Here is a 113,714-nt window from a genome sequence, read left to right as displayed (position 1 = left end):
TCCGGCTTGCGCGCCAGATTGGCCTTCAGGCCTTCCAGCCAGCCTTTGGTGTAATCCTCGCCGTGATGGGCGATCATCGCCGAGGTCAGGGCAACGTTATAGTCTGACAGACCCGAACGGGTGCAGATGCGCCCCTTCCACTTGGGATCGGCCAGGTCTTCATAGGTGGTCACGTCGCCGGGCTGCACGCGGTCCTTGGCGGCATAGACGATACGCGCGCGCGTCGTCAGGCCGAACCAGCGGTTTTCCGGGTCGCGCAGCGTGGCCGGAATATCGGCCTCCAGCACGGCCGAGGTGACGGGCTGCGTCACGCCCGCCTCGACGATCTGCATCAGCCGTGCGATGTCCACGGTCAGCACCACATCCGCCGGCGAACGGTCGCCCTCGGCCACCAGACGTTCGGCCATCCCCTTGTCGATGAAGGCCACATTCACCGTGATGCCGGTTTCGGCGGTGAAGGCATCGACCAGAGGCTGAATCAGTTCCGGCTGGCGGTGGGAATAGACATTGATCTCATCGGCAAGGGCAGGCAGGGCCGAGGAAAGAAGCAGCGCAAGCGCCGGCAGGCGGAAAGACATGGTTGACTCCTTTGGTCGGTTATTCGCGCCCGATAAACATGACTTTCCGCCATGGGTCAATGCCTGAGTGTATTGGTCGGATATTTTGCCGCCCTAGCGCGCGGCCTTTTCCTCGGCCTTGGCGCGGTTCCACAGTGCATCCATTTCGGCCAGATCCGATTGGTCGGGCGTCTTGCCGGCCTCGGTCAGCCAGTCCTCGATGCGGGCAAAGCGGCGGGTGAACTTCTGGTTGGCCGCGCGCAGGGCGGCTTCGGGGTCCACCTTCAGGTGCCGGGCCAGATTGGCCATCACGAACAGAAGATCGCCGATTTCCTCGCTGACCTCGTCCTGCGTCAGGGTTTCGCGGGCTTCGACCACCTCGCGCGCCTCTTCGGTCAGCTTGTCCAGCACCTCTTCGGTCGAGGGCCAGTCGAACCCCACCCGCGCCGCGCGGTTCTGCAGCTTGACCGCGCGGGTCAGGGCGGGCAGGGCCAGCGCCACGCCGTCCAGAACCCGGGCGCGCGCGCCGCGTTCGCGGGCCTTCAGCGCCTCCCAGTCCACGGTCTGCTGCTCGGCTGTCTTGTCGCGGCTTTCGTCGCCGAACACATGCGGATGGCGGGCGACCATCTTGTCGCTGATCGCCGCCACAACATCGGAAAAGCCGAACAGCCCGGCCTCTTCGGCCATTCGGGCGTGGAACACCGTCTGTAGCAGCAGATCACCCAGCTCGCCGCGCAACTCGGCCCAATCCTCGCGCTCGATGGCATCCACCACCTCATGCGCCTCTTCCAGCGTATAGCGGGCGATGCTGGCAAAGGTCTGCTCCACATCCCAGGGACAGCCGGTGTCCGGGTCGCGCAGACGCGCCATGATTTCCAGAAGGCGGCGGATGTCGCCGCCGGGTGTCTGCACCAGAGCGTCGCTTTTGGCACGGTCAAGGGGGGGAAGTGACATTGCAGGCAACCCTGTTTTCCGATTTGATCAAAGCCTGACACGACGACCCCAAGAAGGAATCCCGACCATGCCCGTTCTCAACCGTATCGCCTCTTATGCCGAGGAAATGAAGGGCTGGCGGCGGTATCTGCACCAGCACCCCGAACTGGCCTTCGACTGCCACAATACGGCGGCCTGGATCGCGGCCCGGCTGCGTGAGATCGGCGTGGACGAAATTCACGAGGGAATCGCCAAGACCGGCATCGTTGCCATCATCAACGGCAAGGGGCCCGGCCCGGTGATCGGGCTTCGCGCCGACATGGACGCGCTGCCGATCGAGGAAACCACTGGCGCGCCCCATGCCAGCACGGTGCCGGGCAAGATGCACGCCTGCGGCCATGACGGGCATGTCACCATGTTGCTGGGGGCTGCCAAGTATCTGGCAGAGACGCGGAATTTCGCCGGCAAGGTGGCGCTGATCTTCCAGCCGGCCGAAGAAGACGGCGGCGGTGGTCAGGTCATGGTGCAGGAAGGCATGATGGACCGCTTCGGCATCTCGCAGGTCTACGGCATCCACAATTCGCCCAACGTGCCCTTCGGCCATTTCCAGACCACGCCCGGCCCGCTGATGGCCAGCGTGGACACCGCCTTCGTCTATCTCACCGGCAAGGGCGGCCATGGTGCCACGCCGCATGAATGTGTCGATCCGGTGGTGGCCGTGGTCGGCATGGTGCAGGCGATCCAGACCATCATCCCGCGCAACGTCTATGCATTGGATGAGGCGGTGATCTCGGTCACCCAGATCCACACCGGCACGGCCTCGAACATCATCCCCGAAGAGGCGATGTTCTGCGCCACCATCCGCTGCTTCAAGCCCGATGTGCGCGCGCTGCTGAAAAAACGGTTTTACGAGATCGTCGAAGGCCATGCTGCCGCCTATGGCGTGACGGCCCGGATCGACTATGACTGGGGCTATCCCGCCACCATCAACCATGAGGACCAGGCCGAATTCGCCGCCGAAGTCGCGCGCGAGATTTCGGGGGCCGAGGCCGTCAACGCCCGGTCCAACCGCGAGATGGGCAGCGAGGATTTCTCCTACATGCTTGAGGCGTGCCCCGGCGCCTATCTGTTCCTTGGCACCGGGCCGGGGGCAGGGCTGCACCATTCGGCCTTCGACTTCAACGATGAAGCCTCGCCTGTTGGCGCCAGCTTCTTCGTGCGTCTGGTCGAACGGGCTCAGCCGCTGGCCTGACCGCGCAAGGCGGGAATCACGGCGAAACCGATCTGCCCGGCAAGGCCAAGCGCCCCTGCCGGGCTTTTCATATTGGTGATGACCTCTCGGGTTGATTGTCCGAACAGGCGGGCCAGGGCCATTTCGGCCAGCATCAGCAGGCCAAAGGCCAGGGCGCCCATCGCCAACCGGCCGCCCAACGGCAACGGATCGCGATGCAGGATGCGGCCCGCAACAGCCCATGACAGGCACAGGACAAGCGGCACTTCCAGCGCCACCGCCGGAAATTCGCCAAGCTGCGGCGCGACAAACGCCACCCGGATCGCGCCCAGCACGAAGGCTGCGGCGAACACCCCGGCAAAATAGACGATGGCGCATCTGGCAAACAAAGGCATGGGGACGTCCGCGATGTTGAAACTGGCCGGAACCACGCAATCCCTGTAGTCTGGCGAAACAGGCCCTTCCTCGCAACGTTCAGGAGTTTTCCGTGAAAGCCATTGCTGTTCTTCTTGTTCTGGCTGGTCCCGCCGCCGCCGATGATTTCCTTGGCTTCCGCACGCCGACCGGCAATATCCATTGCGCCATGTATAGCTGGAATGGCGGCGCAGAGGCGCGCTGTGACGTGATCGAACTGACGCCCACCTACCGCAAGGCGCCCGCCGGATGCGATCTGGACTGGGGCCATTCCTTCGCGGTGGACAACACCGGCAAGGGCGTTCTGGCCTGTGTGGGTGACACGGTTCAAGACCCCCGCAATCCGGTTCTGCCCTATGGCCAGGCGCTGTCGCTGGGCGGCATCAGTTGTGTCTCGGCCAAGACGGGCATCACCTGCACCAATGCCGCCGGCCACGGCTTCTCGGTCGCCAAGGCGAAGCAGAAACTGTTCTGACGCCGCCGGAACGGGCGCTTGACCTTGCCCCGCCAAGGCGGCAAGCCTTGTTCCCGTGCCGGATCCGCGACGTCTCCGCCTGACCCAATGACGACGCCTGCCAAGCGGAGACACCGACCATGGCCCTTGAAGATGCCAAGACCGAAGTGGACAGCGCCTTCACCCGCAAGGGGCTGCGCGGCTATGCCTTTGAAAACGCCTTCGGCGGCGCGACCAGCTTTCTGCGCCGGACCTATACCAAGGATCTGACCGGCGTTGATCTGGCGATCACCGGCGTGCCCTTCGATCAGGCGGTGACGCATCGCACCGGCACCCGCTTCGGGCCCCGCGCGATCCGCGAGGCCTCCAGCCTGCAACCCTATGACCCGCCGCACGGCTGGCCGACCAACCCGCTGGAAGACATGGCAGTGATCGACTACGGCGATCTGGCCTTCGACTATGCCAAGACTGCAGACTTTCCCGAAACCCTGACGGCCCATATCCGCACCATCCTGGCCGCCGGGGCGGGCACGGTCACCTTGGGCGGCGACCATTACATCACCTTTCCCATCCTCAAGGCCTATGCTGAAAAGTTCGGCCCCTTGGGCGTGATCCATTTCGACGCCCATTCCGACCTTTGGCCCGATGACGACCTGACCCGCATCGACCATGGCACGATGATGTACAAGGCGGTGAAACAGGGCTACGTTGACCCCAGGCGCAGCGTGCAGATCGGTATCCGCACCACGACCGAGGATTACCTTGGCGTCAATGTCATCACATCCCGCGAGGCGCATGAATGGGGTGTCGAACGGGTGGTGGCCACCGCCAAGGACATCGTGGGCGACGCGCCCACCTATGTCACCTTCGACATCGACGCGCTTGACCCGGCCTTCGCTCCCGGCACCGGCACGCCCGTGTGGGGCGGTCTGGCCAGTTGGCAGGCGGCGGCGATGCTGCGCGATCTGGCCGGGATCAACATGGTTGGTGGCGACATCGTTGAAGTCTCGCCCCCTTATGACACGACTGGCGCGACCGCCATCGCCGGCGCCCATGTCGCCTATGAACTGATCTGCCTTTATCACTGGGCAAGGACGCAACGATGAAACGGCTGGTGCGCACCATGGGACTGACGCTTGCTTTCCTGATCATCGCCTTTCTGGGGCTTACGGCCTATGTCCGGCTGGCGCCCAGCGATCCCGCGCAATGGAACGTCTCGCCCCCCGCCGCGCTGTGGGCAGAAGGCGTCCCCTGGGATCAGGTGGTTCCCGCCGAAGGCGCGGCCACGCTGCGGCTTTCGGCCACCAAAGGCGTGCCCGCCGATCTGCTGGCAAAGCTGGATGCCGTGTCGATGGCCAGCCCGCGCACCGAACGGCTGGCCGGCAGCGTGTCCGAGGGACGCATCACCTGGATCACCCGCAGCCTGCTTTGGGGGTTCCCCGACTATACCACCGCCGAGGTTCGCCCCGACGGTCTTTACATCCACGCCCGTCTGCGCTTCGGCCGATCGGACATGGGGGTCAACGCGGCGCGGCTGACCGACTGGCTGTCGCGGCTCTGACGCTTTCGCCGGGGCCTTGGGGCGCGGCGCCCCTGCCGCCCCTTGACCGGCGGGGGCTTCCGGGCCAAACCCCCGGCCTATGGTTCCGCTAGACAAACTTGCCCAGATCACCCAGCGTTTCGAGTTTCTCGAAGCGCAGCTCAACGCCGGGGCCGCCCCGGCCGAGATCGCCCGGATCAGCCGCGAATATTCCGACCTGAAACCTGTGGTGGACGAGATCAGCGCCTATCGGCAGGCGCTGACCGATCTGGCCGAGGCCGAGGCCATGCTGGCCGATCCCGAGATGAAGGCGCTGGCCGAGGAGGAAATCCCCCGGCTCAAGGCCCGCATCCCCGAAATGGAACAGGCACTGCGCATCGCGCTCTTGCCGAAAGACGCCGCCGACGCCCGCCCGGCCATCCTGGAAATCCGCCCCGGCACCGGCGGCGAAGAGGCCAGCCTGTTCGCCGGCGATCTGGCCCGCATGTATCAGCGCTATGCCGAACGCATGGGCTGGCGGTTCGAAGTGCTGGAAAGCGCCGCCTCGGATCTGGGGGGCATCAAGGAGTTCACCGCCCATGTGCAGGGCGAAGGGGTCTATGCCCGGCTGAAATACGAATCCGGTGTTCACCGCGTTCAGCGGGTGCCCGAAACCGAAGCCGGCGGCCGCATCCACACCAGCGCGGCCACCGTCGCCGTTCTGCCCGAAGCCGAGGAAGTGGACATCGACATTCCCGCCTCGGACATCCGCATCGACACGATGCGGTCCTCGGGGGCGGGTGGACAGCACGTCAACACGACCGACTCGGCGGTGCGGATCACCCATATTCCCAGCGGCATCGTCGTCACCTCGTCCGAGAAATCGCAGCACCAGAACCGCGCCATCGCCATGCAGGTGCTGCGCGCCCGGCTGTATGAGGCGGAACGCGAACGGCTGGCCCAGAGCCGCGCCGCCGACCGCAAGGCGCAGGTCGGTTCGGGCGACCGCAGCGAACGCATCCGCACCTACAATTTCCCGCAAGGCCGGATGACCGATCACCGCATCAACCTGACGCTTTACGCCCTGCCGCAGATCATGGCTGGCGACCTGTCCGAAGTGATCGAGGCGCTGATCTCGCATGATCAGGCCGCGAAACTGGCGGAGATGGACTCGTGATCACGGCGGCCGAGGCGCTGCGCGCCGCGATCCCCCGGCTGCGGGCCGCCGGAATTGACGATGCCTCCGGCGATGCCCGCCGTCTGCTGGCTCATGCCCTGACCCTGCCGCCCGAACGGCTGACGCTGGCCTTGCCCGACCCTATGACCCCGCCGCAGGTGGCGGCCTATGATGCGGCGCTTGCGGCGCGGCTGACCCGAAAGCCCGTGGCCCAGATTACGGGCGCGCGTCTGTTCTGGGGCCGCAGCTTCCGCGTCACCCCCGATACACTGGACCCACGCCCCGAAACCGAAATCCTTGTGTCCGAGGCGCTGGCGCAGCCCTTCGACCGGCTGCTGGATCTGGGCACCGGCACCGGCTGCATCCTGCTGTCCTGTCTGGCCGACCGGCCCGGCGCGACGGGCCTTGGCGTCGATGCCTCGGCCGCAGCGCTGAAGGTGGCGGCCGACAATGCCCGTCGTCTGGGGCTGGAAGACCGCGCCGCCTTCGGGCTGTCCGACTGGTTTTCCGCGATCGAGGGCCGGTTTGACCTGATCGTATCGAACCCGCCCTATATCGCCGAGGCTGAAATGCCCGGTCTGGCGCCCGAAGTGCGCGACCACGAACCCCGCATGGCGCTGACACCCGGCGGCGACGGGCTGGCGGCCTACCGCGTTCTTGCGGCCGGGGCGGCGGCGCATCTGGCAGCCGGCGGGCGGCTGCTGCTGGAAATCGGCCCGACGCAGGGCGCGGCGGTGGCGGCATTGCTGGCCGGGCAGGGGCTGCGGCAGATCCGCATCCTGCCCGATTTCGACGGGCGCGACCGGGTGGTCCTGGCCACGGCGGGCCTCTGACCTGCGAAATCCTGCGACAAATCGCAGAATCCTGTCAAAAAACCGCCGATCTGGCACCGGAGAGGCAGAATCACCTTGCCACTGCGCCAGCCGCGCGTTTATGCAGGCTTCATGCAAGGACGGCTCGGCACGATTGGCCCGGCCCCTGCATCAACCCGATCCTGCCGGAATTTCCAAGGGCCCCTGCGGCCCATAGAACGGGCCAAGGCAGATCACTGGACCAAAGGCAAAGATGCGCTCTTCGAAGAAACGCTCGCGTTCCAACCAGAACCGCCCGCGCACCCTTGGCAATATCATCAACCGAGTGTTCGACAGCTCCGGGCCGGAAGGCAAGGTGCGCGGCACGCCGCAGCAGATCATCGAGAAGTACCAGATGCTCGCCCGCGATGCGCAGCTCTCGAATGACCGTGTGGCTGCCGAGAATTTCTCGCAACATGCCGAGCATTACACCCGGCTTCTGGCCGAGGCGCAGCGGGAAATGGCCGCCGAGCAGGAGGCGCGTCAGGCGCAGTTCCAGCAGAACGGCAACGGCGGCAACCAGAACCGTGACCGCGAGTTCCGGGATCGTGACCGCGACTATCGCGACCGGCCCGATTTCCGCGATCCGGCGGCCGAGGAACAGCCCGCCGTCGAAGTGGTCGAGTTCGGCACGACCGATGAGGCGGGTCTGGTCGAGACCCCCGAAACCGCCCGCCGCGACCGCCGCGAGGACAACCGTCCGCGCGAGGATCGCCCGCGCGAAGACCGTCCGCAGCAGGGCAACCGCGTCCGCGACGATCGCCCCCGCGAAAACCGCCCGCAAGGCGACCGGCCGCCCTATGAACGGCGCGAACGCGACAATCGCCGCCCCGAGGCCGAGACCGCCGTCGCCGCCCCCGCATTGCCCGAGTTCATCACCGGCGGGCCCGCCCCGGCGTCCGCACCCGTCACCGACCCGGCCCCCGAGGCCGAACCGGCCGCGGCAGCCAAGACGCGGCGCCCGCGCAAGCCCAAGGCCGAAGCGGCAGAATGACACCAAAGGTGGCGCGCGCCTGAATGGTGCGCGCGCCATTCTTGCAGGAAATCAGCGGCTTGTGGCGAAATCTTCGGGTTTCCGCTGAAGACAGCGCCTCAGTCGAAGCTGCGCGCCAGCGTGCAGAACGCTTCCAGAGAAATCTCTTCCGCCCGCGCCGTGGGCGGGATTCCGGCCGCCAGAAGCCGGTCCTCGATGTCGGGTGACAGCCCCTTGAGCGAGGATCGCAGCATCTTGCGGCGCTGGTTGAAGGCCATGGCGGTGATCCGCATCAGCACCTTTTCCGTCGCCGGATAGCGCGGTGCGGGCAGGGCCGTCAGGTGCACCACCGCCGAATGAACCTTTGGTGCGGGAACAAAGGCTTCTGGCGGCAGGCTCATCACGATCTTCGCTTCGGCCCGCCACTGGGCCAGCAAGGCCAGCCGTCCGTAATGGTCGCCCCGGGGCCGGGCCACGATGCGCTCGGCCACTTCCTTCTGGAACATCAGCGTCAGCGACGACCAGAACGGCGGCCAGACAGCCGGCGTCAGCCACCGCACCAGAAGTTCGGTTCCCACGTTATAGGGCAGGTTGGCCACCACCTTGACCGGCGGCCTCAGATGGGCCGACAGGTCCAGGTCCAGCGCATCGCCGTGCAGCACGGTCAGCCGGCCCGGATAGGCCGCGGCAATCTCGGCCAGGGCGGGCAGGGCGCGCGCGTCCTTTTCCACCGCCACCACATGCCGCGCGCCTTCGGCCAGCAGGCCACGGGTCAGCCCGCCGGGGCCCGGCCCCACCTCCAGCACATCGCAGCCGGTCAGATCGCCCGCACAGCGCGCGATCTTGGCCGTCAGGTTCAGGTCCAGCAGGAAGTTCTGGCCAAGCTGCTTCTTCGCCACCAGATCATGCGCCGCGATCACCTCGCGCAGGGGCGGCAGCCCGTCGATCGTCGCCATCTGTCCGCCTCCTTCCAGTTGGTCCAAATACCCCGGGGGCCGGGGCGCAGCGCCCCGGCGGTTATCGCCCGCGGGCCGTGGCCATGTCTTGCGCCAAACGCAGCGCCGCGATCAGGCTGGACGGATCGGCCACCCCCTTGCCCGCAATGTCATAGGCCGTGCCATGGTCGGGCGAGGTGCGGACGAACGGCAGACCCAGCGTCACATTCACCCCACCGGCAAAGTCGATGGTCTTGATCGGGATCAGCGCCTGATCGTGATAGGCGCAGATCGCCGCGTCATAGCCGGCGCGTGCGGCGGCATGAAACATCGTGTCCGCCGGTAGCGGGCCACGGATCGCCATGCCTTCGGCCGCCAGACGGGCGACCAACGGGCGGATCATCCGCTCGTCTTCCCACCCCATGGCGCCGCCTTCGCCGGCATGAGGGTTCAGCCCCGCCACCGCCAGACGCGGCGCGGCAAGGCCGAAATCGGCCTTCAGCGCGGCATGGGTGATGCGGATCGTGTCTTCCAGCAGAGCTTCGGTCAGCGCCGTCGGAACCTCGGACAGCGCGATATGGATGGTGGTCGGCACCACGCGCAGGCCGGGGCAGGCCAGCATCATCACCACGCGCCCGACGCCCGCCAGATGGGCCAGATATTCGGTATGGCCGGGAAAGGCGAAGCCGGCGCCATCCTTCAGCGCCTTCTTGTGGATCGGGGCCGTGCACAACGCCCGCGCCGCGCCCGAATGCACCAGGTCCACCGCGCGGGCGATGACCTCGATCACGCCCGAGGCATTGGCCGGGTCGGGCTGGCCGGGCAGGGCCGGGGCGGCAAAACGGTGTGGCAGCACCGGCAACGCCCCCGGCGGCACATCCGCCGCCGCAGCCGGGCTGGTCACTTCGTGAAACGCGGTTCCGGCCGGCAGGTGGCGCGGATCGCCCAGCCAGACAAAGGGAAGACTGTCGCCCAGAACGGCGCGCGCCTTGACGGCCAGTTCAGGGCCAATCCCGGACGGATCGCCCGAGGTCAGGACAACGGGGGCGCGGCTCACGGTTCGCGGATGAAGGCCGCGGCGCGCAATTCGGCCAGATACCCTTCGGCCAGACCGGACAGCTTCTGGTTCATCACCTGATCGCGGACCTGATCGCGCGTGGGTTCGGGGTCCATCACCTGCTGGCGGCCGCACAGCATGATCAGCCGGCGATAGCCAGAACGGGTCAGCGCGCTGGACATCTCGCCCAGATCCAGCTTGCCCAGTTCAAGCGCCACATCCTTCGGCACCTCGGACATCGGGGCCTTGGTGATGGTCAGCCGGTCCGCGGGCAGGCCGCGCGCTTCGCGGTTCAGCTCGTTGCAGGTGCGGATCGTGCCCTTCAGGCGGGCCACTTCGGCCGCATCGTCGGGGATCAGGTATTCCGCCCATTCGACCGAGACCTTCACAGGTTCGGCGGTGGTGTCGCGCGCCACGTCGCGAAGCTGGAACAGCACCACGGCACCGGGCACTTCGACCGGGGCCGAGGTGTCGCCCGGCCCAAGGCCAAGGATCTGCCCGGCAATCGACGGCGGCAGGTTCGACAGCGACAGCCAGTCCAGCCGGCCGCCGTTGGCGGCGGTCGGCGCTGCGGAATAGCTGCGCGCGGCGGCGGCAAAGGCGCCCTCGGTCTTGATCTCGCCACTCAGACGGGTGGCCAGCGCCAGGGCGGCGTCTTCCTTGCCGGGTTCTGCCGGGATCACCAGTTCGGACATCAGCACCCGCAGGGCGCGGGGCCGGGCGGTGGCCTCCAGCGCCTTGTCGATGTCGGCCTCGGACACCGAAACCTGGCCGCGGAAGCGGTCCCGCACGATCTTGCGCCAGACCACGCCCGCCGTGACGAAATCGCGGAAGGTTTCCGGCGCGATGCCCACCTTCTGCAATTCGGCAACCAACTGCTCGGCAGTCAGGTTGGCCCGGCCGGCAAATTCGGTCATCCCGGCAGTCACTTCTTCTGCCGTGGCCTTCACGCCCAGACGCTTGGCTTCGGACATCCGAAGACGGTCGGAAATCAGTTCCTTGACGGCTTCTTCCTGCAGGTTGCCGGGTGCGCGCAGCACCTTCATGAACATCACGCGCTGCTGGATCTCGTATTCCGAGATGGCCTGATCGTTCACATAAAGCCGGGGCGCGAACAGGTTCCGCGCCAGGGCGGCCCCCGTGCTGCCGGTTCCGACCGGAGCGCCCATCCCAAGGCCGGCCATGACTCCGGCCAGCGCGGCGGCCATTGCCACCCGTTTCGTCTGCTTCACCCGTGCCGCCTTGCGTTGCATCCTGATCGATCGCCCGCCGTTCAACCTGTTCGCCCGCCTGAACCGCGGGTCTTTGCCCTAATAGCAGCGCCGCGACGGGCCTGCCGTCTTGCCGCCGCCAAAGCCGATAAGATCGACCGAAAGGTCGAAGCTCGTCGTCGGCGTTACACTAGTCGAGGTCGTGAACCGACGCGAGAGGGAAAGATCGACCGCCACACATTCGTTGCGGAATTCCAAACCCAGGCCCGCCAGCGTGCCGCGCTCGGCCTCGAAGTCGTAGCTGCCCGAGGTGGTCAGCGTCCAGGCATCGGTCATCCGCCAGCGCGCGTCATACCGGAATTCGCGCGTCCGGTCGGGGCGGTTCTCGGTCAGGTCGGCTTCGGCCCACAGGGCCGAGGTCGACACCCCCAGCCGTTCCCGGCCCAGGGTCAGCCGCACCTCGCCCTTGGACAGGCTGAAGCTGTCGTCAAAGACCATGCGCCCAGTCACCACCAGCCCGGATTGCCATTCGGCCGTTGCGGCCAGAAGCCAGTCCGAATTCCGGCCATCCAGACCCGAGGCGGTGCCGAACTGCCCGTAATCCCTTTCCCGCAGCACCCGGCCCAGAGTAACCGCCGTGGACCAGCCGTCGGGGTCATATCGCGTCCAGGTCACGCCCAGATTCAGCCGCGCACCCTTTTCAACCGCATCGGCCCCCGGGAAGCGGTCCAGCGAGAACAGGCTGTTTTCGTCGAATTCGACCAGGGTGCTGTCTTCGTTCGGGATGTTGGCGCGGCTGCGCGAGGACCAGACCAGTTGCACCACCGGCTCGATCACATGGGTGGCACCGGCCGTGGTGGTCTTGACCAGCGGCCAGCGCAGCTCGATCCCCGCTGTTGTATGGCCGCGCGTGTATTCGCCGGCATAGATGGCATCCTGCCCGATGGTATAGGCATCAGCCTGCGCCTCGCCCAGAAGCGAGGCTTCGATTCCGGCTGGCAGGATGAAGCTGCGACGCCAGTCGATCCGGGCCGACAGCCGGCTCACATCGCGCCCGTCGGCGATGCCGTCTCCATTGCCATCCAGCGGATCGGACGAACTGCGCAGGTGGCTGTGGCTTTGCAGGCGAAGCCCGCCTTCGCCGCCCAGAGGGCCCAGAGAAAAGCGCCGATGGAAGGTGACATCCGTCATCAGCGACGGCAGGGTTGCCGCCGTTTCCGTGTCCCGCAGGGTCTGGAAGCTGATGATCCGGGCCGAGAAGAACCCGTTGCGGCGGGTGCGGCTCAACTCGATCCGGCTGTCCAGACGGTCGGCATCGGTGATGCCGTAATCCAGAAGATAGGCCGGGTCGGTGGTGGTGATGCCCGAAAAGCTCAGGATGAAACTGTCCGGCAGATTGAAATAGCCGATGGCCTTCAGATAGCCGCGGGTGTCGCCCGGCATCAGGTCATCGCGCGACAGCGCACCGTTCAGTTCGATCCAGCCGCTGCTGAACGCCTGACGATAGCGCAGGTCAACAGACCGCGCGCCCTTCGACGTGATATAGGGCGCAAGCGTCAGGTCGCGGCTGGTTCCGATCGGGATGAAATAGGGAACCTTGATCCCGAAGCCCAGGTCGGACGTGGTGCGGATTGTCGGCGACAGGAAACCCCGTGCCCGTTCAAGCGTCGGGTCGGGCATCCGCAGGCGCGGGATGTAGAACACAGGAACGCCCGCGACGCGGAACTGGGCGTGATCGAAGTAAAGCTGACGCTCCACCTCGTCATGCACCACCCGGCGGGCGCGGATTTCCCACAGCGGCACCGGGCTTGACGCGCAGACCTTGCAGGAAGAGGCGACAACCCGGTCCAGCGCGGTATAGCGCCCGGCGACCCGCATCATCCGGCTGGAGGCCAGTTGCAACTGCTGGTTCAGAACCAGACGGGCACTGTCGAGGATGCCTTCGGTCATGTCGGCCGACAGATCGGCCGCCGAGGCAAGGATCAGCGTGTCGCCGCTGGCATCGGTCATGGTGATCGGGCCGTCGATCACCAGCCGGTCGCCGGTCTGGTCATAGACCACCCGGCTGGCCCGCAGCCGGTAGCCCTGGTAAAACACCTCGACATTGCCGGTTGCGATCAACTGGCTGTCGCCGGCAATTTCCAACTGGTCAGAGACAAGGGTGGCGCGGTCCGCATCCTGCGCCGTTGCGGCAAACGGCAGGACGGCGGCCAGAGCGGCCGAGAGAAGGCGGGTTCGAAGGAATCGGATCAGTCCCATACCCATGCTCTAGCCGTCCTCCAGATGGAGGAGAAGTCCAAGCGCCAGCATGACCGCCGCCGCAGGCGGGCCCCAGGCCGCCAACGCCAGCGGGATCTGGCCGCTTTCCCCCAGAGCCTGCGCAAAGTTGCGCAAAAAGAACAGGGCAAACCCTGCCAGCATGGCCAGAAGCACCATTTTTCCAGTGCCGCCAAAGCGGGTCGGGCGCATGGTGAACCCTGCGGCCACCAGCACCATCGCGGTCAGCAGCAGCGGCTGTGCCAGTTCCATCTGGAACCACAGCTTGTAAGAGCGCGAGGAAAACCCCGCCCGTTCAAGCCCGCTGATATAGCCGGGAAGCTGCCAGATCGGCACGGTCGACGGCGTGCCGAAACTGTCGCGGATTCGCTCTGGTGTCAGGTCTGACGGAAGTTTGGTCCCGTCCGGCCAGCTTTCGGCGGAAAGTTCGGGGTTCGGCGCGTCAAGATCCCAGTGTTTGGCCCCGTCCAGCCGCCAGGCGCCGGTTTCCAGCCGGGCCTCGCGCGCCTCGATCCGGGCGACGGGGGTGCCGGCAGGGCCGAAGGTCAGGAAGCTGACGTTGTAAAGTTCCGTCCCGTCCAGGTTGGACCGCGCCGCCTGGATGACGGTCTGGCCATAGTCACCGCCCTGCCGCAGCCAAAGCCCGGTGTCCGACACCGACAATACCGCCCCCCCCGACAGATAGCGCGAGCGGAGGTCTTCGTAGGTTTTCGACGTGGCCGCGACCAGCGGGTTCAGAACGGCCACGGTCAACATGCCCAATGCCGTTGCCACGATGACCGGCGTGGCCAGAAAGCGCAGCCCGGACCGGCCCGCCGCGCGCACCACCACCAGTTCGGACGACCGTGCCAGCGCAAGGAACAGCGTGATGGCGGCGATGATCAGGATCAGCGGCAGGATGCGATACAGCGTTTCGGGCACATTCAGAAGCGACAGATGCGCCGCTTCGCCCAGACCGATGTTCTGCCCCGAGAACTTGCGCAACTGCTCGATCATGTCGATCAGCATCAGGATGCCGAAGAAGATCAGGAACACCTGGGCCACGACCATCAGGAAGCGCCGCGCGATATAAAGCGAAAGCGTCATGCCGCCGCCCCTTCGCTGGCAGGGCCCGGGCGCGGGCGCCGCCGGGGCTGTTGCGACAGCCACAGCAGGGCATAGGCCACCACGCCGCCCGCCAGCGGGGCTGCATACATCACCGGCCAGGCCGCGGCGTTGCGCAGCACCACGCCAGAGGCCGCGGTGTTCACCAGTTGCAGCCCGATGATCAGCAGCACGGCGAACCCGATCTGCCGCCACAGGCCAAAGCGGGAAAAGCCGCCCAGCATCAGTGCCGCAAACCCGACAAGCGGCGCGACAAGGCCCAGCATCGGGGTGGAAATGCGGCTATGCGCCTCTTCCAGAAAGGCGGCGCGGCTGGTCGCCATCGCCTCGATCTGCGCGGGATCGGCGGCCAGAAGGTCGGCGGTGGACAGCTCGTCCACCACCTTGCGGCGGTCCGCCCCGGTCTGGACGATGCCCGACAGATCCAGCGTGAAGGTCGTGAACCGGGTGATCGACACCCGGGGCGGCGTCTCGCGCGTCAGTTGCTGGATCGACCCGTCCAGCATCACCAGTTGCGGCGCGCTCACCCCCCGCACGATCAGCGCCCGGCGGGCGGTGTAGATCGACCGCACGGGCGGCGTTGCGCCTTCGGCCATGTCTTCGGCCATGTCTTCGGGAATGCGTTCGTCCGACAGGAACAGGTCGTTCAGCTCGCCCAAGGGGGTGATTTCACGGATATACAGCGTCACGCCATTGGACGGGTGCATGAAGCGCCCTTCGTTCAGGAACCGCGCGGTGATGTCCTGGTTGATCTCGGCGCTGCGTTCCTGAAGCCGTGTCTGGGCCATCGGCACCAGCACGTTGGACAGCACAAGCTGCATTGCCATGACGCAAAGGCCGAAGAACAGCACCGGCCGCGCCAGCCGCATCGAGGAAAAGCCGGTGGCCTGCATCACCACAAGCTCGGATTCCTGGGCCAGCCGGTTCACCGCGTAAAGGCAGGCGGCAAAAGCGGAAATCGGCAACACCAGCCGAATGACATTGGGCAGCGACAACAGAGAGAACTCGACAAAGACCAGCGCCGATTGTCCGTCACCGATCAATTGGTCGAACAGGCCGACGGCACGGTTGACCCAATAGACAGCCACCAGCACCAGGCTGAAAAAGCCGAAGAGCTGCAGCAGGTTGGACAACAAGTAACGGTCGAATCTGGACAAGGCCGCCCGCGGTTCCACAAGATGTTGCGGTTGAGGTGGCCGGACCCTAGCCGAATTGCCGGCAAGGGAAAACTCCTATCTGGTCATTGCCGGGCCGCTTGGTTAGCGTTGCGGCAATGGCCCGCCGACCCCGACCCGACCCGGTGTCAGGATCGCTGCAAAGCCATCCATGATCCTTCAGCCGCAAGGTACACCCGATATGTCCCATCCCATTGCCATCCCGTTCCGTGAGGTTGATGCCGAGGCCCTGTTGACGGCCGAAGGGCGCATCGCCCTGCTGGCCGAACCGGGCACGGCTCTGGGGGCGGCGGCGCGGCGGCTGGACCGGGCCAGCCGGGGCGCGGTGGCACGGGCGCTGGCCTCTGATGCCTTCGGCAAGCTCAAGCCCGGCGATGCGCTGGAACTGGCCTTTCCCGCCGGCCTGGCCTGCGAGGCGCTGCAACTGGTGCGCCTGCCCAAGCGCACCGATACCGCCAGCGCCCGCCGTGCCGGCGGCAGCATCGGCCGCACCCTGGGCGAAGCCCCGCTGACCGTGCTGGCCGACACACATCCGCGCGCCGCCGAAGTGGCCTTTGCCCTGGCGCTGCGGGCCTATGATTTCACCGCGCACAAAAGCGGCGAGCAGAAGCCGGCTGGACCGGTGCAGATGATGGTTTCCTCGCCCGAGGTGGTCGCTGCCGAGGCCGCGCCGCTGTTCGCGGTGGCCGAAGGCATCTGTTTCACCCGCGATCTGGTGAACGAGCCGGCCAATGTGCTTACCACCTTCGAATTTGCCGAACGGCTGTCGGCCCTGACCGCGCTTGGGGTCGAGGTCGAGGTGCTTGAGGAAGAAGACCTTTCCCGTCTGGGCATGGGCGCGCTTCTTGGGGTGGGGCAGGGGTCGGAAAGCCCCTCCAAGGTGGTGGTCATGCAGTGGAAGGGCGCCGATGCTTCGGTCGCGCCGCTGGCGCTGGTGGGCAAGGGCGTGGTCTTCGACACCGGCGGCATCTCGATCAAGCCGGCGGGCGGCATGGAAGAGATGACCATGGACATGGGCGGCGCGGGCGTGGTGGCCGGCGTCATGCGGGCGCTGGCGCTGCGCAAGGCCAAGGCCAATGTCGTGGGTCTGGTCGGGCTGGTCGAGAACATGCCCGATGGCCGCGCCCAACGGCCGGGCGATGTGGTGCGCAGCATGAAGGGCGACACGATCGAAGTCATCAACACCGATGCCGAGGGGCGTTTGGTGCTGGCCGATGTGCTATGGTACGCGCAGGAACGCTTCCAGCCGCAGGCGGTGATCGACCTGGCCACGCTGACCGGCGCCATCGTCGTGGCGCTTGGCGGCGAAAATGCCGGCGTCTTTTCGAACGATGATACGCTCTGCGGGGCCTTCCTCAAGGCCGCCATGGCCGAGGGCGAGGGCGCCTGGCGGATGCCGATGGGCGAAGGCTATGACGCGCGGCTGAAAAGCCGCATCGCCGACATGATGAACGTGGGCGGCCGCGAAGGCGGCGCGATCACCGCCGCGCAGTTCCTGGCGCGCTTCGTCAAGCCGGATGTGCCCTGGATTCACCTCGACATTGCCGGGGTGACGCTGGCGAAATCCGATCAGACCCTGTCGCGCAAGGGGGCCACCGGCTGGGGCGTTCTGGCGCTGAACCGGCTGATCCGCGACCGCTATGAACGCTGACCCGGCCTGACCCGGACACCGCGCCATGGGCATCGTGAACTTCTACCACCTGACGCGCTTTTCGCTGGACGAGGTTGTCACCATGCTGTGCGACCGCGCCTTGCAACAGGGCTGGCGGGTGATGGTGCGCGACGCCGACCGCGCGGCGCTGGAACGTCTGGACGGCCGGCTGTGGCTGGAACCCGAAGACGGCTTCCTGCCGCACGGTCTGGCGGGCGGGCCGCAGGATGCCGATCAGCCGGTGCTGCTGGGGCAGGGCGCGGCGGTGAATGGCGCCTGTGCGGTGCTTCTGCTGCGTGCCCTGCCGGTGGATCTGGCCGAAGCGCAGGCGATGGAACGGGTCTGGTTGCTGTTCGAAGGCGCCGACGAAGCCCAGGTCGCGGCGGCGCGGGTTCAATGGAAGGCCGTTACCGCCGCGGGCCTGCCGGCGCAATACTGGGCCGATGCCAGCGGCAAGTGGGAAAAGAAGGCCGAAAGCCCGGCCCCATCGGGCGCCTAGCGCGACAGGATCATCTTGCCGCCGTCGATCTCGACCCGGAAGCGGCGCAGGTAATCCATGCCCAGCAGCGAGACATCCATCTCGCCATCGGTCACATAGGCGGCAAAGTCACTGTCCCGGAACGGGCCAAGCACCACCTCGGGCAGGGTGACCCGCGCCGTGCGCACCGTGCCATTCGCGGTTGAGGCCTGGCCGGCAAAGACCAGCGACTCGGTCTTGATGCCCAGCCGGTCGGCATCGCGGCGCGACAGGACCATGTTGCTGGCCCCGGTATCGGCCAGGAACAGCACGCCGGTGCCGTTGATGTCGACCTGGGCGTAATAATGCCCATCAAGGGCGCGCGGCAGTTCGACCGTGCCGCCTTCGGTCACCATCTGGCGCGGCAGCACGTCCTGGCGGATGTCGTTCCACAGCCCGTAGCCCGCCATCACGCCCAGAAAGATCAGGCCCCAGGCCATTGCCGTGCGCAGCGCCATGCCAAGGCGCTTGCGGTATTCCACCATGACCCAACCGCCGACGGCGACCAGAAGCAGCACAAGATAGGCCATCCGGCCAAGGGTATCACCATCCATCGGGGTCTCCTTGCCGAAGCAATATGGGCCGAAGCGATATGGGGAAGGCCGGCGGCAAAGGGAAGATCAGCCGACAAGCCCGGTCTGGCGGATGCCGTCGATCACGAACTGCACCGACAGCGCGGCCAGCAGCATCCCCAGCAGCCGGGTGATCACGATGGTGCCGGTCCGGCCCAGCAGCCGCTCCATCGGCGGCGAGGCAAGGAGGAAGGCGAAGGTGACGGCCATCATCACCATCATCAGCGCAATCACCGTGGCCGCACCGCGCCAGTCGGGGCCAGATTGCGTTTCGGCCTGACCCACCAGCAGGATCATGGTGGCAATCGCCCCCGGCCCGGCGATCAGCGGCGTGGCCAGCGGGAACACCGAAGGGTCGTGGTCGGGTTCTGCCGTCTGGCCCTCGCGCCGCTGGGTGCGGCGTTCGAACAGCATGTCCAGCGCGGTCAGGAACAAAAGGATGCCGCCCGCGATGCGGAAGGCCGACATCGAGATGCCGACGAAGTTCAGGATCGATTCGCCGGCCAGCCCGAAAATCGTCAGCAGGAAGGCCGCGATCAGGCAGGCGCGGCGGGCCATCGTCCGCCGCTGCGCCGGGGATTTGCCCCGTGTCAGGGCAATGAACATGGGCACAAGTCCCGGCGGGTCGATCACCACGAACAGCGTGGCAAAGGCGGTGATGAGGAAGGCACTGTCCAGCATGACCAAAGGCTAGCCTGCGGCAGGGCGATTTGGAAAGCGGAACCTTGGGGCGCTCAGGTCTTGGCGGCGTCCAGCCGTTCCTGCGCGGCCAGCCACAGCGCCTCGGCCTTGACCTCGGCCTCTTCCAGCTCGGCGAACTTGGCGGTCCACTGGTCCAGCTCGGCCTTGCGGGCATCGTCGTAAAGATCGGGCTCGGCCATCTTCTTGGTCAGCTTGGCGCGCATCTCGGCCAGCCGTTCCAGCCGTTCCTCGCATTTGCGCAGGTCGGCCCGCAGGGCAAGCAGATCGTCGCGCGAGATTTTCTTTGTCTTTTCAGCAGGTTTAGCGGCGGATTTCACACCGTCTTCGCCCGCCAGAAGCTGCGCGCGATAGGTTTCCAGATCTTCGGAATAGGGCGTGACCGTGCCATCCTTGACCAGCCACAGCCGGTCGGCCACCAGGTTCAGCAGGTGCATGTCATGGCTGACCAGCACGACCGCGCCGGTATAGTCGGTCAGCGCCTCGACCAGGGCTTCGCGGCTTTCGATGTCCAGGTGGTTGGTCGGTTCGTCAAGGATCAGCAGATGCGGCGCGTCGATGGTGGCCAGCAGCAGCGACAGCCGCGCCTTCTGCCCGCCCGACAACCGCCCGACCTTGGTATCGGCCTGATCCGCCCGCAGGCCGAACCCGGCCAGACGGGCACGGTGGCGGGGGCCGTTCTCGGCCGGACGCAGCCGCGCAATGTGCTGAAGCGGCGTTTCGTCGATGTACAACTCATCCACCTGATGCTGGGCGAAATAGCCGATCCGCAGCTTGGAAGATTTGGTCAGTCGGCCGCTGGCCGTCTGAAGTTTGCCCGCCAACAGCTTGGAAAGGGTTGATTTTCCTTCCCCGTTACGGCCCAGAAGGGCGATGCGGTCATCCTGGTCGATGCGCAGCGAAAGCTGGCGCAGCACCGGCGGCCCGCCATAACCGACCGAGGCGCCGTCCAGCGTCACGATGGGGGGCGACAGCTCTTCGGGTTCGGGGAAGGTGAACTTGGCCAGCGCCGCCTCTTGCGGCGAGGTGGCGAATTTCAGCCGTTCGATCATCTTCAGCCGCGACTGCGCCTGCCGCGCCTTCGAGGCGGTATAGCGGAAGCGGTCCACGAACCCTTGCAGATGGGCGCGCCGGGCTTCGGCCTTGCGGTTCTCGGCCTCGATCACGGCCAGCCGGGCGGCGCGGGTTTCCGCGAACGTATCGTAAGACCCGGAGTAATAGGTCAGTTTGCGGTCTTCCAGATGCAGGATGCCGGTCACGGCGCGGTTCAGCAGGCCGCGGTCATGGCTGATGACGATGACCGTATGGGGGTATTTCGTCAGATAGCTTTCCAGCCACAGCGCCCCTTCCAGATCAAGGTAGTTCGTCGGTTCGTCCAGCAGCAGATAGTCGGGCTGGGCAAACAGCACGCCCGCCAGCGCCACCCGCATCCGCCAGCCGCCAGAGAAGGCAGAACAGGGCATAAGTTGTTGTTCCGGCTCGAATCCAAGGCCGCGCAGGATTGAGGCGGCGCGCGCCTCGCCCGACCAGGCGTCGATGTCATGCAGCCGGGTCTGGATGTCGGAAATGCGGTGGGCATCCGTGGCGGTTTCGGATTCCGCCAGCAGCGCCGCGCGTTCGGTATCGGCCGCCAGAACCGTATCCAGCAGCGACACTTCGGAGGACGGCACCTCTTGCGCCACACCACCGATGCGGGCGCGGGCGGGCAACTGGATTGCGCCGCCTTCCAGCGACAGCTCGCCCCGGATCAGCCGGAACAGCGTGGTCTTGCCGGTGCCGTTGCGGCCGACAAGACCAACCTTGTGGCCGGTGGGAATGGTGGCAGAGGCGCCCTCGAACAGGGGGCGGCCTTCAACGGAATAGGTGATGTCTTCGATGCGCAGCATGGCGCCTGCCTTGCCGCAGGCGGCGGGCAAGGTCAATCGAAGCCGGTGGTGACAGGGGCAAAAAGGCCGTCTTTCCTGCGTCTTCCTTTTGTCTTCCTGGCGTCTTCCGGCGGCGGCAGGTCTTTTTCGGCTGTCTTTCCTTTGTCGGAAACCCGTGATAGCAGCTGCGCCATCCGAACGGGCCACAGCGGCCCCCAGATCATGGAGAGCCAGATGGCCACCGAACGCACCCTGTCGATCATCAAGCCCGATGCGACCAAGCGCAACCTGACCGGCAAGATCGTTGCCAAGTTCGAAGACGCCGGCCTGCGCGTCATCGCTTCGAAGCGCATCCACCTGACCGCCGCGCAAGCCGGCGAATTCTATGCCGAGCACAAGGAGCGCGGCTTCTATGGCGAGCTGGTGGCCTATATGGCCAGCGAGCCGGTCGTGGTGCAGGTGCTGGAAGGCGAAGGCGCCATTGCCAAGAACCGCGAAGTGATGGGCGCGACCGATCCGGCCCAGGCCGATGCCGGCACCATCCGCAAGGAATTCGCGCTGTCCAAGGCCGAAAACTCGGTCCACGGGTCGGACAGCCCGGCTTCGGCCGCGCGCGAAATCGCCTTCTTCTTCTCGGGCCTTGAACTGGTGGGCTGACCGGGATCGCCGGGCAAATTCTTTCGAAAGAATTTGGCCCTAGCCCCGGCGCTCCACCACACCGAAATAGGACAGGGCCGCCTCCAGATCGGAGCGGCCCTTTTCCTTGGTTCCGGCCATGCTGGCCTTGATCGCATCGAAGCGCTGCCGCAGCGCCTTCTTCTCGTCGCCCTGGCAATCGTTCCAAGGCCGGCCCTGCAAGCCCATCACCAGAACATAATAGCCAATGAAATGCGGCGCCGCGCCTGAAAGCAGCAGGCGGCGATAGGCTTCGTCCGCACCCAGCGCGCGGATCTCGTCGGCGGAATGGATGCCGGCGCGGGCAAAGGCCGCTTCCGACGCGGGGCCAAGGTTCGGGATCGAGGAAACGGGATCGGCCATGGTCGGGTGCCCTGAAATGCAACAGGGCCAGCCTTGCGGCTGGCCCCGGTTCCGTCAAGGACGGGATGTCAGATCGACGCCCAGTCGGTATAGACGGGCTTGCCGGCCTGCGGCTGCGGCATCGGGGTGCCCTGCTGCTGCGGCTGCGAAGGGGCCGGGGTGGACCCTTGCTGAATCTGTTTCGAGGCCATGTGACTGCTCCGCGCTGGCTCTTGCTTCAACGTGTCGCATTGCATGAATCCTTCGCGGCGGCCCGGTCAAGTGGGCAATACTACGGATACCGCCCGGACCGGCCATTCCTCGCCGGAAATTGATGGGAATCTAGCCCAGCGCGGTGGCCGGAAAGCCGATTTCGGCCAGGGCCTGAACCAGCCTCTCGGCCGGGGCGCCTTCGGCGGTGACCTGGCGGGTGGTCAGGTCCACCGTGACGGCGGTGGTGATCGGGGCGAGGGCGGCTTCGACGCTGGCCTTGCAATGGCCGCAGGACATGTCGGGAACGGAAAGTGTGGTCATGGGCAGGCTCCTTCTTGCCGGTCATATGGGGGTTCCTGCTGCTGGAAGGTCAAGCACCAGTTTTGTGGCCCGGCGGGCCTTGACCTTCCCGTGACTGGAACCCCCATATGGGCTGGGCAAGGAGACATTCCATGACCGCGCCCGGCCCGATTTCGCACCCGCCCTCAGACACCGCCCGGCTGACGCTGGAGGGGATGACCTGCGCCTCTTGCGTGGCGCGGGTCGAACGGGTGTTGCAGGCGCAGCCCGGTGTGGAAAAGGCCGACGCCAATTTCGGCACGGGCGAAACGCTGGTGCGCTTCCACGCCCCCGCCACCCGCGAGGGCATGGCGGCGGCGCTGGCGAAGGCCGGCTATCCGGTGCGCCCGGTGGTGGTGGACCTGTCGGTTGACGGCATGACCTGTGCCGCCTGCACCGGCCGGGTGGAGCGGGTGCTGAAGGCGCAGCCCGGTGTGGCGGCGGCGGTGGCGAACCTTGCCACCCGCCGCGCGCAGGTGACGCTGTGGGAACCCGTCGCGCCAGAGGCGCTGGCGGCGGCGGTGCGCAAGGCGGGCTTTGCCGCCACGCCGCTGGCCGAAGCCGCGCCCGCCGATCCGCGGGCCGAAGAACGGCGGCTGTGGGCAGCGGCGGCGCTGGCGGGGGTGCTGGCGGCCCCGGTCTTCGTCACGGAAATGGGCGGGCATCTGATCCCGGCCTTTCATATGTGGCTGCACGCGCAGATCGGGATGCAGACGCTTTGGCTGATGCAGTTCGTGCTGGCGACGCTGGTGCTGATCGGGCCGGGGCGGCGGTTCTATCTGAAAGGCGTGCCGGCGCTTTTGCGCGCGGCCCCCGACATGAACAGCCTTGTCGCGGTGGGCACCGGCGCGGCCTGGGCCTATTCCACGGTGGTGCTGTTCGCGCCGGCGCTGGTGCCGGCGGCCTCTCGTGCCGTCTATTTCGAGGCGGCGGCGGTGATCGTGGTGCTGATCCTGATCGGCCGCGCGATGGAGGCGCGGGCGCGCGGGCAGGCGGGGGCGGCCATTGCGAGGCTGGTGGGCCTGCAGCCCAAGGTCGCGCGGCTGGAGGACGGCTCCGAGGTGCCGGTGGCCAGCCTGATGCCGGGGATGCGCATTGCCCTGCGGCCGGGGGAACGGGTGCCGGTCGATGGCGTCGTGGTCTCGGGCGGGTCGGCGGTGGACGAATCCATGCTGACCGGCGAGCCGGTTCCGGTGGCCAAGACCCCGGGCGACGCGGTCAGCGCGGGCACGGTCAACGGCACCGGCGCGCTGGTGGCCGAGGTGCGGGCGGTGGGCGCGGGCACGGTGCTGGCGCGGATCGTGGCGCTGGTGGAAGAAGCGCAGGGGTCGAAACTGCCGGTGCAGGCGCTGGTGGACCGGGTGACGCTGTGGTTCGTGCCGGTGGTGATGGCGGTGGCGCTGCTGACGGCGGCGGTCTGGCTGGCCGTGACCGGCGACATGGCGCGGGCGCTGGTTTCGGGCGTGTCGGTGCTGATCATTGCCTGCCCCTGTGCCATGGGGCTGGCGGTGCCGGTGTCGATCCTGGTGGGATCGGGCCGGGCGGCGGAACTGGGCGTGCTGTTCCGCCGGGGCGAGGCCTTGCAGCGGCTGGCGGGCGTGACGCGGGTGTCCTTCGACAAGACCGGCACGCTGACCGAAGGGCGGCCAAGGGTGACGGCGGTGCACGGGCCGGGCTGGGTGCTGCCCGGCGCGGCGGCGGTGGAACAGCACAGCGAACATCCGTTGGCGGCGGCGGTGCTGGCCGCGGCGGGCGAGGTGCCCGAGGCCAGCGATTTCCGCGCGCTGCCGGGGCTGGGGGCCGAGGCCAGGGTGGCGGGGGCGCGGCTGTCGGTGGGCGCGGCGCGGATGTTCCCCGCCATTCCCGCGCGGTTGCAGGTGCTGGCTGATGCGGCGGCGGGGCAGGGGGAAAGCCTGCTGTTCGTCGCCCGCGAGGGCGAGGTGCAGGGGCTGATCACCGTGGCCGACGCGCCGCGCGCATCCGCCGCCCGCGCCGTGGCGGCCTTGCAGGAGCTGGGCGTGACCCCGGCCATGATCAGCGGTGACACGCCGGCCGCCGCCCGCGCGGTGGCCGCCCGGCTGGGCATTGCCGAGGTTGAGGCGGGCGTGCTGCCCGAAGGCAAGCTGGATCTGATCCGCCGCGGGGGCGGGGCCTTTGTCGGGGATGGCATCAACGATGCCCCGGCGCTGGCGGCGGCCGAAGTGGGCATCGCCATGGGCACCGGCACCGATGTCGCCATCGAGGCGGGCGAGGTGGTGCTGATGCGGGGCGATCCGCTGGCGGTGGCCACCGCGATCCGCCTCAGCCGCGCGGTGATGCACAACATCCGGCAGAACCTGTTCTGGGCCTTTGGCTACAATGTGGCGCTGATTCCGGTGGCCGCCGGGGTGCTGGTGCCCTTTGGCGGGCCGCAGCTTTCGCCGATGCTGGCGGCGGGGGCCATGGCGCTGTCTTCGGTTCTGGTGCTGACCAATGCCTTGCGTCTGCGCTTTGTCAGGGGGGTGGAATGAACATCACGGAAGTGGCGCGGCAGTCTGGCCTGCCGGCCAAGACCATCCGCTATTACGAGGAAATCGGGCTGATCCGGCCGCTGCGGTCTTCGAACGGCTACCGCGCCTTCCGCGACAGCGACCTGCACAAGCTGGCCTTCATCGGCCGCGCGCGGTCGCTGGGGTTTTCCATCGAGGACTGCCGGTCGCTGCTGGCGCTGTACGAGGACAAGGATCGCGCCAGCGCCGATGTGAAGGCACTGGCCGGCCGGCATCTGGAGCGGATCGAAGCCAAGCTGGCCGAATTGCAGGCGATGCAGGCCACGCTGACGCAGCTTGTTCATGCCTGCGCCGGCGATGCCCGGCCCGATTGCCCGATCCTGACAGGTCTGGCCACAGGGCCGGCCTGCTGCGCCTGACGGGTCAGGCGACGCGCAGGATGCGGTCCAGCGTGGCGTTTTCGGTGATCAGGTCGGCGACCGTGGTCTTGTCCAGACGGGCGTAGAACGCATCGAGCGCCTCGGCCATCACGCAGTTCAGGCGGCAGCCTTCCGCGAGCGGGCAATCCGGCGGCCCCCCCTTGAAACATTCGGCAAAGGGGATGACCTTTTCGAAGGCGCGGAACACCTCGCCCACGGTGATCATCGAGGCGGGGCGGGCCAGCGTCAGCCCGCCGGTGCGGCCCCGCACCGTATGCAGGAATTTCTTCTGGGCCAGCAGGTGGATCACCTGCGCCAGATGGTTTTCCGAGGCGCCGGTGGCCTCGGCCACTTCCTGACGGCGCACGGTTCGGCCGTCGTTCACGGCACAGAACATCAGTGCGCGCATCGCAAGACTGGTTCGGATGGTCAGGCGCATGGGCCTCTCCTAGGGTTTCTTGGCAAGCATGTAAAACAGCCTGCGCGGGAACAATGATGCAGATCAGTTACCTCACTAATGACGGAAGATTCCTGAGCAGGGGATGCGTCATATTGCGCTAACACGCAGCAATTTAAGGGCATTGCGGCCAGATGCCGCGCCTGTTTGCGCGTCCCCGGCTGGGCGGCGTCGGCCCGGAGCCGGCAGCGGATGCATTCGCGACTCGCCACGTCTTGCGCCGTGATGCTTACGGATCGGGCAGGGCACCGCATCCCTGCGGCCGGGGGTCAAACCGTTTTGATCGCTGGCCTGCCTTGAAACAACATGGATAATTGTTGATGCGTTGCGGAAAGTCCTGCGCTAGGATCAAACCGCTTTGGGCTGCCACGGTCCGGCAGACGGCGCGGGATGCCTTGTTGTGCTTGACCGGCCTTCTGTCCGTCCTAGGCTGCGGCCTGACCCGTACCCTTCGCAGGAAACCAAGTGAACGATCTCAGCTTTTCCCCCGAACGCCTGCAAGCCTCTGTTCTTCATCACCTGACCTTCACGCTGGGCAAGGACGCCCCGAACGCCAGCCGCTATGACTGGCGGATGGCGCTGTCCTATGCGATCCGCGACCGGATCGTCGAACCCTGGTTCGCCAGCACGCGCCGCACCTGGGCCGAGGACCACAAGCGCGTTTACTACCTGTCGATGGAATATCTGATCGGCCGGTTGCTGGAAGACGCCACGATCAACCTGGGTCTTTACGAGGCGGCCGAACAGACCATGGTCGGCTTCGGCCAGGATCTGAAATCGCTGATCGAGGATGAGCCCGACGCCGCGCTTGGGAACGGTGGCCTGGGCCGGCTGGCGGCCTGCTTCATGGAAAGCATGGCCACGGTGGGCTGCCCGGCCTATGGCTATGGCATCCGCTATGAACACGGCCTGTTCCGCCAGCGGTTCGAGGGCGGGCGTCAGGTGGAAACGCCGGAAGACTGGCTGAAACAGGCCCACCCCTGGGAATTCCCGCGCCCCGAAAGCGCGTATACCGTGGGCTTCAAGGGCCAGATCGAAACCCGCGACGGCAAGGACATCTGGGTGCCCGGCGAAACGGTGATCGCCGAGGCGCATGACACGCCGGTCATCGGCTGGGGCGGCAAATGGGCCAATACGCTGCGGCTTTGGGCGGCAAAACCCACGACAATGTTCAATCTTGAACGGTTCAACCGGGGCGACTATGCCGCTGCGGCCGAACCCGAGACGCTGGCGCGCACCCTGAGCCGGGTGCTGTACCCCGACGACACCACCTATCAGGGCAAGGAACTGCGGCTGAAGCAGGAATTCTTCCTGACCTCGGCTGCGCTGCAAGACATCCTGCGCCGCTATCTTTACCGGCACAGCGACCTGACGGCGCTGCCGAAGCATGTCGCCATCCAGATGAACGACACCCACCCGGCGATTGCCGGGCCGGAACTGATCCGGCTTCTGTCCGATGACCACGGGATGCCGTTCGAGGATGCGCTGAACACCGCGCGGGCCTGTCTTGGCTATACCAACCACACGCTGCTGCCCGAGGCGCTGGAGAAATGGGCGACCTTCACCTTCGGCACGGTGCTGCCGCGCCACATGCAGATTGTCGAACGGATCGACAGTTGGCACCGCCGCACCTATCCGTCGCGGCCGCATTATGTGGGCATCGTCAAGCACCATGAGGTGCGGATGGGCGAACTTGCCTTCATCATGAGCCACAAGGTGAACGGCGTGTCGGCGCTGCATTCGGAGCTGGTGAAGAAGAACCTTTTTCCCGAACTGGACCGGCTGCATCCGGGGCGGATCATCAACGAAACCAATGGCGTGACCCCGCGCCGCTGGCTGCGGATGTCGAACCCCGGTCTGGCGCGGCTGATCACTGACACCATCGGCGAGGGTTGGGAAGATGACCTTGACCGGCTGGACGGGCTGAAGACCCATGTCGATGACGCCAGCTTCCGCGACGCCTTTGCCGCAGCCAAGCGCGCCAACAAGGTTGAGGTCGGCAACTGGATCGGCCGCGAATTCGGCGTCAAGGTCAGCCCGGACGCGCTGTTCGACGTTCAGGTCAAACGCATCCACGAATACAAGCGTCAACTGCTGAACATCCTGGAATGCATCGCCCACTGGCACGCCATCCGCAACGGCGCGGTCAGCAACCCGGTGCCGCGCGTCCGCATCTTCGGCGGCAAGGCCGCGCCGGGCTATGCGGTGGCGAAAGAGATCATCCGCCTGATCAACGACGTGGCGCAGGTGGTGAACAACGACCCCAAGACCGGCGATCTGCTGAAGATCGTCTATCCGCCGAACTACAACGTCAGCATGGCGGAAAACCTGATCCCGGCCTCGGATCTGTCGGAACAGATCTCGACCGCGGGGAAAGAGGCGTCGGGCACCGGCAACATGAAGTTCATGATGAACGGCGCGCCCACCATCGGCACGCTGGACGGGGCCAATGTGGAGATATTGCAGGAGGTGGGGCACGAGAACTTCTTCCTGTTCGGCCTGACGGCGGAAGAGGTCTCGAAACGGCGCGAAGACCCCGATCATTCCCGCAAGGCGATCGAGGCGAGCCAGCCGTTGCAGGACGTGTTGCAGATGATTGCCGAGGGGCGCTTCAGCCCCGATGAGCCCGAGCGGTATCACGGGCTGGTGCATGGCATGTGGCACAGCGACTATTTCCTCGTCGCCTCGGACTTCGACGCCTATCACGCGGCGCAAGCCCGGGTTTCGGCCGCCTATGCCGACCCGCAGCGCTGGTATCACATGGCGGCGATGAATACGGCCCGGTCGGGATTCTTCTCGTCGGACCGGACCATTCGCGGCTACATGAAGGATGTGTGGGATGTGACGCCTGCCCTGTGACAGGGGCATACGCACGGGCTGGGGGGACGGCGGATGACGGGCGAAGAGTATGTGGACAGTGATGCCGCCTGGGCGATTGCCGAAGGGCGCCATGGCGACCCCTTCTCGGTGCTGGGGCCGCACAAGCGGGGCAGCGCCTGGGTCATCACCGCCTTCGTGCCGGGGGCAGAGCGCCTTTGGGTGCTGAGCGGCAAGAAGGTTGAGGAAGCCACGCCCTATCCGGGCATCGCCGGGTTGTTCACCCACCGTCTGCCCCGCAAGGCGGCCTATCGGCTGCGGGCAGAAGGCCATGGCACGGAATGGGAGTTTGAAGACCCGTTCCGCTTTGGCCCGGTGCTGGGCGAGATGGACGAATACCTGCTGGGCGAGGGGACGCACAAACGTCTCTGGCAGGTGCTGGGCGCGCATTGCATCACGCATGAGGGCGTCGAGGGCGTGCATTTCGCCGTCTGGGCCCCGAATGCCGAGCGCGTCAGCGTTGTTGGCAACTTCAACATCTGGGACGGCCGTCGCCACCCGATGCGGCGGCGCGGGCCGACGGGCGTGTGGGAAATCTTCGTTCCCGGCCTGACCGAAGGCGAGGCCTACAAATACGAAATCCGCGGCCCCGGCGGGGTGCTGCTGCCGCTCAAGGCCGATCCGGCGGGTTTCGGGTCGGAACATCCGCCGGCCACGGCCTCGGTCGTGCGGCGGATCGGCGGTGCCTTCCACGATGCCGACTGGATGGCGGCGCGGCACAGCCACAACAGCATTGACGCGCCAATTTCGGTCTATGAGGTGCATCTGGGCTCATGGCGCCGCGCGCCGGGCAACCGGATGCTCAGCTATACCGAACTGGCCGAGCAACTGGTGGATTATGTGGCGGACATGGGGTTCACCCATATCGAATGTCTGCCGGTTTCCGAATTCCCGTTCGACGGAAGCTGGGGCTATCAGCCGGTCGGCCTGTTCGCGCCCACCATCCGGCACGGCACGCCGTCCGAATTCCGCGCCTTTGTCGATGCGGCGCATCGCAAGGGGCTGGGCGTGCTGCTGGACTGGGTTCCGGGGCATTTCCCTTCGGACGCGCATGGTCTGGCACAGTTCGACGGCACCGCGCTTTATGAACATCAAGACCCGCGCGAAGGGTTCCATCAGGACTGGAACACCCTGATCTACAATTATGGCCGGGTCGAGGTGAAGAACTTCCTGGTCTCGAACGCCCTGTATTGGCTGGAAGAATACCACGTTGACGGGCTGCGCGTCGATGCGGTGGCCTCGATGCTGTATCGCGATTACAGCCGCAAGGCGGGGGAATGGATCCCCAACCGCGACGGCGGGCGCGAGAATTACGAAGCCATCGACGTGCTGCGCGCGATGAACATCACCGCCTATGGCGAATGTCCGGGCGTGATGACGGTGGCCGAGGAATCCACCGCCTTTCCGGGCGTGTCGCGGCCGGCTGACTGGGGAGGGCTGGGCTTCGGCTTCAAGTGGAACATGGGCTGGATGAACGACACCCTGTCCTACATGCAGAAAGACCCGCTGTTCCGCAAATACCACCACCACAAGATGACCTTCGGGCTGGTCTATGCCTGGTCCGAGAACTTCATCCTGCCGATCAGCCATGATGAGGTGGTTCACGGCAAGGGCAGCATGTTGGCCAAGATGCCCGGCGACGGCGATCAGAAATTCGCCAACCTGCGGGCGTTCTACGGCTACATGTGGGGCCATCCGGGCAAGAAGCTGTTGTTCATGGGCCAGGAATTCGCCCAGGGCGCCGAGTGGAACCACAATCAAAGCCTGGACTGGCACCAGCTTGACCTGCCGCCCCATGCCGGGGTGCAGGCGCTGGTGCGTGATCTGAACAACCTCTACCGCAAGACCCCGGCGCTGCATGTGAACGACTGCCGCCCCGAGGGGTTCGAGTGGATCGAGGCCAATGACGCCGAAGCGTCGGTCTATGCCTGGCTGCGCAAGGGCAGGGCGGGCGACCCGATGGTCGCGGTGGCGGTGAACATGACGCCGGTCGAGCGCAGCTACTGGCTGGGCCTGCCCGCCGCGGGCAAATGGGTCGAGGTGATGAACACCGATTCCGCCGTCTATGGCGGGGGCAACCGGGGCAACATGGGCGGCGTGAAGGCCGAGGCGGTTCCGTCGCAGGGGCGGCCCCATTCGGCGCTTGTCACGCTTCCGCCTTTGTCGGCAGTGTATTTCATGCAGGGTTGACGGGTATCTGTCAGGGGGAGTGAGCAGATGAAGGCAAGATCGAACCAGAGACTGTCGTCGCAGGCCATGGCCTTTGTGCTGGCCGGTGGGCGCGGTTCGCGGCTCAAGGAACTGACAGACCGTCGCGCCAAGCCGGCGGTGTATTTCGGCGGCAAGACCCGCATCATCGACTTTGCCCTGTCGAATGCGCTGAACAGCGGCATCCGCAAGATGGCCATTGCCACGCAATACAAGGCGCACAGCCTGATCCGGCACATCCAGCGCGGCTGGGGCTTTTTCCGGGCCGAGCGGAACGAATATCTGGACATCCTGCCCGCATCGCAGCGCATGGACGAGGTGAACTGGTATCGCGGCACGGCGGACGCGCTGGCGCAGAACATCGACATCATCGACAGCTACGGGATCAAGTATGTCGTCGTGCTGGCCGGCGACCACATCTACAAGATGGATTACGAAATCATGCTGCGCGAGCATGTCGAGACCGGCGCAGACGTGACCATCGGCTGCCTGACCGTGCCGCGGATGGAAGCGACCGCCTTCGGCGTGATGCACGTCGACCGGGACATGCGCATCACGCAGTTTCTGGAAAAGCCGAAAGATCCGCCCGGTATTCCCGGCGATCCCGATCACGCGCTGGCCTCGATGGGGATCTATGTCTTCGACTGGGCCTTCCTGCGCGACCTGCTGATCCGCGACATGGTGGATGAAAACTCAAGCCACGATTTCGGCAATGACCTGATCCCCGACATCGTCAAGAACGGCAAGGCGATGGCGCACAAGTTCGCCGACAGTTGCGTGACCAGCGGGCTTGAGGATGAACCCTACTGGCGCGATGTGGGCACGATTGATGCCTTCTGGCAGGCCAACATCGACCTGACCGATTTCGTGCCGAAGCTGGACATCTATGACAATAGCTGGCCGATCTGGACCTATTCGGAAATCGTGCCGCCCGCGAAGTTCATCCACAACGAGGATGGCCGCCGCGGACAGGCGATTTCATCGCTGGTGTCGGGTGACTGCATCGTGTCCGGCTCGGAAATCCGCAATTCGCTGCTGTTCACCGGAGTGCGGACGCACAGCTTCTCAAGCCTGGAATATGTGGTGGCGCTGCCGCGCGTGATCGTCAACCGCAAGGCGGAACTGTCGAACTGCGTCATCGATTCCGGGGTGATCGTGCCCGAAGGCCTGGTCGTGGGGCAAGACCCCAAGGAAGATGCCAGGTGGTTCCGCCGCACCGACACTGGTATCGTGCTGATCACGCAGGATATGCTGGACGCGCGCGCCCGGGCCCTGGGGTAAGGGCCGGGCAGGCGGCGTGAAACGGGCAAGGGGGCCAAGGCAGATGGGCGGGCGGGTGCTTTCGGTCGCATCGGAATGTGTGCCGTTGATCAAGACCGGCGGTCTGGCCGATGTCGTGGGCGCCTTGCCTGCCGCGCTGGCCGGGGCGGGCTGGGACATGCGGGTGCTGATCCCGGCCTACCGCCCCTTGCGCGGCATGGCGGCCGACTGGCCCGAGGTGATGCGCGACGAAACCCTGTGGGGCGGCCCCGGCCGGGTGCTTGAGGGCAAGGTGGCCGGTGTGCCGCTGCTGCTGCTGGACGCGCCCCATCTGTATGACCGCGAAGGTGGCCCCTACAGCGGGCCGGGTGGCGATTACTGGGACAATCCCCAGCGCTTTGCCGCGCTGAGCTGGATCGGCGCGCGCATCGCCCGCGAAGGGATCGAGGGCTGGAGGCCCGACATCCTGCACGCGCATGACTGGCAGGCGGCGCTGGCGCCCGCCTATCTGACCTATCACGGCAGCGGCGGGTGCAGTTCGGTGATCACTGTCCACAACATCGCCTTTCAGGGCCAGTGCCCGGCGGCGCTGCTGGGCGATCTGCGGTTGCCCTTCGGCGCCTTCCACCCCGGCGCGCTGGAATATTACGGCGGGCTGTCCAGCCTGAAGGCGGGCCTTGTGACCGCCGACCGGATCACCACCGTCTCGCCCACCTATGCGGCCGAACTGATGCGGCCGGAATTCGGCATGGGCCTGCAAGGGGTGATCGCCCAGCGGGCGGGCGTGGTTTCGGGCATCCTGAACGGCGTCGATCTGGAGGTGTGGTCGCCTGAGATCGAACCCGTGAACCCCTATTCCCCGAAAGCCATGGCCGGCAAGGCCGCCGCCCGTGCCGCCCTTTGCGCCGAATTCGGGCTTGAGGTGCCGGGGCCACTGGCGATTGTCGTGTCGCGGCTGACCGACCAGAAGGGCATTGACCTGCTGCCCGCCGTGCTGCCCGATTTCGTGGCCGCCGGCGGCGGGCTGGCGGTGATCGGCACCGGCGATCCGGGGCTTGAGGCCGCGATGCGCGGGCTGGCCGCGCGCTTTGCCGGGCGGGTGGGCGTCCGCATCGGCTATGATGAGGCCTTGAGCCACCGCATGTTCCAGGGGGCCGATGCCGTGCTGGTGCCCAGCCGGTTCGAGCCCTGCGGCCTGACGCAGATGTACGGGCTGCGCTATGGCGCGCTGCCGGTCGTCTCGGCGGTGGGCGGGCTGGCCGATACGGTCATCAACGCCTCGCCCGCCGCGCTGGCCACGGGTGTGGCCACCGGCATCACCTTCTGGCCAACCGATGCGCTGGCCCTGGGCCAGGCCTTGCGCCGTCTGGTGGCGCTGCATGGCGACCGCAAGGCCTGGGGCCGCGTGCAGCAGAATGCCATGGCCGCGCCGGTGGGCTGGCAGACCAGCGCCGCCGCCTATGCGGCCCTCTACGAAGGGCTGCAAGGGTGACAACCGCCCCCCGCATCCGGGCGAACGGACATTCCGTTTCGCCCGGCAGGCCTTGGCCCATGGGCGCCACGCTGACGGGTGACGGCGTGAATTTCGCCGTGTTCTCGGCCCATGCCGAACTGATTGAACTGTGCCTGTTCTCGCCCGATGGTCGCAAGGAGCTGGCCCGCCTGCCGATCCGCGACCGCGACGGCGACATCTGGCACATCCATGTCGGCGGGCTGACGGCGGGGGCGGTCTACGGCTTCCGCGCCTTTGGCCCCTATGACCCCGAACGCGGCCACCGTTTCAACCCGCACAAGCTGTTGCTGGACCCCTATGCCCGCGCGCTGGAAGGGCGGTTGAAATGGTCGGATGCGCTGATGGGCTACAAGATCGGCACGGCGCGCGGCGATCTGAGCTATGACACCCGCGACAGCGCCTTTGCGGTGCCCAAGGCGGTGGTGACAGACCCGTCCTTCGGCTGGGGCAACGACGACCACCCCCGCCACCGCCCGCACCGATTCCTTGATCTACGAGGCGCATGTGCGCGGCCTGACCATGCGCCATCCGGGCGTGCCGCAGGGCCTGCGCGGCACCTATCTGGGCCTCGCCTCGGATGCGGTGATCGACCACATGCTGAAACTGGGCGTGACGGCGGTGGAACTGCTGCCGGTGCAGGCCTTCATCGACGAACGCTTCGTGGTGACGCGGGGCCTGCGCAATTACTGGGGCTACAACACCATCGGCTTCTTCGCGCCCGAACCGCGCTACATGGGCAAGGGCGGGCTGTGGGAATTCCAGACCATGGTGCGCCGGCTTCATTCCGCCGGGATCGAGGTGATCCTTGATGTGGTCTACAACCACACGGGCGAGGGCGACCAGTGGGGCCCGACCCTCAGCTTCCGCGGGCTTGATAACGCCAGCTATTACCGGCTGGCCGATGGCGGGCGGAACTATGTCAACGACACCGGCACCGGCAACACGCTGAACCTGACGCACCCCATGGTGCTGCGGATGGTGATGGATTCGCTGCGCTACTGGGTCGAGGTGGCGCATGTCGACGGCTTCCGCTTCGATCTGGCCACCGTGCTGGGCCGCGAGGCGCAGGGGTTTGACCCGAACGGCGGCTTTTTCGATGCGATCCGGCAAGACCCGGTGCTGAGCCGGGTGAAGCTGATCGCCGAACCCTGGGACATCGGTCCCGGCGGCTATCAGCTTGGGGCCTATCCGCATCCGTTTCAGGAATGGAACGACCGTTTCCGCGATGGCGTGCGCCGGTTCTGGCGCGGCGATGTGGCGATGACCCGCGATCTGGCGGCGCGGCTTCTGGGTTCGGCCGAACGGTTTGACCATTCGGGCCGGTCCGCCGGATCGTCCATCAACTTCCTGACCAGCCATGACGGGTTCACCTTGCAGGATCTGGTCAGTTTCACCGTCAAGCGCAACTGGGACAACGGCGAAGACAACCGCGACGGCCATTCCGAAAACCATTCCGACAATCTGGGGGTGGAAGGGCCGACCAATGTTCCGGCGGTGCTGGCCGCGCGGGCGCTGCGCAAGCGCAACCTGCTGGCAACCCTGATGCTGAGCCAGGGCGTGCCCATGCTGCTGGCGGGGGATGAGATCGGCCAGACCCAGGGCGGCAACAACAACGCCTATGCGCAGGACAACGAGATTTCCTGGATCGACTGGGCCAATGCCGATCAGGCGCTGGCGGGGTTCGTGGCGCGGCTGGCCGCTTTGCGCAAGGCGCATCCGGTTCTGCACCAGCGCCGGTTCCTGCACGCCCGCGCCCGGCCTTCGGACGGGCTGCGCGATGTGATCTGGCGCCGCCCCGATGGCAGCGAACCGTCGCCGCAGGACTGGCACGATCCGGCCTTCCGCTGCCTGTGCGTGGAATTGCGCATGGCGGCCGAAGGCGGCGATCCCGGGTCGGGCGCCGTGCTGGCGGTGTTCAACTGTGGCGGGGCCACCGCGCTGCGCCTGCCGGACACCGCGCCGCGCTGGGAGCTGATCCTTGATACCACCCGGCCCGAGCTGACCGAAGGCCCGGCCCCGCAAGAGGTGCCGGCGCAATCCGTGCTGTTGCTGCGTTCGCGCCCCGATGTTCCCGAGGGAGAGACCCCATGACCACCACCGTCAAGACCACCCCCATCGCCGGGCAGAAGCCCGGCACCAGCGGCCTGCGCAAGAAGACCCCGGTCTTCATGGCGCGGCATTATCTGGAAAACTTCGTCCAGTCGGTCTTTGACGTCGTGGGATGCGCCGGCAAGACCTTCGTGCTGGGCGGCGACGGGCGCTATTTCAACGACCGCGCGGCGCAGGTGATCCTGCGGATGGCGGCGGCCAATGGTGCTGCGCGGGTGATCGTGGGGCAGGGCGCGTTTCTGTCCACCCCGGCGGCCAGCCATCTGATCCGCCTGAACAAGACCGATGGCGGCATCATCATGTCGGCCAGCCACAACCCAGGCGGCCCGACCGAGGATTTCGGCGTCAAGTTCAACATGCCGAACGGCGGCCCCGCACCCGAAGCGGTGACCGAGGCGATCTACCGCCGCACCACCGAGATCACCGAATACCACATGGTCGAGGCGCAGGATCTGGACCTGGCCCGCATTGGCCGGCACGATCTGGCCGGGATGGTGGTCGATGTGGTCGATCCGGTGGCCGATTATGCCGCGCTGATGGAAACCCTTTTCGATTTTCCGGCAATCCGCAGCATGTTCGCCGGCGGCTTCCGTATGCGGATGGACAGCATGTGCGCCATCACCGGGCCCTATGCGGTGGAAATCCTGGAAAACCGGCTGGGCGCCGCACAGGGAACCGTGGTCAACGCCGCGCCGCTGCCCGATTTCGGCGGGATGCACCCTGACCCGAACCCCACCTGGGCCAAGGCCCTGATGGACGAGATGTTCGGTCAGGACGCTCCCGATTTCGGCGCTGCCAGCGATGGCGACGGCGACCGCAACATGGTGGTGGGGCGTGGCATCTATGTCTCGCCTTCGGATTCACTGGCGGTGCTGGCGGCCAATGCCCATCTGGCGCCGGGCTACAAGGCCGGGCTGAAGGGCATCGCGCGGTCTATGCCCACCAGCGCCGCCGCCGACCGGGTGGCCGCCGCGCTGGGGATCGGGGCCTATGAAACGCCGACCGGATGGAAGTTCTTCGGCAACCTGCTGGATGCCGGCCGTGCCACGCTGTGCGGTGAGGAAAGTTTCGGCACTGGCAGCGACCATGTGCGCGAGAAGGACGGTCTCTGGGCCATCCTCTTGTGGCTGAACATTCTGGCCGTGCGCAAGCAATCGGTGGCCCAGATCCTGCAGGAACACTGGGCGAAGTTCGGTCGCAACTACTATAGCCGCCACGATTTCGAGGCGATCCCCACCGACAAGGCCGATGCGATGATGGCCGCCTTGCGCGAAAAGCTGGCCAGCCTGCCCGGCACCGCGCTGGAGGGGCTGGTGGTCGAGGCGGCGGATGATTTCGCCTATACCGACCCGGTTGACGGCTCGGTCAGCCTGAAACAGGGCGTGCGGGTGCTGTTTGCCGGCGGCAGCCGCGCCGTGTTCCGCCTGTCGGGCACCGGCACCGAAGGCGCAACCCTGCGGCTGTATCTGGAACGCTATGTGCCCGGCCCCGATGGTCTGGCCGAAGACCCGCAGGCGGCGCTGGCCCCGATCATCCGCGCGGCCCATGCCATTGCCGGGATTGAAACCCACACCGGCCGCACCGCGCCCGATGTGGTGACCTGACGCAAGGCGCGGGCAGGGGCAGGGGCGTCGGATCGCCCCTGTCTGCCTCTGCCGGCCAAGGATTGTTTGACCCAAGGGAAAGCTGGCGTTTTTGCGCCGCCGCCTTGTCGTTTTCGGGCAATTCCCCGGCCACGGACTGTCGTCAGATCAGGGGCGGCAGCAGGGGGCAACCATGAACGAACAGCGGCGCAGCGGACGGCAGGCACGGGCGGCGGAGCGCAGCCGCAAAGGCGGCGGCATCGGCCGGCCCTATATCCAGCGCGGCATCCCGACCTATGACGTGCTGTCCGAAGAAAACCTGATCCGCATCGAACGCGCCGCCGACCGGATTCTGGCCGAAACCGGGATCGAGTTCCGCGACGATCCGGTCGCGCTGGACCACTGGCGCCGCGCCGGCGCGCAGGTCGATGATCTGCGGGTGCGGTTCGAGCCGGGGATGCTGCGCGAAATCCTCAGAACGGCCCCGGCCGAATTTACCCAGCACGCCCGCAACCCGGCCAAATCGGTGCAGATCGGCGGCCGCAACGTGGTGTTTGCGCCGGCCTATGGCAGCCCCTTTGTGATGGATCTGGATCAGGGCCGCCGCTTCGGCACGATGGAGGATTTCCGCAATTTCATCAAACTGGCGCAGTCCAGCCCCAACCTGCACCATTCCGGCGGCACGATCTGCGAACCCACCGACGTGCCGGTGAACAAGCGCCACCTTGATATGGTGATGGCGCATATCGAACTGTCCGACCGGCCCTTCATGGGGTCTGTCACCGCAGAAGAGCGCAGCGAAGACAGTATCGAGATGTGCCGCCTGCTGTTCGGGACAGAGTTCGTGGACCGCAATTGCGTGATCCTTGGCAATGTGAACGTGAATTCACCTTTGGTCTGGGATGGCACCATGACCCGCAGCCTGCGTGCCTATGCGCGGGCCAATCAGGCGGCGGTGGTGGTGCCCTTCATCCTGGGCGGTGCGATGGGGCCGGTCACCAATGCCGGCGGCATTGCCCAAAGCCTGGCCGAGACCATGGCCGGCTGCGCGCTGACCCAGTTGGAACGCCCCGGCGCGCCGGTGATCTTCGGCAACTTCCTGTCGTCCATGGCCATGCGGTCGGGCAGCCCCACCTTCGGCACGCCGGAACCGGCCATCGGCAGCATGGTGATCGGCCAGCTTGCGCGCCGGCTGAACCTGCCGCTGCGCTGTTCGGGCAATTTCACCACCTCGAAACTGCCCGATGCGCAGGCCATGACCGAAGGCACCATGTCCATGCTGGCCGCCGTGCATTGCGGCGCGAACTTCATCCTTCACGCGGCGGGCTTTCTGGACGGGCTACTCAGCATGTCCTACGAGAAATTCATGCTGGATGACGATCTTTGCGGCGCGCTGCACGCCTATCTGGACGGGGTGAAGATCGACGATGACCAGTTGGCGGTCGATGCCTTTGCCGAGGTTGGCCCCGGCAACCACTTCTTCGGCTGTTCGCACACTATGGCGCATTACGAAACCGCCTTCTGGGACAGCGGGCTGGCCGACAACGAACCCTTCGAGAAATGGGAAGCCGCCGGCAGCGAAGACGCCGCGACGCGGGCAAACCGCGCGTGGAAGCTGCGGCTGGCGGAATATGAAGCCCCGCCGCTGGACGAAGGTCTGCGCGACGGGCTTCGCGATTTCGTCGCGCGCCGCAAGGCCGAGGTGGCCGACGCCTGGTATTAGGGGGCAGGGGGCGCGGCAGGCACCGGCACGGCGCCATCGGTCTGCCATTCCCCCGTCTCTTTGCGGAAGTGTTCGGCCGGGCCTTCGGCAAAGCCTTGCCCCGGCAGCGCCAGCCAACTGCGCCGCGTCACCCGGCCGGGGTGCAGCTCGATCAGGCTGAAATCATTGGCCCCGGTCTTGCGCCGGGTCGAGATGGCGGTGCCCACCTGCAAAAACAGCGTGCCCGCCGCCGTTTCGGCGAAACCGGAATGGGGCATGTGGGTGTGGCCTGACAGAACGATGTCGGTGCCCGCTGCCGCAAGCGCGGCCAGTGCATCGGCCGGGCGGGCCATGTCGGCAGGCGTTCCGTCGCTGGCGGGCACCGGCGCGTGGTGCAGCACCGCGATGCGCCAGCTTTCGGAGGCCGCTTCGGCAAAGCTGCGGGCAAGACGCCGGCGCGAGGTATTGCGCATCCTGCCCGCCTTCCACACCAGCGGATCGGCGGTATTCACCCCCTGGATCACCGCGCCGGGCAGGGCAAGCTGCGGCTCAAGCTCTGGCCCGAAGGCGCGGGAATAGCGCCGGAACGGCGCCAGCAGGCGCAGGGCAAGGTTGTAAAGCGGCATGTCGTGATTGCCCGGCACCACAAGCACCGGCGCGGGCAGTTGCGCCACGAAGGCGCGCGCCGCCGCGAACTGGTCAGGCCGGGCGCGCTGTGTCAGGTCGCCCGAGATCACCACGGCATCCGGGGCCAGATCCCGCGCCAGCGCCAGCACCGGCGCCAGCAAGCGATCCTCCACCGCGCCGAAATGCAGGTCGGACAGATGCAGCAGCCGCGTCATGCGCCGCGCCCCTGCGGCGGTGCCTTGGCGGGCAGCGGCTTTTCCGGCGGCACGATCACATGAAGCTGGTCATTCGACAGCGCGATGGTCAGCGGCAGGTCCATCCGCAGCTTTTCGCCATCCAGCGCCACAGAAATGCGCTGCCGCCCCAGCACGGTGATGCCAATCCGTTCGGGCGTCAGCACCTGCACGTCGCGGTCATGGTCCACCCGCCGCCGCACCAGCCGCCAGGCCAGCCGCAGGAACCCCAGCCGCGTCTGTTTCTGCGCCAGGAACAGCGCGAAACGGTCGGCCGAAATCGCTTCGCCGCCTTTCAGTCCGAACTGGTCAAGCTGATAGGCCGAGCGGGCGATGAACACCATCGGCGTCCGCACCAGCCGCCGGGTCTCGTCCAGTTCCAGCAACATGCGATAGGGGCGCTGGAACCGCAGGATCGTGCGCAAGGACGCAAGATGCGCCAGAATCCGATAGCGGCCGAAGCGGGCATAGGTCGCCTCGCGCTCCTCAAGGATCGCGGGGTAAAGCCCGATCGAGACATTGTTCAGGAACAGCCGGCCGTTCAGCGTGGCCACCGCGATGGAATGGTCCTGTCCGCTCAGGATCGCCCGGGCGGCGGCCTCGGGGTCTTCGGGCATCTGCAGGCCGCGGGCAAAATAGTTGAACGTGCCCAGCGGCAGAACGGCCAGCGCGCTGTCGGTGCCGGCAAGGGCATGGGCCACGCCCGCCACCGTGCCATCGCCCCCGGCGGCCACGATGATGCGAAACCCGTCCCGCACCGCCTGTTCGGCCTGCGGGGCCGGGTCGCCGCTGAACTTGCGCAGCACGGCGCGCGGACCAAAGACCGCCATCGCCGCATCCAGCGCGCCGGGGTTGCGCTGTGCGGCGCCCGATTTCGGGTTGGCGATCACGCAGATGTCCGCGGTGCGCGCCGCCATGATGCCTTGCCTTTCCGCAGGGCCTCAGCCCTTCAACCCGGTTTCCCTCAGCAGCCCCATCCGCTTGGCCTCGTAATAGTATCCTTTCGAATACCACATGACCGCACGGTCTTCGCTGCCGCGCGACACCAGCCAAGCGCCGCGCAGATACTTGCCCGCATACATGAGGTTGGTCTCGGCATCGAGCAAGCCCTCGGGCGAACCTTTGTAGCCCATGGTCCTGGCGGTGCCCGGATGGATCTGCATCAGCCCGTAATAGGGCCCGTTGCGGGCGCGCGGGTTATAGCCGCTTTCGCGGCGGATCACCCGGTGCAGCAGGCTTTCGGGAATGCCGTGGATGCCGGCATATTTGCGCACCAGCGCGTGCATCTCGGGCGTGTCGCCGGCGGCGCGCGAAGGTTCGGGGCGGCGGGCCGCGCAGGCGGCCAGCGCCAGCGGCAAAAGCATCAGGGTCGCGCGGCGGGTCAGGGGCATCGGGCCAGTCCTCTTACATTGGCGGCAGGCATAGAAAATGCGCGCTTCCCGCGCAAGCCACTGGCCGGATCGCCGGCGCGCATGTCCGACTTTCCGCCTGTGGCCACAACCGGCAAGGGGCGCTAGTCTGACCCCCAGCACGCAAGGGACCGCTTTCCGATGACCCCGACGCCAGCCCGTATCGCCCCGCGCCCCATGGCCACGGCCCTGATCGTGGACGACCATCCGTTGTTCTGTGACGCGCTGTCGATGACGCTGAAGGCGGTGGCGGGACTGGGCGCGGTGGAAACTGCCGACCGGCTGGAAACCGCGCTGGCCCGGCTGGACCGCGCGCCCTTGCCCGATCTGGTGGTGCTGGACCTGAACCTGCCCGATGTGACCGGCATCGACGGGCTGATCCGCCTGCGGCAGGCGGCGGGCGAGGTGCCGGTTCTGGTGGTGTCCTCGATGGCCGATCCGCGCGTGATCGGCGCCTGTCTGGCGGCGGGGGCGGCGGGATTTGTGCCCAAACACGCCCGGCGCGACGTGTTCCGCGCGGCGGTGGACGCGCTGCGCGGCGGCGGGCGCTACCTTCCCGAAGGATATGAGGCGGAACCACCCGGCGGCGCCCGCCCCTCGACCCGGCAAGAGGCGATTTCGCGGCTGGCGCTGTTGACACGGCAGCAATCGCGCATCCTGCAACTGATCTGCGAAGGCAAGCTGAACAAGCAGATCGCCTGGGATCTGACCATCGCGGAAACCACGGTCAAGGCGCATGTCACCGCGATCATGCGCAAGCTGGGGGTGCAAAGCCGGACGCAGGCGGTGCTGATGGCCAAGGCCACCGATTTCACCAGCCTGATGCCGGAAGACGGCTGAGCGCGGTCAGTCGCACGCGGCCCTTTACGCAGCGGGATGCTGCGGCTTAGGCTTCATGTTCGGCGGGGAGGCCGAAGATGGACGGACGGGGGGAAAGCCTTGGCACCAGCCCGGGCGCGGCGGTCTTGCCGCGCGCGCAGGCCGATGCGCGCGATCCGGCAGTTCTGTCGCGGCTTGCCGTCGGTCTGGGGCAGGGGCCCTTTGCGCTGATCCTGCTGTTCGTCTCGCCCGAGGCGGACCGCGCGGCGCTGGAAACCGCGCTGGACGGCGGCGCTTTCGACACGGCGCCGGTGATCGGCTGCACCACCGCCGGCGAAATCGCGGGGGCGGGCTATGGCGAAGGCACGGTCGTCGCCGTGGGGCTGCCCGCCAGCACCTTCGCGGCCGAGGTTCTGCCCATCGACCTGGACCGGATCGACGGTCAGGAAGCGATCGGCCGCATGATCCGCGCCCGCGCCGCCACCGCCGACCGCCACCCCGGTTGGGAGGGCGAGTTCGCCTTTCTCATGGTCGATGGCCTGTCGATCCGCGAGGACGCGCTGACCGCCGCCCTTGGCCCCGGCCTTGGCCCGGTGCCGCTGTTCGGCGGCTCGGCCGGCGACGGGCTGCGCTTTGGCGAAACCTTCGTGCTGTGGGCTGGGCGGTTCCGCCGCAATGCCGCCGTGCTGGCGATGGTGCGCACCGCCTGCCGGGTCAGGGTGTTCAGCCTTGACCATCTGGTTCCGACCGACCGGCGCATGGTGGTGACCGGGGCCGACCCAAGCCGCCGCATCGTTCACCGCATCAACGCCGAACCCGCCGCCCGCGAATATGCCCGGCTGCTGGGGAAAGACCCCGCGCAACTGACCGCCTTCACCTTTGCCGCGCATCCGGTGGTGGTGCGCATCGGTGGACGCCACCATGTTCGCGCCATCCAGCGCATGGCCCCGAACGGCGATCTGGTGTTCTTTTCGGCCATAGACGAGGGGCTGGTGCTGACGCTGGCCGAACCCGTGGATATGGCCGACCATCTGGACGCCGCCCTGACCGCGCTGGGGCAGGACCGGCCGCCGGCGGCGATCCTGGCCTGCGATTGCCTGCTGCGCCGGATGGAGGCGCAGGAAAAGCAGCGCTACGGCGCGGTGTCGCGCATATTGGCGGCGCATGGGGTGGCGGGCTTCTCGACCTATGGCGAGCAGTGGAATTCCATCCACGTCAACCAGACCATGACCGGCGTCGCGCTTTGGCCGCCAGAGGGGGGCGGCGGGCCATGATCGAGACGCTGATCGACCCCGCCGATGGCCCCGAACGCCGGGCCGAAAAGCTGCTGACCATCGCCACCGCCCTGATGCGCCGGATGGAGCGGGTTACCGACGATTCCGGCGCGGCCTATGCCCAGTTCCAGCGCGCGGCCCTGCTGGAAGAACAGGTGCGCGACCGCACCCGCGATCTGGAACGCGCGCTGTCGCTGCTGAACGCCAGCAACGCCCGCCTTGCCGAAGCCAAGGCCGAGGCCGAGACGGCCCGCCAGAACCTGGCCAATGCGATCGAGACCATTCAGGAAGGCTTTGCCCTGTTCGACCGCGAGGACCGGCTGGTCATGTGCAACTCGCGCTTCGGGATGCACATGCTGGACCTGCGCGGCAAGCTGACGCCCGGCCTGCCCTTTGCCGATTATGTCGAACGGGTCAGCCGGTCCGCCTTCCTTGCGCTGCCCGAAACCGAAACGCCCGAGGCCTGGGTGGTGCGGCGGATGCAGCGGCATCAGGACCGGCACGTCATCTTCAACGTCCGCATGATCCGCGACCATTGGGTGCAGGTCAGCGAACACCGCACGGCGGACGGTGGCACGGTGATCCTGCAAACCGATGTGACCGACATCATCCGCGCCGAACGGCACGAACGCGGCAAGCTGCTGGATGATCAGGCGCGGGTGATCCGCGCCACGCTGGACCATATCAATCAGGGCGTCGCGATCTTTGATCGCGGGGGGCGGCTGATCGGCTGGAACCAGCGCCTGTCCGACCTGCTGTCGCTGCCGGCCGGGCGGCTGCGGATGGGCGCGTCCTTCGACCAGTTGCTGAACCGCATCCGCGCGGCGCTGGCCTTTGGCGCCGGCATGACAGAAGCGCGGCTGATGGACTGGGTGGCGGCGGGCGGCCGGCAGGGGGCGCTGTCCTTCTCGGTCCGGCAAGGGGGCGGGCCGATCCTGGATGTCTTTGCCCAGGCCATGCCCGACGGCGGCTTCGTGATGAGCTTCACCGATGTCACCGCCGAGCGCGAGGCGCTGGAGGCGCTGAGCCGCGCCAAGGAAACGCTTGAGGCCCGCGTGACCGAACGCACGCTGGAATTGCAGGATGCGCTGGCCCATGCCGAACGCGCCAACGCCAGCCGGTCGCGCTTTGTCGCCGCCGCCAGCCATGACCTGCTGCAACCGCTGTCGGCGGCCAAGCTGTTCCTGTCGGCCATCGAACCCGCCGGGCTGGCGGACCCGGCCCGCGTGGCGCTGGAAAAGGCGCAGAACGCGCTGATCTCGGTCGAGGGGATTCTGGACGCGCTGCTGGACATCTCGAAGCTGGAATCCGGCAAGGCGGCGGTCAGCGTCGGCCCGGTGCGGCTGGGCCGTCTGCTGGCGCAACTGCATGAGGAGTTCGCCCCCATGGCGGCGGCCAAGGGGCTGCGGCTGCGCGTGCTGCCTTGCGGTGCGGTGGTCGAAAGCGATCCGGTCTATCTGCGCCGCATTCTGCAGAACCTGATCGGCAACGCCATCCGCTACACCGATGCCGGGCGCGTGCTGGTCGGGGCGCGGCGGCAGGGCGCGCAGGTGGTGGTCGAGGTGCGCGACACCGGCCCCGGCATCCCCGCCGAGGCGCAGGACGACATCTTCAAGGAATTCCACCGCCTGAACGCCCGCGCCTCTGCCAGCGAAGGCATGGGGTTGGGGCTGGCCATCGTGCAACGGGCCTGTGTGTTGCTGGATCATCCGCTGGGCCTGACCTCGCATCTGGGCCGGGGCACCACCTTCCGGGTGCATCTGCCGCTGGCCGGCCCGCTGGCGGCCGAACTGCCGCCCGCGCCCCGGACCGCGCCGCCCGAGCACGCGCCCGGATTTGAAAGCCGGATCGTGTTTCTGGTGGAAAACGACGCCGACCTGCGCCGCGCCATGGGGCTGACGCTGGAACGCTGGGGCCTGGGGGTGCTTGAAGCCGCCTCGGGCGAAGAAGCCTTTGCCCTGATTGAAGAAATCGGCATCCTGCCCGACCTGTTCCTGGTGGATCAGCAACTGGGGCAGGGGATGGACGGGCTGGCCTTCCTGACCGCGCTGCACACCCGCCACGGCGCCTTGCCCGCGCGGCTGATCACCGCCGACCGCGCGCCCGAACTGGCCGGGGCGGCGCGGGCTGCCGGGATCGGGCTGATCCAGAAACCCATTGACGCCGACAGCCTGCGCAAGGCGCTTGCGGCGCTGTGACCGCCCGCCTTGGCCCGGAAAATGCGACGGCCGGGATACGACTATCGGAGAATGGCGCGGCGGCGATCCGGCCCTTAGGCTTTCTCGCAGAGGGAGAGAGCAACATGAAGCTGAGCGACAGCCGCGACATTGCGGCCGCCCCCGAAATGGTATGGGCGGCGATCCTGGACCCCGAAGTCCTGCACCAGTGCATTCCCGGCTGCCAGTCGATGACCGGCAGCGTGGCCGAGGGGTTCGAGGCCGTGGTGAAACAGAAGGTTGGCCCGGTCAGCGCCACCTTCACCGGCCATGTCAGCTTTTCCGACGTGGTGGAAGGCAGGTCGCTGACCATCACCGGCGAAGGCAAGGGCGGTGTTGCCGGCTTTGCCAAGGGTGGGGCGGCGGTCACGCTGGAGCCGATCCTCGAAGGCACCCGGCTGACCTATGACGTGGATGCCAGCGTCGGCGGCAAGATCGCGCAACTGGGCAGCCGCATCGTGGACAGCTTCGCCAAGAAGATGGCCGACGAATTCTTTGCCCGGTTTCAGGATGCGGTGGAACCGCCGACCGAGGAAGAACTTGCCGCCGCCGCCGAAGTGGAGGCTGCCGCCGCCGAGGCGGCAGAAGAGGCCGAGGCCACCGGCGACGGCGCAGATCACAAGAAGGGCTGGTTCCGCCGCATGATCGGCGTCTGACCCGCACCAAAGGACGATACCAAGGCATACCCAGGGAGGAGCTTATGACGAAGGTCTCGATGACCGTGAACGGCAAGTCCGTCTCGGGCGAGGTGGAGGGGCGGACGCTGCTGTCCAGCTTCCTGCGCGACGGGCTGGGGCTGACCGGCACCCATATCGGTTGTGACACCAGCCAATGCGGCGCCTGCGTGGTGCATGTCGATGGCCGCGCGGTGAAATCCTGCACGGTCTTCGCGCTGGATGTGGCCGGCGCCCAGGTGAAGACCATCGAAGGCATGGCCAACCCCGACGGATCGCTTTCAGTGCTGCAACAGGCCTTTCAGGACAATCACGGCCTGCAATGCGGCTTCTGCACCCCCGGCATGGTGATGTCGGCGGCGGCGCTCCTGGCCGACAACCCGTCGCCCACCGAGGCCGAGGTGCGCCACGGGCTGGAAGGCAACATCTGCCGCTGCACCGGTTACCACAACATCGTCAAGGCGGTGTTGCAGGCCTCGGGGCAGGACGTTTCGAAGATCGCCGCGGAATAACCGGGCAGGGAACAACGGGGCAGGGCGCGCATCCGCGCACCCGCCACAGGCACACTCAGGGAGGATACCATGCCCAAAGATGGTGGCATCGGCGCCAGCGTGAAGCGGCGCGAAGACGTGCGGTTCCTGACCGGCAAGGGACGCTATACCGACGACATCAACATCCGCGGCCAGCTTTACGCCTTCTTCCTGCGCAGCGACGTGGCGCATGGGCGGCTGAAGTCGGTTGATACCGCGGCGGCATCAGACATGCCGGGCGTGGTGCGGATCTTCACCGCGGCCGATTTCGCCGGCGTCGGCGGTATTCCCTGCGGCTGGCAGGTGACAGACCGCTTCGGCAAGGTGATGCAGGAACCGAAACACCCGGTTCTGGCCGATGGCAAGGTGCGCCATGTCGGAGATCCCATCGCCATGGTGGTGGCCGAAACGCTGGATCAGGCCCGCGACGCCGCCGAGGCGATCAGGGTCGAGATCGAGGAACTGCCGCCCGTCCTGAACATGAAGGACGCGCTCAAGCCCGATGCGCCCAAGGTGCATGACGAGCTGACCTCGAACCTGTGCTACGACTGGGGTTTCGTCGAGGAAAACCGCGAGGCCGTGGCCAAGGCCTTTGAAGGCGCCGCGCATCACATCACGCTGGATCTGGTGAACAACCGCCTTGTCGCCAACCCGATGGAACCCCGCGTCGCCGTGGGCGATTACGAAGACCATTCGGGGATGCACACGCTTTATACCACCAGCCAGAACCCGCATGTCATCCGGCTGCTGATGGGCGCCTTCGTGCTGGGCATCCCGGAATCCAAGCTGCGCGTGGTGGCGCCCGATGTGGGCGGCGGCTTCGGGTCGAAGATCTATCACTATGCCGAAGAGGCGGCGGTGACCTTTGCCGCCAAGCAGGTGAAACGCCCGGTGAAATGGACCGCCTCGCGCAGCGAAGCCTTCATTTCCGATGCACAGGGCCGCGACCACCTGACCCGGATCGAACTGGCGCTGGACAAGGACCACAACTTCCTGGCGCTGCGCACCGAAACCCATGCCAACATGGGCGCCTATCTCAGCACCTTCGCGCCCTCGATTCCCACCTGGCTGCACGGCACGCTGATGGCCGGCAACTACAAGACGCCGCTGGTCTATGTGAACGTGAAAGCCGTTTTCACCAACACCGTGCCGGTCGATGCCTATCGCGGCGCAGGCCGCCCCGAGGCGACCTATCAACTGGAACGGATCATCGACAAGGCGGCGCGCGAACTGGGGGTGGACCCGGTCGAACTGCGGCGCAAGAACTTCATCCAGCCCGACCAGTTTCCCTATCAGACGCCGGTCGCCGTGGTCTATGACACCGGCAATTATCAGGCCACGATGGACAAGCTGCTGGAACTGTCCGACCACGCCGGCTTTGCCGCGCGGGCCGAAGAGTCGAAGAAACGCGGGCGTTTGCGCGGCTTCGGCATTGCCCATTACATCGAGGCCTGCGGCATTGCGCCGTCAAACCTTGTCGGGCAACTGGGCGCGCGGGCCGGGCTTTACGAAAGCGCCACGGTGCGGGTGAACGCCACCGGCTCGATCACCATCTTCACCGGCAGCCACAGCCACGGGCAGGGGCATGAGACCACCTTCGCCCAGGTCGTGGCCGAGATGATCGGCATCGACGCCAGTCAGGTGGAGATCGTCCACGGCGACACGTCGAACAGCCCGATGGGGATGGGCACCTACGGGTCACGCAGCCTGGCGGTGGGCGGCTCTGCCATGGTCAAGGCCACCAACAAGATCATCAACAAGGCGAAGAAGATCGCCTCGCATCTGCTGGAGGCCAGCGAACAGGACATCGAGTTCAAGGACGGCAAGTTCACCGTGGCGGGCACCGACAGGTCAAAGACCTGGGTGGACATCACGCTGGCCGCCTATGTGCCGCACAACTACCCGCTGGAAAGCCTTGAGCCGGGGCTGGAAGAGACCGCCTTCTACGACCCGTCAAACTTCACCTATCCCGCCGGCGCCTATGGCTGCGAGCTGGAGATCGACCCCGACACCGGCAAGGTGACGATCCTGGCCTTCACCGCCGCCGATGACTTCGGCAATGTGGTGAACCCGATGATCGTGGAAGGGCAGGTGCATGGCGGTCTGGCGCAAGGCATTGGCCAGGCCATGCTGGAAAACTGCGTCTTCGACGAGAACGGACAGCTTCTGTCGGGCTCGTTCATGGATTACGCCATGCCGCGCGCCGATGATCTGCCGTTCTTCAAGGTGGATCATAGCTGCATCACGCCCTGCACCCACAACCCGCTGGGCGTGAAGGGCTGCGGCGAGGCGGGGGCCATCGGCAGCCCACCCGCCGTGGTGAATGCCGTGATCGACGCCCTGCAACGCGGCGGCTACAGCCACATCGACCATATCGACATGCCCGTCTCTCCGGCCCGCGTCTGGGCCGCGATGCACCAGCGCTGAGGGAGGTTCAGATGCACAACTTCGACTTCGTCAAACCGGCAACCCTGGCCGATGCGCTGGCCGCCCTGAAATCCGACGGCGCGCAGGCGCTGTCGGGCGGGCAGACGCTGATTGCCAGCATGAAGCAGCGCCTTGCCGCCCCGGCGACGCTGGTCAGCCTGACCGGCATCCCCGAGCTGAAGGGCGTCTGCATCGGGGAAGGGGGCCTGCATGTCGGCGCCGCCACCCCCCATGCCGAAGTGGCGCGCGAGGCCGCGAAACACTATCCGGCGCTGGCCGCGCTGGCCGGTGGCATCGGCGACCCGCAGGTGCGCAACCGCGGCACCATCGGCGGCTCGATCGCCAACAACGACCCTTCGGCCTGCTATCCGGCCGGCGTGCTGGCATCGGGCGCCACGATCGTCACCAACCGCCGTCGCATCGCCGCGGATGATTACTTCCAGGGCCTGTTCACCACGGCGCTGCACGAAGGTGAAATTGTCACCTCGGTGGTCTTTCCGATCCCGCAGAAGGCCGCCTATGTGAAGTTCGACCAGCCCGCCAGCCGCTTTGCGCTGACCGGCGTCTTCGTCGCGAAAACGGCCGATGGCGTGCGGGTGGCGGTCACGGGGGCAGGGGGCGACGGTGTCTTCCGCTGGACCGAGGCCGAGGCGGCGCTGTCGGCCAATTTCGCGGCTTCGGCCATCGCGGGGCTGACGGTTTCGCCCGACGGCATGATCCACGACCTGCATGGAACGCCCGCCTATCGCGCGCATCTGGTCAAGGTGCTGACCGGCCACGCGGTTCAGGCGGCCGCCTGACCACATCGCCCGCTTTCCGGGCAGGCAGACTGTCAAACGCCTGTCATGTGCGCCTGCCAGAAAGCGGGCGCACATTGACAATATCTCGGGGTTGCCAGCACAATCCTTCCAGATATAGTCGGTGCCGTCGGGGCGGGGTGCCCGTCCTGATGCCAGTGGCAGTCAGGCGAAGCGGGAGTCATCTACGGATGGACGGCGACTTCAGGACCCATTTCGTACGCGATCCCGGTGCGTTGAAGCATTTTCCGGCTTTGGTGCTCAATGCCGATTTCCGGCCGCTCAGTTATTACCCGCTCAGCCTCTGGCCCTGGCAAGAGGCGATCAAGGCGGTCTTTCTGGACCGGGTGCAGATCCTGGCCGAATATGACGAGGTTGTCCGAAGCCAGAGGCAGGAAGTCCGCATCCCGTCGGTCGTCGTCCTGAAAGAATTCGTCAAACCCCAGAAGCGCGTGGCCTTCACGCGCTTCAATCTTTTTCTGCGCGACGAATTCTGTTGCCAGTATTGCGGATCGAAGGGCGACCTGACCTTCGATCACGTCATCCCGCGGTCGCGGGGCGGGCTGACCAGTTGGGAAAACGTCGTCGCAGCCTGTTCGCCGTGCAACCTGCGCAAGGGCAGTAAGACGCTGCGCCAGTCCGGGCTGACCTTGCGCCGGCCGCCCGTGGCACCGTCCGCCGAAGAGATGCAGACCCACGGCCGCAAGTTCCCGCCAAACCACCTGCACGAAAGCTGGCTCGACTTCCTGTATTGGGACGCCGAGCTGGAGGCGTGATCCGGGGGCCGCACAGAGCCAGAACAAGGGGCCAGAACAGGATGAGGCAGGTGCTTTAACTGCCTCATCCATTTTTCGCATAATCAGTATTATGTAAAATAACTGCCTGTCCGTCAGACCACGGCCCGTTCCAGCAGCGGTTCGCCCCGCAGCACGCGGTCAATCGAAAGCTCTGATAGATCAAGGCTTTGCCATCCACCGTTCAGAACATATTCAGCCGTGCCACGCCCAATGGCCGGCGATTGCTGCAAGCCGTGGCCTGAAAAGCCGCTCATCAGGAACAGGTTCGGCACCGCCGGATGCGGGCCAAGGATCGCGTTCTGGTCCAGCGTGTTGTAATCGTAATGGCCAACCCAGTGCCGAACGACCTTGACCGCGTCGAACCCCGGTGCGCGGTGATACAGCGGTTCCCAGATGGCCTCTTCAAACAAGTGAAGATCCGGCTCGAAGTCATTGACGTCGCAAGGCCCGTCATCCTGCGGAACCGTCGCCACGATCCAGCGACCTTGAACTTCGGGACGCAGGTAATAATCGCGGTCGATCATCAGCGGCGCATCGGGATGGCGCGCATTGGGCGCGTCGATCACAAAGACCGTGCGCTTGCGCGGTTCAACCGGATGGTCAAGCCCGGCCCAGGCCATGACGCGCGACGCGCGGGTGCCGGCGGCGTTGATCGCCACGCCGCAGGGCACCAGACCCCTGCCCTCGATCTCGACTCCGGTCACGCGGCCGGCGGTCATTTGCAGGCCCGTCGCCTCGGCCTTGATGAATTTCGCGCCTTGCGCGCGGGCCGCGTTGCGGAAGCCATGCAACAGGCCCATGTTGTCGAACCAGCCCTCATCGCGCGGGCCGAAGCTGGCGGCGGCGATGTCTTCGGTGTTCAACCAGGGGTAATGCCGGCCCAGTTCGGCGGCATCCCAGACCTCGGTCGCGGCGCCTTCGGCGCGCTGCATCTCGGCCAGTTCCTGCATCACCGCCACCTGCTCGGGCCGCGTGGTCAGGAAAAGATAGCCGTTTTCCTTAAGCCCCAGTGACGGAATTTCCGCAGCAGGACCAATGCGTTCCGCGAAGTTCCTGATGAAGTCGATGCCGAAGCGCGAGATCCTTACATTGACGGCCGACGAAAACTGCTGCCGGACCGATGCCACCGACAGCGCGGTTGCGGCACGCTCATATCCGGGGTCGCGCTCAACCACCAGAACGCGCAAACCGGGCGAAAACCGCGTCAGCCAGTAAGCCGCCGAGGCCCCCATGACCCCGCCGCCAATGATGATGACATCTTCCGTCATGATTCCATCCTGATAGCCCTGAGTCTCGACAGGGCGCCGGTGTCTGCATATGACAGGAGAAGGGACAAGGACAACCTGCCCCGTTCCAGACGCGACATCTGTGGCGTGAAGGAGACTGAGATGAGCGGCAGCACCTTGCTGAAACTGCTGATCGGCGTGGCCGAGGCGACCAGCATAGACGACGCCTGGACACTGGCCACCGGGCATTTCGCGACCTTGGGCTTTTCGCGCGTGAACTATGGCTTCACCCGGTTCCGCCACCTGCGCACCATCGGTGACCCGGACGATGCGCTGTTCCTGACCACCTGCGACGCCGATTATGCCAAGCGGTATTTTCGCGGCGGCTTCTACGCCCGGACCCCGGTCTTCCGCTGGGCCGAACACAATTCCGGCGCCTGCACCTGGAAATGGGTGAAAGACGCCTATGAAGCCGGCCGCCTGACCGTCGAAGAAGCCGAGTCTGTGCGGCAGAACGTGGCGATGGGCGTCAACGCCGGCATCACCGTCAGCTTTCCCGAAGCCTCGGCCCGCGCCAAGGGGGCCATGGGCCTGCTGGCCGATCCGGGGCTGGATCATGACGCCGTGGAACGGATCTGGGCCACGCATCAGGACGAAATCCTGGCGCTGGCGCATGTGATGCACCTGCGTATTGTCCAACTACCGCATCTGGCCCGTGCGCGCGCCCTGTCCCCCCGCCAGCGCGAGGCGCTGGAATGGGTGGCCGATGGCAAGACCACGCAGGACGTGGCCCTGCTGATGGGTGTCAGCCCGGCCATGGTGGAAAAGCACCTTCGCCTTGCGCGCGAGGCGCTTGCGGTCGAGACAACCGCGCAGGCGGTGGCCAAGGGCGCCCTGCTGAACATGATCTTCCAGCGCCCGACACAACCGCAGGCCCAGGCGGCCGGATAGGACAAAACCGCGCAGGTGGGGAATCCCCCACTCGCCGCCAGTCAGGGCATGACGCAAGGTCAGGCCGTTCCGTGGAAGGTGGCCTTGGGCCAGGGAACAGGGGCGGCCGACCCACCGCATTACGGAGTTACGGTCGACCGCTCTCTGCCTGTCTCTCCGTGCCGGATTTTGCGGTCGGCGGGACGCCGCTGGTCATGAGTTCCCCATGGCCGGCCTATGCGCGACCTGCCCTCCTTGTCCTCATCCCCAGCGTCATCGGGGGCAGGTCCGCGCCCCCTTCCCCGTTCGGCACAGATGCGAAGGCCCGCACCGGGTTTCCCCGGCACGGGCCTTGCCGCCAGACCCTACGGTCTGATCAGCCTTGCGCCATCTTGGCGACTTCGGCGGCGAAGTCTTCCGCCTTCTTCTCGACGCCTTCGCCCACGGCCACGCGGGCATAGCCGGTGATCTCGACCCCGGCTTCCTTGGCCGCCTGTTCGACGGTCAGGTCGGGGTTCACCACGAAGGCCTGGCCCAGCAGCGTGTTTTCCGCAAGGAAGCGCTTCATCCGGCCCGGGATGATGTTGTTGTGGATCACCGCATCGGGCTTCGGCTTGGCCGAGGACGCGTTTTCTTCCAGCGCCTTGGCGGTTTGCACGGCCAGTTCCCGCTCCAGCACCACCGGGTCGAGGTGGCCTTCCGACAGCGCCAGCGGCGAGGTCGCGGCGATGTGCATCGCGAACTGCTTGCCGATTTCTTTCGCCTTGTCGGCCGGGCCCTTCAGCGCGACCAGCACGCCGATCTTGCCCATGCCGTCGGTCGCGGCGTTGTGGACATAGGACACCACGGTGTCGCCTTCCAGAACGTGCAGGCGGCGCAGGGTCATGTTCTCGCCGATGCGGGCGATCGATTCCTGGATCACCTCATCCACGGTCTTGCCGTTCAGGTCGGCCGCGCGCACCACTTCGACCGAATCGCCGGTCTGCAGGGCAACCTTGGTCACCTCGCGCACCAGCGACTGGAAGTCGGCGTTCTTGGCCACGAAGTCGGTTTCCGAGTTGATCTCGACGGCAACGCCCCGGCCATCGGCCACGGCCACGCCCACCAGACCTTCGGCGGCCACGCGGTCGGCCTTCTTGGCGGCCTTGGCAAGGCCCTTGGTGCGCAGCCAGTCCACCGCGGCATCCATGTCGCCGTTGGTTTCGGTCAGCGCCTTCTTGGCGTCCATCATGCCTGCGCCGGTCGAATCGCGCAGTTCTTTCACCATCTGTGCGGTGACGGTCATGTCAGTCTCCTGGAATCGGAATGAGGTCCGGCGGGGGTATCCCCCCGCCGCATGTCAGATGGGTGACAAAAGCTCACGCCTCGGCGGCGGCGGCCTCTTCCACCGGCGCGGCTTCCAGCGCGCCGAGATCGACGCCGGCGGCGCCAAGTTGGGCCGACATGCCGTCAAGCGCGGCGCGGGCGATCAGGTCGCAATAGAGCGCAATCGCGCGGGCGGCGTCGTCGTTGCCCGGGATGACATGGCTCACGCCCTTGGGCGAGCAGTTGGTGTCGACCACGGCCACCACCGGGATGCCCAGCTTGTTGGCTTCCAGGATGGCCAGGTCTTCCTTGCCCACGTCGATGATGAACAGCAGGTCCGGCACGCCGCCCATTTCACGGATGCCGCCCAGCGAAGCCTGCAGCTTCGCCTGGTCGCGTTCCATGTTCAGGCGTTCCTTCTTGGTCAGACCTTCGGCGCCGGCAGCCAGCACTTCGTCGATCTGCTTCAGGCGCTGGATCGAGGCCGAGATGGTCTTCCAGTTGGTCAGGGTGCCGCCCAGCCAGCGGTGGTTCATGTAGTATTGCGCGCATTTTTCGGCGGCTTCGGCGACGGGCTTCTGTGCCTGGCGCTTGGTGCCGACGAACAGGATGCGGCCGCCCTTGGCGACGGTGTCGCGCACAACCTTCAGCGCCTGGTCCAGCAGCGGAACGGTCTGCGTCAGGTCGATGATGTGAATGCCGTTGCGGTCACCATAGATGTACTCGCCCATGCGGGGGTTCCAGCGGGCGGTCTGGTGGCCGTAGTGAACGCCAGCTTCCAAGAGCTGACGCATGGAGAACTCGGGAAGAGCCATGCCTTGTCCTTTTCCGGTTTGATCCTCGGTGAAGCCGTCTTCAGGGCTTGCGCCCCAACCGGCGGACCCTGCGGGATTTCTCCCCGCAAAAGCCCAAGCTCCACCTGTGAAGTGGCGCGCATATAGCCGCCCCCTGCCCCCGGCGCAACCCCCTTGCCCGTCCACTTGGGCCAAATACCCGCGCCGCAGGCCCCGGCCCGGTGCTTGCGCAAAGGCTGGTGCGGCGCTTGCGGGCGGTCCTTGCGCGCGGGCGGGCCTTGGGCGATGAAGGCGGCATGACGAAACCCGACATCCTTTGCATAGGTTCGGTCCTGTGGGACATCATCGGTCGCTCGCCCTCGGCGATGCGGCTGGGGTCCGACGTGCCGGGCCGCATCACCCGCCTGCCCGGCGGCGTGGCCATGAACATCGCGATGACGCTGGCGCGTTTCGGGTTGCAACCCGCCGCCCTGACCGCCATCGGCCGCGATGCCGAAGGCGACGAACTGGTTGCCGCCTGTCAGCGAATGGGGGTGGACACCTCCTTCGCCTATCGCTCGGACGATCTGCCGACCGACCGCTACATGGCGGTCGAAGGCGCGAACGGGCTGATTGCGGCGGTGGCGGATGCCCATTCGCTGGAAACCGCGGGCGACCGCATCCTGCGCCCGCTGGCCGATGGCCGGCTTGGCTCGGCCACGGCGCCCTGGGCCGGACAGGTGGCGCTGGACGGCAACCTGACCGAGGCGCTCTTGTCCGACATTGCCGCCTCGCCGCTGTTTGCCGCCGCCGATCTGCGTGTGGCCCCCGCCAGCCCCGGCAAGGCCGAACGGCTGCGCCCGCTGCTGGCCCACCCCGGCACCACGCTTTATGTGAACCTTGAAGAGGCCAATCTTCTGTCGCGCGCCGGCGCGGCCACCGCCGCCGAAGCGGCCGAGGCGCTGCTGGCGCGCGGCGCGCAGCGGGTTCTGGTCACCGACGGCGGCCGCCCCGCCGCCGAGGGCACGCAGGGCAAGGGCGTCATCATCGGCAAGCCGCCCGAGGTTCTGGTCACCCGCGTGACCGGCGCGGGCGATACCTTCATGGCCGCCCATCTGGTGGCCGAACGGCGCGGCGCCCCGCGTGAGGCGGCCTTGCAGGCCGCCCTTCAGGCCGCCGCCACCTATGTTTCAGGAGATGTTGGAACATGACGACCCTGCCCCTCACCTGCTCGGCCGAAGTGCTGCGCGCCCGGGAAACCGGCGCGCCGCTGGTGGCGCTGGAATCCACCATCATCACCCATGGGATGCCCTGGCCGCAGAACGTGGAAACCGCCCGCGCGGTTGAGGCCGAGGTGCGCGCCGCCGGGGCGGTGCCGGCCACCATGGCGGTGATCGGCGGCCGCATACATGCCGGGCTGGACGATGCCACGCTGGACCAGTTGGGTCAGGCGCAGAATGTGGCCAAGCTCAGCCGCGCCGACATTGCCGCCTGCCTGGCCAGCGGCGCCACCGGCGCAACCACGGTGGCCGCCACCATGATCTGCGCCCGGCTGGCGGGGATTTCGGTCTTTGCCACCGGCGGCATCGGCGGGGTGCATCGCGGTGCCGAAGACAGTTTCGACATTTCCGCCGACCTTCTGGAACTGGCGCAGACGCCGGTCACGGTGGTTGCCGCCGGGGCCAAGGCCATTCTCGATCTGCCAAAGACGCTTGAGGTGCTGGAAACCCATGGCGTGCCGGTCATCGCTTTCGGGCAGGATGACTTTCCCGCCTTCTGGTCGCGCGTCTCGGGTCTGAAGGCGCCCCTTCGGATGGACAGCGCCGCCGAGATCGCCGCCGCACACCGCCTGCGCTGTGTTCTGGGCCTGCCGGGCGGCCAACTGGTTGCCAACCCCATTCCGGTTGAAGCCGAAATCCCCCGCGCAGAAATCATGCCCCATGTCGAGGCCGCGCTGGCCGAGGCCGCCGCGCAGGGCATCGCCGCCAAGGCCGTCACACCCTTCCTGTTACAGCGGATTTTCGAGCGGACCGAAGGCCGGTCGCTGAAGGCGAACATCGCGCTGGTGCTGTCGAATGCCCGGCTGGCCGCCGCGATTGCCGCGGAATTGGCCAAAGCGTCGTGAACGGCCAGATTTTCGGCAGCGCGGCATTGCGCGGACCGGGGCCTGCGGCCTATTTAGGGCCCATGCAGGTGCCCCAATGACCGAACCCCATCCCCCCCGCCGCGGCCTTCTGGCCGGGCTTCGCGCCAGTTTCCTGACCGGGCTTGTGGTGGTCTTGCCCATCGGCCTGACGATCTACATCGTCTGGGCGTTCATCGGTTGGTTAGACGGCTGGATCCTGCCGCTCATCCCCGCCGCCTATCAGCCCGATGCCCTGATCGGGCGCTGGTTCGGCCCGGAATACGAATTCCCGGTGCGCGGTGTCGGCGTGCTGGTGTTCCTGTTCGCCACGGTGATCATCGGCTGGATGGCCAAGGGCCTGATCGGCCGGTCGATCATCCGCACCGGCGAGAATCTGGTGGACCGCACGCCGATCGTGCGTTCGGTCTATGGCGCGATCAAGCAGGTGGCCGAGACCTTCTTCAACAAGAAGGAACAAAGTTTCGACAAGGTCTGCCTGGTCGAATTTCCCCGCCCCGGAAGCTGGGCGCTGGGGTTCATCTCGACCCGGCCCAAGGGCGAACTGGCCGACCGGCTGGCCGACAATGGCGAAGAGATGTCCTCGGTCTTCGTCGGCCTGACCCCCTTCACCAGCGGGATGCTGCTGTTCGTTCCCACCAGCAAGCTGGTCATCCTCGACATGAAGGTCGAGGATGCCGCCAAGCTGATCGTGTCGGGCGGGCTGGTCTATCCGCTGCCCAAGGAACCGCGCTGACCCGTCAGCTATAGACCTTCGCCAGATCGACCGGCACCGCCTTTTCAAGATCGCCGTCGCAGGTGGCCAGGAACGCCTCTGCCGCGCTGCGCCCGGCCTCGAACAGCCGCGTCACGATATGTTCGGACGGTTGCAGCTTGGTCGTGGCCGAAAGGTCGTTCATCAGCGGATCGTCGGCAATGATATGGACCCGCAAGTCCTTCATCTGGCCTTTCGCAATATGCCCCTGCGCGATCAGCCGCTTGACGAACCCCACCGCCCGCAGCTCTGACATGAGCGAGGCGTTGAAGCTGATCTCGTTCATCCGGTTCTGGATTTCCAGCGGCGTGTCCGGCACCGCGTCGCGCCGCATCGGGTTGACCTGTACGATCAGCAGATCGTCCGGCAGATGGCGATCATACAGCGGCCAGAGCGAGGGGTTTCCGGCGAATCCGCCATCCCAATAGGCCTCGCCGTCGATCTCGACCGCCTGGAACACCGTCGGAATACAGGCCGAAGCCATCAGCGCCTCGGGCGAGATGTCCTGGCCGGCGAACACCCGCGCCTTGCCGGTGCGAAGATTGGTGGCACCGATGAACAGACGCGGCTCGGTCTCGGCGCAGATGTGGGTGAAATCCAGATCGCGCACGATCGGTTCCAGCGGGTTCGACCAGGCCCCGCCCCAGGCGTAGGGCGAATAGAACTGCGCCGCGATGCCCTGCGGGCTGACCGGCAACAGGGCTTCGGCCATGTCCTGCCAGTATTGCATCACCGGCGCAAAGGGTTGCAGCCAGGGGATCATCCGCAGATCGCCCACGTCGGCAACATCCTCCCACAGCTTGCGCAGCCGCTTGCGGGCGGCTTCACGCCCGCCCGCCACCAGCCCGGCCTTCAGCGCGGCACCGTTCAGCGCCCCGGCCGAGGTGCCCGAGACCGCCGCGATCTCAAGGCTGTCTTCCTCAAGCAGGCGGTCCAGCACGCCCCAGGTAAAGGCCCCATGCGCCCCGCCGCCCTGCAGCGCCAGACTTACACGCGCCATTCCGCCCCCCGCGTCGCCAGACCCCGCCTCACAGCGCCGTCCAGCCGCCATCGACCGAAATCGTGGTGCCCGTCACCTGATCGGCATAGGGCGAGGACAGCCAGACCGCCGTGCCGCCGATCTGTTCGGTGGTGGCAAACTGGCGCGACGGCTGGCGCAGCAGCATGACCTCGCGGATCACCGTCTCACGGTCCATGTTGTATTGTTTCATCGTGTCGGGGATCTGCGCCTCGACCAGCGGGGTCAGCACATAGCCCGGACAGATCGCGTTGCAGGTGATGCCCTGCCCCGCGGTTTCCAGCGCCACCGTCTTGGTCAGCCCGACCACGCCATGCTTGGCCGCCACATAGGCCGATTTGAACGGGCTGGCGGTCAGCCCATGCGCCGAGGCGATGTTGATGATCCGGCCCCATCCCCTGGCCCGCATCCCCGGCAGCGCGACGGCCGAGGTGTGGAAGGCCGAGGACAGGTTGATCGCAAGGATGCGGTTCCATTGCTCGACCGGGAAGTCCTCGACCGGGGCGACATGCTGGATGCCGGCATTGTTCACCAGGATGTCGCAGCCGCCGGCCTGTTCGACCAGCGCGCGCGCGTCTTCGGCCTTGGACAGGTCGGCGCGGATGTAGCGGACCGTCACCCCGAATCGGGCCGACATGTCGCTCGCAAGGGCGTGATCGGCGTCGTTGTCGGTGAAGCTGTTCAGCACCACATCGGCCCCGGCGCGGGCCAGTTCCTCGGCCACGCCCAGCCCGATACCCGAGTTCGACCCGGTGACGATGGCACGCTTTCCCTTAAGGTCCATGACCCTTCTCCCATGCTGCAACTGCGGCAAACTTACACCCGGGGTTCGGGAATGACAGCACAAAGCGCAGGGGGACCGGGCCAAAAAAAACGCCGGCGCTAGGCCGGCGTTCAGTCGTTGAGGCAGGTTTCATACAGGCAAGAAACCTATCGAGCAGTAAGTTCTATATAGTCCCCCCGCCGCCGATGGCCAAGCTAAAAGTTTGAAAAGGCACGGGACGCCGCTTAGGGTGGCCGCAAATCGAAGCCAAGCCGAAGGGATACCGTCGAAGATGGTCCGTCACATCTACGCGAGGTTGCAGACCCTTGCCGCCGCCCTGATGCTGTCGCTTGCGGCAAGCGCCGTGCAGGCCGAACCCAGACACGCCATCGCTATGTATGGCGAACCCGCGCTGCCCCCGGATTTTGTGTCCCTGCCCCAGGTGAACCCCGATGCCCCCAAGGGTGGCCGCATCGTCTTCGGCCAGTCCGGCACCTTCGACACGCTCAACCCGTTCATCACCGCAGGCCAGCCCGCGACCGGCGTTTCGACCTATGTGGTCGAGACGCTGATGGGCCGGAACTATGACGAGCCGTTCTCGCTTTATGGCCTGCTGGCCGAATCGGTCAGCACGGACGAGGCCCGCAGTTACGCAGAATTTACCCTTCGTGAAGAAGCCCGATTCTCGGACGGCAGCCCGGTCACGGTCGAGGATGTCATCTGGTCGATGGAGACGCTGGGCACCTTCGGAAACCCGCGCTACCACGCCGCCTGGAAAAAGGTCGCCTCGGTCGAACAGACCGGGCCGCGCAGCGTCAGGTTCACCTTCAACACCGAAGACCGCGAACTGCCGCTGATCCTGGGCCTGCGCCCGATCCTGAAAAAGGCCCAGTGGCAGGGCAAGGATTTCGAGGCCACCACCTTCGAGGCCCCCATTGGTTCAGGCCCCTATGTGGTGGACAAGATGGAACCCGGCGTCTTCATCAGCTTCCGCCGCAACCCAGACTGGTGGGGCAAGGATCTGCCCTTCAACCGGGGCCAATGGAACTTTGACGAGATCCGCCACGAATACTTCGCCAATTCGCAGGCGATCTTCGAGGCGTTCAAGGCCGGTGCGCTCAGCACTTACCGCGAAGGCAATGCCGCGAAATGGCTGTCGAACTACAGCTTCCCGGCGGTGCAGTCGGGTGATGTGGTGAAATCGGAAATCCCGCACAAGCGGCCCTCGGGCATCGAGGGGCTGGTGTTCAACACCCGGCGCCCCATCTTTGCCGACTGGCGCGTGCGCGAGGCGCTGATCCTGGCCTTCAACTTCGAATTCATCAACCAGACCATCACCGGCGGCACCGAACCGCGCATCCAGAGCTACTTCTCGAACAGCACGCTGGCGATGGAGCCCGGCAAACCCGCCGAAGGCCGCGTGGCGGACCTGCTGGCGCCGTTCAGGGACCAGCTTCTTCCCGGCGCGCTGGACGGCTATGCCCTGCCGGTGGCCACTGACCGTTCCAACCGCCGCAACATCCGCAAGGCCACCGCCCTTCTGGAAGAGGCGGGCTGGGCCGTGGGCGACGATGGCATCCTGCGCAACGCCGCAGGCCAGCCCTTCGCCTTCGACATCGTGCTGACCGTCGGACAGGACGAAATGGCCTCGATCGCGGCGATCTATATCGAGTCGCTCAAGGCGCTTGGCATCAGTGCGACCGTCACCATGCTGGACAGCGCGCAGATGAAGGAACGTATGACGAAGTATGACTTCGACATGACGCATTACATACGCTCGCTGTCTCTCAGCCCCGGCAACGAACAGACGCTGTACTGGGGGTCGGCCGGGGTGACGGAACCGGGCACCCGCAACTGGATGGGGATGAACAGCCCCGCCGCCGAGGCGATGATCGCCGATATGGTCAAGGCCTCGGACCCGGCCGAATTTGCAGCGGCGACACAGGCGCTGGATCGTGTGTTGACAACGGGTAGATACGTGATTCCGATCTGGTATGCTGACAAGGCTCGGATCGCGCATCGGAAGGAACTCAGATTCCCCGACCGCATCCCGCTCTATGGCGACTGGATCGGATTCCAGCCCGACATCTGGTGGTATCAGGACTGAAAACAACAAACGGCAGGCAAGAGCATGAAAAAGATCATACTTCTGGGGGCGCTTCTGGCCGCCCTTCAAGGCTGCAACACCATCGCCGGCGTCGGGGATGACGTGTCGGGCGGCGCCCGCACCGTGCAGGGCTGGTTCGGCTGAACCCGCCTCCGGCGCGTGACAAAGGGGCTGTGCCAGCCATGGCGCAGCCCCTTTTCCTTGAGCCCGGCGCTATTCCGCCGCCTTGCTTGCCCCTTCGGCCTCGGCCGGCGCACGGTCCTCGCGCCGCTCGGGCAGCCGGATCACCGTGACCGAACAATGCGCCTCGGCCACCACATGCGCCGACACCGACCCCAGATAGCGCCGCGTCGTGGAATGGCCCCGCGCCCCCATCATGATGTGGTCCACATGGTTCGCGGTGGCATAATCCAGGATCGCCTGCCCCGGATCGCTGCCTTCCAGAATGGTGAAGGTCAGCCGGTCGTCGGGCAGTTCGATCTCTTCCGCCCAGTGTTTCAACTGCACCAGCCGCATCACATGGATGTTGTTGCCCTGATCGTCGGTGCCCTGATCAATGCCGATCCGCGCCGTCTTGATGACGTTGACGCAGGCGATGCGGGCGTCCGGTTCGATCAGCAGCATCCGCTTCACCGCCGACCGCAGCACGGATGACAGCTTTTCGCCCTCGGGCGACAGGTCCACGGCCACCGCGATGATCGGCACCGAGGCCAGTTGCGAGGCCACCGAATCCGGCGCCTTGAACTGGCGGATCTTGCGCATCACCCGCCAGCGGTCGAACACCGTCAGCAGGCTGTCCTGCTTCAGCTTGTGCGCCCGCGCGGTCAGCTTCACCTGCTGGGGATGCGTCAGGTCAAAGGCCATCTGCGCCGCCGTCTGGGTGCGGCGCATCGGATCAACCACCAGCGCGCGCATGATGATTTCCTGCAGCCATTCGGGAATTTCCGGCCGGATCGCACGGGGCGGCACCGGATCGCGCCACAGCCGCTTGCGCACGCCGCGCAGGGTTTCCGGCGTGCCCCAGGGGTTCTTGCCGGTGGCCAGCGCGTAAAGCATGGCCCCCAGCGCGAACAGGTCTGACCGCGGGTCGTCGCGGCAGCGCAGGTATTGTTCCGGCGCGATATAGGGATAGGTGCCCATCGGAATGGTGAATTCCTCGGCCAGAAGGTCGGGCAACTGGTCGTGCCGCGACAGGCCGTAATCGACGATCACCATCTCGCCGGTCGGGCGTTGCAGGAAATTCTCGGGCTTCAGGTCCAGATGGATGACATGCTGGCGGTGCAGGTCGGCCACCGCATCCACCATGCGGGCGGCAATCTCCAGCACATCGGACAGCGGCAGCGGTGCCTTCTGGAACACCTTGAGGAAGCTTTCGCCTTCGATCCGCTCGGTCACGATATAGGGCATCACCTCGAAATCGCCGATCCCCATCACGCGGGGCACATGCGGGCCGGTCAGGCGCGGCATGATCATCTGCTCGATCTCGAAGCCCACGATGGTTGGCCCGTCATAACCGTCCATGATGGTTGGCACCTTCATCACCATGGGCGTGCGATACTTGGCGTGGGTTGCTTCCCAGATCGTTGCAAAGCCGCCGGTGTGCAGCTTTTCACCCAGGGTGAAGCCGTCGATCTCAAGGCCGGGATGGGGGCGCACGGGCATGGGCTACTGTCCTTTGAGCAGACGGATGGCAAGTTCCTCGGGCAGGCCCGCCGCCCGCACCTTCTGCGCGGCGGCGGCGGTGTTGTAGGGAACGCGGCGGAAGGTCAGGTCGTTGATCGCGGTGTCCAGCAACGCCCAGGATGCCTGCGCCACCCCGTCACGCGGCTGCCCCACCGATCCGACCACCGCCAGCCAGCGCCGGCTGCGCAGCAGCGGGATCGGGAAGCCCACGCGAAACGTCTGCTGGCGCACCATGCCGCCCATGTCGCAACTGGCCAGCAGCGGCACATGCACATGGCCGCAGAAGATCAGCCGCGCCTTGCTGGCCCGGAACGAGGGCGTCGCCTTGGTGTCCGAGGTGACATAGGTCCAGTCCTCGGGCGCATTGGCCGAGGCGTGGACGAAGAGGATACCTTCCTCCTCGGCCGTCATCGGCAGGCCCGCCAGAAACCGGCGATGCGCGTCGGTCACGCGGGTCTTGGTCCAGTCCATCGCGCGCTTGGCATAGGTCGACATCATCTCGGGCGCCCCGGCGGCGGCATTGTCATGGTTGCCGCGCACGCAGATGGCGCCCTTGGCTACCAGATCGGCGGCTTTCTCGGTGCACCATTCGGGATCGGCCCCATAGCCGACCAGATCGCCCAGCAGGACGATCCGGTCCACCCCGCGCCCCCCGACATCCGCTAGCACGGCTTCGAACGCCTCTCGGTTGGCATGGATGTCCGTCAGGATGGCATATTTCATCCGGCCCCTCCCAAGGCGTTCCCCTCAGCCCCGACGCTGGAAGGCATTTTCCGCCCGCGCCATGCGACAGATCAAAGGCCGTGGAATCATCTTTGCGCAAGGGGCGCGTGGCCAGAGCTGCGCCAGCCCTACACCAGCGAGGTGACCCAAAGCACCGTCGCGTCCTCTTCCGACAGGCTGATGACATTGTGCCCCATCGAGGCATCGTAATAGGCGCTGTCGCCCCGGCGCAGGTCCACCGGCTCATAGAACTCGGTGTAAAGCCGCACGATGCCGGTCAGGACATAGAGGAACTCTTCCCCGTCATGCCGCACCCAGCCGTCGAATTCGCCAAATTCGCGGGCCCGGATACGGGCGCGGTAGGGCAGCATCTGCTTCTTGCGCAAGCCGCTGGCCAGCAGTTCGTGTTCATAGGTGGCGGTTGCGCTGGCCTGACCCTCGCCCGATTTCGTCACCGCCATGCGGCCGTTGACCTGCGTCCGCGATGGCGGGGTGAACAGTTGCGGCACGCTGATCGCCAGCCCCTCGGCCAGTTTCTTCAGCGCCTCGTAGGTGGGCGACATCTGGCTGTTCTCGATCTTGGACAGCGTTGACCGCGCCAGCCCCGCCTTGCCGGCGGCCTGTTCCAGCGTCCAGCCGCGTTCCTTGCGCAGGGCGCGCACCCGGGCGCCCAGATCCAGCGGCTCGACATGCGCCTCGCCCCCGTCCTCGCGGGCGATGCGGATCAAGCTCTTGGGATCGGGATGCGTCATGCTCCATGCGGATACGCCAGCGCCTCGGGGCCTTGCAAGCCTGTGCAAGCATGTTAATGCCGGGCTTATGACCACACCCGATCTTTCCCGCTTCAACCTGGCCGCCCATGTGCTGGCGGCAGGGGCGGAAACGCCCGACAAGGTGGCGCTGGCCATCCTGACGCTGACCGGCGCCGAACGCTGGAGCTATGCCCGGCTGATCCGCGCCGTGCGGGGCTGCGGCGGCTGGCTGCGCGCGCAGGGCCTGCGCCCCGGCGACCGCGTGCTGATCCGGCTGGGCAACCGCCCGGCCTATCCGGTGCTGTATCTGGGCGCGATTGCCGCCGGGATGGTGCCGGTGGCCACCTCGCCGCTGCTGACCGCGCCCGAGATCACCAAAATGGCCGCCGTGGTGCGCCCCAGGCTTACCGTGGCGGATGAGGCGGTGGCGGTGCCCGAAGGCGTGCCCGCCCTGCGCGCCGATCTGGCGGAATGGGAAGCGGCGGCACCCTGTGACTGGCACCTCGGCCCGGCCGAGCGGGAAGGCTACATCGTCTTCACCTCGGGCACCTCTGGCACGCCGCTGGCGGTGCGCCACGCCCACCGGGCGATTCTGGCGCGCGGCTACATGTATCAGGGCTGGGAAGGGCTGGGTCCGAACGACCGGCTGCTACATGCGGGCGCCTTCAACTGGACCTATACCATGGGCACCGGGCTGATGGACCCCTGGACGGTGGGGGCCACCGCCCTGATCGCGGCGCCCTCGGTCAGCCTTGACCACCTGTCGCTGGTGCTGCGCCGGCATGATGCCACGATCCTTGCCGCCGTGCCCACCGTGCTGCGCCGCCTGCTGCGGGCCGGTCTGCCGGCCCTACCCCGGCTGCGCCACGCGCTGTCCGCCGGCGAACCGCTGCCGCGCGACCTGCGCGCGGACTGGCAGGCCACGACCGGCACCGACATTCACGAGGCGTTGGGGATGAGCGAGGTTTCCACCTTCATCTCCGGCGCGCCTGACCGGCCGGCGCCGATGGGCGCCACCGGCTTTCCGCAAACCGGCCGCCGCGTTGCGGTGCTGGGCGACGATGGCCGCCCGCTGCCGCCGGGTGAAATCGGCGTGCTGGCGATCTCGACCGCCGATCCGGGGCTGATGCTGTCTTACGAAGGCGCCGATCCGCCGCAAGGCCCGTGGTTCGCGACCGGCGATCTGGTGCATCAGGACCATGGCGGCGCGATCCATTACCACGGACGCGCCGATGAGATGATGAACCCGGGCGGCGTGCGGGTTTCCCCGCGCGAGGTGGAACAGGCCCTGCTGGGCCTGCCCGGTGTCACCGATCTGGCCGTGGCCGAGGTCGAGGTGGCGCCCGGCACCCGCGTGGCCCTGTGCTTCTACGCAGGCCAGCCTCTGCCGGAAGGCACGGCTCAGGCCTTTGCGGCCGAACGCCTGGCCCGCTACAAATGCCCCCGAGGCTATGTCCATGTGTCCGAGATTCCGCGCGGACCCACCGGCAAGGTCAACCGCCGGGCGCTGGCCGCCCTTTATGGAAACGGCACGAATGATCCGGCTTGATATCTTTTCCGATCCCGTCTGCCCCTGGTGCTTCATCGGCAAGGCCAACCTTGACCGGGCGCTGGCGGCGGCCCCCGACCACCCTTTCGCCATCCAGTGGCATCCGTTCCAGTTGAACCCGGACATGCCGCCCGAAGGCATGGACAAGCGCGCCTATCTTGAGGCCAAGATGGGCGGCAAGGACCGGCTGGCCGCCGTCCATGAACGGCTGCGCGAAGTGGCCCGCACCGCCGGCGTGGCGCTGGACCCCGACAAGCCGAAGCGGATTCCCAACACGCTGGATGCCCACCGGCTGATCCATTGGGCCGGGATCGAGGGGCGGCAGATGGCCGTTGTCTCGGCCCTGTTCAGCGCCTACTGGACCGGCGGCCGCGACATCGGCCAGCATGAGGTTCTGGCCGACATCGCCGATGCCTGCGGCATGGACCGCGCCGCCACCCTGCGCCTGCTGGCCAGCGACGCCGATGCCGACGACCTGCGCGCCCGCGATGCCGATGCGCGGGAAAAGGGCGTGAACGCGGTGCCCACCTTCCTGATCGCCCAGCAATATGTCGTCTCGGGCGCGCAACCGCCCGAGGTCTGGGCGCAGGTGATTGACGAGTTGAAGGCCCAGGAATGACCCGTCCGATCCCGGCGCCCGAACGCCTGAGCCAGGGCGAATTCATCGCGCTGATCGCGATGCTGTTCGCCACCATCGCGCTGTCGATCGACGCGATGCTGCCCGCGCTGCCCGAAATCGCCCAGACGCTGACCCCCGACGCGCCGAACCGCGCGCAACTGGTGCTCACCAGCTTTGTCTTCGGCATGGGGCTGGGCACGCTGGTCGCAGGCCCGCTGTCCGATGCCTTTGGCCGCAAGCCGGTGATCCTGTTCGGATCGGCGCTGTACTGCGCGGCGGCGCTGGCCTGCTACTTCGCGTCCTCGCTGGAGCTGCTGCTGGTGGCCCGCGTGGTGCAGGGTATCGGCTCGGCCGGGCCGCGCACCGTGTCGATGGCGCTGATGCGCGATCTGTTCCAGGGCCGCGAAATGGCGCGGATCATGTCCTTTGCCATGATGGTCTTCACCATGGTGCCCGCGCTGGCGCCGCTGATGGGACAGGGCGTGATCGCGCTTTCGGACTGGCAGACCATCTTTCTGGTCTACATCGTCTTTGCCGCGATCACGATGGTCTGGCTGGGCCTGCGCCAGCCCGAGACGCTGCCGCCCCCGGCACGCCGCCCGCTGTCGGTGCGCGCGCTGGCCGCCGCCACGCGGGAACTGTTCAGCCACCGCGTCGTGCTGATCTCGATCCTGTGCCAGTCGCTGACGCTGGGCGCGCTGTTTTCGATGCTGTCGTCGATTCAGGGCATCTTCGACCTGCGCTTTGACCGCGCCGACCAGTTTCCGCTGTGGTTCGGGGTGATCGCGGTGCTGTCCGCCTTCGGCTCGATCCTCAACGCGAAGGTGGTGGTCAAGGTCGGGATGCGCCGCATGGTGACGGCAAGCTATGCCGCCGTGCTGGCACTGACGCTGCTGCATCTGGCGCTGGTGGCGACGGGCCTGATGCCCGAAACGCTGGCTTTTGCGGCCTTCGTGGCCTGGGGCGTTGCGATGTTCGGCATGATGGGGCTGACCATCGGCAACCTGAACGCCCTGGCGATGGAGCCGGTGGGCCATATCGCCGGGCTGGCGGCCAGCGTGATTTCGGCGATTGCCACCGTCGCCTCGGTCCTGCTGGCCATTCCGGTGGGTCAGGCCTTCGACGGCACGGCGCTGCCGCTGCTGGCCGGGGTTTCCGTCTTTATCGCGGCTTCGCTGCTGCTGATGCGGCGGGCGTAGCGGCCCGCGCCTGTTCGGCCAGATCGCGGGCAATGGCGAAGGCGCCCTTGATGCGGTCCGCTTCGGACTTCATCTCGCCCTGAAGCACGATCCTGTTGCCCTGCACCTTGGCCGCCGCGCCTTGCGCCTTGAGGAATTCGACCAGCCCGGCCGGATTGGCGAACTTGTCGTTGTGGAACTGCACCGTCGCGCCTTTCGGTCCGGCATCCAGCCGGCTGATGCCCGCCCGCTTGCACATCGCCTTGATGCGCACGATCAGCATCAGCGTGTTCACCTCTTTCGGCAGCGGACCGAAACGGTCGATCAGCTCGGCGGCAAAGCCTTCCAGTTCCACCTTGGTGGTCAGGCTGCTGAGGCGGCGGTACAGACCCAGCCGGATGTCGAGGTCGGGGATATAGTCCTCGGGGATCATCACCGGAACGCCCAGGTTCAACTGCGGGCTCCAGTCGTCTGAAATCGTGGACAGACCCTGCAACTCACCGGCCTTGATCCGGGCGATCGTCTCTTCCAGCATGTGCTGGTACAGTTCATACCCGACCTCGCGGATATGGCCCGACTGTTCCTCGCCCAGCAGGTTGCCGGCACCGCGCAGGTCAAGGTCATGGCTGGCCAGGTTGAAACCGGCGCCAAGGCTGTCAAGGCTGCCAAGCAGTTTCAGCCGCTTCTGCGCCTGCGGCGTCAGCGGGCTGCGTGGTTTGGTCGTCAGATAGCAATAGGCGCGAGTCTTGGACCGCCCCACCCGGCCACGGATCTGATACAGTTGCGACAGGCCGAACATGTCGGCCCGATGCACGATCATCGTGTTCGCCGTCGGAATATCCAGCCCGGATTCCACGATGGTCGTGGCCAGCAGCACGTCATACTTGCCGTCGTAGAACTGGTTCATCCGGTCATCCAGATCGCCCGCCGCCAGTTGCCCATGTGCGATGACATAGGACACTTCGGGAACATGGGTTTTCAGGAAATCCTCGATCTCGGGAATATCCGCCACCCGCGGCACCACATAGAAGGTCTGCCCGCCGCGATACCGTTCGCGCAGCAGCGCCTCGCGGATGGTGATGCTGTCGAATTCGGAAATGTAGGTGCGGATCGCCAGCCGGTCCACCGGCGGGGTGGCGATGATCGACAGGTCGCGCACCCCCGTCAGCGACAGTTGCAGCGTGCGCGGAATGGGCGTCGCGGTCAGCGTCAGGACGTGAACCTCGCTGCGCATTTCCTTCAGGCGTTCCTTGTGGGTCACGCCGAAATGCTGCTCTTCGTCGATGATCAGCAGGCCAAGGTTCTTGAAGCTGATCGACTTGGCCAGCAACGCATGGGTGCCCACCACGATGTCCACCGTGCCATCGGTCAGCCCGGCCCGCGTGGCATTGGCCTCTTTCGTGCCGACAAAGCGCGACAGCGGGCGCACCGTGATGGGGAAGCCGCGGAAGCGTTCGGCGAAACTGCGGTAATGCTGGCGGGCCAGAAGCGTGGTCGGGCAGATCACCGCCACCTGCATCCCCGACAGCGCGGCGACAAAGGCCGCGCGCATGGCAACCTCGGTCTTGCCGAAGCCCACGTCGCCGACGATCAGCCGGTCCATCGGGCTGCCCTTTTCCAGATCGGCCACAACATCGGCGATGGCGGCAAGCTGGTCGTCGGTTTCCTGATAGGGGAAACGGGCGGCAAAGGCCTCCCAGATGGAATGAGGGGCTTCCAGGATCGGCGCATGGCGCAGCGCCCGTTCCGCCGCGACCCGCATCAGCCGGTCGGCGATTTCCTTGATGCGTTCCTTGAGCTTGGCCTTCTTGGCCTGCCAGGCCCCGCCGCCCAGCCGGTCAAGCAGCCCTTCGTCATGACCATAGCGCGACAGAAGTTCGATGTTCTCGACCGGCAGATAGAGCTTGGCATTGTCGGCATATTCCAGCGCCACGCAGGCATGGGGCGCGCCAAGGGCGGTAATCGTCTCGATCCCCAGATAGCGCCCGACGCCATGTTCGACATGCACCACCAGATCGCCCGGCGACAACGTATCAACTTCGCGCAGGAAGTTATCGGCCTTGCGGCGTTTTTTCGGCTTTCCTGTCAGCCTGTCGCCCAGAACGTCCTGTTCCGAGATCACCGTCAGGCCCGGCGCGGTAAAGCCCGCTTCCAGCGCCCAGACCACCAGATGCACACCACCCTTGGCGGGGGGCAGCGCCCGCAGGTCGGGCAGGTCTTCGGTGGCCAGGCCCTGATCGGACAGCAGCCCTTTCAGCCGGTCCCGCGCGCCTTCGGACCAACTGGCGATCACGACCGGAGATTGTTCGCGTAAACTGCGAACATGGTCGGCCAAAGCTGCAAAAAGACTGATCTTCTCTTGCTGCCGTTCCGGCGCGAAATTGCGTCCGATCCGGCCGCCGGCATCCAACACACCCGGCCCCGGCGCCTGCGGCAGCGGCGAAAGCTGGATCACCCGGCGGTCGGCCAGCGTTTCCTCCCAGCCGGCATCGTCCAGATACAGCAGCCCCGGCGCGACCGGCTTGTAGACCGTGTCGATGCGGCCCTTGGCCGACAGGGCCTCGGCGCGGGCGTCATAGGCGTCGTCGATGGCCTCCCACCGGGCCAGCCGCATGGGCGTGACCTGATCATCCAGCATCACCACCGCCTGCGGCAGATAATCGAACAGTGTCTCAAGCCGGTCATGGAAGAACGGCAGCCAGTGCTCCATCCCCTGATGCTTGCGGCCGGCGCTGACGGCTTCATACAGCGGATCTTCCGATCCGCCGGCCCCGAATTCGGCACGGTAGTTCTGGCGGAACCGGGTGATCGCCGCCGGGTCCAGGATCACCTCGGACACCGGCGCGAATTCGACGCGGGCCAGCTTTTCCACCGTCCGTTGCGTGGCCGCATCGAAGCGGCGCGCGCCGTCCAGCACATCGCCGAAGAAATCCAGCCGGATCGGCCCGCCGGGCCCCGGCGGGTAAATATCGACGATACCGCCGCGAATGGCGAAATCGCCGGGCTCCGCCACGGTCGAGGCCGGGGTGAAGCCCATGCGCGCCAGAAATCCCTTGAGCCGCGCCTCATCCACCCGGTCGCCCACCGTGGCGCGGAAGGAGGAGGCCTGCACCACCTCACGCGCGGGCAACCGCTGGGTGGCGGCGCCCAGCGTGGTGAGCAGCACGAACGGCCCCGGCAGACCATCGGCCAGCAACGCCAGCGTGGCCATGCGACGGGCGGCAATCTCGGGGTTGGGGGACACACGGTCGAAGGGAAGGCAATCCCAGGCCGGAAAATCGACCACCACCAGCCCCGGCGCCGCCACCGCCAGCGCGGCCCGCATCGCCTCGGCCCGCTTGTCGTCGCGCGCGACATGGATCACAGGGCGGCCCTTGGCCACTTCCCGCGCCAGAAGGAAGGCGTCCCAGCCCTCGGGCGCGCCGCCCAGGATGATGCGTTCGCCTGCCATGCTGCGGATCAATGCAGGAACGTGACGTGCATGATCTGGTAGGAACCGAACATGCCGGTGAAGAAGATCGCCAGCATCCCGACCACCTGAACCGACCGGCGGTGATACATCAGCCGGTGGTACAGGGCGCGGCCGGTATTCTCGCCCGCCTCGATCTTCAGCGCGGTGCGCAGCGACAGCCAGCCGATGGGCACCATCGGCAGCGCAAGGCAGAACAGCGCCTGCGCCAACTGGATGCCATACCAGAACCCAAGCACCACAAGGCTGGTCAGCAGGAAGGACACCAGCGCGAACAGCGGCACCGCCGCCTGACGCGACAGGTCCAGCAGGCGCCGGGCGTGAATTTCGGCCAGGGTTTCGACATCGGTCTGGGCCTGTCCGCCATGGCGGCGGGCCTTTTGCAGCATGTCATAGGGCACGCCCATGACCCAGTAGCTGCTGACCGACCACAGGACCGCCACGACGATCCAGTACCAGATGCTCGAGAAGGATCTGGTGTCGATCACTCCGATGATGGTCTGATACCAGTCCACGGCCCGGCCCCTGCGTTTTTTGCCGCGCCCGACATCCCTTGAGGCGCGCGCCTTTCCATGGCAGGCAAGTGACAAGGCCGCAAGCCCCCAAGCCCGCCAAGATGGACAGATGATGCGCCCGATCTCAGCCCCTACCCCCGCCCTTCGCTTCCGCCGCCTGCGGCGCACCGCCGCGCTGCGCGCCCTGACGCAGGAAAACGTGCTCAGCACCGGCGATCTGATCTGGCCGCTGTTCGTGCGCGATGGCGTGGGTGTGGAAGAGCCCATCGCCTCGATGCCGGGGGTCAGCCGGCTGTCGATCGACAAGGTGGTGCAGGCGGCGGAACTGGCGGCCGGGCTTGGAATTCCGGCGATCTGCCTGTTCCCCTATACCGACCCGTCGAAAAAGACCGAGCTGTGCGAAGAGGCCTGGAACCCCGACAATCTGGCCAACCGCGCCATCCGCGCCATCAAGCAGGCTGTGCCGGAGATCGCGGTGATGACCGATGTCGCGCTGGACCCCTACAATTCCAACGGCCATGACGGGATCGTCCGCGATGGCATCATCGTAAACGATGAAACCGTCGAGGCGCTGGTCAGGATGTCGCTGGCGCAGGCCGAGTCGGGGGCTGATATTCTTGGCCCGTCCGACATGATGGATGGCCGGATCGGCGCCATGCGCAGCGCGCTGGAAGCCGCCGGCCACAAGGATGTGTCGATCATGTCCTATTCCGCGAAATACGCCTCGGCCTTCTATGGCCCGTTCCGCGATGCGGTGGGGGCCAGCGGGGCGCTGAAGGGCGACAAGAAGACCTATCAGATGAACCCCGCCAACAGCGACGAGGCGCTGCGCCTGATCGAGCGCGACCTGCGCGAAGGCGCCGACATGGTGATGGTCAAACCGGGGATGCCCTATCTCGACATCTGCCGCCGCGTGAAGGATGCCTTCGGCGCACCGACCTTCGCCTATCAGGTGTCGGGCGAATACGCGATGCTCAAAGGCGCGGCGCTGAACGGCTGGGTCGATGGCGAGAAGGTGATGATGGAAAGCCTGATGGCGTTCAAACGCGCCGGCTGTGACGGCATCCTGACCTATTTCGCCCCCGAAGCGGCGCGCCTTCTGCGCGGCTGAACCGGCGAAAGCACCGCCCGATGGTCTTTGCGTGATCCCGCCGATGCGGGCCCTGTCTGTGCGAAACGCATGACAACTGCGCCGGAACACGCTAGATTTTGCGTCAATGGGGCCTCAGACCCCCGGATCAGGCAAAAGGGCAGAGCGATGGACAGGATCACACGACGTGGACTTCTGGCAGGGGCCGGCGCGACGGCCTTTCTGACTGCGGCTTGCGGCAACGGGGTTGGCTCGAACGGGTCGGCGCAGATCGACGCCCGTGTCGATGCCACGAAGAACTATCTTTTCAGCCGCTATCCCGGCACCAGCGATCTGGCCGCGCGCGCCTCGGGCGTGCTGTACATGCCGCTGATCACCGAGGCGGGGCTGATCTGGGGCGGTTCCTACGGGCGCGGCGCGCTGCAGATTCAAGGCGCCACGGTGGATTACTACTCGGCCACCAAGGCCAGCATCGGCCTGCAGGTCGGCGCCCAGCAATACGCCCACGCGCTGTTCTTCATGACGCCCGAGGCGCTGTCCGACTTCCGCCGCTCGCAGGGCTGGGCGGCCTCGGCCGACCTGCGCTATGCCACGCCGGAAGAAGGCGGCAGCATCGGCAAGGCCACGACCGAGATCGACCCGGTGATCGCGCTGGTGTTCGGCCAGCAGGGGCTGATCGCAGGCGCCTCGCTGGCGGGCGTGAAATACACCCGCATCATCCCCTGACCGACGCGCGCCGCCGGCGATGTCGATCGAATCCCTGATTCAGGCCTATGGCCCGGCGGCGGTTTTTCTGGGCTGCTTTTTCGAAGGCGAGACGGCGGCCCTGCTGGGCGGCGTCTTTGCCCATCGCGGGCTGGACGGCGGCACCGCCGCCCTGATGCCCGATCCGGTTGGATCTGCGCGCGGGTTCGGTATCGGGGCCTGGGCGGGCATGGCGGCCGTCGCCGGGCTGGGCGCCTTTCTGGCCGATCAGATGTGGTTCCTGCTGTCGCGCCATGCGCCCGATGTCGGGCCGCTGCGCCGGCTGAGGCAGGCCGCCGCCGCCAGCCCGCTGCGAAGCCGGCTGGAAGGCAGCCGCCACCTGATGGCCATTCTGTTCCGCTTCATCCCCGGCACCCGCATCGCCGGCCCGATCCTGCTGGCGCAGACCGCGCTGTCCTGGCCCGCCTTCGCGGCGCTGAACGGGGCGTCGGTATGTGTCTGGGCGCTGCTGTTCACCGGGCTTGGCTACCATTTCGGCCTTGCCGCCGAGGCGCTTCTGGGCCGGCTGGCCGCGCATCACTGGCTGTGGCTGGTGGCCGGGCTGGCGCTGGCCGGGCTGGCGGCGCACCGTCTGGTGTTCCGCCGCTCGCCGAAGGGCTGAGGTCTAGCGAAGCCGGCGGATCAGGCTTGAGGTATCGTTGCGGCCGCCGCCCATCAGTTGCACATCCTTGTAGAACTGATCGACCAGCGCCGTCACCGGCAGCCGCGCGCCGATCTCGTCGGCGGTGGCAAGGCAGATGCCCAGATCCTTGCGCATCCAGTCCACCGCGAAGCCGAAATCGAACTGGTCGGCCAGCATGGTCTTGTGCCGGTTCGCCATCTGCCAGCTTCCCGCGGCGCCCTGGCTGATGACTTCCACCACCGCCTCGCCGTCCAGGCCGGCCTTCTGGCCAAAGGCCAGCGCCTCGCTCAGCCCCTGCATCAGCCCGGCGATGCAGATCTGGTTCATCATCTTGGCCAGTTGTCCCGCGCCGCTGTCGCCCAGACGGCGGCAGATGCGGGCATAGGCGGCGATCACCGGCTCGGCGGCGGCGTAATCGTCCTCGCGGCCGCCGCACATAATGGAAAGCTGGCCGTTTTCAGCCCCCGCCTGCCCGCCCGACACCGGCGCATCGACAAAGCCCCGCCCCTTTTCGGCGGCCACCTCGGCCAGCTCTCGGGTCACACGCGCCGAAACCGTGGTGTGATCGACGAAGATCGCGCCGGGGTCCATGCCGGCAAAGGCCCCGTCCGGGCCAAGGCAGACCATGCGCAGGTCGTCGTCATTGCCCACGCAGGCCATCACGAATTCGGCACCAAGGGCAGCCTCGCGCGCGGTGGGCGCTGCGGTGCCTTCATGCTGTTCCAGCCAGCGTTCCGCCTTGCCGGACGAGCGATTCCAGACCGTCACGCGATGTCCGGCCCGGGCCAGATGCCCGGCCATCGGAAAGCCCATCACGCCCAGACCCAGAAATGCCACCTTTGCCATGCGCTTGCCTCCGCCTGTGATTTGCCCTTGAACCGAAGATGGACTAGGACGCCAAGGCGCCGCCGCCGTCAAGAAGGGCCCCGATGTACACGCTGTTCCGCTGGCTTGTCCGCCTGTTGACCGCCGCCGCCGTTCTGGGCGGCGTGGGCCTTCTGCTGCTTTACTGGTTCCTGTCGCGGTCACTGGTCGATTACGACGAGGATTTTACCGTCAAAGGCATCACCGCCCCGGTCGAAGTGGTGCGCAACAACGACAGCGTGCCGCATATCTTCGGCAAGAGTGACGAGGATGTCTATTTCGCGCTTGGCTTCGTTCATGCGCAGGACAGGCTTTGGCAGATGACGATGCTGCGCCGCACCGCGCAGGGGCGGCTTTCGGAACTGTTCGGCTCTGCCACGCTGGGCGTGGATGAACTGATGCGTCGGCTGGACCTCTACACCCTGTCGCTGGACAGCGTGGCGGCGCAAGATCCCAAGACTCTGGCCGCGCTTCAGGCCTATTCGGCCGGCGTCAATGCCTGGATCGAACAGGTGAACTCGGGCGCCCGTGGCCGGGGGGCGCCTGAATTCTGGATGTTCGAACCCGAGATTTCCGCCTGGGCCCCGGCCGATTCCATTGCCATCCTGAAGCTGATGGCGCTGCAACTGTCCGGCCATGCCGAGGCCGAGGTGCTGCGTGCGCGCCTGTCGATGATCCTGTCGGCGGACCGGCTGGCCGACATCCTGCCGGAAGACCCGGGCAAGGGCGTGGCCGCCCTGCCCGACTATGCCGCGCTTGTGCCCGGCGCCCTGCCCGACAGCAAGCCGCTGGATTTCGCGCTTGGCCCGTTCTCGCCCCTGCCGCCGCTGGGCATGGCGGGCGCCTCGAACGCCTGGGCCGCCGCGCCGTCGCGCTCGGCCGCGGGGGCCGCCCTTCTGGCCAGCGATCCGCACCTTGGCTTTACCGCGCCGACGATCTGGTATCTGGCGCGGCTGGAACTGACCACCGGCGGCGTGATCGGCGGCACCATTCCCGGCGTTCCCGCCGTGCTGGTCGGGCGCAGCGACCAGATGGGCTGGGGCCTGACCACGGCCTATCTCGACGATCAGGATCTGGTGATCGAGAAGCTGAACCCCGACAACCCCGAGGAATACCTGCGCCCCGATGGCAGCTATGCCCGTTTCGACAGCCGGCAAAGCATTGTCACCGTCAAGGACGGCACACCACTGACCCTGACGCTGCGCTGGTCCGACCACGGCCCGATCCTGTCCGGCAAGCAGTTCGAGGTGGGCACCGTCACGCCCCCCGGCCATGTCGCGGCGCTGTCCTGGACGGCACTGTCGGGCGCGGACACGACCATGACCGCCGCGCTGCGGCTGATGTCATCGCAAAACGTGGCCGAGGCCATCGAGGCGGGCCGGCTGCAGATCGCGCCGGCGCAGAACCTGATGCTGGCCGGCCCCGATGGCATTGCCCTTCAGGTGATCGGCCAGATGCCGGCCCGCGATGCCGCCCACCCGACGCAGGGCCGGATGCCCGCGCCGGGCTGGCTGCCGGCCACCGGCTTCAAGGGCAGCTTCCCCTATGAAGACAACCCGCGCTTCTTGAACCCGCCCTCGGGCCTGCTGGGCAATACCAACAACAAGACGGTGGACCGCCCGTTCCCCGACCATCTCAGCTTCCTCTGGGGCGATACGCAGCGCATCCAGCGCTGGCTGACGCTGATGAAATCGCGCGAGGTGCATACCCGCGAAAGTTTCATCGAGGCGCAGCTTGATACGGTCGATCCCACCTCGCGCGCCCTGCTGCCGCTGATCGGCGCCGATCTGTGGTTCACGGGCGACCCCGCCCCCGAAGGCACGCCGGAACGGTTCCGCCAGCGCGCGCTGATGCTGCTGGCCGAATGGAACGGCGAGATGAACGAGCATCTGCCCGAACCGCTGATCGCGGATGCCTGGATTCGCGCCCTGATGGACCGGCTGATCCGCGATGAGCTTGGCCCGATGGCCGACAGTTTCACCCACCCCGACCCGGTGTTCATCGAACGGGTGTTCCGCAATGTGAACGGCGCCTCGGTCTGGTGCGACGTGATCCAGTCTGCGGCGGTCGAGACCTGCACCGATCTGGCCCGCATCGCGCTGGATGAGGCGCTGTTGCGGTTGCAGGAAAAATGGGGGCCGAACCTGGAAAGCTGGCGCTGGGGCGATGCCCACCAGGCCACGCATGACCACCCGGTTCTGGGTCAGGTGCCCCTGCTGCGGCATTTCGTGAACATCCGCCAATCCACCAGCGGCGGCGACGATACGCTGATGCGCGGCCGCACCGCCGGCACCGGCGACAACCCGTTCCTGAACGTGCATGGCGCGGGCTATCGCGGCGTCTATGATTTCGCCGACCCGGATTCTTCGGTCTTCATCACCGCGACCGGCCAGTCGGGCCATCCCCTCAGCCGCCATTACGACGATCTGGGAGAGTTGTGGCGGCGTGGCGAGTATATCCCCATGAGCCTTGACCCCGCGCTGGCGCGGGCGGCGGCCCTTGGGGTGATGGTGCTGACCCCCGCCCCGGCGGCTGACTGATCAGGCCTCGCGCCAGCGCTTCTGCTGGCGCGCGGTCCAGCGCACGGTCACATCCCATCCGGTTTCGGTATCGGCTTCCGACACCACCACCGCCTGATCGTGCAGCCAGGCCCGACGGCGGCCGTCGGCAAAGCCAAGGTGAAGCGTCACCTCGGTCTTTTCCTCTTCGAACGACTGCGAGATGCGGTCCAGGAGCGCGTCGATCCCTTCGCCCGTCAGCGCCGAAACCGGCAGCACATCGGACCGCTGGGCCGATTGCGCCACCAGCGCCTCGCGGTCCGAGGGACCGACCAGATCCAGCTTGTTCCAGACCTCGATCTGCGGGGTGGCCGAGGTCACGCCAAGGCTGGCCAGAATATCGGCCACATCGGCGGCCTGTTCGGCGGTTTCGGGGTGGCTGATGTCGCGGACATGGCAGATCAGATCGGCCGACAGCACCTCTTCCAGCGTGGCGCGGAAGGCGGCCACCAGTTGCGTCGGCAAGTCGCTGATGAACCCCACCGTATCGGACAGGATGATCTTGCGGCCAGAGGGCAGCACCACGCCGCGCATCGTGGGGTCAAGCGTGGCGAACAGCATGTCCTTGGCCATGACCGAGGCGCCGGTGATCCGGTTGAACAGCGTCGATTTGCCGGCATTGGTATAGCCGACCAGCGCGACAATCGGGAACGGCACCTTGGCCCGCGCGGCCCGGTGCAACTCGCGTGTCTTGACCACCCGTTCCAACTGGCGCTTCAGCCGCACCACCTGATCGTCAATGGCGCGGCGGTCGGATTCGATCTGGGTTTCCCCCGGACCGCCGACAAAGCCAAAGCCGCCCCGCTGACGTTCAAGGTGGGTCCAGGCCCGCACAAGGCGGGACCGCTGATAGGACAGCGCCGCCAGTTCCACCTGCAACACACCTTCGCGGGTGCGGGCGCGGTCGGCAAAGATTTCAAGGATCAGGCTGGTCCGGTCCAGAAGTTTGACGCCCCAGTCCTTTTCCAGATTGCGCTGCTGCACCGGCGTCACCGGCCCGTCTACCAGCACCAGCTCAATGCCTTCGGCCTTGAAACGGGTCTTCAGCTCTTCCAGCTTGCCGGTCCCGAACAGCGTGCCCGGCGCCACCTTGGACAGCCGCACGACTTCGGACCCGACCACCTCGATCGCGGGCAGCGCCATGGCCAGAGACACCGCTTCCGCCAGCCCGTGTTCGGGCAGGCGGCGGGTGTTGCGGGCCTTCAGGTCGGGGTGCAGCACCCAGGCACGGGTGGGCCGCGCCGCCGTTTCATAGGCGTCGATTCCGCCGTCTTCGAACAGCGGATCGTCGTCGTCATCTTCGGGAAGGTCGGAAATCAGTCTTCACCTTCATAAAGGCTGATCGGCGCACCCGGCATGATGGTGGAGATCGCGTGCTTGTAGACAAGCTGGGATTGACCGTCACGGCGCAACAGCACGCAGAAATTGTCAAACCAGGTAATCACGCCCTGCAACTTGACGCCGTTGATCAGGAAGATCGTTACCGGAACCTTGGCCTTGCGGACGTGATTGAGAAACGCGTCCTGCAGGTTTTGCTTGTCGCCAGCCATTGTTGTTTTGCCTTGCGCGATGGCCGCGTTTTGTCGCGGCACGGTTGAAGTTTCTGGCCGGAAAGGCCGCGGTATCCGCAGGCCCTGCGAATGAAAGCAGTATTAGCTGCGAATCGCGCAGATTCCAGCCCGAAAATCAGGCCGTTACATGTGGAATTGCGCCTTGCCCCGCCAGCCCCCCGGTGCAACCAGCGCGATAAGCGCCAAAGTCTCCAGCCGGCCCACGACCATGGTCACGCCCAGCACGATCTTTTCGGCATTGCTCAGCACCGCATAGGACAGCGGCTCGGCCGTGGCGACCTGGATCAGCGGGCCGGTTGTGGTCAGCGCCGAAATGCCCAGGACCAGCGCCGGCTGAAAGGCCTGGCCGGTCAGCGTCAGCACCGCGGTCACAAGGCCGATGGACAGCGCGAACAGCATGAAGAAGACCCAGGCCATATAGGCGCCTTCCCCGCGCAGCCGCCGCCCTTCGGCGCCCTGCCCGCCCACCGAATTGGGGTGGATGATCCGCTCCAGCTCGCGCTCGCCCTGCCGCAGCAGCGCATAGACCCGCAAGAGCTTGACCCCGCCCGCCGTGGTGGCGACCCCGCCGCCGACAATTGCCAGCCCCAGCAGCATCAGACCCGGCGCCCCCAGCCCGGCCCAGTCGCGCGCCGATGACCAGTAGGCGGATTCGTAGCCGGTGGTTGTCAGGAACGACAAGGCGGTGAACATCGCCCCCCACAGCGCACGGGCAATGCCGGTGGCCGTGGCCATTTCGCGCGGCGCCTCGACCTCGGACATCAGGTGCCGTGTCATCAGGACCAGCACCACGACCGCCGTCAGGAAGGCCGCCAGCCGAAGCTCGGGGTCGTGCCAGATCTTGCGGTCCGACAGCCCCACCCCCGGCACCGGCATCAGCCGCCGGCTGAGGGCAAAGACCAGAAATCCAAGGATCAGCACCTCGCCCGCCAGCCCCGACCCGGTGACCGACAGCCCGATCCCCGCCGAGACGCCCGAGGTGGACAGCGTGCCCATGGCATGGGTCAGCGCCAGCAGGCCATCCTCACCCGCGATCAGCAGCGCCACCCACAGCGCCAGCGTCAGCCCGGCATAGACCGGCAGGATCGCCATCGCATAGCGGCTGAGACGCAGCGCCGGGTCGGCAACGCGGGTGATCTGCGTCGCGCCATGCGCGCCGCGCCCCGGCACCCGGCCGGAAATCACCTCGGCCCCGCCCAGATTCAGCGGCGCCAGAATCGCATAGGCCGCCAGCAGGATGAAATAGCCGCCCAGCCAGGACACCAGCGCCCGCCACAGATGCACCGAAGGTGGCAGCCGGCCCGGTTCATAGACCGATGACCCGGTGGTGGTGAAACAGGTCATCATCTCGAACCAGGCGTTGATCAGGCTGGTGTCGCGCACCGCCCAGACCACGGGCAACGCCATCGCCACCGGCAGCACGACATAGGCCCCGACCAGCGCCGCCAGTTGCGCCCGCGCCGCATTGCGCGGCCGCCAATGCGCGGTGGCCAGCCCCAGCATCACCGTCAGCACGGCCAGCATCAGCGCGGCATAGAAGAACGCCCGCGCCGTTCGCATGTCACCCAGAATCAGCGCATGGCCCGACGGCAGCAACGCCACCAGCGCCGTGCCGCCCAGCAGGACGACCAGCAACGGCAATGCGGTCAGCCGGGCCAGCATCGCGTCAGAAGAAGTCGATCGAGACCAGCAACAGCCGCTCGACCTCGGTCACGTCCTTGGCCATCGCGAACAGCGCGATCACGTCGCCCGCCTCGATCCGCAGATCGCCGGTCGGCTTCAGCACCTTGTCGCCGGATTTCATCACCGCGCCGACCAGCACACCTTCGGGAAATTCGACATCGCGGATCAGCTTGCCCGCCAGCGGCGAGGTGGACATCACCTGCGCCTCGATCAGCTCGGCCTCGGCATCGCCGATGGCATAGACATGCCGCACCCGCCCGTGCCGGATGTGCCGCAGGATCGACGACACCGTGGTCGCGCGGGGGTTGATGTAGGCGTCAATGTCCAGCGGCGCCATCAGCGGCGCCAGCGTCGGATCGTTCACCAGCGCAATCGCCATCGGGCAGCCTGCCTGCTTGGCCCGGACCGAGACCAGAAGGTTGGTCTTGTCATCATCCGTCACCGCCAGCACCGCGTCGGCGCGGTCAATGGCGGCTTCCATCAGCAGGTCCATGTCCATGCCGTCGCCGTTCAGCACGATGGTCCGCTCCAGCGCATCGGCGGCGCGTTCGGCGGTGGGGCGGTCCTTCTCGATGATCTTGGTCCGCACGCGGGCACTGCGCTTTTCCAGCGCGATGGCCACGCCAAGGCCCACATTGCCCGCCCCGATGATAACCAGGCGTTCCTGCTTCTTGTTCTTCTTGCCAAAGATTTCCAGGCAGCGGTTCACGTCTTCGGAATGGGTGAAGACATAGATCTGGTCCTCGGCCAGCAACTGGTCGCCCGGTTCGGGTGCGAAAAGCCGCCCCTCGCGCCGCACGCCCACGACAATGGCCCGCAGGGTGGAAAACAGTTCGTTCAACTGCCGCAGGGGCGTGTTCAGCACCGGGCAATCTTCGGTCAACTGGATGCCCAGAAGCTGCGCCCGCCCGCCCATGAACACTTCGGTGTCAAAGGTCGCCGGGGCCGCCAGCCGTTGCAGCGCGGCCTCGGCCACCTCATGCTCGGGGCTGATCACCACGTCGATCGCCAGCCGGTCCTGCGTGTAAAGGTCGCTGTAGGCGTCCGACAGATAGCTTTGCGCCCGCACCCGCGCGATCTTGCGGGTGACGTTGAACACCGCCTGCGCGATCTGGCAGGTCACCATGTTCACTTCGTCGGAATGGGTCGCGGCGATGATCATGTCGGCATCGCGCGCCCCGGCCTTTTCCAGCACATCCGGGTGGCTGGCAAACCCCACAACACCCTGAACGTCCAGCGTTTCCGTCGCCCGGCGCACCAGATCGGCGTTCACGTCAACCACGGTGACATCGTTCTTTTCGCCCGAAAGCTGGCGCGCGATCTGCCAGCCCACCTGTCCCGCGCCGCAGATGATCACCTTCATCAGATACCCCGGTCGGTTCCACGTCGGGCCTGAATGTCACGTCCATGCCAGCGGGTCAATCGGCGCAGCCTGCCGTCACTCATCGCCGCCAAGGTCATCGTCGCCCTCGCCCGTCTCGCCGCGATAGCCGCGGGACGAGGTGACAACCCCCAGCGATTTCAGCTTGCGGTGCAGCGCGCTGCGCTCCATCCCGACAAAGCCCGCGGTGCGGCTGATGTTGCCGCCGAAGCGGTTGATCTGGGTCAGCAGGTATTCGCGTTCGAACAGCTCGCGCGCCTCGCGCAGGGGCAGCGTGGCGATCTGCCCGCCCAGAACCATGCCCTCGCCCGAACCGCTGTGCTGCTCTGGCCCGGGCAATTCGCGCGCCTCGATGGCGCCGCCGCTTTCGCCCAGGATCAGCACCCGCTCGATCACATTGCGCAACTGGCGGATGTTGCCGGGCCAGGCCATGGTCTGCAGGGTCGCCTCGGCTTCCTGGCTGAGGGCGCGCGCCGGCAGGCCCTGGCTGCGGTGGAACCAGTCGATGAAATGCCGCGCCAGTTCGGGAATGTCCTCGCGGCGCTCTGACAGCGACGGCACCGCAATCGGCACCACGTTCAGTCGGTCGTACAGCTCCTGCCGGAAGCGCCCGGCCCGGATTTCCCCCGGCAGATCGCGCGTGGTGGACGAGATCACCCGCAGATCGACCCGCACCTTGTCAGCCCCGCCCGCGCGGGTGAACTGCTGTTCGGTCAGCACCCGCAGGATCTTGGACTGGGTGCCCAGCGGCATGTCGCCCACTTCGTCGAAATAGACCACGCCGCCATGCGCCTGTTCCAGCAGGCCCGGTTCCACCCCGCGATCCGGGGTTTCGCGCCCGAACAGCACCTCTTCCATCCGCTCCGGCTCGATCGTGGCCGACGAGACGCTGATGAACGGGGCCGCGGCCCGGTTCGAATTGGAATGAATGAAGCGGGCCGCCATTTCCTTGCCCGATCCGGGCTGCCCGGTCAGCATGACCCGGCCGTTCGACTTGGTGACCTTTTCCAGTTGCGATTTCAGCCCCTTGAAGGCGGCAGAGCTGCCGACCATCTCGGCCGAGCTGACATCGCGGCGGCGCAGTTCGTGGTTTTCCCGGCGCAGGCGGCTGGTTTCCATCGCCCGCGTCACCACCACGATCAACTGGTCGATGTTGAACGGTTTTTCGATGAAGTCATAGGCGCCCTGCTTGATGGCGGCGACAGCGATTTCAATATTGCCATGCCCCGAGATGATGATGACGGGAATGTCCGGGTTGTCGCGCTTGACGGTCTTGAGAATGTCGATCCCGTCCATCCGGCTGTCCTTGAGCCAGATGTCCAGGATCATCAGCGCCGGCGGGTCGGCGTTGATCTCGGTCATGCAGTCATCGGAATTGCCGGCAAGACGGACGAGATAGCCTTCGTCGCGAAGGATGTCGCCGATCAGTTCACGGATGTCCTTTTCATCGTCGACGATAAGGATGCTCATGCTGCGGTTCCCCCTTGGGCCGGCGATTGCGGCCCGATGTTGCGGCCCATGCGGCGCTTGGCAAGGCGCGGAAGCCGGATCTCGGCCAGCGCGCCGGCATGGGCATTGCCTTCGAACAGGGGCGCGTCCAGCAACGCCAGCGTGCCGCCATGTTCTTCGATGATCTTCTTGACGATGGGCAGGCCAAGGCCGGTGCCCTTGGCGCGCGTGGTGACATAGGGTTCGAACAGCCGCGCCCGGTCGGGCGGCAGGCCGATGCCGTTGTCGGCGATGCGGATCACGCTTTCGATGTCATCCGAGGTCAGGCTGATCCTGATTTCGGGCGCGATGTCCTGCAATGAATTCTTTTCCTTAAAGGAGTCAATCGCCTCCCCAGCGTTCTTGATCAGGTTTGTCAGCGCCTGCCCGATCATGGCGGCATCCAGATCCATCGTCACCGGCCCCTCGGGGATCTCGGTCACGAAGCGCACATCCGGCTGGCCGGCCACTTGCAGGGTGACGGCATCGCGCAGGATCTGCACCAGATTGCTTTCGCGCCGGTCCGGTTCGGGCATCCGGGCGAATTTGGAGAATTCATCAACTATGCGGCGCAAGTCATTGGTCTGGCGAACGATAACGTCGGTCAACTGTTCCAGGTCTTCGGGGTCGCGCACCTGGGTCAGGAACTTGCGCTTCAGCCGTTCGGCCGACAGGGCAATCGGCGTCAGCGGGTTCTTGATCTCATGCGCGATGCGCCGCGCCACATCGCCCCAGGCCGCCATGCGCTGCGCGGTGACCAGATCGGTCACATCGTCAAAGGCCACCACATAGCCTTCCAGCCGGCCGCTGTCGCTGCGCCGCACGCTCATCCGCACCAGCAGGCTTTCCAGCTTGCCCCGACGCGTCAGCTTCACCTCTTCCTGCACCCCCGCGCCGCCCTCGTCCTTGAGCCGCGCGAACAGCGGTTCAAACTCGGGCACGGCACTGGCCATGGTCACGCCATGCAATTCGCCCGTGATGTCCAGCAGGCCTTCGGCGGCGCGGTTGATGAAATCGACCTGCCCGTTGGCATCCAGACCAATCACCCCGGCCGTCACGTTCGACAGCACCGAATCGAACAGCCGCCGCCGCCGTTCGGTCTGGCGGTTGCTTTCCATCAGCGCCTCGCGCTGGCCCTTCAACTGCCGCGTCATCTGGTTGAACAGCCGGCCCAGCATGGCGATTTCGTCATCGCCTTCTTCCTCGCGGACCTGCACATCCAGATCGCCCGCCCCAACCTGCTGCGCCGCCCCCGCCAGCCGCCCCACCGGGCGCGACAGCCGTTCCGCGAACCACAGGCCCAGCCAGATTGCCGCCAGGATCAGGATCAGCGCGAAGCCCAGATAGATCAGCCCGAAATTCAGCAGCAGCTTGCCCCGGTCGCTTTCAAGCTGGCTGTAAAGCCGCACCGTTTCCTTGGTTTCATCCAGCAGCGACAGGATTGACCCGTCCACATCGCGGCTGACGTAAAGATAGCGGTCGGGATAGGCCTCCAGATGCACCAGCGCCCGGAATTCGTTGTTCGGCCAGTCCTCGATCATCACCGTCTCGCCGGTGCGGGCGCGGGCCAGTTGTTCGGGCGTCACGGTTTCAAAGCCGAACAGGTAAGACCGATCGCCGCGCGTCTTCAGCGTGCCGGTTCCGTCAATCAGATAGGCCTCTTTCAGCCCGCGCTGAATGGCATCCTGCCCCTGGCTCAGCAGCGGACGCAACTGATCGTCCCGCAGGAAAAAGGTCTTCTGCTTGGCAAGGTTCAGATAGGATGCCAGCGCATGCGCATCCTGCATCAGGTCTTCGCGCTGTTCGCCCTCATAGGCTTCGGCGGCGGCCAGTGACGACCCGACGACCGAGCGCACCCGGTCGGAAAACCAGCCCTCAAGCCCCAGGTTGACCGACAAGACCGCAAAGACCGCGACCAGCACGGTGGGCACCAGCGCCACCCCGGCAAACACGCCCGACAGCCGCAGGTGCAGCCGCGATCCGGCCGACTGGCTGCGCCGGTCGGCCACTAGCCGCGCCACGCGGTACAGCACCAGCGCCGCCACCAGCAGAACATAGACCAGATCGGCCAGCAGAATCAGCCGCAGTTGCGGCGTTGTCGCGCCCTGATTGAACGGCCCCAGCGCCAGGAAGGTGGCCACCACCAGCACGGGGCCAAGAAACACCAGGCCCAGAGTCGTTGCCGTCTGCACACGCTTCTGGCGCCGCAGCCTTGACAATCTGGACCAGACATCCCGGTGAAGGGCGCGTTCTGAAGGGCTCATGACCTGCAACATCTTGTGGCGTTCGGGCATTGCGACCCGTGTGCCACGCTTGATGTTGCGGTTTTACATCAGCTTGCGCCGCCGTGTCACGCGGATATCGAGGTCGGTGATCTTCTTGCGCAAGGTATTGCGATTGATCCCCAGCAGATCGGCGCATTTCGCCTGATTTCCGCCCGTGGCATCCAGCGCAATCTCGATCAGCGGCGTCTCCACTTCCTTCAGGATGCGCTGATAGACGCCCGGAGGCGGCAGTTGCCCGCCGTGCAGATCGAAGTAGCGTTTCAGGTGCCGCGCCACGCTGGCCGACAGCTTTTCCCCCTCCAGCGCCGATTTCACAGGCTCGGCCGGCGGCAACTGGCCCAGAACCTGCGCCACCTCGGCCTTGGTGATTTCGGCGTCGCTGGCCGTCACCGCCAGCCGGCGCAGGGCATTTTCCAATTGCCGCACATTGCCGGGCCAAGCATGGGCGCGCACCATCTCGCGCGCCTCGGCCGAAAGCCGCCGCCCGGTGCCCAGGTCGCGTTCGGCCCGGCCAAGGAAATGGTCGGCCAAAAGCGGAATATCCTCGACCCGTTCACGCAAGCTGGGCATGTGCAGCGTCACGCCGGCCAGCCGGAAATACAGATCCTGCCGGAAGCTGCCCGCCTCGATCTTCTGGCTCAGGTCGGCCTGGCTGGTGGCGATCACCCGCGGCGCGCTGTCGCCCGGCAGATCCAGCAGCCGCACGGCGCGGGCCTGCGTATCGTCGTCGTAATCGGCCACCTCGTCAAAGACCAGCGTGCCGCCGCGTGCCCGCGCGATCAGGTTCGACGGGCCTTCCATCCCTTGCAGGTCAGCCGCCTGCACCACCACGAAAGGCATGTTGCGGCGGTCGCTGAAATCATGGATCGCGCGGGCCAGCAGGCTTTTGCCGGTGCCGGATTCGCCGGTGATCAGCACCGGCAGGTCGGTGTTCATCACCCGCGCCACCAGCCGGTACAGCGCCTGCATCCCCGGGGCCCGGCCCACCAGCGGCAGGTCTTCCGACGGCTCGCGCAGCGGCTGCACCGCCACTTGCGGCGCGCGGCGGCGCTGGTCCAGCGCGCGGGCCGACCGTTTCATCAGGTCGGGCAGGTCAAAGGGTTTTGGCAGATAGTCGAAGGCTTCCGCCTCGGCCGCCTGAATGGCCGTCATGATGGTGTTCTGCGCCGAAATCACGATCACCGGCAGGCCGGGCCGCATCCGGCCGATCCGCGGCAGCGCGTCCAGTCCGTTGCCATCGGGCATGATCACGTCGGATATGACCAGATCACCCTTCCCTTCCTCGACCCACCGCATCAGCGTCATCAGGCTGCCGGTCGCGTGCACCTTGCAGCCGGCGCGCGTCAGCGCCTGGGTCAGCACCGTGCGGATGGTGCGGTCATCGTCGGCGACAAGGATGGTGCCGTCCATGGCTTACAGGTCCTTCCGTTTGTCTTTCGGGGCGAGCGGCAGGGAAATGCGGAACGCGGTGCGTCCGGGCACAGATTCCACGCTGATCCAGCCGTCGTGGTCAGAGATGATCTTGGACACCAGCGCCAGCCCCAGGCCGGTGCCGTTCTCGCGGCCCGAAACGAAGGGCTCGAACACATCGCCGGCAATGTCGGGCGGCAGGCCGGGGCCATCGTCGATGATCTCGACATTCAGCGGCAGCGCGGCGGGCACGCCATCCTTGCGCCGCATCCGCAGGCTGATGTCATAGAAGGTGCGCAGCCGGATGGTGCCGCCCTTGCGCCCCGCCGCCTCGGCCGCGTTCTTGATCAGGTTCAGGAACACCTGCATCAACTGGTCGGGGTCGGCCCAGGTGGGCGGCAGCGAGGGATCGAAATCCTCGATGATCGTCATATGCGCGGCAAACCCCACCAGCGCCGAGCGGCGGGCGCGGTCCAGCGCGTCATGCACATTCACCGCGCGACGGTCCGGTGGCCGCAGGTTGCCGAACTGTTCGACCTGTTCCAGCAGTTTCACGATGCGCCGTGTTTCCTCGACGATCAGGTCGGTCATCTCGCGGTCTTCGGGCGTCAGCGACATCGACAGAAGCTGCGCCGCGCCCGCAATGCCCGCGAGCGGGTTCTTGATCTCATGCGCCAGCATCTCGGCCATGCCGATGGCCGATTTCGCCGCCGTCTTCGCCCCCATCGACCGGCCCAGCCTGTCGGCCAGTTCGCGGGGCGACAGGATCAGCAGCAGGATGCCGGGGTTGTCGTGCATCGGGGCCAGATGGATGGTGCATTGCACCGGGGCGCGTTCGCCGCTGGTCACGTCCACATCGTTGATGTTCAGCGCCGCCTGGTTCGACCGCGCCCGCGCCATCGCCTCTTCCATCGGGGCGTCGATCGCCAGCCGGTCCAGCACGGGCTGGCCCGCCAGAGCCCGCGCCGAGGTGTTCAGAAAGGCCTCGGCCGCCGGGTTGACCTCAAGCACCCGCCCCGCCTCGTTCACCAGCAGCGCCGGCAAGGGCAGCGAGGCCCAGACCACCCCCGGCACCGGATAGGGCGAGCGATAGGCGCTCATGCCGCCACCTCCATGTCATCGAAGGCCGCAAGGACCAGCCGGATCACCTCGGCCGGGTCGGTGGCGGTCAGGATCGCCTCGCGCGCCTGCGGCAGACCCGCTTCGTCCAGATACCAGCCCAGATGCTTGCGCGCGCAGCGCAGGCCCAGATCGCGGCCGTAAAAACCCAGCATGTCTTCGTAATGCGCCACGATCAGCGCGGCGCGGTCCGCCCCTTCGGGAATCGCCGGGGCCGGGGTGCCGTGCAGCGCATGGGCAATCTCTGCCAGCCGCCAGGGCGCGCCTTGCGCCCCGCGCCCCACCATCACGCCATCCGCACCGCTGGCCGCCAGCGCCTGCCGCGCGGTGTCCGCATCCACGATGTCGCCATTGGCGACAACCGGGATCGACACCGCGTCCTTCACCGCGCCAATCGCCGCCCAGTCGGCCCGGCCCTTGTAGAACTGGCAACGGGTGCGGCCGTGGATCACCACCATCCGCACACCCGCCGCTTCCGCCCGTTTCGCCAGTGCCGGCGCGTTCAGATCGCTGTCGTCCCAGCCCAGCCGGGTTTTCAGCGTGACCGGCACCTGCACCGCCGTCGCCACCGCCTCGATCAGCCGCAGCGCCAGATCCAGATCGCGCAGCAAGGCGCTGCCGCACAGGCCCGTGGTCACCCGCTTGGACGGGCATCCCATGTTGATGTCGATCACCTGCGCGCCCTGCCCTTCGCACCAGCGCGCGGCTTCCGCCATCAGCGCCGGTTCCCGGCCCGCAAGCTGCACGCTGGTCGCCACCTCGCCGAAGCCCAGTTCGGCCCGGGCCCGCGCTTCGGGCCGGGCGCGCAGCACCTCGTCGCTGGCGACCATCTCGCTGACCACCAGCCCGGCCCCGAACCGCCCCACCAGCCGGCGGAACGGCAGGTCGGTGATGCCGGCCAGCGGCGCCAGCAGCACCGGAGGGGAAACCGAAATCGGGCCAAGGGTCAGGGTCACGGGTGTTCTGTCCTGCAAGGGATGGGCCAAGCCTTAGCGCCCCGGGCGGCAAAGGTCCAAAGCGCGCGGAACAACCTTTGACTGAAAAACGTGCATTGCACAATAACTAGGCAGATATGCCTGCTTTCCCGCCACATTGTCAGCGCCGCGGGGCTGGCCTAGACAGGATGGGCACAACCGGGAAGCCTGCCGCCATGACCACCGCCGTACTTATCGTTGCCGCTGGCCGGGGAACTCGGGCCGGAGGCGAAATTCCGAAGCAGTGGCAACTGCTTCGCGGCAAGCCGGTGCTGGCCCATACGCTGGCCGCCTTTGCCGGGATGCGGATCGTGCTGGCCATCCACCCCGACGACCGCGCCCGCGCCGCAGCCCTTGCGCCGGACATCCCTCTGGTTGAAGGCGGCGCCACGCGGGCGCAATCGGTGAAAAACGCGCTTGAGGCGCTGGAAGGAACCGGCGTGACCAAGGTTCTGATCCATGACGGCGCCCGCCCGCTGGTCAGCCGCGCGCTGATCGCCCGGCTGGAGGCGGCGCTGGATGCCCACCCCGGCGCCGCCCCCGCGCTGGCGGTGACCGATGCGCTGTGGCGCGGCGAAGCGGGCCTTGTCTCGGGCACGCAGTCGCGCGATGGCCTTTACCGCGCGCAAACGCCGCAGGCCTTCCGTTTTGCCGAAATCCTTGCGGCGCACCGCGCCCATCCGGGCAATGCCGCCGATGATGTCGAAGTAGCGCGGGCCGCAGGACTTGACGTTGCCATCGTCGAGGGCGACGAGGACAATCTGAAACTCACCTTCCCCGGCGACTTTGCGCGCGCCGGGCGGCTTCTGGAGGGGCGGACCATGGATGTGCGGATGGGCAACGGCTATGACGTTCATGCCTTCACGGCGGGCGATCACGTCTGGCTTTGCGGCGTGAAGGTGCCGCATGACAAGGCGCTGCTGGGCCATTCCGACGCCGATGTCGGGATGCACGCCCTGACCGATGCGATCTATGGCGCCATGGCGATGGGCGACATCGGCCGCCACTTCCCCCCCAGCGACCCGCAATGGAAGGGCGCGGCCAGCCACATCTTCCTGGCCCATGCCGCGAACATGGTCCGCGAAAAGGGCTATGTGATTTCCAACTGCGACGTGACGCTGGTCTGCGAACGCCCGAAGATCGGCCCCCATGCCCATGCAATGCAACAGGAACTTGCCCGCATCATGGGGGTTGAGCCGGGCCGCGTCAGCGTCAAGGCCACCACCTCGGAACGGCTTGGCTTCACCGGCCGGGAAGAAGGCATCGCCTCCATCGCCACCTGCGTTCTGGTGCGCGCATGATGCGCACCATCGCCACCGTCTTCGGCATCGGCCGCCTGCGCCCGGCCCCGGGGACATGGGGCTCGGCCGCGGCCATTGTCGCGGGCGTGGCCATTGACCGGCTGTTCACCGTCTGGGGCCTGCTGGCCGCTTTCGTGATCGTCACCGCCCTTGGCTTCCGCGCCTGCGCCGCCGTCTGCGGCCCCGGCGAAGACCCCGCCGAGGTGGTGATTGATGAAGTGGCCGGTCAATGGCTGGCGCTGTTGTTCCCCGCCTTCGCCTTCTGGAACCGCGGCCTGACCGACTGGGCGCTGGACGCCTGGCCCGGCTGGGTGGCCGCTTTCCTGTTCTTCCGGCTGTTCGACATCTGGAAGCCCTGGCTGGTTGGCCGTGCCGACCGGCGGGGGGATGCGACAGGCGTGATGCTTGACGATCTCTGGGCGGGGCTGTTTGCTGGGTTGATGATCATGGTGACGGCAGGGATATGGCACGGCGTGATGGGATTGTGACGGCGGAAGAGGTGCTGGATCGCGCCCGCTACTGGGGTTTGCGCATCGCCACCGCCGAAAGCTGCACCGGGGGCATGGTCGCCGCCGCGCTGACCGATGTGGCCGGATCGTCCACGGTCTTTGATCGCGGCTATGTCACCTACTCCAACCTGTCCAAGATGCAGATGCTGGGCGTGCGGGAAGAAACGCTTGCCGCCAACGGCGCCGTTTCCGAACCCACCGCCCGCGAAATGGCCGAAGGCGCGCTGGCCCGCGCCGATGCCGGGCTTGTGGTGGCCATCACCGGCGTCGCCGGCCCCGGCTCAAGCGAGTTCAAGCCGGAAGGCCGGGTCTGCTTTGCGCTGGCCAAGGCCGGCCACATGACCCGGACCGAGACGGTGCATTATGGCGCCATCGGCCGGGCCAAGGTGCGCGCCGCCAGCACCGAACACGCGCTGGCGCTGCTGCTGGCCGCGATGGACTGACCGCAGACGGAACCGGCCTCAGCGCCAGCCGTCAAAGAACCGCAGCACTTCCTGCGTCGCGTCGATCTCGCGGGTCTTGCCGCTGTCCAGCCGTGCCTTCCGGCTTCCCGGCCAGACATGCTCGCCCCCTTCGACCGTCATCAGCCGCAGCCGCACCCTGCCGCCCGCCACCCAGTCCGTCACCTCGACCGCCGTTCCGTCGTCCTTGGCGTCGATGCGCCGTTTGGTCTGCGCCAAAGGCCCCGGTTGCGGCGCCAGAAACGCCTGCACCACCGATGCGACCGAGGCGAAATCGGTGCGCGTCAGGCTGCTGTCGCCCTGCCCGCCGGCATAGGGCACCCGGCTGTCGGCGGTGCCGTGCACGATCAGCGCCGGAACCGGCCCCCGGACGACCACCCGTCCGCTGTCCATCGTGCCCGAAACGCCGGCCACCGCCCGCACCAGCCGCGGGTTCCGCGCGGCAAAGGTTTCCGACATCATGGACCCGTTCGACATGCCGGTCAGGAACACCCGCCCGCCATCCAGCCCGTAGCGGGCCGTCACATCCGCGATCACCGCCTTGAGAAAGCCCTCGTCCGCCACGCCCTTGCGCGCGGCCGATCCGCAGCAATAACCGGCGTTCCAGGTCAGCAGCCGGTCGCCCTTGCGCCCGGTGCCGGCGGGAAACACCACCGCATATCCCTTGGCCGTGCCCGCCTTGGCCAGACCTGACGACCGCGTGAACTGCCCAGGGTCGCCCCCGCCGCCGTGCAGCGCCAGAATGACCGGCGCGCCCCGGGCCTGCGACGGCAGGTCCACCAGATACCAGCGGTCGCCCAGCTCCACCCGCTCGGTCCGCGCCAGGGCGGGCAGCGTCAGCGCGGCCAGGATCATTGCTGCCCAGACCAGCACCGAACGGGCCGTCTGTATCCGGGCAAGCCGGGCAAATGCGGGGTCAACTGCGGTCATTGCGGTCTCCGGTCAGCGGGCTGTTCCCGCTGAAACGCCACAACCGCAGGTTTCCGTCGCGCCGCGCGTGATGTCAGGCGGCGCGACCGTAGAGATCGGCCGCGCGGCGTTCAAAGGCGCGCACGATCCGCGTCATCGCCTCGTTGAAGACCACGCCGATGATGCCTTGCAGGATCGCGTTGCGGAATTCGAAATCCACGAAGAATTCAACCTCGCAGCCACCCGGCGCATCGCGAAATTCCCAGGTGGACCGCATGAAGCGGAACGGCCCGTCGATGTATTCCGTCAGGATGCGGCGATCCTCGGACAACAACTGCACCCGGCTGCCGAACCTTTCGCGGAACACCTTGAAGCTGATCACCAGATCGGCCTCCATCAGCTCGCCGCCCGGAATGGGGGTGCGCGACCGGATGCGCGCGGCGGAATTCCACGGCAGGAATTCGGGGTAACGTGCGACATCGGCCACCAGATCATACATCTGCTGGGCGGTGTAGGGCAGTCGCTTGGTTTCGTGATGGGTGGGCATCGGTCTGCGGCTGTAAGGCCCTTCCATGTGGCGCGTCTCTGCCCGGCGGTCAAGCGGCGCCAGCCGCGACGGGGGGCGACGAAAAGTCCGGCGCCCGAAGCCTTGCCCTTGCCACAGCGTCAGGCCGCCACGGTCAAGATCGCTCTCGAAACCCGGTTCGCTTGGCGCTAGGAAGGGTCGTCAAGCAGGGAAGCCCCAGATGCCCGACCGCCCCTATGTGATCGACCAGCTCATCAGTGCCAAGGCAATTGCCGCCCGGGTCGAGGCGCTGGCCCGCGAGATCACCGCCCATTACCGCGGCACCGACAAGCTGGTCGTCGTCGGCCTTCTGCGCGGCAGCTTCGTCTTCATCGCCGATCTGGTGCGCGAGATCGACCTTCCGGTCGAGGTGGATTTCCTGGAAGCCAGTTCCTACGGCGACGCGCTTCATTCGTCGCGCGAGGTGCGCATCCTGAAAGACCTGCGCGGCGAGATCGCCGGTCGCGATGTGCTGGTGGTGGAAGACATCGTTGATACCGGCTTCACCCTGCACCACGTCAAGAACATGCTGCTGTCGCGCGAACCCCGGCGGCTTGAGGTCTGCGCGCTGCTTGACAAGCCCTCGCGCCGCGAGGTGGCGATCAAGGCCACCTGGACCGGGTTCGAGATCCCCGATGAATTCGTCGTCGGCTATGGAATCGACTTCGCGCAGCGCAACCGCAACCTGCCCTATATCGGCAAGGTGCGCTTCACCGACACATCCGCAGGATAGGCCGGCCATGGACCCGATCCGCTGGCTGATCCGGGCAAAGCGCTGGGCGCAGAACCCGCCCTCGATGCGGCAGGTCCTTTTCTATGCCGCCATCATCGCCGTCTGCCTGACGATTGCCGGCATCGAATGGATCTGGGGCTGGCCCGCCTGGCTGACCCCCGACCGGATGCGCGTCAAACCCTGACTGACAGGTTCAGCATTTCGCGCTAGGCTGGCACTTCCTGCCCTTCAAGAAGGCCAACCGTCATGCGCCTTGTGCCCAAGCTATTGTTGCTTGCCCTTGCCGGTGCCGCCGCAGGCTGGTGGCTGACCCGCCCCGCGCCCCTGCCCGCCTCGGCCGTGGCGGGCCTTGTGGGGGACGCCGCCCATGGCGAACAGGTGTTCTGGGCCGCAGGCTGCGCCTCTTGCCACATGGCGCCGGGCGCCAAGGGGGAGGCGCAACTGGTCCTTTCCGGCGGCCAACGCTTCGCCTCGCCCTTCGGCACCTTCATCGCCCCGAACATCAGCCAGCACCCGCAGGCGGGCATCGGCACCTGGTCGCTGCTGGATCTGGCCAATGCCCTGACCCGGGGCGTGTCCCCGCAGGGCGAACACCTTTACCCCGTGCTGCCCTATGCCGCCTATGGCAAGATGCAGATGCAGGACGTGGCCGATCTTTTCGCCTTCCTGAAAACCCTGCCCGCCGACCCGACGCCAAGCGCCGCGCATGAGATCGGCTTTCCCTTCAACATCCGCGCCAGCCTTGGCGGCTGGAAGCTCCTGTTCCTGTCAACCGACTGGGCGCTGCCCGGCAACCTGACGCCCACCGCCGACCGTGGCCGCTATCTGGTCGAGGCGATGGCGCATTGCGGCGAATGTCACACCCCGCGCAATGCCCTGGGCGGTCTGGAGACAAGCCGCTGGCTGGCCGGTGCGCCCGATCCGTCAGACGCCAGCGGCAAGGCGCGTGTGCCCGACATCACCCCTGCCCGCCTGACCTGGACGGAAGACGAAATCGCCAGCTACCTGACCACCGGCTTCACCCCCGACTATGACAGTGTTGGCGGCCATATGGCCCATGTGGTGGAAAACTTCGCCCGCCTGCCGGCCGAGGATGCCGCCGCCGTTGCGGCCTATCTCAAGGCCGTGCCGCCTTCGAGCGGGCCATAGCGGCCAGACGCCTTCCCTTGCGGCGTCCGACACCGCCAGACACAAGAATTTGCGTTGTATCGCGGCAACAGACGCGGCCAAGGTTTCGCAATGGCCCAGCCAACTGTTTCGTTCGCCCCCAGATTGCGCGAAAGCAGGAACAAGAAGATCGGAGGCTCCCATGATGCGCGTTTCTCTCCTTGCCCTGCTTGCCGTCGGTGCAATCCCGCCGTCTGCCGCCTCGGCTTTCGATCTTGGCAACGGTCTGGCCGTGACCGGCTCGGTCAAGCTGGAATATGACAAGTACGAATCGGACGACACCGCCGTTCTGGATGCCGATCTTGGACTGAGCTGGCGTTCGGGCGGGCTGATCGGCTTCGATGCGGCGCTTGATTCAACCTATATCGGCGATTCCGACGAAGACCTGACCAACATCTGGGCCGCGCTCGTCTTCTCGACCGACATGGGCGAGTTCTCTGTCGGCGCCCCGCGGCCGGTGGTCGAATCGATGGCCGTGCTGCCGCGCTTCGGCACCTCGCGACTGCTGGATCTTGAAACCTCTTTCGCCCGTGGTCCGCTGTCGACCGCGGCCGGCTTCGAGGACAATGGTTTTGCGCCGGGCCTGGCCTTCACCGGGCAATCCGGTTCGGTCAGCTATGGCCTGTCCTACCACCGCTTTGAAATCGGTGGCGACGATCTGGACCTGATCCAGGGCGTGATGAACTATTCCAACGGCGCGACGACGCTGTTCATCAGCGGCGAACTGGGCGATCTGCTCAGCGTCGATCCGTCGGTGGTCAAGATCGGTGGCCTCTACAGCGCCGATGTCTATTCCTTCGGCGGGGAACTGGCGCGGGTGGATTACGGCAGCGAAGGCATCACCACAGGGCGCCTGTTCGGCACCTATGACGTGATGCCCGAACTGACCGTCAAGGGCGACATGCTGCTGATCGAGAACAGCGAGAACATCTATTCGCTGGGGGCCGAATACCGCTTTGGTCAGGTCGGCTTTGTCGAGGGCGGCGCGTCCTTTGTCGACAATGACCAGATCTACGACATCGGCGTCGGTCTTAAGTTCTGATCGCGGATCAGATCACCGGACAAGACAACGGCCGCCCCTTTCCGGGCGGCCGTCTGTCTTTCAGACGGTCGTGTCAGGCCCGCCCCAGCTTTTCCAGCCGGGCCGTCCGCAGCCGGGCGAAATCGTCCCCCGCATGATAGCTGGACCGCGTCAGCGGCGTGGCCGACACCATCAGGAATCCCTTGCCATAGGCCGCCGTCTCATAGGCCGCGAATTCCTCGGGCGTCACGAAGCGCGCCACGGCATGGTGTTTCGGCGTCGGCTGCAGATACTGGCCGATGGTCAGGAAATCGACATCGGCGCTGCGCATGTCATCCATCACCTGCTGCACGGCGGCGCGATCCTCGCCCAGCCCGACCATGATGCCCGATTTGGTGAACATCGTCGGGTCCAGTTCCTTGACCCGCTGCAACAGCCGCAGGCTGTGGAAATAGCGCGCGCCGGGCCGCACCCCCGGATAAAGCCCGGGCACGGTTTCAAGGTTGTGGTTCAGCACATCGGGCCGCGCCGCAACCACGGTTTCCAGCGCTTCGGGCCCGCATTTCAGGAAATCGGGCACCAGCACCTCGATGGTGGTGTCGGGCGCGCGATGGCGGATGGCACGGATGGTCTGGGCGAAATGTTCGGCCCCGCCATCGGCAAGATCGTCGCGGTCCACGCTGGTGACGACGACATGCTTCAGCCCAAGTTCCGAAACGGCATGGGCCACACGGCCCGGCTCGAAGGCATCCAGCGCCTGCGGCTTGCCGGTGGCGACGTTGCAGAAGGTGCAGCCGCGGGTGCAGATCTCGCCCATGATCATCATGGTGGCGTGACCCTGGCTCCAGCATTCGCCGACATTGGGGCAGCCCGCCTCTTCGCAGACCGTCACCAGTTTCTTGGCCTTCAGAATGTCGCGGGTTGTCTTGTAACCCTCTGACGTGGGGGCCTTTACCCTGATCCAGGCCGGCTTCTTCGGCTGGGCGTTGTCAGGACGATGCGCCTTTTCGGGGTGGCGCTCTTCGGGAATTTTCAGGTCGCGCAAAGCTGCAAGCCCTCTGTGGTTTTTCCCCCTAGCCGTATCGGGGTTCTTCTGACATATGCGCTAACATGCCGGCAGGCAACGTGTCGCGCCTTTTGCGCGAACCGCCGGTTCTGAAAAACAGTGGAGTTACCATGGGCAAGAAGTTCTTCGCCGAGGTGCTGGGCACCTTCATCCTTGTCTTCTTCGGTTGCGGCGCCGCCGTTCTGATGGGGGCACAAATCGGTCTGATGGGCATCGCGCTGGCCTTCGGCCTGACCATCGTCGCGGCCGCCTACGGCCTTGGCGCGATCTCGGGCGCGCACCTGAACCCCGCCGTCAGCCTGGGCGCGCTGATGGCCGGCCGCATCGACGCGACCACCTTCGCCGTCTATGCACTGGCCCAGGTGGCCGGGGCCATTCTGGCGGCTGCCGTGCTGCTGCTGATCGCCAGCGGCGGTCAGGGCTATGACATCGCCGTCAACGGCCTTGGCCAGAACGGCTATGGCGCGGGCTATCAGGGCGGCTATTCGCTGACCTCGGCGCTGGTGTTCGAAGGCGTCGCGACCTTCATCTTCGTGACCGTGATCCTTGGCGCCACCCAGTCGGGTGCCCCGGCCGCCATGGCCGGCCTGGCCATCGGCCTGACGCTGACGATGATCCACCTCGTCGGCATCGCCGTCACCGGCACCTCGGTCAACCCGGCCCGCTCGATCGGCCCGGCGCTGCTGGTGGGCGGCACCGCCCTGTCGCAGCTTTGGGTCTTCATCGTGGCGCCGCTGGTCGGCGGTGCGCTGGCGGGCATCGTCCACAAGGCCGGCCTGACCCGCGCCGACTGATCCTGACCTGAACGACTATGGAACGGAGGGCCCGCAAGGCGCCCTCCGTTTTGCATTGCGCGCCGCCATAACCTGAGTTTGATACGCATCAAGGCGCAACCGGCCTTGTCGCGGCACATCGGCACAGACAAACTGCAGGCCACCATGACCACGCTCGAACTGTCCCTTGCCATACTCGGGCTGCTGATCACGCCCGGGCCGACCAATACCCTGATGTTCGTCGCCGGCAGCGAACGCGGCGCGGCCAAGGCCCTGCGCCTGATCCCGGCCGAACTGGCCGGCTACCTGACAACAGTCCTTCCCCTGACGCTGGCCGGCGCGCATCTGATGAACGGCCTGCCCCACGCCCGCGCCGCGATTGCCCTGCTGGCCGGGCTGTGGGTGGCCGTGCTTGCGGTGCGGCTGTGGCGCCTGCCGGACGTTGCGGCCGGAACGCCCAGCGTTGGCGCGCGCACCGTGTTCTTCACCACGCTTCTGAACCCCAAGGCCCTGATCTTCGGGCTGGTGCTGCTGCCGGCGCCAACCGGGCTTGCGCTTAACCTGGCCAATTTCTCGGCGCAGGTCGTGCTTGTGGCCTGCCTCTGGATCACCGGCGGCGCCCTGCTGGCCGGGCGCAAGGACCAGCCAGCAAGGCAGATGCTGATCATCCGGCGGGTGGCGTCGGTCTGGCTCGGCGCGCTGTCGGTGGTGCTTGTCCTGCGCGGCCTTGGCGCCTGAGCCCGCCTCAGCCGATCAGCGGGCCTGACCGGCCATAGGTTTCATCATAATGCCGCCGCAACCGCATCAGCGCGATGCGAAGCACGATCTTGCCCGACCGCGCCGCCCAGCCCATCCGCCGCTCGGCCGCCTCGATCCCTTCCAGAAAGCAGCACACCCGCAGCGCCACGTCGCCCAGACCCGGCCCCAGATCGCGCAGCGCCGCCGCCACCCGTTCGCGCGCCCGGCCCGGCCCTTCGGCCAGCCCGGCATCGGCGCGATAGCTGCCCCGGTCGCCGCCGGTCAGGAACTTTTCCCAGTTCTGCGCCACGCGCGGCCCCATCTGCGCCAGCTCGAAATCCTCGCGCAGCCGTTCGGCCGCGTCGATCAGCGAGGTTTCCAGAAACGGCTTGCCGTCCTTGTCGCGCCGCCGTCCCAGCACCGCGACCGGGCTTTCCGCCAGATTGCAGCGCACCCGCCGCAGGCCGTCGGCTTCGGGCACCGTGCGCTCGCCCCAGCTCCGGTGCTGGTCGCCGAAGGGGGCCGCCGCCTCGGCCAGCCCGCCGTTGCGGCGCCGGTCCTCGGCATCCAGCATCCGTTTCAGCGCCGCCCGCCCCGCCGCCGTGATTTCATAAACCGAGATGCGGCCCGCCTTGCGGCAGGCGATCCAGTCCTTCACGCTCATCGCCTGCGCGACGGAACGGTCCAGCACCGCCGTCCGCGCCGATTTGCCGTCGGGAAACTCGCGCAGCACCGCCGCCTTCTCCATCTCGGGCGCAAAGGCCAGCACCGCGCCCGGCTCGACCAGCCGGCGCAGCACCCGCCGCCCCTCGCGCTCAAGCTGGGCCTCGTCAGGCAGGACGGGCAGGTTTCGGATCGGTGCGGTCATGTCGGATGCGTCCTTTCGGCTGGGATCGGGGATGTCGGAACGGGCCGCCCGCGCCAGCGCCTCCAGCGCGCCGTCCATCAGCGGATCATCCCGGCGACATTCGAACCGCCGCACCTGCCGCAGCACGGTCGAGGCATTCAGCCCGACCTCCCGCGCCAGCGCCCGCAGAGGCACTCCGTCTTCGGTATGGCTGAGGTAAAGACGCACCTTGGCTGGCAGCCAGTCGGGCAAGGGGGCTACGGCAGTGGCGGACAATCCTGTCATCCTGGGCTTGCGGCTACATGAGAGCGCATCATCCGGGAAACCGGACGATGCAACCTAGAGAAGAATTGGTTACCTGAAAGTTAACCCTTAACCTTCTGGCCATAATCGTAACTAAATCCTAAACAATCCCAACCACGCCGCGCGCAGGAAATGGCCGAAATGCAACGCAGGGTTGTTCCGGTGCAAACTGACCTCCGAGATTCTGCAGGAGGTTGCCATGACGCTTTCCCACCCCGGCCTTGCAACGCTGCGCCGTCCAGGGCTGCTGATGCAGGCCGCCCGTCACGGGCTGGCCCATTACCGCCGCGCGCGCCTGCTGCCGCGGCTTCTGGGCGGGGAAACCCGGCCCGAACGCGCCCTGCCCCGTCTGATCGAGGCCGAGGCGCGGCTGGAAGAAACCCGGCTTCGCGGCGATGCCGCCTATTCCATTCCCGCCCATGTCGAGATGCTGGTGGCGCTTCTGGCCGAAGCCCGCCTTGCCGCAGGCCGGCCTGTCGGCTGATCCGGCCTTCTGGCAGCAAAAAGCCCGCGTTCCAGGCGGAACGCGGGCCTATTGTTTCCGCTGTCGAAACGCCGGTTAAGCGTGCCGGCGGATCGGGCGCTTACAGGAAAGCGTCGGGCATCTCGCTCTTGCGGCGCGCGACATAGGCTTCCAGCGCCTCGCGCTTGCCTTCGTCCAGCGCCGGCGCCTGATAGTCGCCCAGCATCTTCTTCACGCGGGCCGATGCCAGCGCCTGCGTGTCGCGCGCGCCTTCCTCTTCCCAGGTCTCGAAGGGTTTGTAATCCAGCAGGTCGGTGCGCCAGAAGGCCGACTTGAAGTTGGCCTGGGTATGTTCGCAGCCCAGATAGTGACCGCCGGGCCCGACCTCGCGGATCGCGTCCATGCCCTGCCCGTTGGCATCCACCGCCACGCCCTTGGCCAGCCCGTGCAGGCAGCCCAACTGGTCGGCGTCCATCACGAACTTCTCGTAGGACGATACAAGACCGCCCTCCAGCCAGCCGCAGGCGTGCAGCATGAAGTTGACACCGGCCAGCAGCGCCATGTTCAGGCTGTTGGCGGTTTCATAGGCCGCCTGCGCGTCGGGCAGCTTCGATCCGCAGAACGCGCCGCCGCTGCGATAGGGCAGCCCCAGCCGCCGCGCCAACTGCCCCGCGCCATAGGTGATATGCGCCGCCTCGGGCGTGCCGAAGGTAGGCGCGCCGCTGTTCATGTCGATGCTGGTGACGAAGGCCCCCATGATGACCGGCGCGCCCTTGCGGACAAGCTGGCTGTAGGCCACCCCGGCCAGACATTCGGCCAGCACCTGCGTCAGCGTGCCGGCCACCGTCACCGGCGCCATGGCGCCGCCCACGATGAACGGGCTGATGATCGCCGCCTGATTGGCCTGCGCATAAACCTCAAGCGCGCCCATCATGATGCCGTCAAAGGTCATCGGGCTGTTGATGTTGATCAGGCTGGTCATCACCGTGTTCTGGTCAACGAAATCGTCGCCGAACAGGATCTTCGACATCTCGACCGAATCCGCCGCGCGGCTGGGTTCGGTAACCGATCCCATATAGGGCTTGTCGCTCAGCGTCATATGGGCCAGCAGCATGTCGAAATGCCGCTTGTTCACCGGAATGTCGGTCGGTTCGCAGACCGTGCCGCCCGAATGGTGCAGCCACTTGGACATGTAGCCCAGTTTCACGAAATTGCGGAAATCCTCCATCGTCGCATAGCGACGCCCGCCTTCCGCATCGCGGACAAAGGGCGGGCCATAGACCGGCGCCAGCACCAGCCCCTTGCCGCCGATTTCCACGTTGCGGGCCGGGTTGCGGGCGTGCTGGGTAAAGCTGCCGGGCGCCGAGGCGCACAACTGCCGCGCCAGGCCGCGCGGAATATGCACCCGCTCGCCCCGCACATCGGCCCCCGCCTCGCGCCAGCGCGCCAGCGCGCCCGGGTTCTCCACGAAGTTGACGCCGATCTCTTCCAGCACCGTCTCGGCGTTGTGCTCGATGATCTGCAACGCTTCTTCGTTCAGAATCTCGAAATTCGGGATGTTGCGCTCGATATAGCGCGCGGTCTCGAAGCTGACCGCCGTGCGCTCGGCCCGCCGCGCGCTGCCGCCACCGCCCCGCGCCCGCCGGCCTGCCCCTGCTTCCGCCACATCCGTCTCGCTCATCTCCGCCTCCAAAGGGGAATCCGTTGCCGTCCTTATGCCCGCAAACCCGGCCGCCCCGCCCCCCGATTGCGGCGCATGACCGCCAAAAGCGACACGGCTCGCGCCGGAAAACGACCCCGGCTTCACCTTGGCCCAAATACCCGTTCGCCCGGCCAACCGCCCTCTTGCCACGCCAGCCCTTGCGCGCTACGCGGGCGCATGACCCAGCATGACCGCCTCCTCATCATCGACTTCGGCTCGCAAGTCACGCAGCTCATCGCCCGCCGCCTGCGCGAGCTGAACGTCTATTGCGAGATCCATCCCTACAACCGCGTGGACGACGCCTTTCTTCAGGCCTTCGCCCCCAAGGCCGTGATCTTCTCGGGCGGGCCGGCCAGCGTCTACTGGGACGGCGCCCCGATGCCGCCGAAAGGCGTGTTCGATCTGGGCGTGCCGATCCTTGGCATCTGCTACGGCCAGCAGGTGATGATGCACGTCCTCGGCGGCCATGTCGAAGGCGGCCACGGCACAGCCGAATTCGGCAAGGCCTTCGTCACCCCCACCGCCGACCGCCTGCCGCTTCTGGACGGCTGGTTCGATGCCGGCGACGAACAGGTCTGGATGAGCCACGGCGACCATGTGTCGAAAATCGCCCCCGGCTTCCGCGTCTATGGCACCTCGCCCAACGCGCCCTTCGCCATCACCGCCGACCCCGAGCGCCGGTTCTACGCCGTGCAGTTCCACCCCGAGGTGCACCACACCCCGCGCGGCGCGAAACTCTATGAAAACTTCGTCCGTCTCGCCGGCTTCAAGGGCGACTGGACCATGGGCGCCTACCGCGAAGAAGCGATCCGCAAGATCCGCGAACAGGTGGGCGATGCCAAGGTGATCTGCGGCCTGTCCGGCGGGGTTGATTCCTCGGTCGCCGCGGTGCTGATCCACGAAGCCATCGGCGACCAGCTTACCTGCGTCTTCGTCGACCACGGCCTGCTGCGTCTGGGCGAGGCGGAACAGGTCGTCAGCATGTTCCGCGACCATTACAACATGCCGCTGATCCATGCCGACGAAAGCGACCTGTTCCTTGGCGCGCTGGAAGGCATCAGCGACCCCGAGGTCAAGCGCAAGACCATCGGCAAGCTGTTCATCGACGTGTTCCAGAAACACGCGCATGAGGTGGGTGGCGCCCAGTTTCTGGCGCAGGGCACGCTTTACCCCGACGTGATTGAATCGGTCTCCTTCTCGGGCGGCCCCTCGGTCACCATCAAGTCGCACCACAATGTCGGCGGCCTGCCGGAAAAGATGGGCCTCAAGCTGGTGGAACCGCTGCGCGAGCTGTTCAAGGATGAAGTCCGCGCTCTGGGCCGCGAACTGGGCCTGCCGCAATCCTTCATCGGCCGCCATCCCTTCCCCGGCCCCGGCCTGGCCATCCGCTGCCCCGGCGAGATCACCCGCGAAAAGCTGGAGATCCTGCGCCGCGCCGATGCGGTCTATATCGACCAGATCCGCAAGCACGGGCTTTACGATGACATCTGGCAGGCCTTCGCGGCCATCCTGCCGATGCGCACCGTGGGCGTGATGGGCGACGGGCGCACCTATGACTATGCGCTGGCGCTGCGCGCGGTCACCTCGGTCGACGGCATGACTGCCGACTACTATCCCTTCACCCATGATTTCCTTGGCGAAACCGCCACGCGGATCATCAACGAAGTGAAGGGCGTGAACCGCGTCTTCTACGACTGCACCTCGAAGCCCCCCGGCACGATCGAGCTGGAGTGAGACGCGCTCCGGATTTCCCACGACATCCGGGCGCGGTTTCCGCGCGGACCCTGCCATGATCACCCTGACCGGCCGCCTGATCTGCGCCGATGCGGCGCAAGCGGCCCTGGTGCAGCTTTATCTGCCTGACCACATCCGCCTGACCCGGGCCGAACCCGGCTGCCTGTCCTTCGATGTGGTCCCGACCAGTGACCCGCTGGTCTGGCAGGTGAACGAAACCTTCACCGACCGCGCCGCCTTTGACGCCCATCAGACCCGCACGCGTGAAAGCCGGTGGTTCAAGGAAACCGCCCATATCCGGCGCGAGTTCAGGATCATCGGGTAACCCCGGAGCCTTCAAGGCTCCGGTGCGATTTCCCGCAGAAAATCGGCCCCTTACGCCAGCTTCCTGCAGTAAAGCTCCAGCCGGTGATGGACGATTTCATAGCCCATCTCCGCCGCGATCAGGCGCTGCAATTCCTCGATCTTGTCGTTGCGGAATTCGATGATATGCCCGGTGTCGATGTCGACGATGTGGTCGTGATGCACCGGATCGGCCACCTCGAACCGCGCGCCGCCCGATTCGAAGGAATGGCGGTGCACCACACCTTCGCGTTCCAGCACCGTCAGCGTGCGATAGACCGTGGCCAGCGACACGGTATCGTCCAGCACCTGCGCCCGGCGGTGCAGTTCGGCCGCATCCGGGTGGTCGGCGGCCTCGGTCAGCACCTTCAGCAAGGCTTCGCGCTGGCGCGTGACACGCACGCCGCCTTCGCGCAGGGCCTTGGTCATCCGGGCGGTCTTGTCTTGCGGCTTCTTCATCCGCCAAAGCCTAACAGAGCGGTTCTCAGGTTCAACCCTTGCAGATGCGAAACGCCGCGCCGGCCCGGCCCCCGGCAGACGGCCGGCCCTTGACAACACCCCGCCGGGCGCGCAACCCGATGCCGTCCGAACCTTCGGAGAGACGGATGACCGGGTTGTCCAAGCCAGCCGCCGCACTGGTGGCGCTGCGGGGCGGTGCCTTGCCGGCGCCGCGCGTGCCGCTTGGCCCGGTTCACGGCCCCGTCACCACAGGCAAGGCGCTGGCGCATCTGTCACCGCCCGGTGCGGCCCCCGCCCTGACCGCCGCCCCCTTGCCGGGGCCTGCCACGCCGTCGCCCCGTGCCGCGCCCTGGTCTGCGCTGGTTTCGGCCGGGCTTCACGCCGGGGCCGCGCTGGCGCTGGTCGCCACGCCGGTCTGGCTGGATGCCGGTGCCGCCGGGGAAGCCGGGCTTGACAGCCTCAGCCGCCCCGCGCCGCCCGCGGTGCAGGTCACGCTGATGACCCCCGCCGATCTGGTGCCCGACCTTGCCCCCGAGGTGCCTGCGGTCGCGCCCGACACGCTGCCCGAAAGCCTGACAGAAACCGCGCCGGAAATGCCCGAGGTCGCGCTAGCGGCCGAAACGCCGCCGCCCCCGGCGGATGCCCCGCTGTTGCGCCCCGATCTGCCGCAGGCCGATGCCCCGCCCGCCGATGATGGCGCCTTCTCGGCCCCGCCGCCGCCGCCCAAACCCGTGGAAAAGGTGGCCGACAAGCCGGTCGAGAAAAAAGCCAAGAAGAAGAAACGTCCCGCCGCGCCGCAGCCAGAGGCCGCGACCAAGGCCGCCGGCACGGGGGGCGGTGCGGCCAGCGGGGCTGCCGGCAAGGCCGCCGATGCCGGCGCCGGGGCCGCCAGCGAGACCGACCTGAAAACCGCCTGGGGCGGCAAGATCCGTTCCCGCATCGAGGCGCGGAAATCCACCCCCCGCAGCGCGGCAGGCGCGACCGGCACGGTCAAGGTGCAGCTTGTCGTGGCCCGCAGCGGCAAGCTCTTGTCGGCCTCGGTCGTGGCCTCGTCCGGCCATGCCGCGCTGGATCAGGCCGCCCTTGCCGCCGTCCGCGCCGCCGGCCGCTTCCCCGCCGCGCCCAAGGGGCTGGCGAAGGACAGCTACAGCTTCACCCTGCCGATGCGCTACAACTGACGCGCTACTGGTGCCGCAGCGCCTCGATCGGGTCCAGCCGGGCCGCACGGCGCGCGGGGAAGAAGCCGAAGACCACCCCCACCACCGCCGAGAAGGCAAAGGCCAGCAGCACCACCAGCGGGTCGGGCGCGAAGGGAATGGCCATGAACCGCCCCGCCCCCCAGGCCAGCGCCAGCCCGACGATGATGCCGATCAGCCCGCCGAACAGCGACAGCACCACCGCCTCGACCAGAAACTGCGTCAGCACCTGCCGCCCCGTGGCCCCGATGGCCAGCCGGATGCCGATTTCCCGCGTCCGTTCGGTGACGGAAACCAGCATGATGTTCATGATGCCGATGCCGCCCACCAGAAGGCTGACCGCCGCCACCGAAGACAGCATCCCCGACAGGACCGAATTGATCGAATTCAGCATGGACGCCACCTCCTTCATGTCGGTGACCGAGAAATCGTCGTCCTGCCCCATGCCGATGCGCCGCCGGTCACGCATCAGGTCGGTGATCTGGCCAATCGCCTCGGCGGTGGAAACACCGGGCGCGATGCCGATCTGGATGGCGTTCACCTCGTCATTGCCATTCAGCCGCCGCTGCACCAGCCGCACCGGCATGACGATCAGGTCATCCTGATCCTGCCCGAAACTGCCCGCCCCCTTGGCCCCCAGAAGGCCGACCACGGTGCAGGAAATGGCCTTTACGCGCACCTGCTGCCCCACCGGATCGCTGGCGCCGAACAGCTTGGTGCGGACCGTCTGGCCCAGCAGGCAGACCGGCGCCCCGGCCCGCGCTTCCGAGGCCGAGAAATTGCGCCCCGATGCGAAGGTCCAGTTCGAGATCTCCGCCCAGGCCTCGGTGCTGCCGGTGATCGAGGTCGAGACATTGGCATTGCCGAACACCACGGTCGCGCTGGCATTGGCGGTCGGCGCCACCGAGCGGACCACCGGCAGATGCGCCAGCGCGTCGGAATCGCGCAAGGTGAACCGCCGCGCCGGCGGGCCCGAACCGGGGCCAAAGCCGCGCTGACCGGGCCGCAGCACCACCATGTCAGACCCCAGGCTCTGCACGCTGGCCGACACCTGCTGTGACGATCCCTGCCCCACCGTGACCATGGCGATCACCGCACCCACCCCGATCACCACGCCAAGGATGGTCAGGAACGACCGCAGCTTGTTGCGCAGGATCGACCGCAGCGCCAGACGAACCGCCTCAAGGATCATGGCGCCGCTCCGGTCAGGCCCGGCGCCAGCGCGGCCGAGGGTTCGTCACGGGTGATCTTGCCATCGGTGAACACCACCAGGCGCTTGGCATAGGCGGCGATGTCGGGCTCATGTGTGACCATGACGATGGTGATGCCCTCGTCGCGGTTCAGTTCCTGCAACAGCGTCAAGATTTCGTGGCTGCGGTGGCTGTCCAGGTTGCCGGTCGGTTCGTCGGCCAGAATGACGGTCGGGCTGCCGGCCAGCGCGCGGGCGATGGCCACACGCTGTTGCTGGCCGCCCGACAGTTGCGACGGATCATGCCCTTCGCGGCCCTGAAGCCCGACCTTGGCCAGCGCAGCCCTGGCGCGGGCGTCGCGCTCGGGCCCGCTGACGCCTTTGTAGATCAGCGGCAGTTCCACATTCTCCAGCGCCGAGGTGCGCGGCAGCAGGTTGAAGCCCTGAAACACGAAGCCCAGATAATGCCGCCGCAACAAGGCGCGGGCGTCGGGCGACAGATCCTGAACCGGCACCCCCTCGAACTGGTATTCGCCCCCGGTGGGGCGGTCCAGGCAGCCGATGATGTTCATTGCGGTCGATTTTCCCGACCCGGACGGCCCCATCACCGCCACGAATTCCCCCGCCTCGATCCGCAGGTCCACGCCATCCAGCGCGCGCACCTCGGCCTCGCCCTCGCCATAGACGCGCGAGACGTTGCGGAATTCGATCAGCGGCGCGGCCATGATCAGCCGGCCTCGCGCTGCGCCAGGATAACCTCGTCGCCTTCCTGCAACTCGTCCGAGGTGACGACGATGCTGGTCCCGTCGGTCGCGCCGGGGGTGATCTTGACGCGGACCGGCTCGCCCCCGCGCAGCACCCAGACGCCCGAACCATCCACCTTGCCCCGCGCCGCTGTGGCGCCCGGCGGGCGCGACGGCATGATATAGCCGATCAGCCCGCGCCCCGACCGGCTGGCCGAACTGTCGGCCTGCGGCGGCGCATAGCGCAACGCCGTGACCGGGATCAGCAGCGCATCGGTTTCCTCGGCGATGGTGATGGTGGCGGTGGCGGTCATACCGGGCCGCAGCAGCAGCTTTTCGTTCGAGACCGACAGCACGGCGGTATAGGTCACCACGCTGTCGCTGTCGTCAGGCGCATAGCGCAGGCTGGTGATCGTCGCCTCGAACCGCTGGCCGGGATAGGCATCAACGGTGAACTCGGCGGTCTGGCCCGATTTGACCCGGCCAATGTCCGCCTCGTCCACCGCGACCTGCAGGTCCATCCGGGCCAGGTCTTCGGCCAGCGTGAACAGAACCGGCGCGTTCAGCGTGGCGGCCACGATCTGCCCCACTTCGGCCGATCGTTTCAGCACGATGCCCTTGATCGGCGCGCGGATCACCGCCTTGTCCAGATCGTTGCGGGCTTCGGTCAGGGCGGCTTCGCTCAGCGTCACATCGGCCCGGGCGATCTCGACCGCAGCAACGGCGCGGTCATGCGCGGCTTTCGCGGCAATCACCGTGGTGCGGGTGGCAAGCCCCCGGCCATCCAGCGCCGAGGTGGAATCCCAGGCGTCGGCCGTCTCTGCCGCCGTGGCTTCGGCCTGAATCACCTTGGCCCGGGCCGAGGCAAGCTGCGCCTCGGCGGTGGTGACACGGCTTTTCAGCGTGGTGTCATCCAGCCGCGCCAGCACCTGCCCCACCTCGACCTCATCGTTGTAATCCACCTCGACCGCCGCGATGGTGCCTGACTGTTCGGACGAGATGTCCACGCTGGTGGTGGGCTGGATGGTGCCGGTGGCAACCACGGTCACTGTCAGGTCGCCGCGCCGGACGGCACTGGTGTCATAGGTCACGGCGGCGGGGGCGCGGGTCAGCCACCAGCCGGTGCCGGCGGCGGCAACGGCCAGCACAAGCGCCAGCCAGAACCACAGTCCGAACCGGCGGCGGGGGGCCATGCGGGCCAGGCTGGCAAGATCGGGGCGCGGGTCGGTGGTCAAGGCGGTCATTCCCATGGGCTGCCGGTAATACGGCGCAACGGCCGGCTTCCGTCGGTCGCCGGTCACTATAGGGCCGCAGACCGCAAGGGAAAGTCACGTTGCTGTCGGAACGCACGCGCCGGGGGTTTCACACCCCCGGACCCCCGTGGGGTATTTCTGCCAAGATGAAGTCAGGCGATGCCGTAGCGGCGGCGGGCCTCGGCAAAGGACATCAGCCGACCCTGCCCCTCATCCCACAGGTTCAGCTTCACCGTGGCCAGGCTTTCGCGGATGGTCAGGCGCTGCGCCTCGGCCAGATCGCGGTGTTCGCGGATCACTTCGGTCAGGCGATAGAACGGGATGCGGGAATACAGGTGGTGAACATGGTGGATACCGATGTTCCCCGACAGCCAGCGCAGGGGCTGCGGCAGCACATAATGCGAACTGCCCTCCAGCGCGGCATTGTGCAACTGCCAGTCCTCACCCTTGGACCAGTGGGTTTCCTCGAACTGGTGCTGGACGTAGAACAGCCAGACCCCGATGGTGGCGGCAATCACCGAGGTGGGCAGGAAGATCAGCAGCACCGGCAGCAGGCCGCCGAACCAGAGGATCAGCCCCAGCGCGATGCCGATCATCGCATTGGTCCCCATGGCCGAGGTCCAGTAGCGCCAGCCCGACTTCATCAGCCCGAAGGGCAGCCGGTTCTGCAGGATGAACAGGTAGCTTGGCCCCAGCACGAACAGGATGAACGGGTGCCGGTAAAGCCGGTAGAGAAAGCGCCCGAAGGCAGACCGCGCGCGGTATTCCGCAATGGTCAGCGTCAGCACGTCGCCGATGCCGCGATGATCCAGATCGCCGTGATGGGCGTGATGGATGGAATGGGTGCGCCGCCACACCGCATAGGGCGTCAGCGTCAGCACCCCCAGCACGCGGCCAACCCAATCCTGCGCCTGCCGGTTCTTGAGAAAGGCGCCATGGCCGCAATCATGCTGGATGATGAAGATCCGCACCAGAAACAGCCCGTTTGCCGCCGCCAGCGCCAGCGCCAGCCAGGGGCTGACCGACAGCGCCATCCAGGCCAGCACCCAGAGCGCCAGGAAGGGCGTCAGCGTTGCCACCAGTTCGAACAGGCTGCGCCAGGTTGAAGGTTCGCGGTATTGCGCAAGGATGCTGAGCCATTCGCGCGCCGTGCGCGGGGTCTTCGGGTGGTCTGCTGTCACGGCCTGTCGCTTTCTTGCCGGTTCGGGCCCGGCAGGTTTCGGTAAATTCTGGCAGAATCCCGAAAAGCGATCGGTCCCCCAACTGTCCCGGGGTTACGGACAGTTGCGCCCGAGATCAACCGTTTTGGTGCCGCCCCGGGCGGCAAGGCCAGGCCGGAAATGACAGAAGGCCTGCTTGCGCAGGCCTTCCTTGTGTTCGTTTGCAGGTCGCCTCAGCTACACCCCGTCGTCCCGCCGCATGTGTTGCACTTCAGGCAGGTGCCGTTGCGCACCAGCGTGTAGTTGCCACATTCCCCGCAGGGATCGCCGGTATAGCCCTGCATCTTGGCCTTGGTGCGGGCGTCCGCCGTCACCGCGCCAAGCGCCACCGCCGAGGTTTCGGCCAGGCCCGCCGTGCGGACCTCGGGCACCAGCATGCTGAGCGCCGCCGCCGGATCGGTGCCATTGGCAAAGGCGATGGCGCCGCTGTTGCCGCCGCCCTGGAACACCATCAGCTCTTGCGGCAGGCGCTTGCGCAGATAGCCGGTCGAGGAGATCGACTTCAGCAGTTCCACCGACTTGGTGGCGGCGGTGTCCGAGACCTCGCCGAAGTTGCGCTTGCCCTCATCGTCACCGCGGCCCATCTCGTCGAAGCTGTGGCCCTTCGGCGCGACATGCGCCAGATCGGTGCGGTCAAGGTAGCTGATCGCCAGTTCGCGGAAGATGTAGTCCAGGATCGAGGTGGCGTTCTTGATGCTGTCATTGCCCTGCACCATGCCCGCCGGCTCGAATCGGGTGAAGGTGAAGGCTTCGACGAATTCCTCCAGCGGAACACCGTATTGCAGCCCGACGCTCACAGCGATGGCGAAGTTGTTCATCATCGCCCGGAAGCCGGCGCCTTCCTTGTGCATGTCGATGAAGATCTCGCCAAGGCTGCCGTCCTGGTATTCGCCGGTGCGCAGATACACCTTGTGGCCGCCGACAATGGCCTTCTGCGTGTATCCCTTGCGGCGCTCGGGCAGCTTTTCGCGGTGGCTGCGGACGATTTCCTTGACGATCACCTTCTCGACGATCTTCTCGGCAATCACCATCGCCTTTTCCTGCGCCGACCCGGTGGCAAGAATTTCCTCGGCCTCCTCGTCGTCCTCGATCAGCGCCGAGGCCAGCGGTTGCGACAGCTTCGAGCCGTCGCGATACAGCGCATTGGCCTTGATGCCCAGCGAATGCGACAGCTCATAGGCCGCCAGCGTTTCCGCGATCGAGGCCGAGTTCGGCATGTTGATCGTCTTCGAGATCGCGCCCGAGATGAAGGACTGCGCGGCGGCCATCATGTAGATGTGGCTTTCGACCGAAAGATAGCGCTTGCCGGTCTTGCCGCAGGGGTTGGCGCAGTCGAACACCGGGTAATGTTCGGGGCGCAGGAAGGGCGCGCCTTCCAGCGTCATCGTTCCACAAACATGGTCATTCGCGGCGTCGATCTGGGCCTTGCTGAAGCCAAGGTGGCGCAGCAGGTCAAAGGTCGGGTCGTTCAGCTTTTCATCCGGGATGCCAAGCGTCTTGGTGCAGAACTCGGCGCCCAGGGTCCATTGGTTGAAGACGAACTTGATGTCGAAGGCGGTCGGCAACGCGGCCTCGACCTTCTCGATCTCGGCCGGGCCGAAGCCGTGGCCGATCAGCGAGGTATGGTTGATCGCCGGGGCCTGCGCCAGCGATCCATGGCCCACGGCATGGGCCACGATCTCGGCCACCTGATGACCCGGGTAGCCCAGCTTTTCCAGCGCGGCCGGAACCGACTGGTTGATGATCTTGAAGTAGCCGCCCCCGGCCAGCTTCTTGAACTTGACCAGCGCGAAATCGGGCTCGATCCCGGTGGTGTCGCAATCCATCACCAGGCCGATGGTGCCGGTGGGGGCGATCACGGTGGTCTGGGCGTTGCGGAAGCCGTGCTTTTCGCCCAGCGACAGCGCCTCGTCCCAGGCGGATTTCGCAAGGGCGACAAGGGTCTGGTCGGGGCAGTTCGCGTGATCCAGCGCCACCGGGTTGACGTTCAGCCCCTCATAGCCCGTGGTCTTGCCCCAGGCCGCGGCGCGGTGGTTGCGGATCACCCGCAGCATGTGGTCGCGGTTGCGGTCATAGCCGGCGAAGGCCCCCAGCTCGCGCGCCATTTCGGCGCTGGTCGCATAGGCGACGCCGGTCATGATGGCGGTCAGCGCGCCGCACAGCGCCCGGCCTTCGGCCGAGTCATAGCCAAGGCCCATGTTCATCAGCAGGCCGCCGATATTGGCATAGCCCAGGCCCAGGGTGCGGAAGTCGTAGCTGAGCTGCGCGATTTCCTTCGACGGGAACTGCGCCATCATCACGCTGACTTCCAGCGTCACCGTCCACAGCCGCGAGGCATGGACATAGGCATCGGCATCGAACTTGCCGTCCCGGAAGAAGGTCAGCAGGTTCATCGACGCCAGGTTGCAGGCGGTGTCGTCCAGGAACATGTATTCCGAGCAGGGGTTCGATCCGCGGATCGGCCCGTCTTCCTGGCAGGTGTGCCAGGCGTTCACCGTGTCGTGGAACTGGATGCCGGGGTCGGCGCAGGCCCAGGCGGCAT

General features: G+C 66.6%; 102 protein-coding genes and 1 pseudogene (1 of these 103 running past the window's edge). 52 read left to right on the top strand and 51 right to left on the bottom strand.

All coding sequences use genetic code 11. The features are described 5' to 3' along the window. On the bottom strand, positions 1–578 hold the 5' portion of the coding sequence (locus C5F44_RS06950) for a Fe(3+) ABC transporter substrate-binding protein (RefSeq protein WP_107672794.1). It extends 427 nt beyond the left edge of the window; the window shows 578 of its 1,005 coding nt (coding positions 1–578); the start codon lies at positions 576–578; its stop codon lies beyond the left edge, outside the window. Positions 579–671: 93 nt separating this feature from the next. Then, positions 672–1,511: a nucleoside triphosphate pyrophosphohydrolase gene (gene mazG, locus C5F44_RS06945; protein WP_107672793.1), complete on the bottom strand. Its 840-nt coding sequence runs from the start codon at positions 1,509–1,511 to the stop codon at positions 672–674. A 67-nt stretch (positions 1,512–1,578) separates the two neighbouring features. Here mazG and C5F44_RS06940 point away from each other — a divergent pair, with 67 nt between their 5' ends. After that, positions 1,579–2,742, top strand: a complete 1,164-nt coding sequence (locus C5F44_RS06940) for a M20 aminoacylase family protein (protein ID WP_107672792.1) — start codon at positions 1,579–1,581, stop codon at positions 2,740–2,742. Here C5F44_RS06940 and C5F44_RS06935 read toward each other — a convergent pair. Next, on the bottom strand, positions 2,727–3,116 hold the full coding sequence (locus C5F44_RS06935) for a hypothetical protein (protein ID WP_107672791.1): 390 nt from the start codon (positions 3,114–3,116) through the stop codon (positions 2,727–2,729). The genes C5F44_RS06940 and C5F44_RS06935 overlap by 16 nt on opposite strands. Positions 3,117–3,208: 92 nt before the next feature. Between C5F44_RS06935 and C5F44_RS06930 the strand changes: the two genes are divergently transcribed. The 6 genes from C5F44_RS06930 to C5F44_RS06905 all read left to right on the top strand — a co-directional run bounded on the left by C5F44_RS06930 (position 3,209) and on the right by C5F44_RS06905 (position 8,130). Continuing rightward, the gene (locus C5F44_RS06930; RefSeq protein WP_107672790.1) at positions 3,209–3,610 is read left to right on the top strand and encodes a DUF6636 domain-containing protein; all 402 of its coding nucleotides are present in this window, start codon (positions 3,209–3,211) and stop codon (positions 3,608–3,610) included. Positions 3,611–3,729: 119 nt separating this feature from the next. Beyond that, positions 3,730–4,695 carry an agmatinase gene (gene speB, locus C5F44_RS06925; protein ID WP_107672789.1) on the top strand — a complete coding sequence of 322 codons (966 nt, stop codon included), beginning with the start codon at positions 3,730–3,732 and terminating at the stop codon, positions 4,693–4,695. Continuing rightward, positions 4,692–5,150, top strand: a complete 459-nt coding sequence (locus tag C5F44_RS06920) for a DUF1499 domain-containing protein (protein WP_107672788.1) — start codon at positions 4,692–4,694, stop codon at positions 5,148–5,150. Before speB ends, C5F44_RS06920 begins: the two co-directional genes overlap by 4 nt. A 79-nt stretch (positions 5,151–5,229) precedes the next feature. Continuing rightward, positions 5,230–6,285: a peptide chain release factor 1 gene (gene prfA, locus C5F44_RS06915; RefSeq protein ID WP_107672787.1), complete on the top strand. Its 1,056-nt coding sequence runs from the start codon at positions 5,230–5,232 to the stop codon at positions 6,283–6,285. Beyond that, positions 6,285–7,118 (top strand): peptide chain release factor N(5)-glutamine methyltransferase, encoded by an 834-nt coding sequence (gene prmC, locus C5F44_RS06910; RefSeq protein WP_107672911.1) that lies wholly within the window; start codon positions 6,285–6,287, stop codon positions 7,116–7,118. The genes prfA and prmC overlap by 1 nt, the downstream gene beginning before the upstream one ends. A gap of 232 nt (positions 7,119–7,350) precedes the next feature. Then, entirely contained in the window at positions 7,351–8,130 is a 780-nt protein-coding gene (locus C5F44_RS06905; RefSeq protein ID WP_107672786.1) for a DUF4167 domain-containing protein, read from the top strand. Positions 8,131–8,228: 98 nt separating this feature from the next. Here C5F44_RS06905 and rsmA read toward each other — a convergent pair whose 3' ends face one another. The 6 genes from rsmA to lptF form a co-directional block, all read right to left on the bottom strand. Next, positions 8,229–9,065: a 16S rRNA (adenine(1518)-N(6)/adenine(1519)-N(6))-dimethyltransferase RsmA gene (gene rsmA / locus C5F44_RS06900; RefSeq protein WP_107672785.1), complete on the bottom strand. Its 837-nt coding sequence runs from the start codon at positions 9,063–9,065 to the stop codon at positions 8,229–8,231. Positions 9,066–9,126: 61 nt separating this feature from the next. Then, positions 9,127–10,101, bottom strand: coding sequence for a 4-hydroxythreonine-4-phosphate dehydrogenase PdxA (gene pdxA, locus C5F44_RS06895; RefSeq protein WP_107672784.1), 975 nt, complete (start codon positions 10,099–10,101; stop codon positions 9,127–9,129). Then, on the bottom strand, positions 10,098–11,354 hold the full coding sequence (locus C5F44_RS06890) for a peptidylprolyl isomerase (protein WP_107672783.1): 1,257 nt from the start codon (positions 11,352–11,354) through the stop codon (positions 10,098–10,100). The genes pdxA and C5F44_RS06890 overlap by 4 nt, the downstream gene beginning before the upstream one ends. 57 nt (positions 11,355–11,411) lie before the next feature. Further along, on the bottom strand, positions 11,412–13,577 hold the full coding sequence (locus C5F44_RS06885) for an LPS-assembly protein LptD (RefSeq protein ID WP_235822556.1): 2,166 nt from the start codon (positions 13,575–13,577) through the stop codon (positions 11,412–11,414). 3 nt (positions 13,578–13,580) lie between these two features. Beyond that, positions 13,581–14,675: an LPS export ABC transporter permease LptG gene (gene lptG / locus C5F44_RS06880; RefSeq protein WP_107672782.1), complete on the bottom strand. Its 1,095-nt coding sequence runs from the start codon at positions 14,673–14,675 to the stop codon at positions 13,581–13,583. Continuing rightward, positions 14,672–15,868 carry an LPS export ABC transporter permease LptF gene (gene lptF, locus C5F44_RS06875; protein WP_478210333.1) on the bottom strand — a complete coding sequence of 399 codons (1,197 nt, stop codon included), beginning with the start codon at positions 15,866–15,868 and terminating at the stop codon, positions 14,672–14,674. The genes lptG and lptF overlap by 4 nt, the downstream gene beginning before the upstream one ends. A gap of 181 nt (positions 15,869–16,049) precedes the next feature. On the opposite strand from lptF, the gene C5F44_RS06870 reads away from it, so the two are divergent. Further along, on the top strand, positions 16,050–17,519 hold the full coding sequence (locus C5F44_RS06870; RefSeq protein WP_107672781.1) for a leucyl aminopeptidase: 1,470 nt from the start codon (positions 16,050–16,052) through the stop codon (positions 17,517–17,519). A gap of 25 nt (positions 17,520–17,544) precedes the next feature. Next, entirely contained in the window at positions 17,545–18,018 is a 474-nt protein-coding gene (locus C5F44_RS06865) for a DNA polymerase III subunit chi (RefSeq protein ID WP_107672780.1), read from the top strand. Here C5F44_RS06865 and C5F44_RS06860 read toward each other — a convergent pair. The 4 genes from C5F44_RS06860 to C5F44_RS17800 form a co-directional block, all read right to left on the bottom strand. Then, the gene (locus C5F44_RS06860) at positions 18,015–18,590 is read right to left on the bottom strand and encodes a retropepsin-like aspartic protease family protein (protein ID WP_107672779.1); all 576 of its coding nucleotides are present in this window, start codon (positions 18,588–18,590) and stop codon (positions 18,015–18,017) included. The genes C5F44_RS06865 and C5F44_RS06860 overlap by 4 nt on opposite strands. Before the next feature lie 66 nt (positions 18,591–18,656). After that, complete coding sequence (locus C5F44_RS06855) at positions 18,657–19,289, bottom strand: MarC family protein (protein ID WP_107672778.1); 633 nt, start codon at positions 19,287–19,289, stop codon at positions 18,657–18,659. Positions 19,290–19,342: 53 nt separating this feature from the next. Beyond that, on the bottom strand, positions 19,343–21,193 hold the full coding sequence (locus tag C5F44_RS06850; protein WP_107672908.1) for an ABC-F family ATP-binding cassette domain-containing protein: 1,851 nt from the start codon (positions 21,191–21,193) through the stop codon (positions 19,343–19,345). A 32-nt stretch (positions 21,194–21,225) separates the two neighbouring features. Further along, on the bottom strand, positions 21,226–21,414 hold the full coding sequence (locus tag C5F44_RS17800) for a hypothetical protein (protein WP_146161911.1): 189 nt from the start codon (positions 21,412–21,414) through the stop codon (positions 21,226–21,228). On the opposite strand from C5F44_RS17800, the gene ndk reads away from it, so the two are divergent. Then, positions 21,407–21,829, top strand: a complete 423-nt coding sequence (gene ndk / locus C5F44_RS06845; RefSeq protein ID WP_107672907.1) for a nucleoside-diphosphate kinase — start codon at positions 21,407–21,409, stop codon at positions 21,827–21,829. The genes C5F44_RS17800 and ndk overlap by 8 nt on opposite strands. A gap of 39 nt (positions 21,830–21,868) precedes the next feature. Here ndk and C5F44_RS06840 read toward each other — a convergent pair whose 3' ends face one another. The 3 genes from C5F44_RS06840 to C5F44_RS06835 form a co-directional block, all read right to left on the bottom strand. Continuing rightward, on the bottom strand, positions 21,869–22,210 hold the full coding sequence (locus C5F44_RS06840; protein ID WP_107672777.1) for a TfoX/Sxy family protein: 342 nt from the start codon (positions 22,208–22,210) through the stop codon (positions 21,869–21,871). Positions 22,211–22,278: 68 nt separating this feature from the next. Further along, on the bottom strand, positions 22,279–22,401 hold the full coding sequence (locus tag C5F44_RS18240) for a hypothetical protein (RefSeq protein WP_257791673.1): 123 nt from the start codon (positions 22,399–22,401) through the stop codon (positions 22,279–22,281). A 130-nt stretch (positions 22,402–22,531) separates the two neighbouring features. Next, entirely contained in the window at positions 22,532–22,723 is a 192-nt protein-coding gene (locus tag C5F44_RS06835) for a heavy-metal-associated domain-containing protein (protein WP_107672776.1), read from the bottom strand. 131 nt (positions 22,724–22,854) lie between these two features. Between C5F44_RS06835 and C5F44_RS06830 the strand changes: the two genes are divergently transcribed. After that, positions 22,855–25,251: a heavy metal translocating P-type ATPase gene (locus tag C5F44_RS06830; RefSeq protein WP_107672775.1), complete on the top strand. Its 2,397-nt coding sequence runs from the start codon at positions 22,855–22,857 to the stop codon at positions 25,249–25,251. Next, positions 25,248–25,649: a Cu(I)-responsive transcriptional regulator gene (cueR, locus tag C5F44_RS06825; protein WP_107672774.1), complete on the top strand. Its 402-nt coding sequence runs from the start codon at positions 25,248–25,250 to the stop codon at positions 25,647–25,649. The genes C5F44_RS06830 and cueR overlap by 4 nt, the downstream gene beginning before the upstream one ends. Positions 25,650–25,653: 4 nt before the next feature. Here the strand turns inward: cueR and C5F44_RS06820 are convergent, their stop codons facing one another. Next, a complete protein-coding gene (locus tag C5F44_RS06820) occupies positions 25,654–26,088 on the bottom strand; it encodes an RrF2 family transcriptional regulator (protein WP_107672773.1) in 435 nt (144 codons plus the stop codon). A 483-nt stretch (positions 26,089–26,571) separates the two neighbouring features. Here C5F44_RS06820 and C5F44_RS06815 point away from each other — a divergent pair, with 483 nt between their 5' ends. The 7 genes and pseudogenes from C5F44_RS06815 (at position 26,572) to C5F44_RS06785 (ending at position 39,379) form a co-directional block, all read left to right on the top strand. Then, positions 26,572–28,965: a glycogen/starch/alpha-glucan phosphorylase gene (locus C5F44_RS06815; RefSeq protein WP_107672772.1), complete on the top strand. Its 2,394-nt coding sequence runs from the start codon at positions 26,572–26,574 to the stop codon at positions 28,963–28,965. Between the two features lie 33 nt (positions 28,966–28,998). Continuing rightward, positions 28,999–31,173 (top strand): 1,4-alpha-glucan branching protein GlgB, encoded by a 2,175-nt coding sequence (glgB, locus tag C5F44_RS06810; protein WP_107672771.1) that lies wholly within the window; start codon positions 28,999–29,001, stop codon positions 31,171–31,173. A gap of 27 nt (positions 31,174–31,200) precedes the next feature. Next, the gene (gene glgC, locus C5F44_RS06805) at positions 31,201–32,472 is read left to right on the top strand and encodes a glucose-1-phosphate adenylyltransferase (RefSeq protein WP_107672770.1); all 1,272 of its coding nucleotides are present in this window, start codon (positions 31,201–31,203) and stop codon (positions 32,470–32,472) included. Between the two features lie 43 nt (positions 32,473–32,515). Beyond that, positions 32,516–33,943, top strand: a complete 1,428-nt coding sequence (gene glgA / locus C5F44_RS06800) for a glycogen synthase GlgA (protein WP_107672769.1) — start codon at positions 32,516–32,518, stop codon at positions 33,941–33,943. Next, positions 33,940–36,055 (top strand): annotated as a pseudogene (gene glgX, locus C5F44_RS06795) (glycogen debranching protein GlgX). Before glgA ends, glgX begins: the two are co-directional and overlap by 4 nt. Further along, positions 36,052–37,677: an alpha-D-glucose phosphate-specific phosphoglucomutase gene (locus C5F44_RS06790; RefSeq protein WP_107672768.1), complete on the top strand. Its 1,626-nt coding sequence runs from the start codon at positions 36,052–36,054 to the stop codon at positions 37,675–37,677. Before glgX ends, C5F44_RS06790 begins: the two are co-directional and overlap by 4 nt. 172 nt (positions 37,678–37,849) lie before the next feature. After that, entirely contained in the window at positions 37,850–39,379 is a 1,530-nt protein-coding gene (locus tag C5F44_RS06785) for a trimethylamine methyltransferase family protein (RefSeq protein ID WP_107672767.1), read from the top strand. On the opposite strand, the gene C5F44_RS06780 is transcribed toward C5F44_RS06785, so the two are convergent. From C5F44_RS06780 to C5F44_RS06770, 3 genes are read right to left on the bottom strand one after another with little or no spacing between them, the layout of a single operon-like run. After that, on the bottom strand, positions 39,376–40,200 hold the full coding sequence (locus tag C5F44_RS06780) for a metallophosphoesterase family protein (protein WP_107672766.1): 825 nt from the start codon (positions 40,198–40,200) through the stop codon (positions 39,376–39,378). The two genes, C5F44_RS06785 and C5F44_RS06780, sit on opposite strands and share 4 nt — an antisense overlap. Further along, complete coding sequence (locus tag C5F44_RS06775; RefSeq protein ID WP_107672765.1) at positions 40,197–41,135, bottom strand: diacylglycerol/lipid kinase family protein; 939 nt, start codon at positions 41,133–41,135, stop codon at positions 40,197–40,199. The genes C5F44_RS06780 and C5F44_RS06775 overlap by 4 nt, the downstream gene beginning before the upstream one ends. A gap of 24 nt (positions 41,136–41,159) precedes the next feature. Then, positions 41,160–41,609, bottom strand: a complete 450-nt coding sequence (locus tag C5F44_RS06770; protein ID WP_107672764.1) for a lytic transglycosylase domain-containing protein — start codon at positions 41,607–41,609, stop codon at positions 41,160–41,162. A 159-nt stretch (positions 41,610–41,768) separates the two neighbouring features. Between C5F44_RS06770 and C5F44_RS06765 the strand changes: the two genes are divergently transcribed. From C5F44_RS06765 to C5F44_RS06730, 8 genes are all read left to right on the top strand, one after another. After that, entirely contained in the window at positions 41,769–42,467 is a 699-nt protein-coding gene (locus tag C5F44_RS06765) for a response regulator transcription factor (RefSeq protein ID WP_107672763.1), read from the top strand. A gap of 77 nt (positions 42,468–42,544) precedes the next feature. Further along, positions 42,545–43,720 carry an FIST N-terminal domain-containing protein gene (locus C5F44_RS06760; protein ID WP_107672762.1) on the top strand — a complete coding sequence of 392 codons (1,176 nt, stop codon included), beginning with the start codon at positions 42,545–42,547 and terminating at the stop codon, positions 43,718–43,720. Then, positions 43,717–45,918 carry a hybrid sensor histidine kinase/response regulator gene (locus tag C5F44_RS06755; RefSeq protein ID WP_107672761.1) on the top strand — a complete coding sequence of 734 codons (2,202 nt, stop codon included), beginning with the start codon at positions 43,717–43,719 and terminating at the stop codon, positions 45,916–45,918. The genes C5F44_RS06760 and C5F44_RS06755 overlap by 4 nt, the downstream gene beginning before the upstream one ends. Positions 45,919–46,022: 104 nt before the next feature. Continuing rightward, positions 46,023–46,592, top strand: coding sequence for an SRPBCC family protein (locus tag C5F44_RS06750; RefSeq protein ID WP_107672760.1), 570 nt, complete (start codon positions 46,023–46,025; stop codon positions 46,590–46,592). A 44-nt stretch (positions 46,593–46,636) separates the two neighbouring features. After that, entirely contained in the window at positions 46,637–47,122 is a 486-nt protein-coding gene (locus tag C5F44_RS06745) for a (2Fe-2S)-binding protein (protein ID WP_107672759.1), read from the top strand. A 69-nt stretch (positions 47,123–47,191) separates the two neighbouring features. Continuing rightward, positions 47,192–49,567, top strand: coding sequence for a xanthine dehydrogenase family protein molybdopterin-binding subunit (locus C5F44_RS06740; protein ID WP_107672758.1), 2,376 nt, complete (start codon positions 47,192–47,194; stop codon positions 49,565–49,567). Between the two features lie 11 nt (positions 49,568–49,578). Continuing rightward, a complete protein-coding gene (locus tag C5F44_RS06735; protein ID WP_107672757.1) occupies positions 49,579–50,367 on the top strand; it encodes an FAD binding domain-containing protein in 789 nt (262 codons plus the stop codon). 188 nt (positions 50,368–50,555) lie between these two features. Beyond that, on the top strand, positions 50,556–51,140 hold the full coding sequence (locus tag C5F44_RS06730) for an HNH endonuclease (RefSeq protein ID WP_107672756.1): 585 nt from the start codon (positions 50,556–50,558) through the stop codon (positions 51,138–51,140). 113 nt (positions 51,141–51,253) lie between these two features. On the opposite strand, the gene C5F44_RS06725 is transcribed toward C5F44_RS06730, so the two are convergent. Beyond that, positions 51,254–52,429 carry an NAD(P)/FAD-dependent oxidoreductase gene (locus tag C5F44_RS06725; protein WP_107672755.1) on the bottom strand — a complete coding sequence of 392 codons (1,176 nt, stop codon included), beginning with the start codon at positions 52,427–52,429 and terminating at the stop codon, positions 51,254–51,256. Positions 52,430–52,549: 120 nt separating this feature from the next. Here C5F44_RS06725 and C5F44_RS06720 point away from each other — a divergent pair, with 120 nt between their 5' ends. After that, positions 52,550–53,338, top strand: a complete 789-nt coding sequence (locus C5F44_RS06720; RefSeq protein WP_107672754.1) for a LuxR family transcriptional regulator — start codon at positions 52,550–52,552, stop codon at positions 53,336–53,338. Positions 53,339–53,693: 355 nt separating this feature from the next. On the opposite strand, the gene tsf is transcribed toward C5F44_RS06720, so the two are convergent. After that, positions 53,694–54,602 (bottom strand): translation elongation factor Ts, encoded by a 909-nt coding sequence (tsf, locus tag C5F44_RS06715; RefSeq protein ID WP_107672753.1) that lies wholly within the window; start codon positions 54,600–54,602, stop codon positions 53,694–53,696. A 73-nt stretch (positions 54,603–54,675) separates the two neighbouring features. Next, positions 54,676–55,437, bottom strand: coding sequence for a 30S ribosomal protein S2 (gene rpsB / locus C5F44_RS06710; protein ID WP_107672752.1), 762 nt, complete (start codon positions 55,435–55,437; stop codon positions 54,676–54,678). Between the two features lie 275 nt (positions 55,438–55,712). Here rpsB and C5F44_RS06705 point away from each other — a divergent pair, with 275 nt between their 5' ends. The 3 genes from C5F44_RS06705 (at position 55,713) to C5F44_RS06695 (ending at position 58,274) form a co-directional block, all read left to right on the top strand. Continuing rightward, positions 55,713–56,606, top strand: a complete 894-nt coding sequence (locus C5F44_RS06705) for a PfkB family carbohydrate kinase (protein ID WP_107672906.1) — start codon at positions 55,713–55,715, stop codon at positions 56,604–56,606. Further along, a complete protein-coding gene (locus C5F44_RS06700) occupies positions 56,603–57,520 on the top strand; it encodes a pseudouridine-5'-phosphate glycosidase (protein ID WP_107672751.1) in 918 nt (305 codons plus the stop codon). Before C5F44_RS06705 ends, C5F44_RS06700 begins: the two co-directional genes overlap by 4 nt. A 76-nt stretch (positions 57,521–57,596) precedes the next feature. Further along, positions 57,597–58,274 (top strand): DUF502 domain-containing protein, encoded by a 678-nt coding sequence (locus C5F44_RS06695; RefSeq protein ID WP_107672750.1) that lies wholly within the window; start codon positions 57,597–57,599, stop codon positions 58,272–58,274. A 4-nt stretch (positions 58,275–58,278) separates the two neighbouring features. On the opposite strand, the gene C5F44_RS06690 is transcribed toward C5F44_RS06695, so the two are convergent. Further along, positions 58,279–59,292, bottom strand: a complete 1,014-nt coding sequence (locus C5F44_RS06690) for a patatin-like phospholipase family protein (protein ID WP_235822555.1) — start codon at positions 59,290–59,292, stop codon at positions 58,279–58,281. A gap of 28 nt (positions 59,293–59,320) precedes the next feature. Then, on the bottom strand, positions 59,321–60,094 hold the full coding sequence (locus C5F44_RS06685) for a 3-hydroxybutyrate dehydrogenase (RefSeq protein ID WP_107672748.1): 774 nt from the start codon (positions 60,092–60,094) through the stop codon (positions 59,321–59,323). 271 nt (positions 60,095–60,365) lie between these two features. On the opposite strand from C5F44_RS06685, the gene C5F44_RS06680 reads away from it, so the two are divergent. After that, positions 60,366–62,180 carry an extracellular solute-binding protein gene (locus C5F44_RS06680; protein WP_107672747.1) on the top strand — a complete coding sequence of 605 codons (1,815 nt, stop codon included), beginning with the start codon at positions 60,366–60,368 and terminating at the stop codon, positions 62,178–62,180. A gap of 213 nt (positions 62,181–62,393) precedes the next feature. Here C5F44_RS06680 and C5F44_RS06675 read toward each other — a convergent pair whose 3' ends face one another. From C5F44_RS06675 to C5F44_RS06665, 3 genes are all read right to left on the bottom strand, one after another. Continuing rightward, entirely contained in the window at positions 62,394–63,842 is a 1,449-nt protein-coding gene (locus C5F44_RS06675) for a bifunctional serine/threonine-protein kinase/universal stress protein (protein WP_107672746.1), read from the bottom strand. A gap of 3 nt (positions 63,843–63,845) precedes the next feature. Beyond that, complete coding sequence (locus tag C5F44_RS06670; protein WP_107672745.1) at positions 63,846–64,586, bottom strand: metallophosphoesterase family protein; 741 nt, start codon at positions 64,584–64,586, stop codon at positions 63,846–63,848. A gap of 128 nt (positions 64,587–64,714) precedes the next feature. Next, positions 64,715–65,338, bottom strand: coding sequence for a helix-turn-helix domain-containing protein (locus C5F44_RS06665; RefSeq protein ID WP_107672744.1), 624 nt, complete (start codon positions 65,336–65,338; stop codon positions 64,715–64,717). A gap of 67 nt (positions 65,339–65,405) precedes the next feature. On the opposite strand from C5F44_RS06665, the gene C5F44_RS06660 reads away from it, so the two are divergent. The 3 genes from C5F44_RS06660 to C5F44_RS06650 are packed head-to-tail and all read left to right on the top strand — an operon-like array spanning position 65,406 to position 68,705. Beyond that, positions 65,406–66,887, top strand: a complete 1,482-nt coding sequence (locus C5F44_RS06660; RefSeq protein ID WP_107672743.1) for a class I adenylate-forming enzyme family protein — start codon at positions 65,406–65,408, stop codon at positions 66,885–66,887. After that, on the top strand, positions 66,874–67,506 hold the full coding sequence (locus C5F44_RS06655) for a DsbA family oxidoreductase (protein ID WP_107672742.1): 633 nt from the start codon (positions 66,874–66,876) through the stop codon (positions 67,504–67,506). The genes C5F44_RS06660 and C5F44_RS06655 overlap by 14 nt, the downstream gene beginning before the upstream one ends. Then, positions 67,503–68,705, top strand: coding sequence for an MFS transporter (locus C5F44_RS06650; protein WP_107672741.1), 1,203 nt, complete (start codon positions 67,503–67,505; stop codon positions 68,703–68,705). The genes C5F44_RS06655 and C5F44_RS06650 overlap by 4 nt, the downstream gene beginning before the upstream one ends. On the opposite strand, the gene mfd is transcribed toward C5F44_RS06650, so the two are convergent. Together mfd and C5F44_RS06640 are read right to left on the bottom strand one after the other, a co-directional pair. Next, positions 68,668–72,135 (bottom strand): transcription-repair coupling factor, encoded by a 3,468-nt coding sequence (mfd, locus tag C5F44_RS06645; RefSeq protein WP_107672905.1) that lies wholly within the window; start codon positions 72,133–72,135, stop codon positions 68,668–68,670. The two genes, C5F44_RS06650 and mfd, sit on opposite strands and share 38 nt — an antisense overlap. A gap of 8 nt (positions 72,136–72,143) precedes the next feature. Then, complete coding sequence (locus C5F44_RS06640) at positions 72,144–72,668, bottom strand: component of SufBCD complex (RefSeq protein ID WP_107672740.1); 525 nt, start codon at positions 72,666–72,668, stop codon at positions 72,144–72,146. A gap of 112 nt (positions 72,669–72,780) precedes the next feature. Here C5F44_RS06640 and hemB point away from each other — a divergent pair, with 112 nt between their 5' ends. From hemB to C5F44_RS06625, 3 genes are all read left to right on the top strand, one after another. Then, the gene (hemB, locus tag C5F44_RS06635) at positions 72,781–73,779 is read left to right on the top strand and encodes a porphobilinogen synthase (protein ID WP_107672904.1); all 999 of its coding nucleotides are present in this window, start codon (positions 72,781–72,783) and stop codon (positions 73,777–73,779) included. A 147-nt stretch (positions 73,780–73,926) separates the two neighbouring features. Continuing rightward, entirely contained in the window at positions 73,927–74,484 is a 558-nt protein-coding gene (locus tag C5F44_RS06630; protein ID WP_107672739.1) for a lipid-binding SYLF domain-containing protein, read from the top strand. A 19-nt stretch (positions 74,485–74,503) separates the two neighbouring features. After that, positions 74,504–75,124 carry a DedA family protein gene (locus tag C5F44_RS06625; RefSeq protein ID WP_107672738.1) on the top strand — a complete coding sequence of 207 codons (621 nt, stop codon included), beginning with the start codon at positions 74,504–74,506 and terminating at the stop codon, positions 75,122–75,124. A gap of 3 nt (positions 75,125–75,127) precedes the next feature. On the opposite strand, the gene C5F44_RS06620 is transcribed toward C5F44_RS06625, so the two are convergent. After that, the gene (locus tag C5F44_RS06620; RefSeq protein WP_107672737.1) at positions 75,128–75,991 is read right to left on the bottom strand and encodes an NAD(P)-dependent oxidoreductase; all 864 of its coding nucleotides are present in this window, start codon (positions 75,989–75,991) and stop codon (positions 75,128–75,130) included. A gap of 83 nt (positions 75,992–76,074) precedes the next feature. Between C5F44_RS06620 and C5F44_RS06615 the strand changes: the two genes are divergently transcribed. Continuing rightward, entirely contained in the window at positions 76,075–78,549 is a 2,475-nt protein-coding gene (locus tag C5F44_RS06615) for a penicillin acylase family protein (RefSeq protein WP_107672736.1), read from the top strand. Here the strand turns inward: C5F44_RS06615 and hflX are convergent, their stop codons facing one another. The 9 genes from hflX to dusB form a co-directional block, all read right to left on the bottom strand. Then, the gene (hflX, locus tag C5F44_RS06610; protein ID WP_412917533.1) at positions 78,550–79,848 is read right to left on the bottom strand and encodes a GTPase HflX; all 1,299 of its coding nucleotides are present in this window, start codon (positions 79,846–79,848) and stop codon (positions 78,550–78,552) included. Between the two features lie 35 nt (positions 79,849–79,883). Next, complete coding sequence (gene hfq, locus C5F44_RS06605) at positions 79,884–80,117, bottom strand: RNA chaperone Hfq (RefSeq protein ID WP_107672734.1); 234 nt, start codon at positions 80,115–80,117, stop codon at positions 79,884–79,886. Positions 80,118–80,261: 144 nt separating this feature from the next. Beyond that, a complete protein-coding gene (locus C5F44_RS06600) occupies positions 80,262–81,800 on the bottom strand; it encodes a TrkH family potassium uptake protein (RefSeq protein WP_107672733.1) in 1,539 nt (512 codons plus the stop codon). 4 nt (positions 81,801–81,804) lie between these two features. Further along, entirely contained in the window at positions 81,805–83,184 is a 1,380-nt protein-coding gene (trkA, locus tag C5F44_RS06595; RefSeq protein WP_107672732.1) for a Trk system potassium transporter TrkA, read from the bottom strand. Between the two features lie 75 nt (positions 83,185–83,259). Further along, entirely contained in the window at positions 83,260–84,672 is a 1,413-nt protein-coding gene (gene ntrX / locus C5F44_RS06590) for a nitrogen assimilation response regulator NtrX (protein WP_107672731.1), read from the bottom strand. Then, a complete protein-coding gene (locus C5F44_RS06585) occupies positions 84,669–86,954 on the bottom strand; it encodes a sensor histidine kinase NtrY-like (protein ID WP_107672903.1) in 2,286 nt (761 codons plus the stop codon). Before C5F44_RS06585 ends, ntrX begins: the two co-directional genes overlap by 4 nt. Before the next feature lie 63 nt (positions 86,955–87,017). Further along, complete coding sequence (locus C5F44_RS06580; protein ID WP_107672730.1) at positions 87,018–88,385, bottom strand: response regulator; 1,368 nt, start codon at positions 88,383–88,385, stop codon at positions 87,018–87,020. 3 nt (positions 88,386–88,388) lie between these two features. Continuing rightward, on the bottom strand, positions 88,389–89,486 hold the full coding sequence (locus tag C5F44_RS06575) for a two-component system sensor histidine kinase NtrB (RefSeq protein ID WP_107672729.1): 1,098 nt from the start codon (positions 89,484–89,486) through the stop codon (positions 88,389–88,391). Continuing rightward, positions 89,483–90,460 (bottom strand): tRNA dihydrouridine synthase DusB, encoded by a 978-nt coding sequence (dusB, locus tag C5F44_RS06570; protein ID WP_107672728.1) that lies wholly within the window; start codon positions 90,458–90,460, stop codon positions 89,483–89,485. Before dusB ends, C5F44_RS06575 begins: the two co-directional genes overlap by 4 nt. A 194-nt stretch (positions 90,461–90,654) precedes the next feature. Between dusB and C5F44_RS06565 the strand changes: the two genes are divergently transcribed. Genes C5F44_RS06565 through C5F44_RS06555 form a run of 3 tightly spaced genes read left to right on the top strand, consistent with a single transcriptional unit; the run spans position 90,655 to position 92,731 of the window. Then, entirely contained in the window at positions 90,655–91,779 is a 1,125-nt protein-coding gene (locus C5F44_RS06565) for a bifunctional 2-C-methyl-D-erythritol 4-phosphate cytidylyltransferase/2-C-methyl-D-erythritol 2,4-cyclodiphosphate synthase (protein WP_107672902.1), read from the top strand. Then, complete coding sequence (locus C5F44_RS06560; protein ID WP_107672727.1) at positions 91,776–92,267, top strand: phosphatidylglycerophosphatase A family protein; 492 nt, start codon at positions 91,776–91,778, stop codon at positions 92,265–92,267. Before C5F44_RS06565 ends, C5F44_RS06560 begins: the two co-directional genes overlap by 4 nt. Then, positions 92,243–92,731, top strand: a complete 489-nt coding sequence (locus C5F44_RS06555; RefSeq protein WP_412917531.1) for a CinA family protein — start codon at positions 92,243–92,245, stop codon at positions 92,729–92,731. Before C5F44_RS06560 ends, C5F44_RS06555 begins: the two co-directional genes overlap by 25 nt. An 18-nt stretch (positions 92,732–92,749) precedes the next feature. On the opposite strand, the gene C5F44_RS06550 is transcribed toward C5F44_RS06555, so the two are convergent. Both C5F44_RS06550 and C5F44_RS06545 read right to left on the bottom strand, forming a co-directional pair. Then, positions 92,750–93,679, bottom strand: coding sequence for a CE1 family esterase (locus tag C5F44_RS06550; RefSeq protein ID WP_107672726.1), 930 nt, complete (start codon positions 93,677–93,679; stop codon positions 92,750–92,752). A 73-nt stretch (positions 93,680–93,752) separates the two neighbouring features. Continuing rightward, positions 93,753–94,205, bottom strand: a complete 453-nt coding sequence (locus C5F44_RS06545; RefSeq protein WP_107672725.1) for a type II toxin-antitoxin system RatA family toxin — start codon at positions 94,203–94,205, stop codon at positions 93,753–93,755. A gap of 199 nt (positions 94,206–94,404) precedes the next feature. Between C5F44_RS06545 and hpt the strand changes: the two genes are divergently transcribed. From hpt to C5F44_RS06530, 4 genes are all read left to right on the top strand, one after another. Beyond that, positions 94,405–94,956 (top strand): hypoxanthine phosphoribosyltransferase, encoded by a 552-nt coding sequence (gene hpt, locus C5F44_RS06540; RefSeq protein WP_107672724.1) that lies wholly within the window; start codon positions 94,405–94,407, stop codon positions 94,954–94,956. Between the two features lie 7 nt (positions 94,957–94,963). Continuing rightward, on the top strand, positions 94,964–95,140 hold the full coding sequence (locus C5F44_RS17960) for a hypothetical protein (RefSeq protein ID WP_181318205.1): 177 nt from the start codon (positions 94,964–94,966) through the stop codon (positions 95,138–95,140). 62 nt (positions 95,141–95,202) lie between these two features. Beyond that, positions 95,203–96,105, top strand: a complete 903-nt coding sequence (locus C5F44_RS06535) for a c-type cytochrome (RefSeq protein ID WP_107672723.1) — start codon at positions 95,203–95,205, stop codon at positions 96,103–96,105. A gap of 160 nt (positions 96,106–96,265) precedes the next feature. After that, positions 96,266–97,165, top strand: coding sequence for a hypothetical protein (locus tag C5F44_RS06530; RefSeq protein WP_107672722.1), 900 nt, complete (start codon positions 96,266–96,268; stop codon positions 97,163–97,165). Positions 97,166–97,238: 73 nt separating this feature from the next. Here the strand turns inward: C5F44_RS06530 and lipA are convergent, their stop codons facing one another. Next, the gene (gene lipA, locus C5F44_RS06525) at positions 97,239–98,189 is read right to left on the bottom strand and encodes a lipoyl synthase (protein WP_107672721.1); all 951 of its coding nucleotides are present in this window, start codon (positions 98,187–98,189) and stop codon (positions 97,239–97,241) included. 131 nt (positions 98,190–98,320) lie between these two features. Between lipA and aqpZ the strand changes: the two genes are divergently transcribed. Both aqpZ and C5F44_RS06515 read left to right on the top strand, forming a co-directional pair. Then, positions 98,321–99,004, top strand: coding sequence for an aquaporin Z (gene aqpZ, locus C5F44_RS06520; RefSeq protein ID WP_107672900.1), 684 nt, complete (start codon positions 98,321–98,323; stop codon positions 99,002–99,004). 144 nt (positions 99,005–99,148) lie between these two features. After that, complete coding sequence (locus C5F44_RS06515; RefSeq protein ID WP_107672899.1) at positions 99,149–99,721, top strand: hypothetical protein; 573 nt, start codon at positions 99,149–99,151, stop codon at positions 99,719–99,721. A 7-nt stretch (positions 99,722–99,728) separates the two neighbouring features. Here the strand turns inward: C5F44_RS06515 and C5F44_RS06510 are convergent, their stop codons facing one another. Further along, positions 99,729–100,853: a DUF6456 domain-containing protein gene (locus tag C5F44_RS06510; RefSeq protein ID WP_107672720.1), complete on the bottom strand. Its 1,125-nt coding sequence runs from the start codon at positions 100,851–100,853 to the stop codon at positions 99,729–99,731. A gap of 217 nt (positions 100,854–101,070) precedes the next feature. Here C5F44_RS06510 and C5F44_RS06505 point away from each other — a divergent pair, with 217 nt between their 5' ends. Then, positions 101,071–101,355, top strand: a complete 285-nt coding sequence (locus tag C5F44_RS06505; RefSeq protein WP_107672898.1) for a DUF6477 family protein — start codon at positions 101,071–101,073, stop codon at positions 101,353–101,355. 100 nt (positions 101,356–101,455) lie between these two features. Here the strand turns inward: C5F44_RS06505 and C5F44_RS06500 are convergent, their stop codons facing one another. Next, the gene (locus tag C5F44_RS06500) at positions 101,456–103,015 is read right to left on the bottom strand and encodes a trimethylamine methyltransferase family protein (protein WP_107672719.1); all 1,560 of its coding nucleotides are present in this window, start codon (positions 103,013–103,015) and stop codon (positions 101,456–101,458) included. A gap of 198 nt (positions 103,016–103,213) precedes the next feature. On the opposite strand from C5F44_RS06500, the gene guaA reads away from it, so the two are divergent. Next, positions 103,214–104,770 (top strand): glutamine-hydrolyzing GMP synthase, encoded by a 1,557-nt coding sequence (gene guaA / locus C5F44_RS06495; protein WP_107672718.1) that lies wholly within the window; start codon positions 103,214–103,216, stop codon positions 104,768–104,770. 55 nt (positions 104,771–104,825) lie between these two features. After that, positions 104,826–105,095 (top strand): putative quinol monooxygenase, encoded by a 270-nt coding sequence (locus C5F44_RS06490; RefSeq protein ID WP_107672717.1) that lies wholly within the window; start codon positions 104,826–104,828, stop codon positions 105,093–105,095. Between the two features lie 50 nt (positions 105,096–105,145). On the opposite strand, the gene C5F44_RS06485 is transcribed toward C5F44_RS06490, so the two are convergent. Next, complete coding sequence (locus C5F44_RS06485; RefSeq protein ID WP_107672716.1) at positions 105,146–105,571, bottom strand: Fur family transcriptional regulator; 426 nt, start codon at positions 105,569–105,571, stop codon at positions 105,146–105,148. A gap of 146 nt (positions 105,572–105,717) precedes the next feature. Here C5F44_RS06485 and C5F44_RS06480 point away from each other — a divergent pair, with 146 nt between their 5' ends. Further along, entirely contained in the window at positions 105,718–106,749 is a 1,032-nt protein-coding gene (locus C5F44_RS06480; RefSeq protein WP_107672715.1) for a TonB family protein, read from the top strand. 4 nt (positions 106,750–106,753) lie between these two features. Here C5F44_RS06480 and C5F44_RS06475 read toward each other — a convergent pair whose 3' ends face one another. The 5 genes from C5F44_RS06475 to C5F44_RS06455 form a co-directional block, all read right to left on the bottom strand. Next, positions 106,754–107,959 carry an ABC transporter permease gene (locus tag C5F44_RS06475; RefSeq protein ID WP_107672714.1) on the bottom strand — a complete coding sequence of 402 codons (1,206 nt, stop codon included), beginning with the start codon at positions 107,957–107,959 and terminating at the stop codon, positions 106,754–106,756. After that, positions 107,956–108,684, bottom strand: a complete 729-nt coding sequence (locus tag C5F44_RS06470) for an ABC transporter ATP-binding protein (protein ID WP_107672713.1) — start codon at positions 108,682–108,684, stop codon at positions 107,956–107,958. The genes C5F44_RS06475 and C5F44_RS06470 overlap by 4 nt, the downstream gene beginning before the upstream one ends. Continuing rightward, positions 108,684–109,943 carry an efflux RND transporter periplasmic adaptor subunit gene (locus tag C5F44_RS06465; protein ID WP_235822553.1) on the bottom strand — a complete coding sequence of 420 codons (1,260 nt, stop codon included), beginning with the start codon at positions 109,941–109,943 and terminating at the stop codon, positions 108,684–108,686. Before C5F44_RS06465 ends, C5F44_RS06470 begins: the two co-directional genes overlap by 1 nt. Positions 109,944–110,104: 161 nt before the next feature. Then, the gene (locus C5F44_RS06460; protein WP_107672711.1) at positions 110,105–111,133 is read right to left on the bottom strand and encodes a fatty acid desaturase; all 1,029 of its coding nucleotides are present in this window, start codon (positions 111,131–111,133) and stop codon (positions 110,105–110,107) included. A 212-nt stretch (positions 111,134–111,345) separates the two neighbouring features. After that, positions 111,346–113,714, bottom strand: a 2,369-nt coding sequence (locus tag C5F44_RS06455) for a TSCPD domain-containing protein (protein ID WP_478210332.1), incomplete at its 5' end; no start/stop codon positions are given.

It is taken from the genome of Fuscovulum blasticum DSM 2131 (assembly GCF_003034965.1).
GTDB classification, from domain to species: domain Bacteria; phylum Pseudomonadota; class Alphaproteobacteria; order Rhodobacterales; family Rhodobacteraceae; genus Pseudogemmobacter; species Pseudogemmobacter blasticus.
Note: the sequence above shows the minus strand (reverse complement) of the source record. Positions and strands in the feature narration are given on the sequence as shown.

Excerpts from the sequence above, each read along its gene's own strand:
- C5F44_RS06600 (WP_107672733.1), bottom strand. The coding sequence starts at position 81,800 with ATGCTGGCCCGGCTGACCGCATTGCCGTTGCTGGTCGTCCTGCTGGGC.
- C5F44_RS06480 (WP_107672715.1), top strand. The coding sequence starts at position 105,718 with ATGACCGGGTTGTCCAAGCCAGCCGCCGCACTGGTGGCGCTGCGGGGC.
- C5F44_RS06580 (WP_107672730.1), bottom strand. The coding sequence starts at position 88,385 with ATGGACGGCACCATCCTTGTCGCCGACGATGACCGCACCATCCGCACG.
- C5F44_RS06675 (WP_107672746.1), bottom strand. The coding sequence starts at position 63,842 with ATGCCCGTGCGCCCCCATCCCGGCCTTGAGATCGACGGCTTCACCCTG.
- C5F44_RS06650 (WP_107672741.1), top strand. The coding sequence starts at position 67,503 with ATGACCCGTCCGATCCCGGCGCCCGAACGCCTGAGCCAGGGCGAATTC.
- C5F44_RS06535 (WP_107672723.1), top strand. The coding sequence starts at position 95,203 with ATGCGCCTTGTGCCCAAGCTATTGTTGCTTGCCCTTGCCGGTGCCGCC.
- C5F44_RS06870 (WP_107672781.1), top strand. The coding sequence starts at position 16,050 with ATGTCCCATCCCATTGCCATCCCGTTCCGTGAGGTTGATGCCGAGGCC.
- C5F44_RS06820 (WP_107672773.1), bottom strand. The coding sequence starts at position 26,088 with ATGCGCCTGACCATCCGAACCAGTCTTGCGATGCGCGCACTGATGTTC.
- C5F44_RS06465 (WP_235822553.1), bottom strand. The coding sequence starts at position 109,943 with ATGACCGCCTTGACCACCGACCCGCGCCCCGATCTTGCCAGCCTGGCC.
- hfq (WP_107672734.1), bottom strand. The coding sequence starts at position 80,117 with ATGGCTGGCGACAAGCAAAACCTGCAGGACGCGTTTCTCAATCACGTC.
- lptG (WP_107672782.1), bottom strand. The coding sequence starts at position 14,675 with ATGACGCTTTCGCTTTATATCGCGCGGCGCTTCCTGATGGTCGTGGCC.
- C5F44_RS06545 (WP_107672725.1), bottom strand. The coding sequence starts at position 94,205 with ATGCCCACCCATCACGAAACCAAGCGACTGCCCTACACCGCCCAGCAG.
- rpsB (WP_107672752.1), bottom strand. The coding sequence starts at position 55,437 with ATGGCTCTTCCCGAGTTCTCCATGCGTCAGCTCTTGGAAGCTGGCGTT.
- C5F44_RS06660 (WP_107672743.1), top strand. The coding sequence starts at position 65,406 with ATGACCACACCCGATCTTTCCCGCTTCAACCTGGCCGCCCATGTGCTG.
- C5F44_RS06750 (WP_107672760.1), top strand. The coding sequence starts at position 46,023 with ATGAAGCTGAGCGACAGCCGCGACATTGCGGCCGCCCCCGAAATGGTA.
- C5F44_RS06625 (WP_107672738.1), top strand. The coding sequence starts at position 74,504 with ATGTCGATCGAATCCCTGATTCAGGCCTATGGCCCGGCGGCGGTTTTT.
- ndk (WP_107672907.1), top strand. The coding sequence starts at position 21,407 with ATGGCCACCGAACGCACCCTGTCGATCATCAAGCCCGATGCGACCAAG.
- C5F44_RS06620 (WP_107672737.1), bottom strand. The coding sequence starts at position 75,991 with ATGGCAAAGGTGGCATTTCTGGGTCTGGGCGTGATGGGCTTTCCGATG.
- C5F44_RS06510 (WP_107672720.1), bottom strand. The coding sequence starts at position 100,853 with ATGACAGGATTGTCCGCCACTGCCGTAGCCCCCTTGCCCGACTGGCTG.
- C5F44_RS06850 (WP_107672908.1), bottom strand. The coding sequence starts at position 21,193 with ATGCTGCGCATCGAAGACATCACCTATTCCGTTGAAGGCCGCCCCCTG.
- C5F44_RS06670 (WP_107672745.1), bottom strand. The coding sequence starts at position 64,586 with ATGAAATATGCCATCCTGACGGACATCCATGCCAACCGAGAGGCGTTC.
- C5F44_RS06500 (WP_107672719.1), bottom strand. The coding sequence starts at position 103,015 with ATGAGCGAGACGGATGTGGCGGAAGCAGGGGCAGGCCGGCGGGCGCGG.
- C5F44_RS06665 (WP_107672744.1), bottom strand. The coding sequence starts at position 65,338 with ATGACGCATCCCGATCCCAAGAGCTTGATCCGCATCGCCCGCGAGGAC.
- C5F44_RS06530 (WP_107672722.1), top strand. The coding sequence starts at position 96,266 with ATGATGCGCGTTTCTCTCCTTGCCCTGCTTGCCGTCGGTGCAATCCCG.
- C5F44_RS06485 (WP_107672716.1), bottom strand. The coding sequence starts at position 105,571 with ATGAAGAAGCCGCAAGACAAGACCGCCCGGATGACCAAGGCCCTGCGC.
- C5F44_RS06905 (WP_107672786.1), top strand. The coding sequence starts at position 7,351 with ATGCGCTCTTCGAAGAAACGCTCGCGTTCCAACCAGAACCGCCCGCGC.
- C5F44_RS06475 (WP_107672714.1), bottom strand. The coding sequence starts at position 107,959 with ATGATCCTTGAGGCGGTTCGTCTGGCGCTGCGGTCGATCCTGCGCAAC.
- C5F44_RS06505 (WP_107672898.1), top strand. The coding sequence starts at position 101,071 with ATGACGCTTTCCCACCCCGGCCTTGCAACGCTGCGCCGTCCAGGGCTG.
- C5F44_RS06565 (WP_107672902.1), top strand. The coding sequence starts at position 90,655 with ATGACCACCGCCGTACTTATCGTTGCCGCTGGCCGGGGAACTCGGGCC.
- C5F44_RS17960 (WP_181318205.1), top strand. The coding sequence starts at position 94,964 with ATGGACCCGATCCGCTGGCTGATCCGGGCAAAGCGCTGGGCGCAGAAC.
- C5F44_RS06775 (WP_107672765.1), bottom strand. The coding sequence starts at position 41,135 with ATGGCGGCGCGCACCGCGGACATCTGCGTGATCGCCAACCCGAAATCG.
- C5F44_RS06615 (WP_107672736.1), top strand. The coding sequence starts at position 76,075 with ATGTACACGCTGTTCCGCTGGCTTGTCCGCCTGTTGACCGCCGCCGCC.
- C5F44_RS06885 (WP_235822556.1), bottom strand. The coding sequence starts at position 13,577 with ATGGGTATGGGACTGATCCGATTCCTTCGAACCCGCCTTCTCTCGGCC.
- C5F44_RS06630 (WP_107672739.1), top strand. The coding sequence starts at position 73,927 with ATGGACAGGATCACACGACGTGGACTTCTGGCAGGGGCCGGCGCGACG.
- C5F44_RS06685 (WP_107672748.1), bottom strand. The coding sequence starts at position 60,094 with ATGGACCTTAAGGGAAAGCGTGCCATCGTCACCGGGTCGAACTCGGGT.
- hemB (WP_107672904.1), top strand. The coding sequence starts at position 72,781 with ATGCGCCCGATCTCAGCCCCTACCCCCGCCCTTCGCTTCCGCCGCCTG.
- C5F44_RS06840 (WP_107672777.1), bottom strand. The coding sequence starts at position 22,210 with ATGGCCGATCCCGTTTCCTCGATCCCGAACCTTGGCCCCGCGTCGGAA.
- C5F44_RS06765 (WP_107672763.1), top strand. The coding sequence starts at position 41,769 with ATGACCCCGACGCCAGCCCGTATCGCCCCGCGCCCCATGGCCACGGCC.
- C5F44_RS06940 (WP_107672792.1), top strand. The coding sequence starts at position 1,579 with ATGCCCGTTCTCAACCGTATCGCCTCTTATGCCGAGGAAATGAAGGGC.
- C5F44_RS06735 (WP_107672757.1), top strand. The coding sequence starts at position 49,579 with ATGCACAACTTCGACTTCGTCAAACCGGCAACCCTGGCCGATGCGCTG.
- C5F44_RS06835 (WP_107672776.1), bottom strand. The coding sequence starts at position 22,723 with ATGACCACACTTTCCGTTCCCGACATGTCCTGCGGCCATTGCAAGGCC.
- speB (WP_107672789.1), top strand. The coding sequence starts at position 3,730 with ATGGCCCTTGAAGATGCCAAGACCGAAGTGGACAGCGCCTTCACCCGC.
- C5F44_RS06865 (WP_107672780.1), top strand. The coding sequence starts at position 17,545 with ATGGGCATCGTGAACTTCTACCACCTGACGCGCTTTTCGCTGGACGAG.
- C5F44_RS06760 (WP_107672762.1), top strand. The coding sequence starts at position 42,545 with ATGGACGGACGGGGGGAAAGCCTTGGCACCAGCCCGGGCGCGGCGGTC.
- C5F44_RS06755 (WP_107672761.1), top strand. The coding sequence starts at position 43,717 with ATGATCGAGACGCTGATCGACCCCGCCGATGGCCCCGAACGCCGGGCC.
- ntrX (WP_107672731.1), bottom strand. The coding sequence starts at position 84,672 with ATGAGCATCCTTATCGTCGACGATGAAAAGGACATCCGTGAACTGATC.
- prfA (WP_107672787.1), top strand. The coding sequence starts at position 5,230 with ATGGTTCCGCTAGACAAACTTGCCCAGATCACCCAGCGTTTCGAGTTT.
- C5F44_RS06920 (WP_107672788.1), top strand. The coding sequence starts at position 4,692 with ATGAAACGGCTGGTGCGCACCATGGGACTGACGCTTGCTTTCCTGATC.
- C5F44_RS06550 (WP_107672726.1), bottom strand. The coding sequence starts at position 93,679 with ATGACCGCAGTTGACCCCGCATTTGCCCGGCTTGCCCGGATACAGACG.
- guaA (WP_107672718.1), top strand. The coding sequence starts at position 103,214 with ATGACCCAGCATGACCGCCTCCTCATCATCGACTTCGGCTCGCAAGTC.
- aqpZ (WP_107672900.1), top strand. The coding sequence starts at position 98,321 with ATGGGCAAGAAGTTCTTCGCCGAGGTGCTGGGCACCTTCATCCTTGTC.
- C5F44_RS06720 (WP_107672754.1), top strand. The coding sequence starts at position 52,550 with ATGAGCGGCAGCACCTTGCTGAAACTGCTGATCGGCGTGGCCGAGGCG.
- C5F44_RS06740 (WP_107672758.1), top strand. The coding sequence starts at position 47,192 with ATGCCCAAAGATGGTGGCATCGGCGCCAGCGTGAAGCGGCGCGAAGAC.
- C5F44_RS06575 (WP_107672729.1), bottom strand. The coding sequence starts at position 89,486 with ATGAGCGCCTATCGCTCGCCCTATCCGGTGCCGGGGGTGGTCTGGGCC.
- C5F44_RS06695 (WP_107672750.1), top strand. The coding sequence starts at position 57,597 with ATGACCGAACCCCATCCCCCCCGCCGCGGCCTTCTGGCCGGGCTTCGC.
- C5F44_RS06730 (WP_107672756.1), top strand. The coding sequence starts at position 50,556 with ATGGACGGCGACTTCAGGACCCATTTCGTACGCGATCCCGGTGCGTTG.
- tsf (WP_107672753.1), bottom strand. The coding sequence starts at position 54,602 with ATGACCGTCACCGCACAGATGGTGAAAGAACTGCGCGATTCGACCGGC.
- glgB (WP_107672771.1), top strand. The coding sequence starts at position 28,999 with ATGACGGGCGAAGAGTATGTGGACAGTGATGCCGCCTGGGCGATTGCC.
- C5F44_RS06860 (WP_107672779.1), bottom strand. The coding sequence starts at position 18,590 with ATGGATGGTGATACCCTTGGCCGGATGGCCTATCTTGTGCTGCTTCTG.
- hpt (WP_107672724.1), top strand. The coding sequence starts at position 94,405 with ATGCCCGACCGCCCCTATGTGATCGACCAGCTCATCAGTGCCAAGGCA.
- C5F44_RS06705 (WP_107672906.1), top strand. The coding sequence starts at position 55,713 with ATGACGAAACCCGACATCCTTTGCATAGGTTCGGTCCTGTGGGACATC.
- C5F44_RS06725 (WP_107672755.1), bottom strand. The coding sequence starts at position 52,429 with ATGACGGAAGATGTCATCATCATTGGCGGCGGGGTCATGGGGGCCTCG.
- C5F44_RS06780 (WP_107672766.1), bottom strand. The coding sequence starts at position 40,200 with ATGACGCGGCTGCTGCATCTGTCCGACCTGCATTTCGGCGCGGTGGAG.
- C5F44_RS06830 (WP_107672775.1), top strand. The coding sequence starts at position 22,855 with ATGACCGCGCCCGGCCCGATTTCGCACCCGCCCTCAGACACCGCCCGG.
- C5F44_RS06785 (WP_107672767.1), top strand. The coding sequence starts at position 37,850 with ATGAACGAACAGCGGCGCAGCGGACGGCAGGCACGGGCGGCGGAGCGC.
- cueR (WP_107672774.1), top strand. The coding sequence starts at position 25,248 with ATGAACATCACGGAAGTGGCGCGGCAGTCTGGCCTGCCGGCCAAGACC.
- trkA (WP_107672732.1), bottom strand. The coding sequence starts at position 83,184 with ATGAAGGTGATCATCTGCGGCGCGGGACAGGTGGGCTGGCAGATCGCG.
- C5F44_RS06690 (WP_235822555.1), bottom strand. The coding sequence starts at position 59,292 with ATGGCGCGTGTAAGTCTGGCGCTGCAGGGCGGCGGGGCGCATGGGGCC.
- mazG (WP_107672793.1), bottom strand. The coding sequence starts at position 1,511 with ATGTCACTTCCCCCCCTTGACCGTGCCAAAAGCGACGCTCTGGTGCAG.
- C5F44_RS06490 (WP_107672717.1), top strand. The coding sequence starts at position 104,826 with ATGATCACCCTGACCGGCCGCCTGATCTGCGCCGATGCGGCGCAAGCG.
- C5F44_RS06655 (WP_107672742.1), top strand. The coding sequence starts at position 66,874 with ATGATCCGGCTTGATATCTTTTCCGATCCCGTCTGCCCCTGGTGCTTC.
- C5F44_RS06585 (WP_107672903.1), bottom strand. The coding sequence starts at position 86,954 with ATGAGCCCTTCAGAACGCGCCCTTCACCGGGATGTCTGGTCCAGATTG.
- C5F44_RS06935 (WP_107672791.1), bottom strand. The coding sequence starts at position 3,116 with ATGCCTTTGTTTGCCAGATGCGCCATCGTCTATTTTGCCGGGGTGTTC.
- C5F44_RS06790 (WP_107672768.1), top strand. The coding sequence starts at position 36,052 with ATGACCACCACCGTCAAGACCACCCCCATCGCCGGGCAGAAGCCCGGC.
- mfd (WP_107672905.1), bottom strand. The coding sequence starts at position 72,135 with ATGGCAGGCGAACGCATCATCCTGGGCGGCGCGCCCGAGGGCTGGGAC.
- C5F44_RS06515 (WP_107672899.1), top strand. The coding sequence starts at position 99,149 with ATGACCACGCTCGAACTGTCCCTTGCCATACTCGGGCTGCTGATCACG.
- glgC (WP_107672770.1), top strand. The coding sequence starts at position 31,201 with ATGAAGGCAAGATCGAACCAGAGACTGTCGTCGCAGGCCATGGCCTTT.
- C5F44_RS06555 (WP_412917531.1), top strand. The coding sequence starts at position 92,243 with ATGGCACGGCGTGATGGGATTGTGACGGCGGAAGAGGTGCTGGATCGC.
- rsmA (WP_107672785.1), bottom strand. The coding sequence starts at position 9,065 with ATGGCGACGATCGACGGGCTGCCGCCCCTGCGCGAGGTGATCGCGGCG.
- C5F44_RS06745 (WP_107672759.1), top strand. The coding sequence starts at position 46,637 with ATGACGAAGGTCTCGATGACCGTGAACGGCAAGTCCGTCTCGGGCGAG.
- C5F44_RS06890 (WP_107672783.1), bottom strand. The coding sequence starts at position 11,354 with ATGCAACGCAAGGCGGCACGGGTGAAGCAGACGAAACGGGTGGCAATG.
- C5F44_RS06680 (WP_107672747.1), top strand. The coding sequence starts at position 60,366 with ATGGTCCGTCACATCTACGCGAGGTTGCAGACCCTTGCCGCCGCCCTG.
- C5F44_RS06855 (WP_107672778.1), bottom strand. The coding sequence starts at position 19,289 with ATGCTGGACAGTGCCTTCCTCATCACCGCCTTTGCCACGCTGTTCGTG.
- C5F44_RS06770 (WP_107672764.1), bottom strand. The coding sequence starts at position 41,609 with ATGCCCCTGACCCGCCGCGCGACCCTGATGCTTTTGCCGCTGGCGCTG.
- C5F44_RS06560 (WP_107672727.1), top strand. The coding sequence starts at position 91,776 with ATGATGCGCACCATCGCCACCGTCTTCGGCATCGGCCGCCTGCGCCCG.
- C5F44_RS18240 (WP_257791673.1), bottom strand. The coding sequence starts at position 22,401 with ATGGCCTCGAAACAGATTCAGCAAGGGTCCACCCCGGCCCCTTCGCAG.
- C5F44_RS06700 (WP_107672751.1), top strand. The coding sequence starts at position 56,603 with ATGACGACCCTGCCCCTCACCTGCTCGGCCGAAGTGCTGCGCGCCCGG.
- glgA (WP_107672769.1), top strand. The coding sequence starts at position 32,516 with ATGGGCGGGCGGGTGCTTTCGGTCGCATCGGAATGTGTGCCGTTGATC.